General features: G+C 67.9%; 56 protein-coding genes and 2 pseudogenes. 25 read left to right on the top strand and 33 right to left on the bottom strand.

Annotated elements, in window-relative coordinates:
* Window positions 1-56 precede the first annotated feature (56 nt).
* The 7 genes from HUW62_RS03260 to HUW62_RS03230 all read right to left on the bottom strand — a co-directional run bounded on the left by HUW62_RS03260 (window position 57) and on the right by HUW62_RS03230 (window position 9,867).
* Window positions 57-1,697 carry a sodium/solute symporter gene (locus HUW62_RS03260; protein WP_240356340.1) on the bottom strand — a complete coding sequence of 547 codons (1,641 nt, stop codon included), beginning with the start codon at window positions 1,695-1,697 and terminating at the stop codon, window positions 57-59.
* 13 nt (window positions 1,698-1,710) lie between these two features.
* Window positions 1,711-1,989 carry a DUF485 domain-containing protein gene (locus HUW62_RS03255; RefSeq protein WP_163865475.1) on the bottom strand — a complete coding sequence of 93 codons (279 nt, stop codon included), beginning with the start codon at window positions 1,987-1,989 and terminating at the stop codon, window positions 1,711-1,713.
* 38 nt (window positions 1,990-2,027) lie between these two features.
* Window positions 2,028-3,992, bottom strand: coding sequence for an acetate--CoA ligase (acs, locus tag HUW62_RS03250; RefSeq protein WP_176433525.1), 1,965 nt, complete (start codon window positions 3,990-3,992; stop codon window positions 2,028-2,030).
* A 29-nt stretch (window positions 3,993-4,021) separates the two neighbouring features.
* Window positions 4,022-5,131 carry a hypothetical protein gene (locus tag HUW62_RS03245; protein WP_176433524.1) on the bottom strand — a complete coding sequence of 370 codons (1,110 nt, stop codon included), beginning with the start codon at window positions 5,129-5,131 and terminating at the stop codon, window positions 4,022-4,024.
* 200 nt (window positions 5,132-5,331) lie between these two features.
* A complete protein-coding gene (locus HUW62_RS03240) occupies window positions 5,332-6,699 on the bottom strand; it encodes a sigma-54 dependent transcriptional regulator (RefSeq protein ID WP_176433523.1) in 1,368 nt (455 codons plus the stop codon).
* Entirely contained in the window at window positions 6,696-9,677 is a 2,982-nt protein-coding gene (locus tag HUW62_RS03235) for an ATP-binding protein (RefSeq protein WP_176433522.1), read from the bottom strand. The genes HUW62_RS03240 and HUW62_RS03235 overlap by 4 nt, the downstream gene beginning before the upstream one ends.
* A complete protein-coding gene (locus tag HUW62_RS03230; RefSeq protein WP_141640700.1) occupies window positions 9,667-9,867 on the bottom strand; it encodes a hypothetical protein in 201 nt (66 codons plus the stop codon). The genes HUW62_RS03235 and HUW62_RS03230 overlap by 11 nt, the downstream gene beginning before the upstream one ends.
* Window positions 9,868-10,237: 370 nt before the next feature.
* Between HUW62_RS03230 and HUW62_RS48430 the strand changes: the two are divergent.
* Window positions 10,238-10,366: pseudogene (locus HUW62_RS48430) on the top strand (IS256 family transposase); the annotation flags it as partial.
* Between the two features lie 110 nt (window positions 10,367-10,476).
* Here HUW62_RS48430 and HUW62_RS03225 read toward each other — a convergent pair.
* The 5 genes from HUW62_RS03225 to HUW62_RS03205 form a co-directional block, all read right to left on the bottom strand.
* Entirely contained in the window at window positions 10,477-10,911 is a 435-nt protein-coding gene (locus tag HUW62_RS03225) for a hypothetical protein (RefSeq protein WP_176433521.1), read from the bottom strand.
* 64 nt (window positions 10,912-10,975) lie between these two features.
* The gene (locus HUW62_RS48425) at window positions 10,976-11,278 is read right to left on the bottom strand and encodes an RCC1 domain-containing protein (RefSeq protein WP_255203196.1); all 303 of its coding nucleotides are present in this window, start codon (window positions 11,276-11,278) and stop codon (window positions 10,976-10,978) included.
* Window positions 11,279-11,287: 9 nt separating this feature from the next.
* Window positions 11,288-13,420 carry a di-heme oxidoredictase family protein gene (locus HUW62_RS03215; protein ID WP_255203190.1) on the bottom strand — a complete coding sequence of 711 codons (2,133 nt, stop codon included), beginning with the start codon at window positions 13,418-13,420 and terminating at the stop codon, window positions 11,288-11,290.
* Between the two features lie 356 nt (window positions 13,421-13,776).
* Window positions 13,777-14,352: a class I SAM-dependent methyltransferase gene (locus HUW62_RS03210; RefSeq protein WP_176433519.1), complete on the bottom strand. Its 576-nt coding sequence runs from the start codon at window positions 14,350-14,352 to the stop codon at window positions 13,777-13,779.
* 61 nt (window positions 14,353-14,413) lie between these two features.
* Window positions 14,414-15,067, bottom strand: coding sequence for a glutathione S-transferase family protein (locus HUW62_RS03205; protein ID WP_176433518.1), 654 nt, complete (start codon window positions 15,065-15,067; stop codon window positions 14,414-14,416).
* Window positions 15,068-15,362: 295 nt separating this feature from the next.
* Between HUW62_RS03205 and HUW62_RS03200 the strand changes: the two genes are divergently transcribed.
* The 3 genes from HUW62_RS03200 to HUW62_RS03190 all read left to right on the top strand — a co-directional run bounded on the left by HUW62_RS03200 (window position 15,363) and on the right by HUW62_RS03190 (window position 17,562).
* Window positions 15,363-15,782 (top strand): hypothetical protein, encoded by a 420-nt coding sequence (locus HUW62_RS03200; RefSeq protein ID WP_176433517.1) that lies wholly within the window; start codon window positions 15,363-15,365, stop codon window positions 15,780-15,782.
* Between the two features lie 108 nt (window positions 15,783-15,890).
* Complete coding sequence (locus HUW62_RS03195) at window positions 15,891-16,451, top strand: transposase (RefSeq protein ID WP_176433516.1); 561 nt, start codon at window positions 15,891-15,893, stop codon at window positions 16,449-16,451.
* 121 nt (window positions 16,452-16,572) lie between these two features.
* Window positions 16,573-17,562 carry an alpha/beta fold hydrolase gene (locus HUW62_RS03190; RefSeq protein ID WP_217911084.1) on the top strand — a complete coding sequence of 330 codons (990 nt, stop codon included), beginning with the start codon at window positions 16,573-16,575 and terminating at the stop codon, window positions 17,560-17,562.
* 425 nt (window positions 17,563-17,987) lie between these two features.
* Here HUW62_RS03190 and HUW62_RS03185 read toward each other — a convergent pair whose 3' ends face one another.
* The 5 genes from HUW62_RS03185 to HUW62_RS48420 form a co-directional block, all read right to left on the bottom strand.
* Window positions 17,988-18,221, bottom strand: coding sequence for a hypothetical protein (locus tag HUW62_RS03185; RefSeq protein WP_176433515.1), 234 nt, complete (start codon window positions 18,219-18,221; stop codon window positions 17,988-17,990).
* 278 nt (window positions 18,222-18,499) lie between these two features.
* Window positions 18,500-18,988 (bottom strand): DUF1801 domain-containing protein, encoded by a 489-nt coding sequence (locus tag HUW62_RS03180; protein ID WP_176433514.1) that lies wholly within the window; start codon window positions 18,986-18,988, stop codon window positions 18,500-18,502.
* A gap of 25 nt (window positions 18,989-19,013) precedes the next feature.
* Window positions 19,014-19,412 (bottom strand): DoxX family protein, encoded by a 399-nt coding sequence (locus tag HUW62_RS03175; protein ID WP_163865459.1) that lies wholly within the window; start codon window positions 19,410-19,412, stop codon window positions 19,014-19,016.
* Window positions 19,413-19,430: 18 nt separating this feature from the next.
* On the bottom strand, window positions 19,431-19,976 hold the full coding sequence (locus HUW62_RS03170; protein WP_176433513.1) for an SRPBCC family protein: 546 nt from the start codon (window positions 19,974-19,976) through the stop codon (window positions 19,431-19,433).
* The gene (locus HUW62_RS48420; protein ID WP_255203189.1) at window positions 19,963-20,262 is read right to left on the bottom strand and encodes a helix-turn-helix transcriptional regulator; all 300 of its coding nucleotides are present in this window, start codon (window positions 20,260-20,262) and stop codon (window positions 19,963-19,965) included. The genes HUW62_RS03170 and HUW62_RS48420 overlap by 14 nt, the downstream gene beginning before the upstream one ends.
* 168 nt (window positions 20,263-20,430) lie before the next feature.
* On the opposite strand from HUW62_RS48420, the gene HUW62_RS03160 reads away from it, so the two are divergent.
* The 8 genes and pseudogenes from HUW62_RS03160 to HUW62_RS48415 form a co-directional block, all read left to right on the top strand.
* A complete protein-coding gene (locus tag HUW62_RS03160) occupies window positions 20,431-22,806 on the top strand; it encodes an excinuclease ABC subunit UvrA (RefSeq protein ID WP_176433511.1) in 2,376 nt (791 codons plus the stop codon).
* 123 nt (window positions 22,807-22,929) lie between these two features.
* Window positions 22,930-24,054, top strand: coding sequence for a hypothetical protein (locus HUW62_RS03155; RefSeq protein WP_176433510.1), 1,125 nt, complete (start codon window positions 22,930-22,932; stop codon window positions 24,052-24,054).
* A 123-nt stretch (window positions 24,055-24,177) separates the two neighbouring features.
* Window positions 24,178-24,705, top strand: coding sequence for an FHA domain-containing protein (locus HUW62_RS03150; protein ID WP_163865453.1), 528 nt, complete (start codon window positions 24,178-24,180; stop codon window positions 24,703-24,705).
* 24 nt (window positions 24,706-24,729) lie between these two features.
* Window positions 24,730-25,944 (top strand): enhanced intracellular survival protein Eis, encoded by a 1,215-nt coding sequence (gene eis, locus HUW62_RS03145; RefSeq protein WP_368670325.1) that lies wholly within the window; start codon window positions 24,730-24,732, stop codon window positions 25,942-25,944.
* Between the two features lie 126 nt (window positions 25,945-26,070).
* Window positions 26,071-27,066, top strand: a complete 996-nt coding sequence (locus HUW62_RS03140) for an NAD(P)-dependent oxidoreductase (protein WP_163865452.1) — start codon at window positions 26,071-26,073, stop codon at window positions 27,064-27,066.
* A 61-nt stretch (window positions 27,067-27,127) separates the two neighbouring features.
* A complete protein-coding gene (locus HUW62_RS03135) occupies window positions 27,128-27,988 on the top strand; it encodes a WGR domain-containing protein (protein WP_163865451.1) in 861 nt (286 codons plus the stop codon).
* A gap of 34 nt (window positions 27,989-28,022) precedes the next feature.
* Complete coding sequence (locus tag HUW62_RS03130) at window positions 28,023-29,231, top strand: substrate-binding domain-containing protein (RefSeq protein ID WP_176433509.1); 1,209 nt, start codon at window positions 28,023-28,025, stop codon at window positions 29,229-29,231.
* A gap of 221 nt (window positions 29,232-29,452) precedes the next feature.
* Window positions 29,453-30,244: pseudogene (locus HUW62_RS48415) on the top strand (glycoside hydrolase family 88 protein); the annotation flags it as partial.
* Window positions 30,245-31,571: 1,327 nt separating this feature from the next.
* Here HUW62_RS48415 and HUW62_RS03120 read toward each other — a convergent pair.
* From HUW62_RS03120 to HUW62_RS03110, 3 genes are all read right to left on the bottom strand, one after another.
* Window positions 31,572-32,453, bottom strand: coding sequence for an aldo/keto reductase (locus tag HUW62_RS03120; RefSeq protein WP_176433508.1), 882 nt, complete (start codon window positions 32,451-32,453; stop codon window positions 31,572-31,574).
* An 81-nt stretch (window positions 32,454-32,534) separates the two neighbouring features.
* Window positions 32,535-33,335, bottom strand: coding sequence for a M14 family metallocarboxypeptidase (locus HUW62_RS03115; RefSeq protein WP_163865448.1), 801 nt, complete (start codon window positions 33,333-33,335; stop codon window positions 32,535-32,537).
* Between the two features lie 96 nt (window positions 33,336-33,431).
* Window positions 33,432-33,881 carry a Spy/CpxP family protein refolding chaperone gene (locus tag HUW62_RS03110; protein WP_163865447.1) on the bottom strand — a complete coding sequence of 150 codons (450 nt, stop codon included), beginning with the start codon at window positions 33,879-33,881 and terminating at the stop codon, window positions 33,432-33,434.
* Window positions 33,882-34,221: 340 nt separating this feature from the next.
* Between HUW62_RS03110 and dnaE the strand changes: the two genes are divergently transcribed.
* The 3 genes from dnaE to HUW62_RS03095 all read left to right on the top strand — a co-directional run bounded on the left by dnaE (window position 34,222) and on the right by HUW62_RS03095 (window position 39,801).
* The gene (dnaE, locus tag HUW62_RS03105) at window positions 34,222-37,773 is read left to right on the top strand and encodes a DNA polymerase III subunit alpha (protein ID WP_163865446.1); all 3,552 of its coding nucleotides are present in this window, start codon (window positions 34,222-34,224) and stop codon (window positions 37,771-37,773) included.
* A gap of 74 nt (window positions 37,774-37,847) precedes the next feature.
* Window positions 37,848-38,675, top strand: a complete 828-nt coding sequence (locus HUW62_RS03100; protein WP_163865445.1) for a crotonase/enoyl-CoA hydratase family protein — start codon at window positions 37,848-37,850, stop codon at window positions 38,673-38,675.
* A gap of 85 nt (window positions 38,676-38,760) precedes the next feature.
* A complete protein-coding gene (locus HUW62_RS03095) occupies window positions 38,761-39,801 on the top strand; it encodes a prephenate dehydrogenase/arogenate dehydrogenase family protein (protein ID WP_176433507.1) in 1,041 nt (346 codons plus the stop codon).
* Window positions 39,802-39,877: 76 nt separating this feature from the next.
* On the opposite strand, the gene HUW62_RS03090 is transcribed toward HUW62_RS03095, so the two are convergent.
* Window positions 39,878-42,508 carry a U32 family peptidase gene (locus tag HUW62_RS03090; RefSeq protein ID WP_176433506.1) on the bottom strand — a complete coding sequence of 877 codons (2,631 nt, stop codon included), beginning with the start codon at window positions 42,506-42,508 and terminating at the stop codon, window positions 39,878-39,880.
* Between the two features lie 102 nt (window positions 42,509-42,610).
* Here HUW62_RS03090 and HUW62_RS03085 point away from each other — a divergent pair, with 102 nt between their 5' ends.
* The 8 genes from HUW62_RS03085 (at window position 42,611) to HUW62_RS03050 (ending at window position 56,288) form a co-directional block, all read left to right on the top strand.
* Complete coding sequence (locus tag HUW62_RS03085) at window positions 42,611-43,414, top strand: SDR family oxidoreductase (protein WP_163865442.1); 804 nt, start codon at window positions 42,611-42,613, stop codon at window positions 43,412-43,414.
* Window positions 43,415-43,591: 177 nt separating this feature from the next.
* Window positions 43,592-49,120, top strand: coding sequence for a lamin tail domain-containing protein (locus HUW62_RS03080; protein WP_176433505.1), 5,529 nt, complete (start codon window positions 43,592-43,594; stop codon window positions 49,118-49,120).
* Window positions 49,121-49,320: 200 nt separating this feature from the next.
* Window positions 49,321-51,273: a M3 family metallopeptidase gene (locus tag HUW62_RS03075; RefSeq protein ID WP_176433504.1), complete on the top strand. Its 1,953-nt coding sequence runs from the start codon at window positions 49,321-49,323 to the stop codon at window positions 51,271-51,273.
* Between the two features lie 117 nt (window positions 51,274-51,390).
* Window positions 51,391-52,395 (top strand): hypothetical protein, encoded by a 1,005-nt coding sequence (locus tag HUW62_RS03070; RefSeq protein WP_163865439.1) that lies wholly within the window; start codon window positions 51,391-51,393, stop codon window positions 52,393-52,395.
* 179 nt (window positions 52,396-52,574) lie between these two features.
* Window positions 52,575-53,588 (top strand): siderophore ABC transporter substrate-binding protein, encoded by a 1,014-nt coding sequence (locus tag HUW62_RS03065; RefSeq protein WP_176433503.1) that lies wholly within the window; start codon window positions 52,575-52,577, stop codon window positions 53,586-53,588.
* 12 nt (window positions 53,589-53,600) lie between these two features.
* Entirely contained in the window at window positions 53,601-54,569 is a 969-nt protein-coding gene (locus tag HUW62_RS03060; RefSeq protein ID WP_176433502.1) for an iron chelate uptake ABC transporter family permease subunit, read from the top strand.
* Window positions 54,559-55,533 (top strand): iron chelate uptake ABC transporter family permease subunit, encoded by a 975-nt coding sequence (locus tag HUW62_RS03055; RefSeq protein WP_240356336.1) that lies wholly within the window; start codon window positions 54,559-54,561, stop codon window positions 55,531-55,533. Before HUW62_RS03060 ends, HUW62_RS03055 begins: the two co-directional genes overlap by 11 nt.
* Window positions 55,530-56,288, top strand: a complete 759-nt coding sequence (locus HUW62_RS03050) for an ABC transporter ATP-binding protein (protein ID WP_163865436.1) — start codon at window positions 55,530-55,532, stop codon at window positions 56,286-56,288. The genes HUW62_RS03055 and HUW62_RS03050 overlap by 4 nt, the downstream gene beginning before the upstream one ends.
* A gap of 27 nt (window positions 56,289-56,315) precedes the next feature.
* Here HUW62_RS03050 and HUW62_RS03045 read toward each other — a convergent pair whose 3' ends face one another.
* The 3 genes from HUW62_RS03045 to HUW62_RS03035 form a co-directional block, all read right to left on the bottom strand.
* A complete protein-coding gene (locus tag HUW62_RS03045; protein WP_163865435.1) occupies window positions 56,316-57,389 on the bottom strand; it encodes a hypothetical protein in 1,074 nt (357 codons plus the stop codon).
* An 81-nt stretch (window positions 57,390-57,470) separates the two neighbouring features.
* Window positions 57,471-58,577: a triacylglycerol lipase gene (locus tag HUW62_RS03040; RefSeq protein WP_163865434.1), complete on the bottom strand. Its 1,107-nt coding sequence runs from the start codon at window positions 58,575-58,577 to the stop codon at window positions 57,471-57,473.
* A 369-nt stretch (window positions 58,578-58,946) separates the two neighbouring features.
* Window positions 58,947-61,454 carry a glycogen/starch/alpha-glucan phosphorylase gene (locus HUW62_RS03035; RefSeq protein WP_163865433.1) on the bottom strand — a complete coding sequence of 836 codons (2,508 nt, stop codon included), beginning with the start codon at window positions 61,452-61,454 and terminating at the stop codon, window positions 58,947-58,949.
* Between the two features lie 249 nt (window positions 61,455-61,703).
* Here HUW62_RS03035 and HUW62_RS03030 point away from each other — a divergent pair, with 249 nt between their 5' ends.
* Entirely contained in the window at window positions 61,704-62,294 is a 591-nt protein-coding gene (locus HUW62_RS03030) for a DUF2378 family protein (RefSeq protein WP_163865432.1), read from the top strand.
* A gap of 26 nt (window positions 62,295-62,320) precedes the next feature.
* Here HUW62_RS03030 and HUW62_RS03025 read toward each other — a convergent pair whose 3' ends face one another.
* The 6 genes from HUW62_RS03025 to HUW62_RS03000 all read right to left on the bottom strand — a co-directional run bounded on the left by HUW62_RS03025 (window position 62,321) and on the right by HUW62_RS03000 (window position 75,956).
* Entirely contained in the window at window positions 62,321-63,502 is a 1,182-nt protein-coding gene (locus HUW62_RS03025) for a M23 family metallopeptidase (RefSeq protein ID WP_163865431.1), read from the bottom strand.
* 96 nt (window positions 63,503-63,598) lie between these two features.
* Window positions 63,599-67,573: a M36 family metallopeptidase gene (locus HUW62_RS03020; RefSeq protein ID WP_176433501.1), complete on the bottom strand. Its 3,975-nt coding sequence runs from the start codon at window positions 67,571-67,573 to the stop codon at window positions 63,599-63,601.
* Window positions 67,574-67,645: 72 nt separating this feature from the next.
* Window positions 67,646-71,404, bottom strand: a complete 3,759-nt coding sequence (locus HUW62_RS48035) for a choice-of-anchor A family protein (protein WP_217911081.1) — start codon at window positions 71,402-71,404, stop codon at window positions 67,646-67,648.
* A gap of 169 nt (window positions 71,405-71,573) precedes the next feature.
* Window positions 71,574-73,427, bottom strand: a complete 1,854-nt coding sequence (locus HUW62_RS03010; RefSeq protein ID WP_163865429.1) for a Hint domain-containing protein — start codon at window positions 73,425-73,427, stop codon at window positions 71,574-71,576.
* A gap of 29 nt (window positions 73,428-73,456) precedes the next feature.
* A complete protein-coding gene (locus HUW62_RS03005; protein WP_163865428.1) occupies window positions 73,457-74,848 on the bottom strand; it encodes a S8 family serine peptidase in 1,392 nt (463 codons plus the stop codon).
* A gap of 208 nt (window positions 74,849-75,056) precedes the next feature.
* Entirely contained in the window at window positions 75,057-75,956 is a 900-nt protein-coding gene (locus HUW62_RS03000) for a sigma-70 family RNA polymerase sigma factor (protein ID WP_163865427.1), read from the bottom strand.
* 202 nt (window positions 75,957-76,158) lie between these two features.
* Here HUW62_RS03000 and HUW62_RS02995 point away from each other — a divergent pair, with 202 nt between their 5' ends.
* Window positions 76,159-77,214: a serine/threonine-protein kinase gene (locus tag HUW62_RS02995; RefSeq protein WP_240356335.1), complete on the top strand. Its 1,056-nt coding sequence runs from the start codon at window positions 76,159-76,161 to the stop codon at window positions 77,212-77,214.
* A gap of 53 nt (window positions 77,215-77,267) precedes the next feature.
* On the opposite strand, the gene HUW62_RS02990 is transcribed toward HUW62_RS02995, so the two are convergent.
* The 3 genes from HUW62_RS02990 to HUW62_RS02980 are packed head-to-tail and all read right to left on the bottom strand — an operon-like array spanning window position 77,268 to window position 82,001.
* A complete protein-coding gene (locus HUW62_RS02990) occupies window positions 77,268-78,761 on the bottom strand; it encodes a SpoVR family protein (protein ID WP_163865426.1) in 1,494 nt (497 codons plus the stop codon).
* Between the two features lie 40 nt (window positions 78,762-78,801).
* Window positions 78,802-79,911 carry a DUF444 family protein gene (locus tag HUW62_RS02985; RefSeq protein WP_163865425.1) on the bottom strand — a complete coding sequence of 370 codons (1,110 nt, stop codon included), beginning with the start codon at window positions 79,909-79,911 and terminating at the stop codon, window positions 78,802-78,804.
* Window positions 79,912-79,937: 26 nt separating this feature from the next.
* Complete coding sequence (locus HUW62_RS02980) at window positions 79,938-82,001, bottom strand: PrkA family serine protein kinase (RefSeq protein WP_163865424.1); 2,064 nt, start codon at window positions 81,999-82,001, stop codon at window positions 79,938-79,940.
* Between the last annotated feature and the right edge of the window lie 555 nt (window positions 82,002-82,556).

The raw sequence follows: 82,556 nt of genomic DNA, 5'->3' as shown, positions 1-82,556 counted from the left end.
CCCCACCCCCGCCCTCCTCCCCAGGAGCAATGACGGAGGAGGGCTACTCGGTGGCGTTACGCCTTGCTGGGCGTGGGAGTCGGTGTCGCGCTGGATTCCGACGCGGACGACTTCGCCGCGGCGGCTGCGGGTACAGGGGCCTGGACCGCGCCCATGTGCATGCGGTGCTTCACCTCCGCGAAGCGTTCGCTGGACTCGCGCTCCGGGAACAACAGCGACACGAGCACTCCCACGACGAAAGCCAACGGCATGGTGATGATGCCTGGATTCTTCAGCGGGAACATCGCGCTCGCGTTCTTCAGAAGGTCCACTTGTACGGTGGGCGACAGGAAGATGAGCAGCACCGCGCTGAACGAGCCCGTCAGCATGCTGGCCACCGCTCCATAGGTGGTGAACTTCTTCCATGCCATGGACAAGAGCAGCGCGGGGAAGTTGGCGCTCGCGGCGATGGCGAACGCCAGGCCCACCATGAAGGCCACGTTCTGTCCCTTGAAGGCCACGCCCAGCACCACGGCCAGCACGCCGAGGAAGAGGCTGGCGAGCCGCGCCACCTTGAGCTGCTCGTGCTCGGGCGCCTCGCCCTTGCGCACCACGCTGGACCACAAGTCGTGGGACAGCGCCGCCGCGCCGGACAGCGTCAGGCCGGCCACCACCGCGAGGATGGTGGCGAAGGCCACCGCGGAGATGAAGCCCAGGAAGCCCGTGCCGCCCACGACTTCCGCCAGCATGGGCGCCGCCATGTTGCCGCCCTTGTCCACACTCGTAATCGCCTGCCGGCCCACCAGCACCGACGCGCCGAAGCCGAGGATGAACGTCACCAGGTAGAAGTAGCCGATGAGGCCCGTGGCGTAGAACACGCTGCTGCGCGCGGCCTTCGCGTTGGGCACCGTGTAGAAGCGCATCAGGATGTGCGGCAGGCCCGCCGTGCCGAACATCAGCGCCAGCCCGAGCGAAATCGTCTCCACCGGGTTGCTCACCAGCGCGCCCGGCGCCAGCGTCTGCGCGCCATACTGCGTGGCCGCCTCGTTGAAGAGCGCCAGCGGGTTGAAGCCGAACTTGTACAGCACCGCCCCGGCCAGCGCGGACGCGCCCGCGAGCAGCAGCACGGCCTTCACGATTTGCACCCACGTGGTGGCAATCATCCCGCCGAACAGCACGTAGAGAATCATCACCGCGCCGACGATGACGACGGCGGCCTCATAGGACAGGCCGAAGAGCAGGTGGATGAGGTTGCCGGCGCCCACCATCTGCGCAATCAGGTAGAAGCTCACCACGGTGAGCGTGCCCAGCGCGGCGGCCAGTCGCACCGGCGTCTGCTTGAGGCGGTACGCCACCACGTCCGCGAAGGTGTACTTGCCCAGGTTGCGCAGCGGCTCGGCGATGAGGAACGTCACCACCGGCCAGCCCACCAGCCAGCCCACCGAGTAGATGAGCCCGTCGAAGCCGGACATGGCGACGAGGCCGGCGATGCCCAGGAAGCTGGCGGCGCTCATGTAGTCGCCCGCGAGGGCGAAGCCGTTCTGCAGGGCGCTCACCCCGCCGCCGGCCGCGAAGAACTCCGAGGTGGTCTTCGTCTTGCGCGCCGCCCAGTACGTGATTCCCAGGGTGACGCCGACGAAGAGGAGGAAGAAGAGGATGGCCGTGCTGTTGGGCTGGCCCAACTGCGTGCCCGTTCCAGGGGTTGTCGTGGGATTCATTCGAGGCTCGCTCTCAGCGACGCAGTTGGCTCAGGGCGCGGTCGTACTTGCCGTTCGCCCAGATCATGTAGATGCCCGTCAGCGCCCAGGCGGTGACGATGACGATGGCACCCAGGAGGATTCCCACCGACAGGCCGGGAGTGAGCTGCTTGCCCATCAGCGGCTTGTTGAAGGCCACCAGCAGGATGAAGCCGAAGTACGCCACCAGCGTGGCCCCCGTCAGGACTGCGGCCACCCTCCAGCGCGACGCGGCGAGTGCTTCCAGGGCGTCTTCTTGGGATTTCGTAGGCATCGCTTGTCTCCAGTGTGACGTCGGAAGGCCAGGGGGAATCAGGACTTGGCCCGCACGGGCGCGCCCTTGATGAGCAACTCGTCCAGCACGGCGGGGTCGGCGAGGGTGGTGGCGTCTCCCAGGTTCTCCATCTCGCCGGACGCAATCTTTCGCAACATGCGGCGCAGAATCTTGCCGGAGCGCGTCTTGGGCAGGCCGTTGACGACGACGACGCGGTCCGGCGTGGCGATGGGACCGATGACGTGGCGCACCTGCTCCTTGAGCGCGCCCACCATCTGCTCGGTGGACGTCTCCTGCCAGTCGGGTTTCACCGTGACGAAGGCGCACACGCCCGTGCCCTTGATGTCGTGAGGGAAGCCCACCACGGCGGCCTCGGCCACGGCCTCGTGCGCGACGAGCGCGCTCTCCACCTCCGCGGTGCCCAGGCGGTGACCGGAGACGTTGAGCACGTCATCCACGCGGCCGGTAATCCAGTAGTAGCCGTCCTCGTCGCGCCGGCAGCCGTCGCCGGTGAAGTACAGGTTGGGGAAGCGCGAGTAGTACGTCTCCACGAAGCGCTGGTGGTGGCCGTACAGCGTGCGCGCCTGTCCGGGCCAGGAGCGCGCCAGACACAGGTTGCCGCTGACGCCGTTGCCCTCGATGACGCGGCCCTCGTCGTCGAGCAGCACCGGCTCCACGCCGAAGAAGGGCAGGGTGGCGGAGCCCGGCTTGCACGGCGTCGCGCCCGGCAGCGGGGAGATGAGGATGCCGCCCGTCTCCGTCTGCCACCACGTGTCGATGATGGGGTTGCGGCCCTCGCCCACCACGTCGTGGTACCAGCGCCAGACCTCCGGGTTGATGGGCTCGCCCACGCTGCCCAAGAGGCGCAGCGACTTGCGCGAGGACTTCTTCACCCACGCGTCGCCCTCCTTGATGAGCGCGCGCAGCGCGGTGGGGGCCGTGTAGATGACGGTGGCCTTCACGTCGTCCACCACCTGCCAGAGCCGACCCGCGTCGGGGTACGACGGCGTGGACTCGAACAGCACGGTGGTGGTGCCGTTGAGGAGCGGGCCGTACAGCAGGTAGCTGTGGCCCGTCACCCAGCCCAGGTCCGCCGTACAGAAGTGCACGTCGTCGGGCCGCGCGTCGAAGACGTAGTGGTGCGTGGTCGCCGCGTAGACGAGGTATCCACCCGTGGTGTGCAGCACGCCCTTGGGCTTTCCGGTGGAGCCGGAGGTGTAGAGGATGAAGAGCGGGTCCTCCGCGTCCATCCACTCGGCGGGACACACGCCCCGGTGGCGCGCCATCTCCACGTCGAGCCACACGTCACGGCCCTCCGTCATGGGGACTTCGCGCGACGTGCGCCGCACCACCAGCACGGACGTCACCTGGGTGAGGCCCTCCACCGCCTCGTCGGCGATGGCCTTGGTGGGCACGCTCTTGGGGCCGCGCGGGCCCTCGTTCGCGGTGACGAGCACCTTGGCGCCGCAGTCGAGGATTCGCTCGCGCAGCGACTCCGAGGAGAAGCCCGCGAACACCACCGAGTGCACCGCGCCGAGCCGCGCGCACGCGAGCATGGTGTACGCCAGCTCCGGAATCATCGGCAGGTAGATGCAGACGCGGTCGCCCTTGCGGACGCCGTGGGCCTTGAGCACGTTGGCCACGCGGCCAACGTGGTGCCGCAGCTCCCGGAAGGTGATGGTCTGGTACTCGCCCGGCTCGTTCTTGGCCCAGATGATGGCGGCCTTGCCGGGGCGCTCGCGCGCGTGGCGGTCCACGCAGTTGTACGCGGCGTTGAGCTTGCCGCCGCTGAACCAGGAGAAGTCCACCTGCTCCGCGTCCACCTCGCGGATGGCCTCCGGCGGATGGAACCAGGTGAGCCGCTGGGCCTGCTCGCCCCAGAAGGCGTCGGGCTCTCGCAAACTCTTTTGATAGAGGTCGCGGTACTCCGCCAGATTCTTCACGTGGGAGTCCCTGGAGAAGTGCTCTTTCGGCGGGACGAACGAATCCTTCGCGGCAGTCATCGGGGGTGACCTCGGGGAGAGCAGGGATGTCAGTAGAAGAACTGGAGCTGCGCGGTGCCGGCGATGCCGGTGTCCGTCTCGGAGATGTCGCCCAGGCGGGAGATGGCGACCTCCGTCTTCAGGTTGAAGGTGTGCTTCTGGAACCAGAGGTTGAAGCCGGGCCTCACCACGAACGCGTCCTGCGCGACGACGCGCGAGTTGAAGTACTCCACGGACACGAGCGGCTCCAGGTGGCCGATGCGGTAGCCCAGCTCCGACAGGAAGCCCGTGCCGCTCTGTGGGCTGTCCATCCCCTGGCGGTAGGTGTACACGCCCGTCTGGAAGACGAGCTCCTGGTCATGGCCCATGGGCCAGTCCAGGAACACGTCCGTGGAGAATGCCACCGAGTCGTGCACACCGCTGGCCGTCGCGACGGCGGAGGGCTGATAGTCCGCGCCCGCGCCCACGGAGAGGTGGGGCTTCTCGGTGAAGTAGATGCCCTGGAAGAAGAGGTCCTCCTCGCGGGTGAGGAAGTTCCACCGCACCATCGCCACGCCTCGGGGGATGTCATCCGGGTTGATGGCGGGTGCATTCTCGCGGACGGTGCCCTCCGCGCCATTGAGGATGGCGGCGCGGAAGCCGAGCGGACCCACGAAGCCGCGAAGCTGCACGCCCATGTCGCGCCAGACTTTACCGACGCCCGGCGTGAAGCGGATGAGGTTGGAGTGGAAGTCGACGGTGTTGAGAGCGATTGCGCCCTGCAGGTTGTGGCGTGACAAGGGGGCGATGAGGAAGCCCGCGTCCACCCAGATTTTGTCGGCGAACTCGTAGGAGGCGAAGGCGTCCTGGACGAAGAAGTCGACGTTGTAGTTGCCGTCCTTGCCGAAGTTGGGCTGGTCCGTCTCCATGAAGAAGGACAGCCGCTTCGTCACGTTGCCGAAGACGAGCAGACGCACGCGCCGCAGGAAGAAGTCCGTGCCCACGTGCCCGACGGGAGCTCCGTCCTTGATGAACTGGGCCTGAGGCTGCAGCAACAGATTGACGTTGAGGTGGGCCTCGTCGTTGATGGTGATCTTCCCGGCGACCGCGGAGCCCAGGGGGAGCAGGGCCACCGCGAGCGTCAGCAGCAGCGGCAACGGGCGCGTGGGGGTGAGGGGCATGCCCGTCGCCCAGAGCAACACTCTGGCCAAGTGCCGCCACGCGGAGATTCAAGACCTTGGAGGTTGGCTCGCCGCGTCAGGATGTTACGGAAGGTGACGTGGGCGTTACCTCGGTAACGAATCATGCAATGCGTCGTAACGAATCGCGCGCGAGCCGAGTCGTTGGCTGACGACACCGCTCCTGCCCTGAAGGCGGTGCGTCATGCGCGCGTGCGCGGGAGGCCGAGTTTCTGGCGTTTCTCCCACAAGGCCTTGCGGCTGATGCCCAGCCGCTTCGCCAGCTCCGTCTCGCCCATGTGTTCCTGGTGCTCGAGCACGAAGCGACGGAAGTACTCCTCCATGGAGCCGCCCGCCTCCTCGGCTTCTGGCTCGCCGGGCTCGGGCGCGTCGGGGGTGAGCGGACTCGCCTCGCCGCCAGGCAGCTCCAGCGCGAGCAGGTCGGGCGTGACGACGGGGCCATCCGAGAGGATGACGGCGCGCTCCAGGGCGTTCTCCAACTCGCGCACGTTGCCGGGCCAGGGGTGGACGCTCAAGGCCACCATCGCCTCTGGTGACAGCGTGGCCGGGGCGCGGCCGAGCTTCCGGCAGGCCTTCTCCAGCAGGTACTTCGCCAGCACGGGCAGGTCGTCGCCGCGCTCGCGCAGGGGCGGCATGCGAATCTCCACCACGCGCAGACGGAAGTAGAGGTCCTGGCGGAAGACGCCCTCCTGCACGCGGCGAGGCAAGTCCCGGTGCGTGGCGGCGACGATGCGCACGTCCACCTTGCGAGGCCGCGTGGAGCCCACGCGCCGCACCTCGCCGTCCTGGAGCATGCGCAACAGGCGCGCCTGCGCGGGCGCGGGCAGTTCGCCCACTTCGTCCAGGAAGAGGGTGCCTCCGTGCGAGGCCTCCACCAGTCCCGCGTGCGCGGTGAGCGCGCCGGTGAAGGCGCCCTTCTCGTGGCCGAACAGCTCGCTCTCCAGGAGTCCCTCTGGAATCGCCGCGCAGTTCACCGAAATCAGCGGGCCGTCCGCCCGAGGGCTCTGCGCGTGGAGGGCCCGGGCCACCAGCTCCTTTCCGGTGCCGGACTCGCCGAGCACCAGCACCGTGGCGGTGGAGGGGGCCACCTTGCGAATGCGCTCGAATACGTCGCGCATCGCGGGGCTGCTGCCCACCATGCCGCTCACCGGATAGGCCTGCTCCACCTCGCGCTTGAGCGCGGCGTTCTGCCGGGTGAGCTTGCCCTCGCGCAGCACGCGCTCCACCTGGAGCAGCAGCTCGTCGTGGTCGAACGGCTTGGCGATGTAGTCCACCGCGCCCAGCTTCATCGCGTCCACGGCGGACTTCACCGTGGCGTAGCTCGTCATGATGAGCACCGGCACACCCGGGCACAGGGCGATGACGTCCGTGCCCGGTGCGCCCGGCAGGCGCAGGTCCGACAGCACCAGGTCGAACGAGTCCAGCGCGTAGTCGCTCGAGGCCTCTTGCACCGCGCCCGCCTCGGACACGTCGTGCCCCGCGCGCACGAGCAGCCGTCGCAGCTCCGTGCGGATGATGGGCTCGTCCTCGATGACCAGGATGCGACTCATGCGGTGGCTCCCGGACCTGGACGCGTGCTCGACTCCACGCCGCGCGCATCGGGCAGGCTCACCGTCACGCTAGTCCCTCCCCCCGTCCGACTGTCCACCTGAATGGTGCCGCCGTGCTCCCGGACGATGCCCGCCACCAGCGCGAGCCCAAGGCCCGTGCCCTCGCCCGGCTGCTTCGTGGTGAAGAACGGCTCGAAGACCCGCTGTGAGAGTTCGGAGGGAATGCCGTGCCCCCGGTCCAGCACTCGCAGGTGGATGCGGCCCCGCGTGGCCTCCGCCTCCAGCTCCACGCTGGCGCCTTCCGGTGAGGCATCCATGGCGTTGGTCAGGAGATTGACGAGGACCTGCTCCAGTCGCTGCGAGTCGCCCTGGACGACGAGCCCCTCCGGGCTGCGGTGCTCGAAGCGGACGCCTCGGGACTTCGTCGCGGTGCGCGCCAGGCGGGCGAGCTGCACGGCCTCGCTCAGCAGAGGGCCCACCTCCACGTGAGCGAAAGGGCGAGCCTCCCCGCCCACCGTGCCGGCGTGGCTGAAGCCGACCAGTGCGCGCACAATGGCGTCGATGCGGCGGCACTGCTGGAGGATGAGCTGGGTGCGCTCCTTCACCGCGTCGGCGTCATCCAGCTCGTACTTGAGGTTCTGGGTCAGGCTGGCGATGGCCGTCAGGGGATTGCCAATCTCGTGCGCCACCCCCGCCGCCACGCGTCCCAGCGAGGCGAGTCGGTCCTGGTGCGCGAGTCGCGCATCCACGGCCTTGCGCGCCGTCAGGTCATCCACGAGCAGCGCCATGCCCTCCGAGGTTCCGCCGCCTTCTTCATCCGGCGTCAATCGTGAGCGGTGGAGCCGCAACGTGCGCTCGGCTTGGTCCACCGTGACGCGCGTCTCGGTGTCCGCCTCGGCGCCGGCCGCGAAGCCTGAGAGGAGCGGGCCCCAAGGAGCGGGCAGGGCGGCGAGGGGATGTCCGCGAGCGGCGTGCTCCTCCACGCCGGACAGGCGCTCCAGCGCTGCGTTCCAGATGACCACTTCGCCATCCGGGCCCACAGCGCACACGCCGAGCGGCAGGTCCTCCAGGATGCGCCGCAGGTAGCGCCGCACGGCCTCCACCGCGTGCACGGGGCCCTGCATGCCCCGGGCATCGCGCAGGCGCTCCTCCACGAAGCGGAGCTGCTCGGCGAGCGCGGCGCGGGTGCCGGGCCCCAGGCGCAGCGCTTCTTCCACGGTGAGGCGCGCGAGCACCGGGCCCAGGAGTCCGGACAGGTTGCGCTCCACGCCGTCGCGCAGGCGGCGCAGCTCCGCGGGGCGGCGCTCATCGGGGGACATGTCCAGGCCCGCCAGCGCGCGGTCGACCTCCGCCGACGCGGCCTCGGCACCGAGCAGGGGCGCGAGCCGCTCTCGGAACTCCCGGGGCGAGCCTGCCTCCACTCCACCGGAGACGAGTCCCGGAGCTTCCCGTGTGCAGGCCCGCGCGGCCTCGGCTTCGGACTCGGACTGTCGAGTGGCCAGGGACACACCGACGAAGGCCAGCGTGTTGAGCGTGAGCGACGCGAAGGTGGAGAAGCCCCAGGGTTCGTCTCCGGGGAAGCCGAGCAGCATGGCGACGCGGTGGGTCCACGCGACCAGGCCAGGAGAGGCCCACAGCGGCACCACGAGCGTGAGCATCCACGTGGCGGCCCCGGCGCCCAGGCCCGAGAGCAGTCCCGCGCGAGTGGCCCGCTTCCAGAACAACAGGCCCAGCACGCCCGGGGCGAACTGCGCCACCGCGACGAAGGATACGAGCCCCAGGTCCACGAGCCCCAGGCCGCGAGTGTCCAGGAGCCGGTAGAAGCCGTAGCCCGCGAGGATGATGAGGGCGATGAGCAGTCGGCGCGCCCAGAGGAGCCAGCCGTAGAGGTGGGGCTGGCCACGCGCATAGCCCAGGGGCAGCACCAGGTGCGTCAGGCACATGGGGGCCAAGGCCAGCGTGGTGACGATGACCATGGCGCTGGATGCGGACACGCCGCCCAGGAAGGCCACCAGCGCGAGCCCCGTGGCGCCGCGCGAGGCGGGTACCGCGAGCAGGTGGAAGTCCGCGGGCCAGGGCAGGGCGAGCGCCTCGCCGCTCCAGAGCACGATGGGCACGGCCAGGTTCATCACCAGCAACACGAGCGGGAAGGCCCACGTCGCGGTGGAGAGCGCGTCGCGCTCGGGGGCCTCGGTGAAGGCGACGTGGTAGCTGCGCGGGGTGAGGAAGGCGGCGGCGCAGGAGAGCACCAGCAGCGGTGCCCAGGATGCGTCACGCGCGGGACGGCGCAGCTGCTCCACCGCTTCGGGGTTGGCCTCCAGCCACTTCCACAGTCCGTCCACGCCGCCGAAGACGGACGACACGGCCCATGCGCCCACGGCCACGAGGGCCACCACCTTCACCGCGGACTCGAAGGCGATGGCCAGCATCAGCCCTTCGTGGCGCTCGCGAGCGGTGAGGTGGCGCGCGCCGAAGAGGACGGAGAAGACGATGAGCACCGCGCAGAAGCCCATGCCGACGAGCGTGGGTGATGCGGACGGGCTCAGGACCTTGGCGGACTCGACGACAGCGCGCACCTGGAGGGCGAGGTAGGGGAGGCTGCCGGCGAGCATGAAGAGCGTCACCGCGGTACCGGTGCTCTGTCCCGGGTAGCGGAAGGCGAGCAGGTCCGCGAGCGAGGTGAGCTGGAGCTCGCGAGTGAGGCGCAGCAACGGGCGCCAAAGCACGGGCACGAGCAGACAGGCCAGCGTGACGCCCAGGTAGATGCCCAGGTAGCGGAAGCCGTGTCGGGCCGCGTAGCCCACGCTGCCGAAGTAGGACCACGACGTCGCGTAGACGCCGAGCGCGAGCGCGTAGACGAGCGGGTGCTGGGTGATGCGCGAGGAGATGAGGCCGCGCTCGGCCGCGTAGGCGACGAGGAACAGCACCATCAGATACGCGACGGAGGCGGCGACGAGTGAGCCAATCTCAAGCGTCATGGCCACCGCTCCGGTACGCGGCCCAGGCCCCCAGGGCGATGACGCCCAGCCAGACGACGAAGGGCATGTACCCGGGAGCGTCCTCGGCCAACCACAGACGCCGCAGCGGCGAGCCGAAGAGGAGCACCGCGATGGTGAAGACGAGCAGCGACGGCATCGCGGGCGCGTCCTGCTCTGGGGGGCGCTTCATGGGCGCGAGGATAGCAGCGGGGCGGTGGCCGGGTGACAATGGGGTGACGTGTTTTCTGCCCGAGGCCCGCGTGCCTGAGTGGGGGGCGAGCCTCGCGAGTCGGTGAGGCGTCGAGCACGAGCGGGAAGGAGCAGGCCATGGCTGACGCACGGGGGACGCCCGATTGGCGGTTTCGTCTGCGCGCGACCGCTCAGAGGATGCGGTTCAGCGGCGGTGTTCTGCTCATGTGGTGTGCTATCAGGGAATGCTTGAAATCACATTCCGGGCGTAAATACTGACGTCAAGGCCGCACGAAGATTCCAGTCCCAATTGACTACCCCTTCAAAGGAATCTTCCGGGCGACGAGCATTGTCGAACTTCTGTCCGGCGAGCCTACCCGAACCGAGCAAGCGCCCTGTGCCTCACCATGGCTGTTGCCATTGAAGTCACTGGCATCTGGAATGACCGTCGCTCTCTGGGCAGGGCCCTGCTGACTTCAACCCCAGACACTGCTGCTTGATGTCGTCGAGGAGCGACCTCCCTCTCTGGGCCGGCTACATACGACTCGGGACTTGACCAGGCTTCTTCTGCTTCTCCTCTTTCGCGGGCATCCCAGACTCCTTTTGGTCGTCATCTCTGGAGTGCTTCGATCACTGGCCCCACGACTACGGCGGGATCGTCCACCGCTGTGATCGCCTCATAAATCGCCTCATGGAGTTGCCCAGGGGGCTCGGAAAGGGCAAACCGAAGAGCGGAGGCGGCCCGCGCCTTCGAGAAAAGTCTGAGCGCCTCAGGCCTCTTCGCCTCCTCGATGTCCTCATCCATGCGGAGATATTCATCATCGAGCCGGGTGGCGAGGCGCTCGATCTTCGCGAGCAGTTCGCGATCCATATCTCCTCCGCGACGAAGATGCTCAAGCGCGGGAACAACGCCTTCGCCCTCGAGGCCAACGCTCAAGGCCGCAAGCACGGTTGCATTCAGAGCAGCCTTTCGCTGGTGCTCAGGGGGCGCGAGCCTGAACCTCTCGGCCAGGTCAGGAAAAATCGAGTCCAAGCGAACCATCATCACGTGACCTTCAGCGAAGTGACAGGCGCCTTTCCAGTTCTTTCGAGGGCAGCTGCCCAAGAGCCTACCGACTTGCCGCCGCCCCAGGTGATTGCCAGCGGGAGTGCAAGTCGCCGGCACCTATGGCGTTGATGTTCCACAGGCCCCAGGCCCGGACGGGCGCGCGTTGGTTCTGGAGGCTGCCAGTGCCCAACTGCCCATGGGCGTTGTCGCCCCAGACCCCGACCGTCCCGGCCCCTCTCCGAACCTCAACCCGGCCGTGCAGGAGGTGAATCGCATCGGCTGAGCCCCCGCACGCGACATCTACCTTGACGCTCACCGGAGGGGCCCTGCCGGGAGCAGCGCCCGGCCGAACCGGGCGCCCCATCTCATCCACTCAGAGAGACTGCAAGAACGCGAGCAATGCAGTCCGCTGGGAGCCGCTCAGAGCGCGGAAGGCCTCCTTGGAGGACTCGGCCTCCCCACCGTGCCACAGGATGGCCTCGGAGAGGCTGCGCGCGCGACCGTCATGCAGATAGGCCTCCCCGCCGCTGATTCCGACCGTCAAGCCAATGCCCCAGAGAGGTGGCGTGCGCCACTCCGCTCCCGTGGCTCCCTCCTCTGGGAGGTTGTCCGCCAGCCCCGCCCCCATGTCATGCAACAGCATGTCGGTGTAGGGATGAATCACCTGGCTCCGCAGCTCGGCGTAAGGATGATACGGGCTGGTCGTCAGCGTCGAGACGTGGCACCGGGCACAGCCCATGCTGTTGAAGAGGCCCTCTCCCTGAATCGCTTGAGGGGCATCGAGGTTGCGGCGCGCGGGGACCCCAAGCAGGGCGATGTAACGCACCATCCTATCCAGGTCCGCATCCGCCAACTCAGTGCTTGCACCCGCACAGGTCTGCCCCGAGCCGCAATCCGGAACGGGGAAGACGGAGGTGGTGACCCCCAGGTCGACATTGAGTGCGTTCGCGACCTGATGCCTGAGCCTCGCCTTGCCCGCCTTCCAGCCGAAACGCCCCGCGCGCGGCTGGCCTGTTTGTGGATCCACCACCGTCTGCATACGCCCGGAGATGCCGTCGCCATTGGCATCGTTGGCATCGGCGAGGCTGGCAATCGTGCCCTCATCGAGCGCCTCCAGCAGACCCAATCCGACCAGGGGCGGCGTGATACGGGCCGAATAGTACGTGGGAACGGGACCCGTGAAGCCGTAGAGGGGACGACGCAGTTGATAGCCCGCGCCATCTCCGAACGTGCCACTCGTCACCGTCCAACCCGAGATGCTCACGTTGCCCTCGGGGCTCCCGGTGGTGCTCTGCGGTTGAAGGACCCACCCCAGTGCCGGATGCGCCGTCACGGCGGAGCCGACCGCTCCCACCCTGACGGTATAGCGGAGGGGAGGCGAGAGGACGACGTGGCCATAGGGGTTCCCTCCACTGGGGCCATCACCGCCCACCGTGAAGCTCACCGGGGACGTGGTGCTCAGTCCCCCCGCGGAGTTGCCAATGGTGAAGTGGTACTGGACGACCGTCCCCGCCGCGATGTTGTTGAGCAGATGGGTGTTCGCGTTGGAGCTGTCATGCGCCATCCGGAAGCTCTGCTGGGAACCTCCGTTGAGCCGGTAGTGGAGGTCCGCCCAGGGAGCGTCATTCACATAGAACCGCAAGCCATACACGGACGTCGCCGGATCGGGAGGAAGCGCGCGGCCATTGTTGATGTGGCAGGCAACGCAGGTGCGCGCGATATAGGCGGGCCCGAGCTTGTTCTGCTGCGCGGTGAAGCTCGGGTTGCCAGCCTCCGAGTGGGAGCCATCGCCGAAGTCGGTGTGATGCAGGCGCCGCCCCTCGACGAACGGCTGGGCGTTCCCGGGCGCCATGTTTGTCGCCAACTGCTTGAACAGGTGCGCCGGCTCGTTCGAGTAGCTGTAGCCAAGCGTCGTGCGTCCCCCCAGCCAGGCTGGCTGGGGCAGGGGAAACGAGTCCAGGTTCGAGCCCTTTCCTTCCCAGGGCACCATGCCGCCCTGTCCCACGATGTAGAGGAACGCCGTCCCGTAATAGTTGGCGCGTCCCACGACGGGAGGGAGCATGAAGGGGCTGAATTCAATCTCCATGCGGTCGCCCACCTGGATCCGCCGGTTCTCCTTCGCATTGTAATTGAGGGTGGCCGTGTAGTGCAGCGGGTCCACCTGCGTCATGTCCACGTTGAACCAATACTGCGAGAGCACCGCCTGGCCTTGGTAGAACGCGCGGAAGTCCGGCGTGTCCAAGGCATGAAGTGAGGTGACGTTGACGGTGATATCGGTGCCGCCCTTGGCGACCCTGTCGATGATTTCGATGCCATGGGTGCGGTATTCGAAATACAGCGGCAGGTAGTGCTCGTAGCTCTGGAACTGCGCTTCACGCGCGTGGCGATCTCGCGACCGGTCTCCGAGACGGGTGATGAGCGCCGTCGGCGTATCCACCACCACCGCGGGCTCGAGCGGGGTGCTGGAATCGAAGAGCGGGACCACCGGGGCCAGGGACGCCGGCATGGAGGACGGGGCGGGTTGCTCTTCATCGCGATGGACTTGGGGAGCGTCCCCGCAAGCGCCGCTGAACACCCCCATGATGGCCAGACTCCAAGCTGCCACTCGTGCGATGGACAGGTCTCTCATGTCCTTGAGTTTATCCTGTCTAAAGCCGAAATAGCCTGAATTCCGGCTTGGCTTCCCGCGCACAGGGCATGCGTGTGAAAGGAGACAATTGAGCAGCCTGTACCGCACCGGATTGCTGAGATACCCGTTTGGTCATCAGGCAGCCTGCCGTGTCCGCGGATGCCTCCGAGGGAAACCACACGAAGCGCGGGAGTGCCACGGAAGCGGGGGCCTCTCACTGGCGAGAAGCTGCCTCATCCAGTCTTGCGCGACAGGTAGTGGAAGTTCCCACCTGGGTCCGTATGCGTCGCTTCCAGCGTGAACCCGTGCGTGCGCAGCAGCTCGCGGTACCCGTCGACACTGTACGAGTGATAGCGGAACGGAACGCCGTTCATCGGCTCGCCGTCGATGGAGCCGTGGGTATCGCCCGAGGTGAAGAGGAACGCGGCGCCAGGCTTCAGTGCCTTCGCGATTCTGGAGATCGCCTGTTCCTGCTCTTCGTGGCGCAGGTGGAACAAGACTCCCCACGCAATCGCGGCGTGGAACGTTAGCGCCTGAAGTTCACACGACTGGATGGGCGCGCAGAGCACCGGCACGCGGGGGAAGGTCGCTTGAAATCGCGCCAGCAGCTCGCGAGAGCTATCCACGCCCAGCACCTGGCACCCGTGCTCAATCAGCACCCTCGTCAGCGGCAATCCCGTGCCGCAGCCGACGTCCAGAACCGAGGCGCCGCCCGGGAGCGAGGCCGCGAGCGCGGTCACTTCCTGGACGCCCATGTCGCCTGAGCGCTGGGACGCATACCAGTCCGCGATCAAATCGTACTCGTGCACGCGTCAGCCTCCTCCTGGTGTGGCTGTGCCTGGTGCTTTCCCAAACCGCGAGCCCGCGCCGTCACGCCGTCTTCGGGGCGGCGTTGAACACCGCGCGCTGCGCGGCGAACGCACGCTGGTAGGCCGGCCGCGCTTCGGCGCGGGCGATATAGGCGGCGAGGTTCGGATACGCCTCGAGAATGCCCGAGCTCTGTATCCTGCGCAGGACCGTCACCATGAGAATGTCGGCCGCGCTGAAGGCGCCGTCGAGCCAGTCAGCGTCGCCGAGTCGCGCGGAGAGGTCGTCCAACCGCTTCCGGATGGTGTCGTCCAGCGCGCGCAGGCGATGCTCGTACCAGGGCTGGTCGCGCTCGAGAATCGTCACCAGACTGCGGTCGAAGATGGGCGGCTCGACCGTGTTGAGCGCCGCGAACATCCATGCGATTGCGCGCGCGCGGCCATTCGAATCTTCCGGCAGCAGGCCGGCATGGCGCTCCGCGATGTGGAAGACAATCGCTCCGGACTCGAACAGGGCGAGCTCTCCCTCCTCATAGGTCGGAATCTGACCGAACGGATGCAGCGCCCTGTGGGCGGGCTCCTTCATCGCATCGAACGACAGCAGACGGACTTCGTAGGGCTGGCCCACCTCTTCCAGCGCCCAGCGCACCCTCATGTCCCGCGCCAGTCCGTTGCCGCGATCAGGCGAGCGTTCAAAGGCCGTGATTGTGATGGTCATGTACCGCTCCTGGATTGCTCAAGGGACGATGAACATGCCGCCTGTCGCCAGCGGGTGCAAGGCGTCGCACACGGCTGACGCCCCACGGCGCATGGCGTACCGAGGCCGTTCCGGCGCGTCGAGCATCGCCCTCAGTCCATGCTCCGGGTGGACAGGTGCTCGCGGCTCCCCGCAGCGGGGGCCGGCCACCGGGCTGCACGATGGATTGAGCCTGCGATTCGCTCGGCGCATGATGTCGCGGCCCGTCGAGCGCCGCTCTCCGGTGCCGCGAGGGGCATTGACTCTGGGAGACATCATGCGGAACCTGGTTGCGCGTCTGGTGGTGTTGTCGTTGGCGGCGTTCGGAGGGACTGCGCTGGCCGAAGGTAAGGTCGCTGCGCCGGGGCTCGCGGTAAAGCCTCTCACGGAACAGGACTTGTCGGACCACGCGGGTGCTGGCTGCACGTTGGGGAAGGGGAGTGTGGTCTACCTGCTCGATGACCTCCAACAGGCCGTGGTGCGAGTGGATGAGAAGGTCGTCGAACTCAAGCCGAGCAAGCCGGACACCAACCTGTCCGGTCTCGAGAAGAAGGGCGACAGCATCCAGTACGCCGACGCCACCGGGACGTTCACCGCCGAGGTCGTGATGCTCACGAGCAAGACGCTGAAGCTCACCCTGACGAAGGAGGGCAAGAAGGCGTCCGTGGAGAAGCTGAAGCTGTCCTGCGGCGATTGAGCGTGGAGCCCCTGTGCCCGGGGACCTTCCCGGGCACGATGCACCTCAACCCTCCAGGTCTTCCAACTGGGAAGGGAGCTCACCCAGCTTGCGGAGCAACTGGCGCTCATGCAGCAGCGCCTCTTCGGCGCCTCCAGCGAGAAGCGAAAGCCAGCAGTGGAAGCGACACCGCCGGCGAGCGCACGCAAGCAGCGCGGGCACGGGCCGCGTGCCCAGCCGCAGCTGGCCGTGCAGGAGGTGGTGCTGCCCCTGGACGAGGCCGACAAGGTGTGCGGCCTGTGCGGCGGTGCGTTGAAGGAGTGGGCGGGACAGACGGAGGACAGCCAGGAGGTGCGCGTGGTGGAGCGCCACTTCGTCTGGGCCCACGTGCGACGCAAATTCGTGGAGGCCGAGAGAGTGGCCCCCGTGTGCGCCGAGGTGCTGTCGCTCATTGTCCAGATGTATGCCATTGAGGCCGACCTGCCACAACCGCACGTACTGCAGGGGGAGCAACAGGCCGCGGCACTGGCGCAACGGCTCGCGGTGCGACAGGAGAAGTCCGCTCCGCTGGTGGCTGCCATCCGCGAGTGGGCGCTGGCCCAGCGCTCGCTGCCAGGCAGTGCTCTGCGCAAGGCGCTCGAGTACATGCTGGAGCTGTGGAGTGGGCTGACCGTCTTCCTCTCCGACTGACACCACCGCGCCCATCGAAGCCGGGCGGGGGCTCATCCACGCCCCGTCCAGATGGGGCGCGGCGAGCTGTTACCCATGGGCTTCCCTGGTGGGCTCCGCATTCCTGTAGTTGAGTCAGTCCATGCGAAGACTCCTCCTCCTCTGCTTGCCGCTGTTCGCCTGTGTGACGACGAAGTCCGTCCCGGTCCCGGCTTCTGCTGACTCCAGCGCGTTGCATCAGGTGAAGCGGGTGAAGGTGGCCGAGGGGGTCGAGCTCGAGCTGCTCGACTTCGGAGGCCAGGGACCCGCGCTCGTCTTCCTGTCGGGCCTGGGCAACACGGGCCACGTGTTCGACACCTTCGCGCTGGAGTTCACCGCGGCCCATCACGTCTACGCCGTCACCCGCCGGGGGGTTGGCTCGTCGAGCTGGCCCGAGCAGGGCTACGACACCGCCACCCTGGGCGAGGACGTCGTCCGGGTGCTGGAGGGGCTGGGAATCGCGAAGGCGTCATTCGTGGGCCACTCCGCCGCCGGGCCAGAGCTCACCTGGGTGGCAACCCATCACCCGGAGCGCGTGGAGAAGGTGGTCTACCTGGACGTGAGGACCAACGGTGACCTGCTGGCGGAGCTCCTTTCGGTCCTGCCCATGCCTCCTCCGAGCGAGCCCGCTCCCGAGGACGTGGCCTCACGCGCCGCGCTCGCCGCCGCGCTCGCGCGTGACGTCGGAGGAGCGTTCCCCGCGCACGAGATCGACGAGGCGAACGAGTTCGATCCGAAGACCGGGCACTACCTGCGCGCCCGCAGGTGGCCGCACGCGGAGGAGCGGGTGATGAGGGGGTTCTCGAAGGTGGACTTCGCGGCCGTGACGGCGGCCGTGCTCTTCCTCTACGTGGATCAGCCTCGGTTCGGGCGGCCGGAGGACCTCCCAGGCTTCTCCCAAATGGACCTTCCCGTGCAGGAGAAGTTGAGGAACCTGAGGGACAGGGCGCTCCAGCGGGACGCCGAATTGCTGAGCGTGATGAGCATGCCGAACTGGAAGGGCATCAAGCTCGAGCACGCTCAGCACTACGTCTGGCTCACCAACCATGACGAGGTGCTGCGCGAGATGAAGACCTTCCTCGAGACATTTTGAAAGGGCGGCGAAGGCGCGCTGGATGAGCGCATCTCCTGTTTCCACACTTCGAGCAAGCGAACACGTCCAGCGCTTTCCGTCCTGCGTAGCAGCCTGGCGAGAGTCCAATCGGGGTGTGCGCTCCTTCTTCGGCGCCTCCCGCGTCGCGGCAAAGGACGGGCTCTCTTCCTCCGGCTCCGGCCTCGCCCCTGCTTGGGGGAAATGGCTCGCCTGCGCGGTGAAGACCCGGGATGCGACCTGCTGCGCTCCGCCCTTGCCGCCATCGAGAAGCCCGCTACCGTCACGCTCCCGGCCAGCTCCGACTGACGCCACCGCGCCGTGCTTCAATGCCCGGCGGGCTCATCCTCGCCCCGTCCAGACGGGGCGCGGCGAGCTGTTACACATGATACGCGTCGACCCGAGCTCGGGCGTATTGGCAGCAGGGGCTACCCGTGTCCGCCAACGTAGCGACAGGTCCAGGTCACGTCGCAGTAGAAGCCAGGGGGGCAGCGGCCCGCCGCGTCACAGGAGATGGACTGCTGGTGGGTGTCCCCGGGTTGGGCCTCCTGGATGCCCGCGGCTGGCACCTGTTCCCGCGCCACGTCCTCTTCCGTGCCACCACAGGCGCATACCGCCATCGCCACCGCGAAGACCCCTGCGCTCAGCCATCCGTTCTTCATGTCCATCCCCTTGTGTGTTGAGGAGTCGCTCGCGCGACTCCAGAAGGGGAAAGGATGCCCGAGTCCGAGGGGCGAGAGGATGACCTCGCAAGCAGCCTTCAATCCTTCCGATGCCCACGTGCGGTCACCCGGTGGGACGTCTCCCGGAGGGGCAAGGCCATCCGCTTCACCCTCCTGTCGCCAGAGGCATATGCCTGGAATCCGGCGGGAGACGGCTGGGCGTGCATGGATTCTCCGCGGGCGCCCACGGAAGTCCACGAGGTCGAAGTCGGAAGCCCTCAGTCCTTTGCCTTCTTCAAGGCCTTCGCCTTCGTCACCGGCTTTGCCTTCGAGGGCTTCGCCTTCGCCACCGGCTTCGCCTTCACCGCCGGCTTCGCCTTGCCCTCACTGTTGAGGGCGATCGCCTGGCGAATGAGCAGCTTGAAGGCAGCCGCATCCACCTTCTCCCCCTCGCGGATGTCGATCGCCCGGCGCGCGTTTCCTTCGAGGCTCGAGTTGAAGAGCTTGTCCGGGTCCATCAGGGAAGCGCCCTTGATGAAGGTCAGCTTCACGACCTCCTTGTAGGACTCGCCCGTGCAGATGATGCCGTCGTGTGACCAGACCGGCGTGCCCATCCACTTCCACTCCTCGACGACGTCCGGGTCCGCTTCCTGGATGAGCTTGCGCATCCTCGCCAGGGTCTCCCCGCGCCATCCCCCCAGGTCGACGATTCGCTGTGAGATGAGCGCGGATGCCGAAGGCCCTCCGCTCGCGCCTGCCTTCTTCATGGTCTCCTCCTGGAAATTCCAGCGCTCAGGCGGTCGCCGGGCGGAGCTCGACAGCCGGGGCCTGCAGCCGGCGCCAGAAGAAATACGAGAGCCCCCAGAGCACACCGGTGACCACGGCGTAGATCCACCGCTCCATGCCGTGACCCATCGCGAGGTGGGCGATGAGCGCGGAGACGAGCGTGAAGGCGAAGCCCGCATAGGCCCACTCCTTGAGCCGCGCCGGCACCGGCGCGAGCAACACCACCACGCCAATCAACTTGGCCCACGCGAGCCCTTTGCGGAAGTAGTCCGGGAAGCCGAGCTCGGCGATGGCCTGCGCCACCTCCGGCAGGCTCAGCTGCGCGTAGGCGGTGAAGCCCATCTGCAGGCAGAGCAGCACGGTGACGACCCAGAAGCCAATGACGATTCCTTTTGAGCGATGCATGTTCATATCGGGCGAGAATCAGAAGGAGGGGGCTTCGACGCCGAACTGCTTGGCGTACTCGACGTTCAATCGCTGCCAGCCATCGAACCGCATGGCGTCAGGTCCGACGAGGCGTCCGATGGGCTGACCGGCGAGCAGCCGATCCATCACATCGAAGCAGATGTGCCAGCCCGCGGCGCCCATCGAGATGAAGCCACGGTTGATGTTGTGCCAGAGCGTGAGTCGGGTGCCGGTTCCCTGTGGCTCCAGCTCCCAGCGGAGGTCCTGTCCCCCCCAACTGTATTCGAGCAGCTTCGGCTCGTCGGCCCGCTTGATCTGCGTCTCCGCGACGATCTGCTTCGGCGCTCCCACGGTCGACAGCTTCGCGGTGCCAACGCTCCCCAGATTCCGGTCGGAATCGAACGGCGCCCACTCGCGCAGGTGCTCGGGCTCCGTGATGGCCCTCCAGACCTTCTCGGGAGGGTGGGAGAGGTCTCTCACGAGCACCAGCGTCCACTTCTCTCCCTCCTTCTCAATCCTGGCGCCCGACGCGGCACCCGGCCTGTAGTTCTCACGGCTGCTCATGTTTCTTCCTTCCTTTCACAGGGGGGACCTTGTCCATCTTGTCGAGGTGCTGCTCCAGCGCATCCAGGTGCTTCGACCAGAAGCGCCGGAAGGGAATGAGCCATTCGTCGACTTCCATCAGCGGCTCCGGTCTCAGTCGGTAGAGGCGACGCTGCGCTTCGATGCGTGATTCCACGAACCCCGCATCGCGCAGCACCCGCAGGTGCTTGGAGACGGACGGCTGCGACAGTCGGAGCTCGCGCTCCAGGTCGCCCACCGACCGCTCCGACGAGAGCAGCAGGCTCAAGATGGCCCGTCTGTGGGGCTCCGCGATGATGGCGAATGATGATTCCACGCCCAATATATACGTATCGAGGCATATGCTCGTCAAGGTATATTGCTCGCCGTCGGCCGACGGTCGACGTAGAAACCGAAGTCCCACACCCCAAACCCACTGCCGTTGGTGTCCTACGCCATGACTGAGCGCAAGCCCTCCCCCAGCCAGCCTCCCGCGGACCGCCATGACCTGATTCGTGTCCGAGGCGCCCGTGAGAACAACTTGAAGGACGTGAGCGTCGAGCTCCCCAAGCGGCGACTGACGGTGTTCACCGGCGTGTCGGGCTCGGGCAAGTCGTCGCTGGTGTTCGGCACCATCGCCGCGGAGTCGCAGCGGCTCATCAACGAGACCTACAGTGCGTTCGTCCAGGGCTTCATGCCGAGCCTGGGCCGGCCCGAGGTCGACGTCCTGGAGGGGCTGACGCCGGCCATCATCGTCGACCAGGAGCGGATGGGCGCCAACTCCCGCTCGACGGTCGGCACGGCGACGGACGCCAACGCGATGTTGCGCGTGCTGTTCAGCCGCCTCGGCAAGCCGTACATCGGCTCGTCCAACGCCTTCTCCTTCAACGTCCCGTCGGTCCGCGGCGTCGGACAGATTGAGGTGGAGAAGGGCGACGAGAAGAAGGTGGAGAAGCGCGAGTTCACGGCCGCCGGCGGCATGTGCCCGAAATGCGAGGGCATGGGCTCGGTGACGGATATCGACCTGTCACAGTTGTACGACGACACGAAGTCACTCGCCGAGGGTGCGCTCACGATTCCGGGCTACACCGCCGACGGCTGGCAGGTGCGCATCTTCTCGGCCTCGGGCTTCCTCGACCCGAACAAGCCCATCCGCAAGTACACCAAGAAGGAGCTCCACGACTTCCTCTATCACGAGCCGACCAAGGTGAAGTTCGAGAGCATGAACCTCACCTACGAGGGGCTGGTTCCGCGAATCCAGAAGTCGTTCCTGACCAAGGACAAGGAGGCGATGCAGCCGCACATCCGCGCGTTCGTGGAGCGCGCGGTGACCTTCACCCGCTGTCCCGAGTGCGAGGGCACCCGGCTCAACGCCGCCGCCCGGTCCTCCAAAATCAAGAAGGTCAACATCGCCGACGCCTGCGCGATGCAGATCAGCGACCTGGCCGAGTGGGTGCGTGGGTTGAACGAGCCGTCCGTCGCGCCGCTGCTGACGACGCTGCGGCAGACGCTCGACTCGTTCGTGGCGATTGGCCTGGGCTATCTCAGCCTCGACCGGCCGTCGGGGACGCTGTCGGGCGGCGAGGCCCAGCGCACGCAGATGGTTCGACACCTCGGGTCCGCGCTCACCGACGTGACGTACGTCTTCGACGAGCCGACCGTCGGCCTCCACCCGCACGACATCCAGCGGATGAACAACCTGCTGCTTCAACTGCGCGACAAGGGCAACACCGTGCTGGTCGTCGAGCACAAGCCGGAGGTCATTGAAATCGCCGACCACATCGTCGACCTGGGCCCTGGTGCTGGCACCGCCGGTGGTGAGGTGGTGTTCGAGGGCACCGTCGCCGCGCTGCGGGCCAGCAAGACACTGACCGGGCGACACCTGGATGACCGGGCCTCCTTGAAGCCGTCGGTGCGCAAGCCGTCGGGCGCGCTGAAGATTCGCGGCGCCAGCTCCCACAACCTGAAGAAGGTGGATGTCGACATCCCGCTCGGCGTGCTGGTGGTGGTGACGGGCGTGGCCGGGTCTGGAAAGAGCTCGCTGATTCACGGCTCGGTGTCGGGCAAGGACGGAGTGGTGTCGGTCGACCAGACGGCGATTCGGGGCTCGCGGCGGAGCAACCCGGCGACGTACACCGACATGCTGGAGCCGATTCGCAAGGCGTTCGCGAAGGCCAACGGCGTGAAGCCCGCCTTGTTCAGCGCCAACTCCGAGGGTGCCTGCCCCACGTGCAATGGCGCCGGGGTCATCTACACCGACCTGGCGATGATGGCCGGCATCTCCACGCCCTGCGAGGACTGCGAAGGCCGACGGTTCCAGGCGGCGGTGCTGAAATACAAGCTCGGTGGGCTCAACATCGCCGAAGTGCTCGACCTGCCCGTCAAGGACGCGGTCACCTTCTTCGGCTCCGGCGCGGCGAAGACACCGGCCGCGCATGAGATTCTCAAGCGCCTGGCCGACGTCGGGCTGGGTTACCTGCGGCTTGGCCAGCCGCTCACCACGCTGTCGGGTGGCGAGCGACAGCGCCTGAAGCTCGCGACGCACATGGGCACGGACGGCGGCATCTACGTGCTCGACGAGCCGACCACCGGCCTGCACCTCGCCGACGTCGAGCAGATGCTCGGGCTGCTGGACAGGCTGGTCGACTCCGGCAAGTCCGTCATCGTCATCGAGCACCACCAGGCGGTCATGGCGCACGCCGATTGGATCATCGACCTGGGGCCAGGCGCGGGCCACGAGGGCGGGAAGATTGTCTTCGAGGGCACCCCGGCCGACCTCGTCGAGGCGCGGTCGACGCTGACCGCCGAACACCTCGCGGCGTACGTCCGCTGAAGGACCGCGTGACAACCGGGTGACATGCTTTCAGGACGACACGGAGGCGCTTGAGTCCGAGAGCGCACCGCTGTCGGTGCCACGTCGCCTTCGAGCGGCGGCGCATCCAGGAGGACCATCGTCTTGTGGCTCACGAAGGAAGGGGCGGTCTGGCGGGCGCGGCTGCGGCCTTCGTATGCGTCACGGTTCGCGCTCGCGCTCTGCTGGGTCTTCTGGACGGTGGGATGGACCGCTGGCGTCGCGGTGGGTTTCCGCGCGTTCCTCCAACTGCTCCTGGCGCTCCTGCGGCCCATCCCCCTGGTAGCGCAAGCGTCGACGGTGCCCACCTCGGCCGCGGGCGCGGTGCTGGCCGCCATGTTCCTGTTGGCGTGGGTGCTGGTCTGGACGCCCGTGGGCGTCGTCGTGCAGATGGGCTTGCTGTGGGCGCTCGCCGGCCTGGAGCAGGTGACGATTGATGCGCGAGGCGTGACGCGCAAGCGGCGGTGGGGGCCCTGGCATCGCGAACTGCGCGTGCGCTACTCGGACCTGACGGACCTGTACCTGCTGGGGCCGGGCAACGGGGTGATGGCGCTCCTGCCTTCAGGGAAGACCGTCGCGCTGGCCCAGAACGGCACCAGGGAGCAGCACCAGGAGCTGTGGACGCGGATGCGCGAGCTTTCGGGACTGGGCGGCCCGGCGGCGGAGCTGAAGCGCCACATGCCGAAGGGAAAGGAAGCGGTGCCGCTCGCGGGTGGGGGCGAGGTGCTCCGGCCCGCGCGTCATATCCGGGTCCTCTGGGTCTGGTTCCACGGCGTCATGACCGCGTTGCTCGTCGGGGCCGTGGCCTGTCTGGTCTGGCGTCAGCTCTTCGATGGCGCAAGCCTCCTGGCTACGCTCCTGGCGGTGGGGCTGGGAGCCCTGGCCGCGCTGCTGGCGTGGCGAGGCTGGAGGACGCTCCAGGCGCGAAACGGGTGGGAGGTCCATCCTGGCGTCCTGGTTCGCATCCACCACGGGCTCTGGCGGGTGACTCGGGTGCGTCATCAGGTGACGGAGCTCCAGGTGGAGCGTCATCGGCCCGAGGAGGACGACGGCGGCGACCCGAAGTTCGCGCTGTGGCTGCGCTCTCCCCAGGGCTCGCGGGTGCTGATGCGCGGCACGGTGGACGTGCGTTCCCTCGAACACCTGGGGCACTGGCTCGCGCACCGGCTCGACGTCCCCCTGTCGCGCGAGGCGTTGGATGTGGCCGGGCCCTCTCGTGGCGCCGCGTGACGCCTTCCAGCCACTGATGGGGCAGGGGAGCACTCCTCTTCTGGGCTCGTTGACACGAGAAGACTCGACGCGTGACAGCGTCCCCCTCAGAATCGCGCGCGTGAGCGATTCGGGGGAGCACCCATGATGACCGTCCAGGAACTGCGCGCGCTGAGCTCCCGGCTGACAGAATCCTTCTTCTGCAAGCAGGTGGGGCCGTTCGTGCTGGTGCAGCGTCCGCCGAGCCCGGTGATGGCGCAACTGGCGCTGAAGATGGGCGCCGCGCGCACGACGATGGCCCGCGACATCCCCAGCCTGGAGCGACAGCAGGTCGCGCTCTGGCTGCACTTCGATGCGCTCACCGTGGCGACGCTGCCTCCCGTGGAGGGACAGGACGTGCTCACCGTGGGGCGACAGCCGGACTGCGACCTGGTGGTCAACGAGCCCTCGGTCTCCAAGCGTCACGCGAAGCTCTGCTGGTGGGGCCCTTCGGTCGGCTGCACCTTGGTGGACCTGAAGTCGAGCAACGGCACGTTCGTCAACGCCAAGGAGGTGGCGTCGGGCGGAGAGCTGCACGTGCGGGATGGCGACTTGCTGGGATTCGGCGACGCGACGTTCGCCTATCTGCTCGCGCCTTCTTTCTATTCGAAGATGAAGCGCGTCGTCCCGTAAGCGTCCCGCTAGGATGCCCCCAGGGTGCGTGAGCGCACCCCTTGGAGGGATGGGGACGTGGACGCGAAGCCGGACGACTTTGGACCGCCGAGAGATGAGCAGGAGTTGTCCGCCGTGGCGGACATCCTGATGCACGCCTACGCGATGACGCCGGCGGACTGCATCGCGTGGAGGCAGCGGCTGGACCCGCGCGACCTGCGGCTCCTGCGCGAGGGCGGGAAGGTGGCGGGCACGCTGGTCTCCATCCGCAAGGGTCAGTGGTTCGGCGGGCGCAGCGTGCCCGTTGTCGGCGTGGGTGGCGTGGGAGTCTCACCGCTGCACCGGGGGCAGGGCACGGCGACCCGGCTGATGACGCGGCTGGTGCAGGAGGCCCGCGAGTCTGGCGCGGCGCTCTCCATCCTCTATCCCGCCACCCAACCCCTCTATCGCCGCGCGGGCTACGAGCAGGCCGGAGCGCGCTACGAGACGCGCGTGCAGATGTCCGCGCTGGAGATGGGCGAGCGCTCGCTGTCGCTGCGAGCCATCGAGTCCCGCGACGAGGACGCCATCGCCGCCTGCTACACGAGCGTGGCCCGCTTCCGTCAGGGCTGGCTGGACCGGAGCGAGTTCTCCTGGAACCGCGTCCGCAACCCGCGCTCCGAGCCCGTCCACGGCTACCTCGTGGAGGGCAGTGCGGGAGTGGAGGGCTACGTCTACCTGGCGCGTCGGCCGCTCAAGGACTTGAAGCAGGAGCTGGCCCTCACGGACATCGTGGCCACCACGCCCGCGGCGGCGCGCCGGCTGCTGCGCTTCCTGGGGGACCACCACTCCCTGGGCACGGAAGTGGTGTGGTACGGCGGCCCCGACGACCCGTTCCTCCTGATGCTGCGCGAGCAGTCCTATTCGGTGAAGGTCTACATGCACTGGATGGTGCGAGTGCTGGACGTCGTCTCCGCGCTGGAGGCCCGAGGCTGGACGCCGGGACTCTCCGGCTCGCTGCACCTGGAGGTGACGGACGAGCTCTTCCCGGAGAACCAGGGGCGCTTCGTGCTGGAGGTGGAGGACAGCGTGGCCCGGGTGAAGCGCGGCGGAGAGGGCCGGCTGCGGCTGGACATCCGCCAACTGGGCCCGCTGTACACCGGCTTCCAGTCCGCGGCCTCCCTGCGCTCGGTGGGGCTGGTGGAGGCGGACGACGCCTCCGTGCAGGCGGCGATGGCGCTGTTCTCCGGGCCGCAGCCGTCCCTGCGGGACATGTTCTAAGGAGAAGGCGGGGCCCCCGATGGGCGCCAGGTCGCTCGAATGAGGGGCCCAAGGCCGTCGGGTGGCTACCGCGCCGAGGGCGGGTGGTGGTAGGAGCCCGAGACCTCATTGCCAGGGGAGCAGTCCATGCGGGCGTTCGTCACCGGCGGTTCCGGTTTCGTGGGCAGGTACCTTCTCGCGGCGCTCAAGGCGCGCGGCGACGAGGCTCGGGCGTTGGCGCGCTCTCCGGAGTCCCTCGCGACGGTGGCGGCGGCGGGCGGGGAGCCTTTCGAGGGCGACCTGTCCGACGTGGCGAAGCTGCGCGCGGGCATGGAGGGCTGCGACACCGTCTTCCACTCGGCCGCGCTGGTGAAGTCGTGGGCGCCTCGCGCGGAGTACTACGAGGCCAACGTGCGCGGCACGGAGCGGGTGCTGGAGGCCGCTCGCGCCGCCGGGGTGAAGCGGCTGGTGCACGTCAGCACGGAGGCGGTGATGGCGGACGGCACGCCGCTCGTGAAGGTGAACGAGACGTGGCCGCTGCCGGAGCGCCCCATCGGCGACTATCCCTCCACCAAGAACGAGGCGGAGCGCCGGGTGCTGAGCGTCAACTCCGCGGACTTCACTACCGTGGCGGTGCGTCCGCGCCTGGTGTGGGGACGCGGAGACACGTCGGTGCTGCCGCAGATGGTGGACGCGGTGCGCAGCAAGCGCTTCAAGTGGATAGGGGATGGTCGCTACCTGACGTCCACCTGCCACGTGGCCAACTGCGTGGAGGGCATGCTGCTGGCGGCGGAGAAGGGCCGAGGCGGCGAGGCGTACTACCTCACCGACGGCGAGCCGGTGGTGTTCCGGGAGTTCGTCACCGCGATGCTCAAGTCGCAGGGCGTGGACCCGGGCAACAGCTCCATTCCCTATGGCCTTGCCGCGCTGGTGGCCACGGTGGCGGACCTGGCGTGGGGCACGCTCGGGCTGCCGGGCCGACCGCCGCTCAGCCGCACGGAGGTGCTGCTGATTGGACGTGAGGTGACGGTGAGCGACGAGAAGGCCCGCCAGGAGCTGGGGTACGAGGGGCGGGTGCCGCGCTCCATGGGCCTGAAGGAGATGGAGACGGAGTTCCAGGAGCGGTCTTCGCGCGCCGCGTGAGGCGCGACAGGTGCGCATGAGCTAGCCTGGAGGGCCGGCCGATGCGCGAGGAGGATGGGCCATGCGAAGGTTCGAATTCGTCGAGGGAACCAGCTCCAAGTTCTGGCAGCCGGAGGTTCAGGGCAACACCTTCATCGTCACCTACGGCCGCATCGGCACCGCCGGGCAGCGCAAGGAGAAGGCGTTCCCCGACGCCGCGGGCGCCGAGCGTGAGTACGAGAAGAAGGTCGCGGAGAAGGTGCGCGAGGGTTATCGCGAGGTGACGGCCGAGGGTGCCGCGGCGCCCGCTCCCGTCGCCGCCGCGCCGCGCGCGCCCGAGAAGACGCCGCTGCCCCTTCGCGTGCCTGTCGCGAAGCCCACGCCGGAGACGCTCAAGGCCGCCGCGGACGCGCTCGCGGGACTGCGGGCCCGGCTGGGTTGGCGAAGCTGGGAGGTGACGTCTCGCGCCCGGAGCGCGCGCAGGGCACTGCGGGCGCTCGGTGGCGTGGACCCCGCGAAGCACGCGGAGCTGGCCTCCACGTTCGATGCGCTGATGGCGCGCGTCGTCGTCGCGCCGAAGGAGGGCCGGCTGCCGCTGCGGCATGCGCTGGGCCTGTTGAGCGAGCTGGACGTGGCGGCCTTCTCCCGCGCGGTGGATGCGTGGCGTCGCGCGCCGGAGACGGAGGCGCTGGCCATGGTGCGGCGGGCCGAGTCGCTCGGTGAGCCGGAGCTGGCGCTGCGGCTGGGGCTGTTGCTCGCGGAGCGGCCAGGCATGAAGGGCAGCGCGTCCGAGGAGGGCTGGGGCAAGCGCTGGGGCCAACTGCGTCCGCATGTCGAGGCGAAGCTGACGTCGTCGGGTGGCTCGCTGACGGAGTGGGTGAAGGGTGTGAGCGCGGGGAGTGATGCGCAGCTCGCCGGTCGGCTCTCGCGCCTGGAGGCGTGAGGCAAGACTCGGCGCGAGGGGGGCGCATCGACACATGACACCCAAGGTTCTCATCGTCGTCGGGCTCTTTCTCGCGCTGGGCGGGGTCCTCTATCTGACCTCCAACCGGGAGCCGCCTCCGCGCGGTGTCCAGGAGGCCGGCACGCCCGAGCCCACGTCGCCCCGGCCTCCGAGGCCCGGCGAGGTGGTGGACGTCTCGTTCCTCTACAGCACGGAGAAGAAGGAGTGGGTGGAGGCCGCGGCGGAGGACTTCCAGAAGCAGCATCCCCACATCCGGCTGAAGCTGGTGGGGCGTGGGTCGCTGGAGGCGGCGCAGGCCATCCTCGACGGCCGTGAGCAGCCCACGGTGTGGAGCCCGGCGGACAGCGCGGTGTTGCGCATGCTGGCCTCCGACTGGGCCACGGACCCCGAGCGCAAGCCGCTGTTCGCCGAGGAGGGCGAGCAGGCTCCGCGCCCGCTGGTCATCACTCCGCTGGTCTTCGTGGTGTGGGAGGACCGGGCGGAGGTGCTGCGCAAGGCGAGCGGTGGCGGCGCGGTGTCGTGGAAGGTGTTGCAGAAGGCGGTGACGAGTCCCCAGGGCTGGCCGGCGATTGGTGGCAAGCCGGAGTGGGGGTTCGTGAAGCTGGGCCACACGGACCCGACGCGCTCCAACTCCGGACTCCAGGCGTTGCTGCTGGCCACGCTGGAGTACTACGGCAAGCGCGGCGGGCTCACGGTGGCGGACCTGTTGGAGCCGCGCTACCAGGACTGGATGAAGTCGCTGGAGCGAGGTGTCACGCGCTTCGAGCCCTCCACGGGCACCTTCATGGCGGACATGGTCCGCTTCGGCCCGTCCCGCTACGACATCGCGGTGGTGTACGAGAACCTGGCCATCGCCCAGCTCTCCCACGCTCAGGGGCGGTGGGGGGAGCTGCGGGTGTACTACCCGGCGCTCACCTTGTGGAGCGACCACCCCGCAGCCGTGCTCCAGGCGGACTGGGTGACGCCCGCGCAGAAGGCGGCGGCAGTGGAGTGGCTGCGTTATCTGCAGAGCCGTCCGGTGCAGGAGCGCGCGTTGTCGTTCGGCTTCCGTCCGGCGGACCCGGCGGTGCCGCTGAAGACCGATGACCCGGAGAATCCCTTCACGAAGCTGGCCGCCCACGGTGTCCGCGTGGACGTGCCTCCCGTGGCGGAAGTGCCCGACGGGCCGGTGGTCCGCGACCTGCTGACGCTGTGGCAGCGCGTGTTGACCTCCGGTCGTTAGCGCGGCGGGCCACTCGCTGGCCGCCGGGCCCTGGGGACTGACGGCGCGGGTCGGCACTTCACATTCGCGTCGTCGCGTACCTGTCACCTCACCGCTGAATCGGACCCGGAGCCGTGGGGCGCTGCTCTCCGCGGGCGTGCGGCCGCTCGTCGTCATGCCAGGGCCTCCCTGGTTCCGAGGTGGGCACGCGGCCACCTTGGCGGCGGTGATGGGAGGGGTGCATGACGAGAGCTGCTCAGGGGACGAGGAGGGCCATGGGGGCGCTGTGGCTGGTGTTGCTGCTGATGACGAGCACGGCCCAGGCGTTCACCGACGCGGATGCGCTGAAGGTGGTGGGCTTCGCGAGAACGCAGCTGCGAAAGACGGCCACCGCCATGCCGAACACGTCGCGCTCACCCAAGGCCTCGCGCGCCGACGGAACGTGGTCGACGGTGGCCAATACGGACGCGGTGGCGTGGACGCAGGGCTTCTTCCCGGGGAGCATGTGGCACCTGTTCCAGGCGGGGCTGGAGCCTTCGTGGCAGCAGAAGGCCGACCAGTGGACGCGGCCCCTGGAGGGACAGAAGACGAACCGGCAGACGCACGACCTGGGCTTCAAGCTGTTCACGAGCTACGGCGCGGCGTACCGGCTCACGGGAGACCCGTACTATCGCGGCGTGCTGCTGACCGCGGCCGAGTCGCTCGCCACGCGCTACAACTCGCGCATCGGCATCATCGATTGCTGTGATTGGAACTCGGCGTGGGACGTGCCGCTCGTCACGGACACAATGATGAACCTGGAGCTGCTGCTGTGGGCCGCGGCGAACGGGGGCCGCGCGGAGCTGCGGACCATGGCCCTCAACCACGCGCTCACCACGCTGCGGGATGCCGTGCGTCCGGATGGCAGCTCATTCCACTACGTGGACTACAACGCCGCGACGGGGGCCATCCGCTCGAAGGGCACGTTCCAGGGGTACTCCACGAACTCCACCTGGGCGCGGGGCCATGCGTGGCTCATCTATGGGTACACCATGGTGTACCGGTACACGGGGGACGCGCGGATGCTCGCGGCGGCGCGCAAGGTGACGGACTGGTACCTGGACCACGTGCCGGCGGACATGGTGCCGAAGTGGGATTTTGACGCGCCGGGCACGCAGAAGGACTCCTCGGCGGCGGCGGCGGTCGCCTCGGCGTTGTTGGAGTTGAGCACCCTGGAGACGGATGCCGCGCGGAAGGTGCGCTACCGGGACGCGGCGCTGCGCACGTTGGACACGCTGGTGTCGCCCGCGTACTTCGCGCAGGGCACCAACAGTCCGGGCCTGTTGTTGCACGGCGTGGGACACCTGCCCGCCAACCAGGAGATTGATGTCAGCCTCATCTACGGCGACTACTACTTCCTGGAGGCGGTGCTCCGCTTCAACCCGAACCCGCCGTACCCCTGGTACTCGAAGGTCGCCTTCTTCGAGAGCCAGCACCTGCTCGGCGCCACGAACACGGGCGTGCGCACCGTCGAGTTCGATGTGACACCGCTCGCCTTTCCACAGGACGGAACGGTGGGCTACGCGGACAGCTCCACGTCGGTGACCGGCTACTCCTCGCTGAACCTGACGGTGAGGATGAACCTGGATGGGTACTTCGACGTGCGCAACGGTGGCGCCTACGCGTCGCTGGTCCGGGTGCCCTACGTGAGCGGCCAGACGTACCACGTGCGCCTCGTCGCGGACCTGCCCGCGCAGCGCTACAGCGTGTGGGTCCGCCCTCCGGGAGGGAGCGAAGTGCAGATCGCCAACCGGTACGTCTTCCGAACCGGGGCGCCGTCCATCAACGACCTGGGCCGCGTGTCCGTGAGGACGGTCATCGCGGACAGCGACTTCCGGGTGACGGGGCACACCGTGAGGCCCGGTGGGGCGACCGCCGCTGGCGAGGCCGACGAGGTGGCGGCTCTGTCGGTGGCGTCACCGGAGGGCATCGAGGGCGGGGCGACCGCCATCGGCGGCGCTGACGAGGTGGCGGTCCTGTCGATGGCTTCGCCGGTGGGAGTCGAGGGCGAGGGCGTGGGGCCCGTACTCACGGAGCCCACGGACGATGCGGCGTTGCTGGAGCAGTTCGCGGACTTCGAGCGCTGGGGCCCGGTGTCGGAGAACCCCGCGCCCGGTGACGTGGACGAGGTCGCCGTCGCCAACGCGGCCCGGCGCGTGGCCAACGAGGCGATGCCCGAGGGCTTCGGATGCGGCGCCGCGGGCGCACTGCCACTCCCTCTGCTCCTGCTCGCGCTGCTGGCGTCAGCGTCGACGCAAGCAGCACTGAGGGCATGCGCGACAGCGGTCCGCTCCTCATCTCATCGAGGGGCGGGCCGTGCGCTCAAATCACACCGTCCCAGCCCGCGTCGTTCCGACGGAATGCCTCGCGAAGCGCGGAGACCCGCGCCTCGGGGAGCGGGCCCTTCGCCAGCAGCCGGACATTGCGCAGCAGGTTGTCCAGGTTGGCGGTGCCGACGATGCAGGTGCTCACCCCGGGGGCATGGGCGGTGAAGCGCAGCGCCAGTTCACCCCAGTCCATGTCACCCGGGTCCACGGCCATGGCCTTCATCCGCTCCCAGTACTGACCCACGTCATGCGCGGCGGGCCGCGTGTCGAAGCGCCATGCCGCGTTGCCCAACGGCCGCTTCGCGATGACGCCCACGCCCAGCTCCCGCGCGCGAGGCACGGCCGCGTCGAGCGCGCGCTGGTCGAACACGTTGACGGAGGTCTGCACGCTGCCGAAGGCGCCGTTGGACAGCGCCACCTGGAGGGCCGCGTTGTCTCCCGAGTACGCGGCCACGCGCACCTTGCCCTGGGCCACGGCCCGTCGCAGCGCATCCACCACCTCCACCCGCTGGAGAACCTCACTGGGACACGAGTGGAAGTGCAGCACGTCGATGACGTCCGTGCGCAGCCGCCGCAGCGCCTGGTCCACGCCGAGGGTGATGCACTCGGGCGTCCAGTCCTCCACCCCAGGCACGCCGTAGCCGCACTTGGTGGACAGGAGGAACTCCCGCCTGCGCCCGGAGAGGAACCGGCCGATTCGCTCCTCGGACAAGCCATAGCTGGGCGCGGTGTCGATGAGGTTGAGGCCCGCGTCCAGCGCGCCATTCAGCAGCGCGGACGCCGCCCGGTCATCCAGGTCGGCACTGCCCACCTGGCCCGCGCCGAGGCCGAGCACCGACGTCTCCAGTCCAGTTCTTCCCAGCGGACGACGCTCCACGGTGCCAGCCTCCTCGCAAGCCCCGTGCACGGGACCCGCGCACGGGAGCATGTCACGACGAGACGCGCGCGTGAGCCCGGGTCAGCGGACTCCGCGAGCGGCCAGGTCGATGAAGCCTCGAATCCAGAGGAGGTTCACCGCATGGCACGCGTCCATGCTCATGGGCGTGGTGGTCTCCAGCGTCGCCGTGTAGGGCACGCCCTGGCGCATATACCAGTCGGTGACGCTGCCATCGTGATACACGATGAGCCCGTCCTCGTCGGTGACGTTCTGCTCGTCGACCTTCTGGTTGCGCACCACCGTCGCGTACTTGGACGCGGCCTCGACGAAGGGGCGATAGACGGCCTTGTCTCCAAAGACATACGCGTACGTCGCGGCGCCACCCAGGTAGTTGTCCTGGTGGATGTCCAACGCCGCGTCCGGCGGACGGAAGCGCGCCAGGTCCGAGCGCACCAGGCGCGTCTCCTTGGGCCCGCCATCGAAGAGGGCCCAGCGCAGGTGGTCCTGGCCCTCGTTCAGCTCGCCGCGCCACTCACCGGGCGCCACCTCGTAGCGCATGAAGTCGTTGTTGGGCTTCTCGCCGGAGCGGTTGTAGCGGGTGCCGTCCTCGAAGCCGGAGGGGTTGATACAGGGATACACGCGCAGGCCCACGCCGCGTTGCCGGGCATAGGCCACCACCTCGGGGAAGCGCTCGGCCAGCGTGAGCGGGCCCGCGGGCTCCTCTCCGTGGAAGCCCGAGGTGATGACCAGCCAACGCTCTCCCGGCACGGTGATGCGGAAGAGGGGGTAGGGCTGGCCACCCTCCAGGACTTGTCCATACTCGGCCACTTCACCAAGGTTCTCGAACGAACGGATGCGTTGCGCGTAGTCGGTGTATCTCACACCTGCAACCTATGCGTGACGCTCCCCGCCGCCTACCCATTCCTACCCGCGGACATGGGTGGGCGTTGAGTGGGGGACGCGCTCCCCCAGGGCGGGTCACTTCATGCCGGTGCGCTCACGGAACTCCGTGGCCAGCTCCTTGCGCTGCTCCGGCGTCAGCGTGCCGTGGACCTCCAGCGCGGCATCCGTCGCCTGGTGTGCAAACGCGCGCATGGCGTCGATGCGCTCGTCCACCAGCGCGTGGAGCTTCTGCGCGTCGGGCTTGTCCGACTCGAGCTGGGTGACGACGTCCGAGCGCACCGCGTGCTGCTCCACCGCGAGCTTCGCGCCCTGGTCGAAGAGGCGGTCCTTCACGGCGTTGATGGACTGGCGCTGCGCGTCCGTGGCGTCGAGGTCATCCAGCTTGTCGTTCAGCTTCCACGACACCATCTGCTTGATGCGCTCGGGGTCTCTGCCCCAGCCATGGTGACCTCCGCGGAAGGCGAATCCGCTGAGCAGGACGACGGCGACGACGGCGGAACCGGCGATGGCGAGCTTCTTCATCATGGGGCACTCTCCGAATGCGGGACCCGACGTGGGCCCGGGTGGCTTCGCCGTGATTGGCGACGTTGCCCAATGTGCCGGGCCGCTTTATGGGGCGCTTGTACCGGGCGTGAAGAAGTATGAAGCCTCGGGGCCCTGGATTTCTCCCCGGGTGTGCCCGCCTGGACGCCTGGAGGGAGAGCTTGGTCCCACGGGTCCAAGGTGCCCCGATTTCGGGCGGCACTCCGCCTTTCCGCTCCTGACAGAACGGCTTGCGGGGCCGATTTATCGGCCTGTGGGACGTGCCGCGCGGAGGTGTTCGAGAGAGTAGCGGGAGGCCTGGGCCGAACGTAGTGTTCGGGCCATGTCCTTTACCCACCTCCACCTGCACACTCTCTACTCACTGCTCGATGGGGCCATCCGGATGAAGGACCTCATCAAGACGGTGAAAGAGAAGGGGATGACGAGTGTCGCCGTGACGGACCACGGCAACATGTTCGGGGCCATCGACTTCTACAAGAAGGCGAAGGACGCGGGCATCAAGCCCATCCTCGGCATGGAGGCGTACGTCGCGGGCCCCAAGGGTCGCGAGGACCGCTCGGAGAAGGTCTCCCACCACCTCATCCTGGTGGCGAAGAACGCGGAGGGCTACGCGAACCTGCGCTACCTCTCCTCCACCGCGTACATGCAGGGCTTCTACTACCACCCGCGCATCGACAAGAAGGTGCTCGCGGACCACAGCAAGGGCCTCTTCGCGCTGACGGCGTGCCTCGGTGGTGAGGTGACGAGCGCGTGCTTCCGCGGCGACATGGACCACGCCCGCCGCGCGGCCCAGGAGTACAAGGACATCTTCGAGCCCGGGCACTTCTTCCTGGAGGTGCAGTCCAACGGGATGCCCGAGCAGGACAAGGCGAACGAGAACCTGTTCCAGTTGTCGCGGGACATGGACCTCCCGCTGTGCGCCACCGCGGACGCGCACTACATCAAGCGCGAGGACGCGCGCGCGCACGAGCTGCTCATGTGCATCGCCAGCGGGAAGACGCTGGCGGACAGCAAGCGGATGAAGCACGCCACGGACAAGCTCTACGTCACCAGCCCGACGGAGATGCTGGAGTTCTTCAAGGACATCCCCGAGGCCGTCCACAACACCCAGCGCATCGCCGAGCAGTGCAACCTGGAGCTGAAGCTGGGCAAGCCCATGCTGCCCACGTTCAAGGTGCCGGACAGCCACACGCCGGACAGCTTCATGTCGGAGCTGGCCTACGAGGGCCTGCGCGAGCGCTTCATCGAGCTTGCGGCCACCGTCAAATATCCCATCGACCGCGAGCAGTACCAGGCGCGCCTGACGCTGGAGCTGGGCGTCATCCAGAAGATGGGCTTCAGCGGCTACTTCCTCATCGTCCAGGACTTCATCAACTGGGCGAAGAAGATGGGCATCCCCGTGGGCCCCGGCCGTGGCTCCGGCGCCGGCAGCCTCGTCGCGTACGCGCTGCGCATCACCGACGTGGACCCGATTCCGTACAACCTCCTGTTCGAGCGCTTCCTGAATCCGGAGCGCGTGTCGATGCCCGACTTCGATATCGACTTCTGCCAGGACCGGCGGGACGAGGTCATCCAGTACGTCGGCCGCAAGTACGGCGAGATGAACGTGGGGCAGATCATCACCTTCGGCTCACTGAAGGCGAAGAGCGTGCTGCGCGACGTGTGCCGAGTGTTCGCGCTGCCCTTCAGCGAAGGTGACCGCATCGCGAAGCTGGTGCCGGAAGTCCTCAACATCACCTTGAAGGAGGCCATCGAGATGGAGCCTCGCCTCAAGGAGATGATGGAGAAGCCCTCCAACATCGGCGAGGTGGAGGGCAAGCCCGTCACCACGAAGGACGTGCTGGAAATCGCGCTCGCGCTGGAGGGCCTGCACCGCCAGCCGGGCATGCACGCGGCCGGCGTGGTCATCGCCGACAAGCCGCTGTGGGAGTTCGTGCCCGTCTACCAGCCGCCGGGTGAGAAGACGCTCATCACCCAGTTCGCCAAGGACGAGGTGGAGGCGGCGGGCCTGGTGAAGTTCGACTTCCTCGGCCTGAAGACGCTCACCGTGATTCAGCACGGGCTGGATTTGGTGAAGCGCAACCATGCCAAGGACATTCCGCGGCATGAGATTCCGCTGAATGACGACAAGGTCTGGGAGTTGATGGCCAAGGGCGACACGGCCGGCGTCTTCCAGATGGAGTCGAGTGGCTTCACGGAAATGGTGGTGAAGCTCAAGCCGTCCTGCTTCGAAGACGTCATCGCCGCGGGTGCGCTCTATCGCCCGGGTCCGCTGGACTCCGGCATGGTGGATGTCTTCATCAATCGCAAGCACGGCCGGGAGAAGGTGTCGTATCCGCACCCCGCGCTGGAGCCGGTGCTCAAGGACACGTACGGCGTCATCGTGTACCAGGAGCAGGTGATGCAGATTTCGCAGGTCCTGGGTGGGTACACCCTGGGCCGCGCGGACCTGCTTCGCCGCGCCATGGGCAAGAAGAAGGCCGAGGTCATGCAGGCCGAGCGGGCCGGCTTCCTCGAGGGCTGCGCGAAGAACAACGTCGACCTGAAGGTGGCCGGCGAAATCTTCGACCTGATGGAGAAGTTCGCGGAGTACGGCTTCAACAAGAGCCACTCGGCGGCGTACGGCCTCGTCACCATTCACACCGCGTGGCTGAAGGCGCATTACCCCTGCGAGTTCATGGCGGCCCTTCTCTCCAGCGAGAAGGACAACACGGACAAGGTGGTGAAGCACATCGGCGAGGCGCGCGAGTCGGGCCTCCAGGTGTTGCCGCCGGATGTGAATCAGTCGGACCTCCAGTTCGGCGCGGTGGAGGGGAAGATTCGCTTCGGGCTGGGCGCCATCAAGGGCGTGGGTGAGGGCGCCATCGAATCCATCCTGGAGGCGCGCAAGGACGGCTCCTTCAAGAGCCTCTTCGACTTCTGCGAACGCGTGGACAGCCGGCGCGTCAACAAGAAGGTGTTGGAAGCGCTGGTGAAGGCGGGCTCGTTCGACTTCGAGAAGCGTCCGCGCCGCCAGATTTTCGACACGATTGAGCGGGCGATGAACCGCGGCTCGTCCAGCCAGAAGGACAAGGCGGCGGGGCAGAGCTCGTTGTTCGGCATGCTGGCGGGGCCTGCTTCGGGTGGCGCCGCGATGAAGGACGACTACGTCGCGGTGGAGGAGTGGTCGGAGAAGGAGCGGCTGGCGCTGGAGAAGGAGGCCATCGGCTTCTACGTGTCCGGCCATCCGCTGCATCAGTACGACAAGGAGCTCAAGCGCTACGCGAAGCCGATTACGGCGGTGCAGCGCGCGCGCAAGGACGACAAGCTCACGGTGGCGGGCGTCGTCACGGTGTTGCGCGAGCGGCCCACGAAGACGGGCAAGCGGATGGCGTGGGTGACGATTGAAGACCTGTCCGGGTCGATTGAGCTGGTGTGCTTCCCGGGCAAGGACGGCACGCGCAACGTCATGGGGCGGGACGGCAAGTGGGCGAAGCAGGGGCCCAAGCCGGGGTTTGAGAACTGGGAGCACCTGCTCAAGTCGGACGACCCGATTCTGGTGACGGGGACGGTGCAGATCAGCCAGCGCGACGAGGACTCGCCCACGCCGGAGTTGATTGTCGACGACATCCAGAGCCTGAAGGAGGTGCGTGAGAAGCGCACCAAGCGGCTGGAATTGCGCGTGCCGGCGGACCTGCTGACGGAGGACCGCGTGGCCAAGCTGCATGAGCTGGCGAAGAAGTACGCGGGGGCGACGCCGGTGGCGGTGAGTGTGTTGTTCCACGGTGAGGCGGAGGCGCTCATCGGGAACACGTCGCTCAAGGTGCAGGTGCATGACGACCTGCTGCTGGCCGTGGACCGGCTGTTTGGAATGCGGGTGGTGGAGTTCGGGTGACGGTGGGGTGCTTCGGCACCACACTGCTTCCGCGTGGGTGAGGTACGGTTCGCCCACTCACGCGGGAGGCCGTCATGGACACCACCTACAAGTCGCTGCGCATCGAGAAGGCGGATGGAGTCGCCGAAGTGATTCTCCAGGGCCCCGGTCGCGGCAACGCCATGGGCCCGGACTTCTGGCGGGAGATGCCTGAAGCCATCCGCGCGCTCGACGAAGACGAGTCCGTGCGCGTGGTGCTCGTCCGGGGCAACGGTGACAACTTCACCTACGGCCTGGACCTGATGGGGATGATGGAGTCCCTGGGGCCGCTGCTCACGGGGGACACCAATCTGGCCCTGGAGCGCACGAAGCTCTTGAAGCTGATTGGCGACATGCAGCAGGCCACCGAGGGTGTCGCCCGCTGTCGCAAGCCGTTCATCGCCGCCGTGCATGGCTGGTGCATCGGCGCGGGCATGGACCTCATCGCCGCGAGTGACTTCCGCTACTGCTCCCGCGACGCGAAGTTCTCCCTGCGCGAAGTGAAGGTCGGCATCGTCGCGGACATGGGCGCCCTCCAGCGCCTTCCCCGCATCATCGGCGAGGGCCACACTCGCGAGCTGGCCTACACCGGTGGCGACGTGGATGCAGAGCGTGCCCTCCGCATGGGACTCGTCAACGACGTCTTCCCGTCGGCCGAGGAGCTGCTCACCCACGCCCGCGCCACCGCGCGACGCATCGCCGAGAACCCGCCCCTCGTCGTCCAGGGTGCCAAGCAGGTGATGGAGTACTGCGCGGATAAGTCCACGTCGGACGGCCTGCGCTACGTCGCGGTGTGGAACTCCGCGTTCCTCCAGTCGCATGACCTCGCCGAAGCCTTCTCCGCCTTCGCCGAGCGACGCCCCCCGAAGTTCGTGGGGCGGTGAGCCCGCCCCTCTCACGAGGGGCTTTCGCCCGCTGCGCTCACAGTGCGAGGATTCCCATGAAGTCGAGGCTCGGGAGTCCCACGGAATGACGGAGACGGTTGGGTTGCTGGGCTACGGGCGCTTCGGTCGCGCCCTCTCGGGGTTGCTGTCCGACGCGGGCGTGCCGCACAGCGTGTTCGACCCGAGGCAGGACGAAGTTCCTCCGAAGTTGCAGGCCACCTCGCTCGCGGAGCTGACCTCGCGCTCCACGGTCCTCGTCCTGGCGATGCCCGTCACCGCCATGCACGACGCGCTGACCTCGCTGCGCCCCATGCTGTCGCCCACCCAGCTCGTCATCGACGTGGGCAGCGTGAAGGTGCGACCGGTGCAGGTGCTCGCCTCCGTGCTGGGGCGTGAGATTCCCTGGGTGGGCACGCATCCGCTCTTCGGCCCCGCGAGCCTCGCGCGAGGAGATGCCCGGCGCACCGTGGTGTGTCCCAACTCGCTTCACCCCGAAGCCACGCATCGGGCCCGCGCCCTTTTCGAGCGGCTCGGCTGCGCGGTGACGGAGATGTCACCGGAAGCGCATGACGAGCTGATGGCTCGCACCCATGTGCTCACGTTCTTCCTGGCCCATGGGCTCGTGAAGGCGGGAGTAGGGAAGGACCTGCCCTTCGCTCCGCCCAGCTTCCAGCCCGTGGCCCGGCTGGAGGAGTACGCGCGCACGGAGGTTCCCCACCTCTTCAACGTCGTGCAATCGGAGAACCCCTACGCGCGCGAGGCCCGCGCGGGGCTGCTCGACGCGCTCACGGAGCTGCACCAGGGGTTGGAGGCCTCCGCGAAGGCCATTCGCACCCCAGCCGCGCCCCCCGCGCTGCTGGACGTGCGTCAGCGCATCGACCAGGTCGACCGCGAACTGGTGGCCCTGCTGGCGCGTCGGGCTCGGCTCGTCCAGGAGGCGGCCCGTGTGAAGTCAGAGCACGGACTTCCATTCCCCGACACGGAGCGGGAGTCGTCCATGCTCGACATCCGACACGCGTGGGCGGAACACGATGGGCTCCACACAGGTGCGCTGGACGACGTCTTCCACGCCGTGTTGCGGCTGTGCCGCGACACCGCGAGCGCGAGCACTGATTCATTGGCGTGAGGCCTCCCGTGGGCTGCTGAGAGGCGCCCTCGGGCCTTGCGGCACTGCTCGCGGCATCACACCGCGAAAGGCAGTCTCAGCGCTGCACGGTGAACGTGGGATTGAGGACCTTCATGGTCCCCTTCGTCACGCCGAACTGCTCATGCACGGCCGCTCGGCGCACGGTCTCCGCCGGAGAGATACGGCCCGCGAGCAGCTCCTGGTAGGCCCCCAGGACGCGCGTGGCCTCCTCGCGAGACTCCCGGACGAACTCCACCCGGAATCTCCGCACGCCACGCGCCAGCAACGAAGGCACCAGTGACGCCGCGCTCTGTGCCTGCGCGTTGAACACCGTGTTGCGGCAGCCCACGTCCACCACCACCGGATGCTCCAGGCCCTTGTGGTCTCGCAGCGACAACCGGTGCTTCTCACACGGACGTCCACAGCTCTTGAAGTCGCGCCCGTGCGACAGCGTGTGCGAATACACGCAGTGCTCGGTGTGGAACGTCGAGATGTGGTGGTGCACTGTCACCGCGAAGCGCTCGGCGGGCAGGTGCTCCAACATCGCGCCCAACTGCACCGCGTCCAAGTCATGGGCGAAGGTCAGCGTGTCCAGTCCCAACCCAAGCAGATGCAGCGCCGTCACGGAGTTGGTGACGTTGAGCGAGAAGTCCCCATGCAGCGCCGGCCGTGTCTCCCCCGGAGCGAAGGGCCGCTCCAGGAAGTGCATCATCGCGCCCCAGTGTCGCGCCAGCACCGCGTCCGGCTTCAGCTTCGCGATGCGCGCGTCGTAGCCCTCCTCGCCGGGCTTCTGCACCCGCACTGTCGCAATCGTCACGCGCAGCCCCGCCGCGCGCGCGCGCTCCACCGCCCGCTGGAGCCCCACCAACTCCATCCAGTCCAGCTCCACCTCCGGCAGCCCCGCGGCAATCACCGCCTCAAGCTGCTCGTCCGTCCGGCACAGCGGCAACAGCCGCGCGCCATCGGCCGCGGGTGACGCGACGACGCGCTCCCGCTGCGAGGCCCGCACCTCCTCCAGCACCGCCGTCTCCCGCACCGTGCGCGCCGGCCCGCGAGATACCGCCTCCGTCAGCTCCGCCACCAGCGAGCGACGCAGCGCCTTCAGCTCCGACACCGGCAGATGCAGTCCCGACTCGAGCGCCGTCGTGTCCAGCTCCGTCAGGTGGAACGACGTGCCACCCAGCGCCGCCAGCTTGTCCTTCAGCAGCGCCGCATCCATCCCGCCACCGCGCGCCTGCGCCAGCGGCACCGCGCTCGACGCCGTGGCCACATGGCCTCCTCGCGCCGTGCCCATCACCACCAGCGGACCACCGGCCGTCCCCGACACCGTCAGCGCCAGCGGGACACGGCCCTCGGGCTCACCCTGCGCCAGCAGCTCCTCGGTGTGCTTCACCAGGGAGGGATCACTCGTCACCCAGACGCGCTGCCCCCGCGTCACCCGAGCCATGTCCGGCCCGGGATTGCCGAAGCCCAGCACCCAGCCGTCACCCCTGCGCTCGACGCGGAACAGCGGCCCGCCCGCCTCGTGCTTGTCCTCCGGGTGACCATCGTCGAAGACCACGCCCATGCCCGGGCGAGGGGACAGCTCCGCGGCCACCGGCGCATCACCCTCCAGCGGAGACGACACCTTGCCCTGCGGCGCCGCCGGCTTCGTCCGCGCGTCGTCCTGCCCCAGCCCGCCCGTCCACGGACGTCCCTCCGGGTCCTCCGCCACGAGCACGTCGCGACCCTGCACCGCCTCCACCACGCCCAGGTACGCGCCCCGGTGCTTGGGGAAGCGCCCCTCCACCAGCGTCTGATGGTCCGAGCCCGCGAAGAAGCCGTGCGAGAAGCCCCGGCTGTACGACAGCGTCATGTCGGCCAAATCGCGGCGCAGCGCCCCCGTGTCCGCCTTGCCCGCCGCCACACCGTCCACCCAACGCCGATAGCCCTGCACCGCCGTGGCCACGTACTGCGGCCCCTTCTGTCGGCCTTCAATCTTCAGCGAGTGCACGCCAATCTCGATGAGCTTCGGCACCGCCATGACGCCAGCCAGGTCCTTGGGGCTGAGCAGGTAGCGCACGTCGCCCAGGTCCTTTGTCTCCCCATCCACCACCAGGTCATACGGCAGCCGACACGACTGCGCGCACTGGCCCCGGTTCGCCGAGCGTCCACCCCATGCCTCGCTGGTGAGGCACTGGCCGCTCCACGACATGCAGAGCGCGCCGTGGATGAACACCTCCAGCTCGATGTCCGTCTCCGACGCCAGCCGCCCAATCTCCGCCACTGACAGCTCGCGCGGCACCACGATTCGCGTGGCACCCAGACCGCGAGCGAAGCGCGCACCCTCCGCGCTCGAAATCGTCATCTGCGTGGAGGCATGGACCTCCATCTGGGGACACACCGCGCGCGCCACCAGCGCGATGGCCGGGTCCTGGACGATGAGCGCGTCCACTCCCGCGGCCGCCACGCGGCGCAGGATGTCCTCCACCACCGGCAGCTCCGGCTCGAACACCAGCGTGTTCATCGTCAGGAACGCACGGGCCCCCGCGCGGTGCACCAGCGCCAGCGTGTCGGCCAGGGTGGCGAGCGAGAAGTTCTCCGCCCGGGCCCGGGCATTGAAGCCCTCGTCCAGTCCGAAATAGATGGCGTCCGCGCCACTGGCCAGCGCGGCCTTCATCGAGTCGAGGTCACCAGCGGGGGCCAGGATTTCAGGACGACGGCGCATGGTTTTGCCCTCTACCACAGCGAGCCCTGGCACGCGCCCGTGGACGCAGTGCGGCAGGTTCTGTTCAAGTCGCCGCCAGGTTGCTTCCACAGGAGACGAGTCATGGCTGAAGGCGTGTTCAAGGACGGGCTGCTGGCGGGCAAGGTGGCGTTCATCTCGGGCGGCAGCAGCGGCATCAACCTCGGCATCGCCGAGGCGTTCGTGAAGGCGGGCGCCAAGGTGGCCATCAACGGCCGCAACGTGGAGAAGCTGGAGGGCGCGGTGAAGGGCCTCCAGGCCCACGGCACCGCCATGGGCGTGGCCGCGGACGTGCGCGACTATGCCTCCGTGGAGAAGGCGCTCCAGACGGTGCGCGACGCGTACGGTGAAATGGACATCCTCATCTGTGGCGCCGCGGGCAACTTCCCCGCGCCCGCGCTGGGCATGTCCTCCAACGGCTTCAAGGCCGTGATGGACATCGACGTGCTGGGCACCTTCAACCTCTGTCGCGCCGGCTTCGAGCACCTGCGCAAGCCCGGCGCCTGCGTCATCAACATCTCCGCGCCCCAGGCCTATCTGCCCATGGCCATGCAGGCCCACGTGTGCGCCGCCAAGGCCGGCGTGGACATGCTCACCCGCGTGCTGGCGCTCGAGTGGGGCGGCGCCGGCGTGCGCGTCAACGCGATTACCCCCGGCCCCATCGAGGACACCGAGGGCATGCGCCGCCTGGCCCCCAGCCCGGAAGGACACGAGAAGCTCGCCCAGGCCCTGCCGCTCCAGCGCTTCGGCACCAAGACGGATATCTCCCGGCTCGCCCTCTTCCTGTCCTCGGAAGGCGCGTCCTACATCACCGGCTCCATCATGGTCTGCGATGGCGGCCAGTCCCTGCTGGGCGGCGCCGCGCTGATGGCGGCCATGGGGATGTAGCCAGTCCCCAAGGCTCGAGAGGAGGCTGGGGCACCCACGACCTCCTCCTGGGTGGGATTTGTTGTAACTGCAAACTTGTGGCGTGGGTCTACGTGGAGGCGCGATGTCTGGTACAAGGCATCGCACCTCGCGAGCGGAGTCTTCCCTGGGGGGACTGCTCGCATCCCGGAGACACGCATGTCCGTACGCCTTGCCCCGTCAGCCCGACTCCTCGGGTTGGCTGTGTTGAGCCTTGGCCTGTTGCTTGGCTGTGGCGATGACCCGAAGCCCCTGCCGTTGCCGGTGCCCTCGACGCTTCCGGACGCCACCGCGTCCACCGTGTCCCTGACGCCGACGAGGGAGCTGCTGGCGGACGGCGCGGACTGGGGCGAGGTCACCGTCATCGTGAAGGGCAAGGACGGCGCGCTGCTCGCGGGACGTTCGGTGATGGTGGCGGTGGCGGGCGAAGGCAACACGGTGACGCAGGCGGGGCTGACGGACAGCCAGGGTGTCGCCGTCGCCTTCGTGGTGTCCACGCGCGCGGGCGTAAAGCGGGTGACGGTCTCCGTCGCCGCCGAGGGAGGCGCGGTGGTGCTCGCCTCGCAGCCCTCGTTCACCTTCGTCGCGCCGGTGGCCACGCGGCTGGCGTTCTCCACGTCGGCCGTGGAGGCCACGGCGGGCGCGGTCATCAACAGCCTGGAGGTGCGCTTCCTCGACTCCCAGTCGCGACTCGTCCCAGGTGCGACGGCGCCGGTGACGCTGTCGCTGGCGGCGAACCCGGGGGCCGCGACGCTGGAGGGGACGCTCACCGTGGTGCCGGTGGACGGTGTGGCGCGCTTCACGGACGTGGTGCTGAAGAAGGCCGGCGCGGGCTTTCAGCTCCTGGCGGCGGCGACGGGCGTGGAGAACGCGACGACGGAGACCTTCACGGTGGTGCCGGCCGAGGCGGCCTCGCTGGAGCTCGCCGGCCTGACGCTCACCGCGGTCGCGGGTGCGACGCGCGAGGTGCAAGTGACGGTGTGGGACGCGTTCGGCAACGTGGCCACGAACTACACGGGCACGCTGGTCGTGCGGTCCACGGACGCCACGGCCTCGCTGCCCGCGTCCCATGTCTTCACCGCGACGGATGCGGGACACTTCACCTTCGCGGGCATCGTCCTCAAGCGGGCGGGCAGCCACCAGGTCACCGTGCAGGACGTGGGCGTCGCCACGCTGAGCGGTCTTCAGAATGTGGGCGTGGTGGCGGGGGAGCCCTCGACGCTGGCGTTCACCCAGGTGCCCACGTCGGGCTCGGCGAGCACTGCGCTGTCCTCGGTGGAGGTGTCGCTGCGGGATGGCTTCGGCAACACGTCGGCCGTGGGGGCGCCCCGCGTGACGGTGTCGCTGGTGGAGGCCGGTGACCTCGCCGGCGTCGTGGAGGTGGCGCCGGTGGAGGGCGTGGCCCGCTTCACCGGGCTTCGCGTGAGCACGGAGGGCAGCTTCCACCTCCGGGCCAGCGCGCCCGGCCTGACGGCCGTGGACAGCACCGCCATCGCCATCGTGGATGACGTGCCGCCCGCGCGGCCCACGCTCTCGGTGGGAACGCTCGGCGCGGATTTCGCGACGGTGACGTGGGTGGCCGTGGGGGATGACGGCAACGCGGGACGGGCGCTGTCACAGAGCCTGCGCTACTCCCTGGCCCCCATCACCACCGATGCGGAGTTCATCGCGGCGACGCCGGTGGGAGGCGTGAATGCTCCCGCCCAGTCGGGCACCACCGAGTCCGCCCAGCTCACCGGCCTGGTCGCGAACCAGACGTACCATGTCGCGCTGCGCGTGGAGGACAACCGGGGCAACACCGCGCTCTCCAACAGCCTGTCCTTCCAGACGCTGAACTCCGACGTGACGCAGGTGGCGTTCACCACGCAGCCGGCAAACGGCACCGCGGGCCAGTCGCTCGCGGACGTGGGCGTCTCCCTGCTGAACGCGCAGGGTGAGGTCGTCACCACGAGCAGCCTGCCGGTGACGCTGACGCTGGTGGGCGGCACGGGCTTCGAGCCGAAGCAGGTCTCCGCCGTGTCCGGCGTGGCCCTCTTCTCGGGCCTGCGCGTCGACACCACGGGCACCTATCGCTTCCAGGCCAGCGCGAACGGCCTCACGGTGCAGAGCGCGGAGTTCGTCATCGCGGCGGGCGCGCCGTCGCGGCTGGCGCTCACGGGGCTGGTGGCGCCCGTCGTCGCGGGGCAGTCCCAGAGCGTGGAGGTGGCGCTGTTCGACGACTTCAACAACGTCGCCCAGGGCTACACGGGCACGGTGCGCTTCACGTCCACGGACCCGGCGGCGGAGCTGCCCGGCGACTACACCTTCACGGCGCAGGACCGGGGTCGCCACGTCTTCACGGACCTGGTGCTGTTGACCACGGGGCCTCGCCGCGTGACGGCGACGGACACGGCCAACGCGCAGCTCACGGCCTTCCTCGAGGTGGAGGTGACGAACGACGCGGGCCACCACCTGGTGCTGGAGGGGCTTCCGGCGCAGGTGGCGGCGGGCAGCAGCCACGAGCTGACGCTCAGCGTGAGGGATGGCTCCGGCAACCTCGTCACGGGCTACACCGGCGAAGTGGACTTCGCTTCGGACGACCCCCGCGCCACGCTCCCTCCCGAGCATGTCTTCACCGCCGAGGACGCGGGTCGCTACACCTTCAGCGTGACGCTGGAGACCTCCGGCGGGCACTCCATCACCGCGTCTGAAGTGGGCAGCTCCCGGTCCGCTTCCCAGAACACGCAGGTGTCTTCGGGGGCCGCGGAGTCGCTGACGCTGGGGCTGTCCACGACGACGCCGGCCGCCGGACAGGCGGTGGTGGCGACGGTGACGCTGATGGACGCCTATGGCAACCAGGCCTCCAGTTATCGGGGCACGGTGGTGCTGAGCGTGGCGCAGGACCCCGGGGCCTCCGTCCCGGGCGCGTACACCTTCACCGAGGCGGACGAAGGCCGGCACGCCTTCAACGTGACGTTCGCCCAGGCGCAGGCGACGACGCTGTCCGCCGTGGACACGCAGCAGGCGACGCTGACGGCCTCCGAGGCCGTGACGGTGGGCGCGGGTGTGGCCACGGCCCTTCACGTGGTGCCCGTGACGGGGCCGCTGACGGCCGGTGTCGTGCAGGCCTTCTCCGTCAGCGCGAGGGACCGCTTCGGAAACCTGTCCCGCGACTACCTGGGCACGGTGCAGCCCTCGTCGACGGACGCGCAGGCGGGGCTGCTCACCGCCCACACGTACACCTCCGCGGAGCAGGGTGAGCACACCTTCTCCGTCACGCTGCGCACGGCGGGGACGCAGACCGTCACCTTCGCGGACTCGGGGCTCGCGGCGTCGGAGGCGCTCCAGGTGACGGTGGAGGCCGCGGCTCCGGAGCGGCTGGGCTTCGTCTCGGTGCCGGCCTCGGCCTCGGTGCGTCAGGTGTTCCCCGAGGTGCGCGTGTCCGCGCAGGACGCGTTCGGCAACACGACGTCCTCCCAGACGCCTGTCGTGACGCTCGCGCTCTCGGGCGGCGGAGGGCTCGAAGGCGACGTCACGGCCACCGCCGTCGCGGGGGTGGCGCGCTTCACCACGCTCTCGGTGGTCCACGAGGGCGACTACACGCTGACGGCCTCCGTGTCAGGCGCGAGCCTGACGGTCGCCTCCATCGCGCTGTCCATCATCGACGACCAGGTGCCGGCGAAGGTGGCCACGCTGGAGGCGAGCGTGGTGGGAACCGACTCCGTGCGGCTGCGCTGGGTCGCCACGGGGGATGATGGCCAGCTCGGCCAGGCCGCGTCCTACCAACTGCGCTACGGCCTGGCGCCGCTGAACGAGACGAACTTCGAGACGGCCGTGCTGGTGCCCACCGGCGCGCCCGGCCTGCCCGGCACGCAGGAGGAGGTGACCGTCGCGAGCCTCCCCACGGGCCGCACGTATCACTTCGCCGTGCGCGTGCTGGACGGCGCGGGCAACACCGGCCTGCTGACGGGCACCTCGTTGGATTTGCCCGGCGAGTGCGGCAGTCACGTCTGCGCGCCCCGCGCTTCCGAGTGCTCCGCGTCCGGCGTGGAGGTCGTGACGTACGAAGCCACCTGCGAGGTGCTCGCGGGCGAGCCGACGTGCCGCTATGTGCCCACCTCGACGACGTGCCCCGGCGCGGATGCCGTCTGCCACCAGGCCGCGTGCACCACGGCGGCGGCGCCTGGGGAGCGCTCGCTCATCATCACCGAAATCATGGCCTCCCCGAGCGCCGGGACGACGGAGTACATCGAGGTGACGAGCACGTCCGACGCGCTGCTCAACATCAACGGCCTGTCGCTCATCTCCTCGGGCACGAGCACCGTCTCGGTGGACCGGGGCGCGGGCGCGGCCGTGGTGCTGCCGGCGCGCGGCATCCTGGTGCTGGCGAGCAACGCGGACTTCGCCACCAACGGCGGCGTGGCGGCCGACTACAGCTACGGAAACGGCCTGGACCTGGAGGCCACGGGCCAGTTGTCCCTGCGGGTGAACGGCGTGGTGATGGACGACGTCACCTATGACGAGGAGTTCCCCCAGCAGACGGGCCGCTCGCTGAGCCTGTCCTCGGAGCTGGTGGGCAGCACCGCGAGCCGCTACTCGTGGTTCTGGTGCGCCTCCAGCGACGAGCTGTCGGGCGGAGACAGGGGAACGCCGGGCCTGCCCAACGAGACGTGTGGCGTGGTCATCCAGCCGCCCGTGGAGTTCTGCGCCATCGAGTCCCCCAAGTCGTTCCCGTCGGCGATTGCGCCGGGCTCCTCCCACGAGGTCACCAGCCGCGTCTACGAGCCGCAGGTGACGACGCGCAGCACGTCGGGCAATGACCACTTCCCGTACCTCGTGTCGGAGCTGGGCTACGGCACGGACGCCAACGCGCCCGAGTCCTGGACCTGGGTGCCCGCGACGCCGAACCCCAGCTATGGCGCGCTCGGTGGCAACGACGACGAGATGTTGGCCACCCTCCAGATTCCCGCGAACGGGAGCTACCTCTACGGCTTCCGCTACCGCTTCACGCGCGGCCCGGTGGGCGCCGACACGTGGGTCTACTGCGACCAGAACGGCGTCGTCGCTCCGGGCGTCCCGGCGAACTACGGCACCGTGACGGTGGACGAAGTCGTCCCCGTGTCGAACCACGTGGTCATCAGCGAGGTCAGCGGCCGTGGCGTGACGTCACAGACGGACGAGTTCGTCGAGCTGTACAACCCGACGAACCAGGCCGTGGACCTGAGCGGCTGGATGCTCCAGTACAAGTCGGCGACGGGGACCACGTACTCGGGCACCTTCGTGATTCCCGCGGGCAAGGTCATCCCGGCGCACGGCTACTTCCTGCTCGCGCACACGGGCTACACCGGAACCGGAGCGCTGGCCGCGGATGCGACGTGGTCCGGCTTCGACATGTCGGCCTCGACGACGGCGGGCGGGCATGTCCGCATCGGCCGGGACTTGACGACGCCCTCGCCCATTGAAGTGGACAAGCTGGGGTGGGGCACGGCGAACACGCCGGAGGGCGGCGCGAGCGGTCCGTCCCATCCGGCGGCGGGTGGCAGCATCGAGCGCAAGGCGCTGCCCACGTCCACGCAGGCCACGATGGCGGAGGGCGGCTCCGACGCGAGCCGGGGCAATGGTTCCGATACGGACAACAACGGGGCGGACTTCGTGATTCGCGCTGCCCGCCAGCCGCAGAACTCCGCCAGCGTCACCGAGCTTCCGTAGTCCTCGGGACAACTCAAGCGGGAGGGGAGGCCGTCCTGGCTGTACGCCGGGGCGGCCTCCTTGTTTTCGCAAGGGTGGGGCCTGGCTGTCCCACTGTCGGCCAGCGTGCCGTCCGGTCATCAAAGGCTGCTGCTCGCGGGCGGCAGGCGGATTACCTTTGCGGCGCACACTTCCCGTCAGCACGCCCAGGAGAGCAGCCCGTGCCTGAAACGCCTGTCCCCGACGCCGTCCTCCTCATCACCTGTCCGCCCGCCGAGTTCCGACGCTCCGGCGAAGCCGCCATGGAGGCCACCCGCGCCGGAATCGCCCGCCTCAAGGCCCTCCGCGCCCCCTTCGACGTGGTCCAGGTGCTGGAGCTGTATGACGAGGCCATGGCCTCGCTCGATGATGCGGGGGCTCGCGCGAGCGTCGCGCGGCACTCCCACCCGGAGGCCGCCATGCGCGAGGCCGCCGAGTCCGCCGAGCAGGAGCTGGAGACGCTCGCTACCGACATCCGCATGGACCGGGGTGTCTACGACGTGCTCGCGTCGCTGGACCTCTCCGGCCAGGACGCGCAGACGCGCAAGTGGATGGAGAAGGTGCTGCGCGACTTCCGCCGCTCCGGCGTGGACCGGGACGACGCCACCCGCGCCCGCGTGAAGGCCCTCAACGAGGAGCTGGTCCGCATTGGCCAGGAGTTCAGCCGCAACATGCTCCAGGACACGCGCACCGTGTCCCTGCCGCCCTCCGCGCTGGACGGGCTGCCGGATGACTATGTCCGCGCCCACCCGCCCGGCGCGGACGGCCAGGTGACCATCACCACCGACTATCCGGACATCATCCCCTTCATGACGTACTCGCGCGACGCGAAGTCGCGCGAGCAGATGTGGCGGGCCTTCCGCATGCGCGGGCACCCCAGCAACACGGACGTGCTGGAGCGCATGGTGGCGCGCCGTCACGAACTGGCCACGCTCCTGGGCTACCGCAACTGGGCGGCCTTCGCGACGGAGGACAAGATGATTCGCGACGAGCAGGCCGCCGCGGACTTCATCGCGAGGATTTCCGACGCGTCCGGCGCGCGGATGCAGCGCGACTACGGGCTGCTCCTGGAGCGCAAGCGTCGGGACGTGCCTGGCGCCGCGCGCGTGGACCCGTGGGACCAGGCGTACCTGGAGGACCGCATCAAGGCGGAGCAGTACGCCTTCGACTCGCAGGCGGTGCGGCCGTACTTCGAATACACGCGCGTGAAGCAGGGCATGCTGGATTTGACGGCACAGATGTTCGGCGTGACGTACCGGCGCATCCAGGACGCCACGGTGTGGCACCCGGACGTGGAGGCCTACGACGTGCTGGAGGGCGGCACGGTGAAGGGTCGCTTCTACCTGGACATGCATCCGCGCGCGGACAAGTACAAGCACGCGGCGCAGTTCACGCTCACCAGCGGCAAGGCCGGGCGTCGACTCCCGGAGGGCGTGCTGATGTGCAACTTCCCCAAGCCCGGCACGGAGCCCGCGCTGCTCCAGCATGACGACGTGGAGACGTTCCTCCACGAGTTCGGCCACCTGCTGCACCACATCTTCGGCGGCCACACGCGCTGGGCCGGCGTGTCGGGCGTGCGCACGGAGTGGGACTTCGTGGAGGCGCCGTCGCAGATGCTGGAGGAGTGGGCGCGCGACACGGCGAGCCTGCAGACCTTCGCGAAGCACTACCAGACGAACGAGCCGCTCCCCGCGGAGATGGTGACGCGGATGCGCCGCGCGGAGGAGTTCGGCAAGGGCCTGTGGGTGCGCCAGCAGATGTTCTACGCGGCGCTCAGCCTCGAAATCTACCGGAGGGACCCGGCGGGCCTGGACGCCACCGCGCTGGTGCGCGAACTCCAGGGCACGTACACGCCGTTCCCCTACGTGGAGGGCACGTACTTCCACCTGTCCTTCGGACACCTGGAGGGGTACTCGTCCAACTACTACACCTATATGTGGTCGCTGGTCATCGCGAAGGACCTCTTCACCGTGTTCCAGAAGGAGGGGATGTTGTCCCCCGAGCCCGCGAAGGCGTACCGGCGCGCGGTGCTGGAGCCGGGTGGCTCCGACGACGCGGCGAAGCTGGTGCACGCCTTCCTGGGGCGTGACTACGACTACACCGCGTACGAGGCGTGGCTGAACAAGGCGGCGTGAGCGTCGTCGGTTGAAGGGTGGGGCGCCTTCACCGGGCCCCACCCGCGCATCGTCCCAAGGTCGATTGGCGTCTGGCTCCACGCTGGAGAAGGATGGGCGTGGAGGGAGTCGCCCACCATGGACACCAGGCTCGTGGCAGTGGGAGTGCTGTTGAGCGCGGCGATGGGCTTCGCGCAGCCCACCCCTCGGCAATTGGAGGCGGCGAGGCAGACGGCGCGCTCCACGCAGAACGTCTGCGGGGATGTGCGGCCGTTCTACTGGGAGATGGGGGACGCGAGCGGAAAGCGTGTCGGCGGGTCGGTGGGCCTGCTCGCGCCTTCGGAGCGAAGCGTGATGTACCTCGCCTCGGCCTCCAAGTGGCTCTACGGCGCGTACGTGGTGGAGGTGCGCGATGGTGCTCCACTGCCCGGCGACCTGCCCTTCCTCAACTTCACCAGCACCACGCCCCGCCTCGATGCCGCGGGCGTCTCGGCCTGCAAGGCGCGGCATGCCACCGTCCACGGCTGCGACCTGAGCAGCGGCATCACCGGGCCGCTGTCCGACTACGGCCCCGCGACACCCGCGCGCTTCGTCTACCAGCCCGGGCACCTGGAGGCCCATGCCGACTACGCCATGGGGCTCGGCGGCTCGGGCACGCTCGCGCTGGCGGCCGCGCTGAAGAGCCGCCTGCCGCTCGACGTCTCCTACGGCAGCGTCAACCTCGCGGGCGGAGGCCGGTCCAGCGCCACCGAGTACGCGAAGTTCCTGCGCGCGCTCATGACGGGCTCGCTGAAGCTGGGCGCCTTGCTGGGCACGTCCAGCGTCTGCGCCTCACCGGCTTGCGGCAACACCGGCTACAGCCCGTGGTTCGCGAGCGAGCCCGTGCACTACTCGCTGGCCCATTGGGTGGAGCCGGACGACGGCGCGGCCCACAGCGGGGGCTTCAGCAGCCCGGGGATGTTCGGCTTCTACCCGTGGGTGTCCAAGGACAAGTCCACGTACCTGATTGTCGCCCGCGAAGCCCTGCTGGGCGTGGTGGGCCAGACGTCCACCACCCCCGCGGAGCAGACGCCCTCCGGCAAGTCCGTGCTCTGCGGCCGGCTCATCAAGAAGGCGTACTTCACGGGGCAGGTCCAGCAGTGAGCGGGCCCTGAGCTCCCGGCCACGCGGTAGCGGCTTCGAAGCCGTCATCCCTTTCGCGCCTACATGTCGATATTGATTTGCAGAGTCAAGTAGTGCGTGCCCCGGCGGGGGCTGGTATGTGAGGCCGCGCCGTCCCGCGCCCTTCGCTTCCGTTCCGCGCGCACTGGCTGGATGAAACCGTGAGCACACCTGACAGGCGTCCCTTCCCCCTCTTCGCGATACTCGGTGTCGTTGCCCTGCTGGCCGTCGTCGGAGTCGTCGTGGCGTTCCAGCGTGGCGCTCCGTCCTCCGCGCCGGTGACGGCCCAGGCTCCCGAAGCCCCCGAGGCCGTGGCGCCCGCCGCCGCGCAGGGCCGCACCGTGAAGCATGGCCAGGGAAGCTCGGTCGTCCCGCTGAATCCCCAGCGCGTCGTGGTCTTCGACCTGGTGGCCCTGGATATCCTCCAGGCGCTGGCAGTGGACGTGCTCGGCGTCGCGGGGGACCAGTTCCCCCACCACCTGGCGCCGTTCGCGGACGCGAAGTACCCGCGCATGGGCACGCTGTTCGAGCCCAACTACGAAGCCCTCCACGCCGCGAAGCCGGACCTCATCATCACCGGTGGCCGCTCCACCGCGAAGTACGCGAGCCTGTCGAAAATCGCGCCCACCGTCGACCTGCCGATGGGCGGGGTGAACTACATCGACACGGTGGTGGCCAACACGGAGCTCCTCGCGGGCATCTTCGGCAAGGAGGAGAAGGGCCGCGCGCTCGTCGCCGAGCTGCGTGCGTCCATCGCGAAGCTGAAGGAGACGACGGCGAGCCGGGGCAAGGGGCTGGTGGTGCTCGTCACGGGAGGCCGCATCAGCGCCTACGGACCTGGCTCGCGCTTCGGCGTCATCCACGGCGACTTCGGCGTGCCCGTCGCCGCCGAGGGGCTCAGTGCATCCCTGCATGGCGAGGTCATCGGCTCGGAGTTCATCCGCGAGAAGAACCCCGACTGGCTCTTCGTGATTGACCGCGACGCGAGCATGGGCCAGCAGGGAGGGGCGCGGCAGGTGCTCGACAACGAGCTGGTCCAGCAGACGACCGCCTGGAAGAACGGGCAGGTCGTCTACCTGGACCCGATGAACGCCTACCTCATCGGCGGGGGCATCCAGGCGGTGGAAGCCCTGTGCCATCAGGTCGCGGAAGCCTACGCGGCGCGAACCCGGTAGGCGGCCCGGGTCGTGAAAAGTCTCCTCGCCGCCGCCGCGGTCATCGTCATCGTCCTGCTGGCCCTGGTCAGCCTGTTCATCGGCGTCGGCGACGTGTCGTGGGCCGCGCTCTTCTCGCCGAGCCCCGACGAGCGCGCCCTCCAACTGCTGGTCATCAGCCGCATCCCCCGGCTCCTGGCCGTCATGCTGGTCGGCACGTCGCTGGGAGTGGCGGGGCTGCTCATGCAGATGCTCGCGCGCAATCGCTTCGTGGAGCCCGCGACGGCGGGGTCGGCGGAGTCCGCGAGCCTGGGCGTGCTGGCCGCCACGGCCCTGGCCCCGCAGCTCCCCGTGCTCGGGAAGATGCTCGTCGCGGCATGCTTCGCCCTGGCGGGGACGGCGCTGTTCCTGCTCATCCTGCGCCGCATCCCCCTGCGCTCGGTGCTCATCGTTCCGCTGGTGGGCCTGGTGCTGGGCAGCGTCTTCGATTCGGTGACGACCTTCTTCGCCTACCGCTTCGACCTGCTCCAGTCGGTCAACGCCTGGAAGACGGGTGACTTCTCCACCGTCCTGCGCGGTCGCTACGAGCTGCTCTGGGTGACGCTGGGACTCACGCTGGGCGCCTATGTGGCGGCGGACCGCTTCACCGTGGCTGGGATGGGGGAGGCCTTCACCACCAGCCTGGGACTGCGCTACTCGCGCATCGTCGCGCTGGGACTCGTCATCGTCTCCCTGGTCACCGCGATGGTGGTCGTCACCGTGGGGATGGTTCCCTTCCTGGGGCTGCTGGTGCCGAACGTCGTCAGCCTGTTCATGGGCGACAACGCCCGGAGGTCCATTCCCTGGGTGGCGGTGGGGGGCGCGGGCTTCGTCCTGCTCTGTGACGTCCTCGGCCGCGTGGTGCGCTTCCCGTACGAAATCCCGGGGGCGACCATCGCCGGAGTCATTGGCAGCGTGCTCTTCCTCTTCCTCCTGTTGAGGAGGGACGCCCGTGTCGGCTGACGGCCTCGTGGTGGTGAGGAGGCCCGAGCGCACCCTGTTCATCCTCGGGTGCGTGGCGATGGCCTGCGCGGCCCTGTTCATGCTCATCGACGTGGGCGGCCAGTGGGACTTCGTCCTGCCGTTCCGAGGGCGGAAGCTGGCGACGGCGCTCCTGGTGGGCTACGCCATCGCGGTCTCCACGGTGCTCTTCCAGACGGTGACGGGCAACCGGGTGCTGACGCCCGCGATTCTCGGGTTCGACAACCTCTACGTGCTCATCCAGACGTGCCTGCTCTTCTTCCTGGGCTCCGGCGCGGTGGCGAACCTGGACCCCCGGCTCCTGTTCGGCGTGGAGGTCCTCATCATGGTGGCCTTCTCGGGGCTCCTGTACTGGGGGCTGTTCGGCGGAGCGCGGAGAAGCCTGCACCTGGTGCTGCTCACGGGCGTGGTGCTGGGGGTGTTGTTCCGGAGCCTGTCGTCCTTCCTCCAGCGACTCATCGACCCCAACGAGTTCATCTTCCTCCAGGACCGGTTCTTCGCGAGCTTCAACAACCCGGACCAGGAGCTGCTCGTCGCGTCGTTCCTCGTGACGCTGGGCGTATCCGTGGTGGGCTTCCGGATGCTGCGCACATTCGACGTGTTGGTGCTGGGCCGGGAGACGGCCATCAATCTGGGCGTGGACTACCAGCGCACGGTGGCGCTCATCCTGGTGCTGGTGGCCATCCTCGTCTCCGTGTCGAGCGCGCTGGTGGGGCCGGTGACGTTCTTCGGCCTCTTGGTCTCCAACCTGTCCCACGCGCTGGTGCGCACGTACCGGCACGCGCTCGTGCTGCCCGCCGCCGCGCTGGTCGCCGCGGTGGCCCTGGTGGCGGGGCAGGTCGTCCTGGAGCACGTCTTCGCTTTCGACACCAACCCGCGCGTCATCATCGAGTTCGTCGGCGGGCTGGTGTTCATCACGATGCTCATGAGGAAGGCCCCGGGATGATCGAGGCGAAGAACGTCACCAAGCGCTACGGCACGGCCCTCGTCGTGGACGACGTCTCCCTGCGGCTGCCCGTGGGCGGCATCACCTCCATCATCGGCCCGAATGGCGCGGGCAAGTCGACGCTGCTGTCGATGATTTCGCGCGTGTTGCCCATGTCCTCTGGCAACGTCCTGGTGGATGGGCTGGACGTCGTCACCACGCCCGGGGACGTGCTCGCCAAGCGGCTGGCCATCCTGCGCCAGGACAACCACCTCACCTCGCGACTGACGGTGCGCGAGCTGGTGACGTTTGGCCGCTATCCGCACTCGAAGGGGCGGCCCACGGTGAAGGACCAGGAGCACGTGGAGCGGGCGATTCAGCACATGGGTTTGGAGGCGCTCTCGGCGCGCTTCCTGGACGAGCTGTCGGGAGGCCAGCGCCAGCGCGCCTTCGTGGCCATGGTGCTCTGCCAGGACACGGACTACGTCCTCCTGGACGAGCCGCTCAACGGACTGGACCTGAAGCACGCGGTGTCGATGATGAAGCAGTTGAGGACGGCCGCAGACACCCTCGGCAAGAGCTTCGTCCTGGTGCTGCACGACCTCAACTTCGCGTCCTGCTACTCCGACCACCTCATCGCGATGCGGGACGGCAAGGTCGCGTTCCAGGGGCGCTCGGAAGACATCATGCGGCCGGACGTGCTGCGGGCTGTCTATGATTTGGAGATCGCCATCCAGCACATCAATGGCGACTGGATTGCCACGCACTACCGTTGACGGGGAGGCACGAGCCCCACGACGCCGTCAGTTGCGTCCCCACTGCCGGGGCCGGGAGAAGCGCAGGAAGCCACCGGCCTCTTCCTGGCCAATCGTCTCCGCCTCACCGCCGAAGTAGCGCGCGCGAAGCTCCACCAGCTTCGCCTCCAGCGCCTCTCCGGACAGCTCCTTCGCCAGCACCTCCCGCTCCGCCATGTACTTCGCGCCCGCGTCCCAGCGCGCGTCCCGGCTCTGGTCCAGCGCGTCCCAGCGCTGGAGGGCCTCGGCGTCCAGGCCCATCTCCTTGCGGACCGAGCGCAGGCTCTGGGAGCGCTCCGCGGGCGTCATTCCTCCCAGGTCCGTCTGCACGGAGGGCAGGTCCAGGAAGCGGTTCATCAGCTCCTGCTGGTGGCGCTCCACATAGGCCGCCGCCTGCTCGCCGTGAACCTCCTGGAGGCGCTCCTTGTACGTGGACAGCTTCTTCTCCAGGCTCACGCCTTCCTGCGCGCCGAGCGTCCGCAGCGTGTCCGCGATGGCCTGGTTCTTCCGCTCCGACACCCAGATGCGCTCGGCGTTCTCCTTGCCGAAGAGGCGGTGGCGCGCATCCCACGTCGCGGACCGGCGCTGCTCGGCGGTCAACCCTCTCAGGTATGACTCGCTGTCCTTGACCCACTTCTCGTAGTCCACGCGGTTGCGCAGCATCGCCGCGAGCGCGTCGTAGTGCTCCGGGAAGTTCGCCTTGAGGAAGGCCAGCAACTCCTGCTCCCAGCGGTCCGGGAAGCGCTCCTGGAAGAAGCGCATCAGCTCCTCCACCATCCGTATCTGGAGATACGGCTCGTGGAGCTTCGCCCCGTACTTCTCGCGCAGCGACGTCGCGAGCGCCTCCAGCTCCGCGTCCACGTTGCCGGGCACCGAGGCAGGGGAGGGCATCACTGGGGGCGGCGCGACAGCCGAGGGACTGGCCGCGACAGGCGTCGTCGGTGGAGGCTGTCCGGGTGTCGACGCCGCCGCGGGTGTCGAGGCCGGGACAGCCGCCCCGGTGGGCCTGACGAGTCCCCAGCCCAGCACTCCACACGCCACGGCCACCGCGCCCACCAGCAAGACCTTCGTGCGCTGTCGCATGAATCCACTCCCTGGGGCACCGTGAAGAACGCCGGGAGGCCAGGTGACGGCCCTCCCGGCGATGGACGACTCAGCGCGGGGTCAGTCGACCTTCGCGATGTAGTCGATGATGGCCGCGTAGAACTCCATCTCGCTGAACGTGTCGGGCCCCAGGCCGATGACGTCCAGGTGGTCCTGGTTGATGACGCTGGACATGGAGGTCGACTGCAACGAGCTGGGCGCGTTGATGTTGGACACGTAACCCAGCGCGGTGTCCTGGGCGATGAGGTCCGAGCCCAGGCGCTCCGTGTAGCGCAGCCGGTAGCCCATCTGCTGCGAGTTGATGCCCACCAGGCCGTCGTCGTCCTGCTCGGCCTTCACGCCGTCACCCTTGCCGCCGGCGCCGTCGTTGTCGCAGTCGTCGGCGCAGAAGCCGTCCCCGTCGATATCGAACAGGAAATTGCGCACCAACCACAGCGCGGGGTTCACGCTCAGGCCCTGCTGCGCGGTGATGAGCGACGCGTAGTGGGACGCGTAGGACGCGCTGATGGGGTTGGCGATGTTGAACGCCTTGGCTCCCGTCGTCTTCCCGTCGTTCGCGTCCGCGTCGTTGTAGATGAGCGCCTTCACCGCCGCGTAGCCGTCATTGCCCGGGGCGTAGACGATGTCGCCGTAGAGGCGGAACAGCGCGTCCAGCACGCTGGTGATGCCGGGGCCCAGGTCCAGGATGTACTTGGCGACCGGCGAGCCACGGTGAGGAGAGGACACGCTCACCAGCGCCTTCACCACCGTGTAGCCCTTGCGCTCGCGCAGCACGCGCGCGGCCTTGCGCACGTCGAACCCACCCTGAGAGTGGCCCACGAGATTCACGTAGGACGACCCCGCGGAGGCCATGAAGCCCTCCACGTCATTGGCCAGGTCCAGGCCGCGCACGTCGGAGCTCTGCACCGGCGCCACCGCCGCCGCGAAGGCGCGCTGCCCGCTGTTCAGGCCGCTGTTGCACGACACCTCGAACAGCTCGTTGCACGGGTCACCCACGAAGGTGCCATAGTCGTCTCCCCAGTAGTCGTACCCGAGGATGTCGTCGAAGCCGCCCAGCCCGTGCGCGAATACGACGGGGTAGGTGGTCTTCTCCGCGGCGGTGGCCGGGCCCGCGACACCCAGGACACCGAGCGTCAGGACTGCAAGGAACAGCGGCTGTTGCTTCATGGGGGACTCCTGTCTTTGGGAGGAACGCCTGCTGCAACCGATGCACGTCGGAACAGAACCCCGGGAGCCGGCCTCACTCGGAGGCACCCCTGCGACTCAGCCCATCCCCACGACCGAGCGAATCCCGAAGAACGCGAGATCAGTGCCTCAGGATTGATTCCAGAGTCAATACATCGCGCCGCGTTGGCGTCACGCGGCAATCCCCTTCTGTCGGGTGTCGCACTGCGTTGTCTGTGATTGCGCGGTGCGTCGTCTTGTTGCGTCAATCGTTACGCACTGCGTCGCCCTGTGAGGACACGCCTCGCGCGCGTCCCTCGAATGGGGCGCCCCCCGTCGCCGGAGCGGTCAACGGGGGGCGCGGGCGGGGCCTTACGGCTCCACGGGCGTCTGCTGGATGCGCCAGATTTCTTCCGCGTACTGCTTGATGGTGCGGTCCGAGGAGAAGATGCCGGCGCGCGCCACGTTGATGATGCACTTGCGCGTCCAGTTCTCGGTGTCCTGGTAGGCGCGCACGACTTCGTCCTGCTTCGCCGCGTAGGCCGCGAAGTCCGCCAGCACCAGGTAGCGGTCCTCGTCCAGCAGGCTGTCCACCAGCGGCTTGTAGAGGGCGCGGTCCTCCGGGGAGAAGAAGCCGGTGGAGATGAGGTCCAGCGCCTCGCGCAGCTCCAGGTTCTTCTCGTACTCGTCGCGCGGCCGGTAGCCGGCGCGCTTGCGGGCAATCACCTCGTCGGCGGTGAGGCCGAAGAGGAAGAAGTTCTCGTCGCCCACCGCCTCGCGAATCTCCACGTTGGCGCCGTCCAGCGTGCCCAGCGTCAGCGCGCCGTTGAGCATCAGCTTCATGTTGCCCGTGCCGGAGGCCTCCATGCCCGCCGTCGAAATCTGCTCGGACACGTCCGCGGCCGGGATGATGCGCTCGGCCAGGCTCACCCGGTAGTTGGGGGCGAACACCACCTGCAGCCCCGTCGTCCCCGCGTCGCTGTTGACCACCTCGGCGATGCCGTTGATGAGCCGGATGGTCAGCTTGGCCAGGTGGTAGCCCGGCGCCGCCTTGGCGCCGAAGAGGAACGCGCGCGGGTGGATGATGGTGCTCGGGTCCCTGCGCGCCCGCATCCACAGCGCGACGATGTGCACCGCGTCCAGGAGCTGGCGCTTGTACTCGTGCAGGCGCTTTATCTGCACGTCGAAGATGGCGTCCGGGTTGAGCCGCACCGAGCGGATGTCCCGGATGTGGTTGGACAAATCCTCCTTGTTGGCGCGCTTCACGTCGCGGAACGCCTTGCGGAAGGCCGGGTCCTCCGCGTGCGGCTCCAGCTCGCGCAGCTTGTCCAGGTTGGTGGCCCAGCCCTCGCCGATGCGGGACGTAATCAGCTTGGACAGCCGCGGGTTGCACCACGCCAGCCACCGGCGCGGCGTCACGCCGTTCGTCTTGTTGTTGAAGCGCTCCGGATACATGGCCGCGAAGTCCGGCAGCACGTCCCGGCGCAAGAGGTCCGTGTGCAGCGCCGCCACGCCGTTGATGCTGTGGCTGCCCACCACCGCCAGGTGGGCCATGCGAATCTTCTTCTCCGGCCCCTCCTCCACCAGGCTCATCCGCTTCAGCTTCTCCTGGTCATAGGGGTAGCGAATCTGCACCTGGCGCAGGAAGCGCTGGTTGATTTCGTAGATGAGCTCCAGGTGCCGGGGCAGCAGCCGCTCGAACAGCGTCGCCGGCCACTTCTCCATCGCCTCCGCCAGGAGCGTGTGGTTGGTGTAGCCGAACACCGCCTGCGTAATCGACCAGGCCTCCTCCCAGCCCAGCCGCTTCTCGTCCACCAGCACGCGCATCAGCTCCGCCACGCCGATGGCCGGGTGCGTGTCGTTGAGCTGGATGGCCGCCTTCTTGGGGAAGTCCCTGAAGTCCGTGTGGTTCTTCAGGTAGCGCCGGACGATGTCGGCGATGGAGCACGCGACGAAGAAGTACTGCTGCTTGAGGCGCAGCTCCTTTCCCGCCTGGAACGCGTCGTTCGGATAGAGGACCTTGGAGATGACCTCCGAGTCGTTCTTCTCCACGACGGAGCGCTCGTAGTCGCCCGCGTTGAACAGCAGCAGGTCGAACTCCTCGGACGCGCGCGCCTGCCACAGCCGCAGGGTGTTGACGGTGTCATTGTGGTAGCCGGCGATGGGTGTGTCGTAGGGGACGCCGACCACCGTCTTGCCGCCCACCCAGCGCGCCACGGGCCTGCCGTCCGGACCCTGGTGGTGCTCCACGCGTCCGAAGAAGCGCACCGGCACCGCCTTCTCCGGCCGGACGATCTCCCACGGGTTGCCGAACTTGAGCCACTCGTCGGCGCGCTCCACCTGGTAGCCGTCGACGATGTCCTGCGTGAAGATGCCGAACTCGTAGCGGATGCCGTACCCCATGCCGGGGTAGCCGAGCGTCGCCAGCGAGTCCAGGAAGCATGCCGCCAGGCGCCCCAGGCCGCCGTTGCCCAGGCCCGCGTCGGGCTCCATCTCCAGGAGGTTGGTGAGGTCCACGCCCACTTCGCGCATGGCCTCGGACGCGGCGTCGTGCATGCCCAGGCTCAGCAGGTTGTTGCCCAGCGCGCGCCCCAGCAGGTACTCGGCGGACAGGTAGTAGGCGCGCTTGACGTCCTTCTCGTAGTAGGTGCGCGCGGTGCGGACCCAGCGGTCCGCCAGCCTGTCGCGCACCGCGAGCGACAGCGCCATGAAGCGGTCGTGCGCGGTGGAGGTCTCGTAGTTCTTCCCACGCGAGTAGCGCACGTGGTCCAGGAAGGAGCGACGCATGGACGTCGCATCGCGCCCGGTGCGGCCGCCATCGTCAGTGGCGTTCGTCGCTGCGGGACGGGGCTGCGGGGAAGCAGAGGCGGGAGAGGCCATGTCGCGAGAGGTCTCCATCCGGGTGTGACTTCGGGTGGGAAGAAGGGTGATGCGGGGTGTCAGGGTATCGCAGCCCTGGCGGACATCGCATGGGAAAGCGCGGAGCCAGGAAGAGGGAGGATGCTCCCTGGGAAGGACCTGGGACGTCCAGGAGGGATGCGCGACGCGTGTCCATCCGCCCGCTTTCCCACAACGCGCGCGTGGAACGGGCGCCCGTGGCCGGCCGGTTTGATGTAGAAATCAACGCTCATGGCCTTCGCGAAGAATGACTTGGACCAGCGGCTCGCGCTGGTGCGGCCCGAAGACACGGTCCGCGGCCTCATCTTCAACGCGGTGCTGACGCTCGCGGAGAAGCAGCTGGGGCCGGACACCGCCGCCCGGCTGCGGGAGCCGCTCTTCAAGCGCTCGCCGGTGGACTTCTTCTCGTACTCCGCCGTGGACGCCATCCGGTTGCTGTACGCCACGTCGGAGGCGCTCGAGAAGGCGGGGCGCTTCGGCACCCAGGAGGACGCGGTGCGCGCGTGTGGCGCCGCCGCGGTGACGGGCTTCTTCTCCTCCACGGTGGGCCAGACGCTGACGCGGTTGATTGGCAAGGGAGACCCCAAGCGCCTCCTGTCCAACGCGCCCACCGCCTACTCCACGTTGGTGAGCTACGGGCGCCGGGAGTACACCGTGGTGTCGGAGCGCCACGTGCGCCTGTCCTTCCATGGCGACATGCAGCCGGTGCAGTTCCACGAGGGCGTGCTCCAGGAGGCCCTGAAGGCCATCCAGTGCAAGGGCACCGTGGTGGGCACGCCGCACGGCTACTTCGCGGCGGACTACGACATCGTCTGGGAGTAGTCCGCGCCGGGCCTCGTGAAGCGGGCTCAGGGCGCCGCGGGGGCCTGTCCGGCGACGGCGGCCAAGGAGACGACCTCCATCTGTCCGGCCAGCTCCTGCGCCTTGGCGAGGAAGTCCGGCAGGAGCGTCTTGGGCAGCGGGTCCGCGCGGGGGAACTGCTGGTTGAGCGGGTTGGTGTACCCGCCGCCGCGCTTCATGCCGAAGTGCAGGTGCGGCCCGGTGGAGCGGCCGGTGTTGCCCGAGTAGGCGATGACCTGCTTCTGGCTGACGCGAGCGCCCGCGCGCACGCCCTCGCCCAGCTTCGACAGGTGCATGTACTGCGTCTCGAAGCCGTTGGCGTGGCGCAGCACCACCATGTTGCCAGCCGCGCCGGCCCAGCCCGCCTGCGTCACGGTGCCGTCCGCCACGGCCCACACGGGCGTGCCGATGGGCGTGCCGTAGTCCACGCCGTTGTGGTTCTTCAGGTACTGGAGCACCGGGTGGAAGCGCGAGCCGAACTTGCTGGTGACGTGCGCGTACTTCAGCGGGCTCTTGAGGAAGGTCTTCTTCGCGCTGGCGCCGTCCGCCTGGAAGTAGTTGGGCTGCCCGTCCGGCAGCACGTAGCGGTAGACCTTCTTGGGGCCGACGAGGCCTCCCTGGTACTGGGCGGCGAGCACCTCGCCGTAGCGCAGCACGCGGCCCTTGGAGACGAACTTCTCCACCAGCGCGCGCGCGGTGTCGCCCTTGCGCACGTCCCGGTAGAAGTCGATATCCCACGCGAACACGTCCGCCAGCACCATGCCGATGGCCGGGTCCTCGCCCGCGTCCACCGCCGCCTCGTAGAGCGACGTCTGGATTTCGAGCGAGACGACGGACACCTGCTTCTCCACCTCAATGGAGCGCTTGCTGCCCACGTACTTCTCGCCGTCGCGGCGCACCTGCCACTCGTCGACCAGGCTCTGGCGGTAGTCGAAGAAGTCCAGCTCGCCGTCGCGCAGGACGATGCGGAACTGGTCGCCCACGCGGGACTTGCGGAAGTCGAACACGCCTTCCAGCGCGGAGATGACCGCGGTCACCTGGGCGTCGGGTAACTGGGCCTCATGCAGCGCGCCCGCCAACGTCTGGCGCGGTTCGATGCGGCGGTTCTTGATGTCGTACCGGACGGCGGCCTCGGAAGCGGAGGACACGGTCAGCACGGCGGCCAGGGCGAAGAGGGGGGCAAGTCGCATGGGGCGGGGAGCGAGTGTAGTGGACACCCGTGCCCCTGCCCAACTGGCGGCTCTGGTTTTTCCCGAGCCTGCCTGCCCGGCTGCTCCACCCCGTCGTCAATTCCGGCGTCGGCGCCGGGCCGTGAGCAGCAGCGCGCCGAGCAGTCCCAGGGGCCACGCGAGGCCCGCGCCTCCGCCTCCGAAGCTGGTGCAGCCGGAGTGCATCCCCGGACGTCCGAAAGACTTGTCGGTCCCCGCGTCCGGTTCACCCGCGTCGGGGAGGGGGCCCGCGTCGGGAGTGCCTGCGTCGGGTTCCTCCGTGGCCTTGGGGCGCGCCGTGATTCTCACCAGGTCGGTGGCGGTGACATCCGCGACGCTGACGGTCAGCTCGAACTCCAACTCCATCACTTGTGCCACGGTGGGGGCCGTGAAGCCCGGCCTCTTGGTGTTCGCGCCTTGAAGGGCCACTGGGGGGCCGGACAGTTGTCGCCAGGAGAAGGCGAGGGGCGCGAGGCCCACGTCGGAGCTCAGAGAGCCGTCGAGCTCCACCGGGGCGCCGCCGAGGACGCTCTGGTCTTCTCCAGCGAAGGCGCGCGGTAGGCATGGGCCCGTGGTCTCCTCGACTCGCGCGAAGAAGGGCGGACTCTCGGTGCCCTGCACGGTGATGTTGTCGATCTCCCACCCATGCGCCTCGAAGACCACGGCGGACCCCAGGCGGAAGCGGAACTTCACGTTTCCGCTCAGCTTCGTGCCGAAGTCCAGGGTGACCTTTTCGCTCCCGGGCCAGTCCTTGTTCTGCCCGGCGTAGGCGGGGCTGCCTCCCAGCGGGTTGCCCGTCCCGGATTCAAGCGGTCCCCTGTAGCCGACGTCGATGAGGCTCGAGACATCCGTCCACGTCTTGCCGGGGGCCTGGAGGAACTCGATGACTCCACCGTTCCAGTATTCGAAGGCGCCGGTCCTCGCGTCCCTCCTGAAGTCGAACCAATGGCGGTGCTCGAAGCTCAGGGAGAACGGTGTCCCCGATGGGATGACCAGCGTGGGTGACTCCAGCACCGTGTCCGCGAAGTCGTAGTGGTCCGCCGCGAACCAGACCTTCTCGCCGTTGTGGATGGGCGAGTCCACGACGCGCCACGCCTGCGTGGGCCGACCTCCCAGCACTTCGGTGCGCCACGGCGTGCGAAGGCCCTCGACCTTGTCCAGGTGGGAAGGCGCCAGGTCGTAGTGGGTCAGCACGGAGCGCGGCTGCTCGACGCGCGGCTCGCAAGCCTCGGCGCTCTCCAGGACGAGCGTGTAGTTCCCGACGCGGGAGCCCACCCGCGTCGAAGCGAGCGCGATGGGGATGGCCACCGAGGTGGACTTGAATGGCTCCACCCGACCGATGGGGAACGTGGTCCCCTCGGGGAACGACAGCGTGGCGTCAGCGCTGGAGATGCGCAGGGTCCCATCCGTCGACGCGACCGGACCGTGGTTCCAGAGGACGACCTCGACGATGCCCTGCTCCGAGGCGTCGAGCAGCCCATCCTGGTCGCACGAGCGCGCGCCGTCCTTCACCTCCACGGACTCCAGCCGCAGGTTCGAGTGGGCCCGGCCGTCCTCGACGACCTCGGTGAACTCCTCGGAGTCGTAGGGAGGTGACACGGCGCAGGTGCCCGCCCCGCGACGCGCGAAAGCGTGGGCCAGCACCTGCATGTCCCGGGGGGCATCATTCGAAATGGCGGCCATGAGCAGCGCGTCTCGCTGCTGCGTGAAGGTGACGTCCATGGGCGCCGTCTTCATGCTGGTGACGACGTAGTCGGCCATGCGCCGCCGGGCCTCGTCGAAGGAGGCGATGCGAGGCGCGCTTCCTCGCGTCTCCTCGAGCAGGGCTTGATACGCGTCGAAGAGCAGGGAGGCCCAGACCTCCCCCGCGTTGTGCATCTGCGAGTTCTCCAGGCCGTTGTCACGCAGGTAGGGTTGGTCGGGCAGCGCCACTCCATTGGCGAGGTGGCGGAACCGGAACCCGTTCTTCGTGAGGTCTCGCGAGTAGGGGGACCGGCGGACGCCGTAGTAGGTGCTGTCACCGAGGAACTGCGCGGCATAGCCGCCAATGGCATAGGTGCCATCGGCATCGTCCCCTTCCCGAACCATCAGGTGCAGGGCCAGGAAGTCGCTCCAGCCCTCGCCCATGGCCCGGCATTGGGGCGTGGTGCAGTCGATGAGGCGGCGGGACATCACATGCCCCCACTCGTGCGCCACGATGGTGTTGTCGAGCGAGGCATCCCGCTCGGGAAGCGTGGCGCGAGACATGGTGCCCGAGAGCGTGCCCCGGGTGAGCAGCTCCTTGAGCGCCAGGCCGGTTTCGTAGGTGACGGAGAGGACGGGGATGGTGGCGGTGAGCGTCGCGTCCACGTCGAACATCTCCGGCGGGGGCTCGCCGGGCGTGTGATTGATGATGATGAGCCCCGCGGCCTGGGCATTCTGGGCGTTCACCGCCTTCAGTTCGTAGAGGCAGGTGCCCCGGTCGGCCAGGACGATGGCGCCGACGACGTCGTTCTGGAGCGGCTCGCAGGCGTCGGCCGTCGGATTTCCACTGTCCACGGCGAGCACCAGCGGGAGCTCGAGCAGGTTGAAGTCCTGTGCGCCGAACTCCGCCTTGCCTGTCTCGTAGGGCCCCCCCGAGGTGTTGAACGAGCGGGTCTCCGAGGTTGCCCAGACCGAGAACTCCAGCCGGGGAGAGAGCCCGTCCCGAGGGACATAGGCGACCGCCCGGTTGCGCGGACGTGCCACCTCCCGCTCCTGGTTCTGGGTCTCCGCCAGGAGCGCATCTCCGGCCTCCCCCAACGGCCCTTGATTGACGTCCTGGGCATTGCCCGCGGCCTCGTCGAAGCCCGAGTCGTGGAAATAATCGTGGAGCCAGTTGGTGGTGTAGAAAAGCTGCGCCACCGAGGCGGCGGCCTGCGTCGAGCTGCTCAGCGGACCTGCGTTGGTGTCATACACATGCGGGAAGTCCCGGGTGCCCGGTGTCACCAGGGCGCGTGTGTCCCGGCCGTCGGTGTAGCCGTCCGGGTCGAAGTGGTCGGCATAGGCGCGCACGTTGTTGCCGGAGGTGAAGGTCGCTCCTGGCGGTAGCCACGGGGCGACTTCGCCGGAGCCAGGGGAGGGGCGTCCCTCCACGGTGACCTGGCGAGGCGACGTGAAGCCGGGCTCGACACCGTCGGGGATGCCCGTGGGATGCGGCGTGAAGTCGACCTGGGGGCCATCCAGCGGAGTCCCCTCCGCGTCGGCCCAGACCCGATAGGTATAGGCGTCACTCGCGGTCCGGTCCTCGCGCAGGAGCACCTCTCCGGTGTCCGCGTGAATCACGTAGGCGTCGCCATGGAGGCGCGCGTCCCCGGCGCGCCTGGAGAGGATATCCACCGCGTAGGCGGGAACCAGCTGGCCGGCCACGGGGTGGTAGAGCGGCGTGACGCGGGCGGGCGTCACCAGGGCGATGCCGGTGTGCTGGAGGGCGCCGCCGGACGCCACCTCGAAGAGGGGCTGCCCGGGACGCGTCAGCCCCACTTGTCTGACCTCTCCCGCGAGCGACAGCCCATGGGAGTCTCCCAGGGCCTTCAACACCGCCTCGGAGGGGGGATGCCTGAAACGCGCGTCCTTCAGCACCTGGTCCACGCCGTGATGCAGGTTCCCGGTGAGCGCCACCAGCTCCAGGTCTCTCGTCATGAGCACCTTCAGCTCCGTGCGAGCCACCTCCAGTCCCGCGACGCGCTGCCGGAAGAAGACGATGATTCCACCCCGGCCCACATCATGGACCTGATGGACATACGCGGCTTCCAGGTCCGCGGGGGAAAGTCCATACACTTGCGCCTGTTGCTCAAGGTAGGCGCGGGCCGCGGCTTCGGGCGTGTCATGACGGTGTCCCAGGCCCGCCGTGTCACTCCGCTCCGCCCAGAGCATGGTGGGAACTCCGCGCTCCGCATCCCGCGACACGACTGTCACGGCATGCGGAGCGTGTGAGGACTTTCCGACCTGTGCATCCAGGTCGGGAGTGCTGCCCGTGGGTGGCTCCACCGCGCACCCGCCGAGGAAGGCCAGGGCCAACACGACGGCGGACACACGGCTTCTAGGACTCTTGGGCACTTGACCCCCCCACGGGTTTGCACCAGTCCCACGAGGGGACTCCAACTGTCACTGGCAGATATCCGTGTCCCGCAGCCGGTTGATATGGCCTACGGCATTGCCTGCCAGTGAGCGAGCGTACATGCCGCCGACCCAGCTTCCGGCATTGAAGCTGACGTGTGCATTTGGTGCAAGGACTGTTCCGTAGAAACCATAGTCAAATGCGGTGAGTGAGGTGGCCTGCGGAAAGTTGAAGAGGATTCCGCTCTCGTCGATGCCGCCGCTGAAGACATGGCCAAAGTTGCTGAAGCGGGCGGAGGTCCCCCGGACGTTGATGATGGCGAGCGAGTTCACGGGCGCTTCGACGGAAAGCAGCGTCGCGTTCGTGAAGCTCTCTGCCTCGACCCAGAAGACATTCACCTTGGGGTGGGTGCCACGCAGCAGGATTCCGCCCCAGCTCTCCACGGTGGTGGTGCCCTGAACGGGAAGGGCGGCCAGGCGGGTGGAGAGCGTGCGCAGGGCGGCTCCTCTGGCGGCGAAGTCGACGGGCGTGCCACGACTCGCGGAGCCGCGCTGGATGCTGAGGGTTCCTTGAGGGATGAGCTGGCCTCCGTACCTGGCATCACCCCAGACGGTGCCATTGTTCAGGTTCAGGTTGATGCCCGCCACCAGGATGTTGTCGGTGTCGGTGTCCGGCAGCTTCCAGCCCACCCGGAAGTCCTTCAGGAAGATGCTGCCGCCGGCCGCGATTCGTCCTCCGACATCGATGCCCTGTTTGTAGTCCTCGAGTACGAAGAGGTTGTAGTCATTGAGGCGAACCTGGAGACAGTTCGCGACAGGCGCCTCCAGGACCGTCACGGAGATGCTCGTGGTCACATCCGCGTTGCGGACCACGATGGTGGCGATGCCTGGGGCCCTGCCGGTGACGACGCCCGCGGTGGTCACCGTGGCGATGCCGTCATTCGAAGACGAGTACAAGGTTCCCAGCGCCTGGGCGGTGATGTTCCGTTGGACGCCGTCACTGTAGAGGCCGGTGACTCCCAGGTGGCGGGTCGACCCGGGCCCATGAATGACGCCGTCTCCATTGGTGACGGACATGGAGGTCAGTTGCGCCGATGAGACGATGGGAAGGACGACGGCTTCCGCGCTCACCATCTGTCTTTGCGCGCTGATGGCGGTGACAGCCAACGACAGCGAGCCGATGGCATGGGCCGGAATCTGGAATGAGGTGGTGAAGGGGGCCTGTTCGATGATGACCGCCTTTCCCGCACCCATGACATAGGCCACCATGGGGACGAAGCCGCCCGTGCCCTCCAGAACCACGTTCACCGTGCCGCCTGGGCTCACTGGGGTTCCTGGGGCAGGCGAAACAATGCGGATGCCACCCGCGAGCACGCTCGGACCACGCGGTGCTGGCGGCTCATCGGGCCTTGTCTGGGCCTGGGAGGGCTCGAACCACTCGGGGTCGGGGCCCTCGTCGGAAAGCAATGCGACGCTGCCGCCTCCTCCGCCCGTGCACAGGGGGGGGGCGCTGGGGGCGGGGAGTGAAGGGTCGAAGGAACCGCCATTGATGGGACTGTTGAGCAACTGGATGATTCGCGTGGTGACCGCGGCGTTGCTGGGCGCCTTGAAATGCTCCAGGTCCAGGGCGGTGGCGCTCATCTGGAAGGTCGTCGTCCCCGCATCGGAGGCTCCCCCCCGTTGGTCCATCTCGGAGGCGAACAGGTCGAAGTCCTGGTTGCAGAACAGCCTGCTGGGCTGGACATTGCTGGCGGGGAGTCTCTCGATGTTGGCGCGCATGATGAGATTCCAGTACGCCGGAGGCAGGAGGTCGTCCGTCAGCGGATGGTACTTCTCCATCTTGTCGTACAACACCTTGAGCTTGTCGAAGACGAGCCCCCGTGCCTGGGGCCTCTCGATGTTCATGGCATTGCGAGTCACCAGGACGTGAGAGGGAATCACGGTCGGTCCCGCGTCAGCGACAAGGATGGGGTTGTTGAGCTGCAGGTCATCGATGGCGAGCGGTCCCGCATCGGCGCCCGCGTCGGCGGCGCCGATGGAGATCTGGAAGTTCTTTTCCAGATCATTGACGACCGTCTGCCACTCGTTGGGGAAGACGAGCTTCATGTTGTTGCGGAGGTCAACCATGGCATTCGCCATGCGCGAGCCCCCATGGGGGGTGTTCAGATAGATGATGCGGTTGAGATCTCCCTTTCCGAAGTTCAGTGCGTTCTTGTAGTTGGTCCACCTGGCGTACCGGCGAACCATCACTCCGCCCATGCCATGGGCGAGTGTGTCCACACGGGTCACCGCGGTGCCCTTCAGGCGCATCTCCAGCAGGGCCTCTCTCACCGTATTCGCGAAGACATTCCTGTTCGCGGGTGAGTCGATGCTTTCCGAGTTGGTCGCCGAATAGTCCGCACAGGTCACGTCGAGGTAGTCCTCACGGGAGATTCCCGCGTTCCACTCCCAGAACTCACAGTTCGACCAGATGTCATGAATGGCGACCACGGGTGGCCGGACCACGATGAGCTCGTGCGTGTCCGCGAAGCTGGCGCCGCTGACCGGGGTGTACGTCGTGGCGAGGCCCACCGTCCGCTGGGAGCTCTTGGTGTCACCGGGAGCAGGCAGCCCGGGGCGGTTGAAGTCCTCCGGCGCCGTGTACAAGGCAAAGGCGTAGTATTGTCCCGTGGAGATTTGCTGGACAGGCACGGTGACGATGTTGGTGGGAGCGGCGGTGCTGCCCACCGCGCCGAGCCCCCCGTTCGCGGGAATCTGGGTGTCGCCCAGCTTGAAGACCATGGAGCCGGGGCCGGGGAGTCTGGCGCGCAGCAGGACGATGGTCGCGCCGTCGGCGGCGACCGAGCTCGCCGCGGTGCCGAGTGCGGCGAGCCGGGGCAGGTTGGTCTCCACCGTCTCATGGTGTGTATCAATGAGGATGGGGTTGGGATCAATCACCTCCAGGCTCGAGAAGGCGATGTTGTCGATGACCACCGTGGAGTCGAGGATTCCATCCTCGAGGTCGCGAATCTCGAACACGAGCGTGACCTGACCTCCACCCGAGATGGCGACGTTGACGGTCTTGAAGTCGGTGATGCCCGCGTCGGGGTAGACCTGGGTGCCGTGCGGATAGGTGACCGGGAAGTAGTCGACGCCGGACGGGTCGTCCGCGAGCAGCGAGTCGAACTGGGTGTTGCCCGCGCGCGTCTTGGAGGCATCGAAGAAGTGGGCGCTGTTCACCGACGTCTGTTCAATCAGCCGTGGGAGTCCTTGCCCTTCCGTCACCTGCGCGGTGAACTGGTCGTTGTACAGGCTGCCGATGAAGTCAGGGGATTCGGCGCTTAGGAAGCGGTAGTCGAAGGACAGGCGGGTCATGCCCGGCCGGACGTTGAACGTGAGGCGGAGGGTGACGACGTCGCCAGCGGTTCCTGGCGGCGCGAAGTCAGTGCCTGGCTCGGGCACCCGGACGCGGTCGTTGACGTAGCCGGTGCTCAGGACGACCAGGGAGTTGCCCTTCCGGGGCAGGATATCCCCGAAGTTGGGCAGGACCACCGCGGCCTCGGCGGCGGGGGTGGTCAGCTGCCCGCTGACCAGGGAGCCCGCGGGAAGGTCGAGCGCCGTGGCCATTTCGGTGAAGGTGGCGAGCGTGGCTCCTGTTGAGGGCCGCACCAGATACCGGCTCGCGATGCGCTGGCGCTCCAGGTCGGGCTCCGCGCGCAAGGCCTTGGCGTGCCGCGGTGGCGGTTGGGGCTCGGGGAGGCTGGCGTCACCACACGCCACGGACATCGCGACGACGAGCGGGAGCAGGAGAACGGTGCGCGTCTGCATCAGGTTCACTCCGGTGCGTTGAGCGGGTAGGGCCGGTCGACTGCGTCATTCAGTGGGCGACAACGGGCACGGCCACCCGGTGGTCTCACACCAGGTGGCCGGCCATCTGGGGATGTGTCTTCAGCCTGGAGCGAGGCGCTCAGCCGTGGAGCGCCCCGTGGGGGGGCCTCTACTTGCGCCTGGCGGCCAGTTGGTAGTCGCGGTGCCACTTGCCCGGCAACGTGGCCAGGACGTTGGGGTTCTTGCGGGTCATCGCGATGGACTCGTACTTCCGCTGAATCTGGCCGTCGCCCACGACGAAGCCATTGGCATACACGACGGTCTGGTCCGCGCCGAGCGCCAGCTTCTCCGTGTCCGAGCCGACCTTCACGTTGTACACCTTGCCGGCGTACGGCTCGCGGCTGACCTCCACGAGCTTGCTGGGGCCCGCCTTGGTCAGGACCACGTCGCCCTTCTTCAGGGCCCTGGCCTGGACCATGCCGCGCGCCATGACCTGGATGGGGTGCATCTCCGTCATCAGCAGGCTGCGGCCGGCCTCGCTGCGGATGCGCACCATGGGAACGGTCTCCGTGCCGATGGCCGTGTCCATGACGGTGAGCGACGGCTGATGCGGGTTGAGCACCCGGTCTCCAGCCTTCAGGGCCTCCACCGGCGCCGTCTTGCCGGCGGCCAGTTCGATTTCGGTTCCCGCGGCCAGGCAACTGTTCGTGACGGTGATGGGCTTGAAGCTCTTCGCCAGCCTGGGGAGGTCCTCATTGGTCAACGTGACGGAGGTCTGGTACGTCAAGTTGTTCGCATCCGTGATGGGGATGACGATCTTCAGCGTCAGCTTCACGTCGTCCTGCACCTGACGGCAGCCGTCATCGAAGAAGGCGGCGTAGGCGCCCGTCAGGTCCCAGGAGAAGGTCTTCTTGTCCGCGCTCAGGGCGGTCCGGTTCCAGAACTGCCCCATCTTCGCCTCGATGAGGTTCCCATCCGTCACATCGCAGCCGCCCCCGGCGTTGGTGAGGATGAGCCTGAGGTGCCCCACGTCGTAGGTCGCCATGCCGGCGGCCAGGTCGGTCTTGAACTGGTTGATCTTCGCCTGGTCGAAGACGTGCTCGGGCGTCGTGAGGACGATTTCCCCCTTCAAGGGCATCTTGATGGCCTGGGGCGTGCCCGTCAGGTCGTAGTCGCAGTCCTGGGTCCAGGTGCGGTTGAGGCACACGGAGATGAGGTTGTCATTGAGGACCGTGTCCACGGGGGCGTAGATGGTGGCGGGCGACACCCCGGGCCGGATGGAGGTGGTCCCAGGGGGCGTGCCGAACTCGGAGAAGAGATACGAGTCCTTGAACCCGTCCTCGGAGTCCTCCACCTTGTAGGTGGAGACGCGGTAGCGCCCCAGCCGTGTGAGCGCCAGGTTGGCCTCCGCGGAGGCCGTCAGGTGCTCACCCCCGTCGAACTCCTCGACCCAGGCGAGCGCGCTCAGCGGATACCCTGTCACGTCCGTGAAGTTGGCGTCCGTATAGGTGTAGTAGGAGCCCCCGGGGATGGTGGAGGTGGCGGTGACGGAGCCGTCGTTGGCTTCCTTGGTGCCCTCACCCGCGTTGGCCTGGTCGAAGGCATGAACCTCCTTGATTTCGGCGGACGGTGCCAGGTCGCGCCCCTCGGGCGGGAGCAGCCCCGGTGCGTGGCCTTGCGCGACATGCTCCCGGTGTCGCTGCTCCAGGGCCTCGAACAGGTACGGCGAGTTCTGGGGCGTCTTGCCCGCGAGCTTGAGGCGCGCCAGCGCGAAGCGGTACTGCGCGGGGTCCGCCAGGTTCAGGCGGATGCGGACGTCGGGCCTGGCGATGCCGTGCAGGTATCGCTGGTCATCCTGATAGGTGGCCCACTCCTTCTGGGTCAGCCGCGTCGCGTCGCCGAGTCCCCGAGCGGTGCGACCGAAGTTCGCGATCTGCTCTTCTCGGGGGGTGGACGTGCATCCCGACAACAGCGCCAGGCACGCGGTGCTACCCATCACCAGAAAACGACGCATTCGAAACATGGTGTTTCCTCCTCCGCTTGGGACGGCTTTCACTGACACACTTCCTCGAAGTCGGGGCAGCAGTCGTTGAACTCCAGACAGCTGGGGTCGCAGAAGCAGCCATCCGCGGCCTGTCCACACAATCCCTTGCAGCTCGCGGTCTCCTCGATGCAGTGATAGTTGCCCTGGCTCAGGTCACTGAAGAGCAGCACGTTCGGAGAGCCTTTGAGGTCGCTCACGCAGCCCAGCGTCGCGGCGGCCTTGAGGTTGGTATCAATCTGCGCGGGCGTGGCGGTGGGGCGGGTGCTCAAATACTGGGCCACGGTGCCGGCCACGTGAGGGCTGGCCATGGAGGTGCCATCATCGACCTGGGTCTCCACGGCGCCGCCAATCCATGCGCCCAGGATGCTCACTCCCGGGGCGAAGAGGTCCACGCAAGACCCCCAGTTGGAGAACCCGGCGCGGACGTCGTTGTCGTCGATGGCCGCGACGGTGATGGCCGCGGGCTCGCTGGCGGGGGACTGGGTGCAGGCGTTCAGGTCATCATTGCCCGCGGCGACCACGACGGGGATGCCTCCGTTCACCAGGTTGGCCACCGCGGCGTTGACGGGTGGGTAGAGCGAACCGGTGAGGCTCATGTTGGCGACACAGCGCGCGGACTGCGCACGACAGTCGGTCTGGACGAAATCCAAGCCGGCGATGATTCCCGCCCAGCTGCCCAGTCCATTGCAGCGCAGCACCCGCACGGGGTGGAGGGTGGCCTCCCGGGCCATTCCATAGGTGGTGCCCGCGAGCGTGCTGGCCACATGCGTGCCATGGCCATGGCAATCAGCGATGCCCCGACCATCCAGGATGAAGGTCTCGTAGGTGCCGATGCGGCCCGTGAACTCGGAGTGCTCCAGGTTGAGGCCTGTGTCGAGCACGTACGCATGGACGCCCGCGCCCGTGTTGCCGTAGTCATTGAAGTGGCCGTCGTGGCCCTTGCGCTGGTCCGAGCGGTCGACGCCATCCGCGGGGCTCGGATAGACGGCGCTGAGCGAGACCTGCTGATTCTCCTCGATATACGCCACGCCGGGCTCCCGGCGCAGCCTGTCGAGCTGCGCTTCATCCAGTCGCGCGGCGAACCCGGGGATGACGGTGTATGCGTGCAGCAGCGCGTTGTCGCCACCCGCGCGAGCGATTCGGCTCGTCACCGCTTCGATGGCCAGTCCGGTGACGCCCTCGGAGAAGACGACGACATACTCGTCGGGGATGCGGAGGTGGGCGGGCGCCTTGCCCAGGCGCGCGAGCTGGCGTGAAGTCGCGACGCCTTCGACGTGCGCCGGGGCGGACCGCTGCTCCTCGCAGCCGCTGCTCCAGCCGAGGGTGAGCAGCGCCAGCAGGGACAGCGCCTGGGGCTTGAGTCGATGAAGTCGGTGGGGGTTCGTCTGCTGAGGCCGCATGAGGGCTCCGCGGGTGGCGGGTATGGGAGTCCCGCGGAGCCGTGAGCACCGTCAGGACGCGCTTTGAGTGAGCCGGCGATGCCGAGGCTCCGCCGGGACCGTCAGGCTGGAGGGGTTGCGCGGTGGGGACCTGGGGACGCCCTGCCAAGGCAGCGCTCGCCAATGAATGACGCCCGCTGGAATCAACCTATGCAGAAATTCTCAATATTCACTTAGAGTGAATAGTTTCATTGAGGATGCGACTGAGGCTGAGGTTGATCCGGCTCTCCACGGTCCGCAGGACGCTGGTGAACTCCTGGGAGGAGAGGTCCAGGCGTTCCTTGAGCAGGCGTCGCGTCTCTTCATTCACGGTCTGCTGCGCGCTCTGGAGCCAGCGTGAGACGGTGGATTGGTTGACGCCGAAGAGCGCGCCAATCTTTGTCGTGGAGAGGTGGTCCACGAAGTGGAGCCGGAGCAGGTAGCGGTGCTCGCCAGGCAGGGTGGCGAAGGCGTCTTCCAGGGCCTGGCGGAACTCGTCGTGATAGCGCCGCCGGATGGCCTCGATTTCAGGGTCCGAGTCCTGGGCGGGGAGCAGTTCCATCAGGGCATCGCTCAGCGGGCCCTCGTCGTGAGGCTTTCGCAGCAGGCTCAGCGCCGTGCGCAGGCAGATGACCCGCACCCAGTTGGAGAGGGTGCCCCGGCCGGAGTAGTCGGCGATCTTCGGTGCCCCGTCGGTGCGTACCAGCAGCCGCTCCCGGACTCGCTGGCGGATTTCGTCGACCACCGCCGCGGACAGCCGCATGTGCGCGAGCGCCGAGGACAGGCCCGCCATGTGGTGCCGCTCGAAGGCGGCGAGCGCGGTGGGAAGGCTCTCGGCGCAGGCGCAGGCGAGGAAGAGGTCCGCTGGGACGAACTGGGAGAGCAGTTGCTCCAGCTTCTCTCCAGGCGCCTGTCGTGGAAAGTGCGTGGCCAGGTGACGGACGAAGCTGTCGGCACTCAGCGGGACATCTGGCCATTGTTCACACCCCGCCCTCCAACAGCGGAGCAACAGGTGCTCGAGGTGGTCGGGGGAGAGGGCTCCCTTGCCCTGACAACCCACACGCGCGAGGAATAACGCTGCGAATGCCAAGTCCCCCTCCTTCCCGCGCACCACTATACGGCGCGGACTGACTTTGCTGGCTATGCAGGTTAAGCTGGGTGAAGGTCGTCTTTGGGCATGAAATGGGGGAGCCCCAAGGTTTTCCGAAGGGCAGCCATTTCGTGCGAGTCTTCACTCGGGGTATGTCAGGGGGTGCCAAATCCTTTCAGCCAACTGCCTGTGCGAAGACGACGTGGTGGGCCTGATGGAAGGGCGGCTGGAGACAGGGGCACGGGCCCAGGTGCATCACCATGCCGCCGGATGCCCTGCCTGCCGTGAGTTGCTGGTGGCCGTCGTTCGCAGCGAGGCCTTTGCCGTGGACCCGGCTTCGGCGGAGCCGGTGCCTGCTCCGGAGCGAGGCCCTCCCCTGGGGGCGACGTGGAAGCCGCCGACGGAGCTGGACGAGTTCCGCCTGATGCGGCTGTTGGGGCGAGGTGGCATGGGGGCTGTCTACCTCGCGCACGACACCTCGTTGGACAGGCTGGTGGCGTTGAAGCTGAGCATCGCGCTCCAGCCGGACAGGAGCACCCTGGAGAGCTTCGCCATCGAGGCGCGCGCCATTGCCCGCATCAAGCACCCCAATGTCGTCACGGTGTTCCGAGCGGGGGAGGTCGCCGGGCGGCCGTACCTCGTCTACGAGTACGTGGATGGCAAGAGCCTGGCGGAGCTGAAGCCGCCGCTGCCGTGGCGGTACGTGCTCGACATCGCGGTGGGGCTCGCGCGGGGGTTGAGGGCCGCGCACCAGCGCGGTGTGCTCCACCGCGACCTCAAGCCGAGCAACGCCATCCTGGAGACGGACGGCACCATCAAGCTGCTCGACTTCGGCCTCGCGGCCTTCGTGGGGACGGACCACTGCACCCCCTGGGCGGTGCCCGGTGTCGTCGGCACGCCGCGCTACATGGCCCCGGAGACGCGCCTGGGCGCGCCCGCCACGCCGCAGAGCGACCTCTACGCGCTGGGGCTGCTGCTGTACGAGCTGTGCACGGGGACGGTGCCTCGAGCCTCGCGGCAGGCTCCCGCGGCCATGGGCCTTGCGCTGTCGGAGCGGGTGCCTGGAATCGCCCCCGACTTCGCGGAGGCCATCGAGCGCTGCCTCATGGAAGACCCCGTCGGGCGCTTCGGCCGGGCCGATGCGTTGTGTGTCGTGCTGGAGCGGCTGACCTCGGCGGGCTCCGACGCGGCGTTCCCTCCCGCGAGGTCCGCGTCAGCGCCGGAGCCGCGCCCCTGGGCGGCGCTCAATCCCGTCTGAGGTCCTCGCGGTTCCCCCGGGCGCGAGCGATGCGCCCGAGGGGAGGCGGAAAGCTACAGCTCGACCTTCTTCTCCGTCTGCGTCGTCCCGTCGAAGCGGAGCATCACGCCCTTGTTGTCATAGCGGGTGATGATGTTGACGGGCCTGCGCCAGAGGGACTGGAGGTTCTTGAGCGTCTCGCGCGCGTAGTCGCCCTTGAGGTCCTGGCCGTCGTGCTTGTGCGCGAGCAGCAGCTCCCCGCGGTTCTCGTGGTTGGCGTCCACGACCTCGATGATGGGCTGGCCGAAGTTGGTGAGCCCCTGGAGCAGCTTGCTCTTCACCTTGCGGAACTCGCGGTCCAGAATCTCCCACGAGTTGCGTTTGTCATTGAATCCATACACGAAGAGCTTCTGCTCCATCGCGAACTCGGGCGTCAGGAACGTGTCGATGAAGGTGATGTCGTTGTAGTGCTTGCGGACCTCGAAAATCTTCTCGCGGCCGGCGCCCGACTTCTTGTCCCAGGAGCGGCGGGCGCGCAAGTCGTCACACTCGTCCCACTCCTTGCCGAAGCGGCCCTTGTTCCACCGCTCCTCGATATCCCGCCACAGCTCGATGCCCAGCTTGTAGGGATTGATGGCGCCGGGACGCGTGCCCATGGTGCCGGAGTGGTGGTCCGCGTAGTCGATGATTTCGTCATCGCGCAGGGCGCGGCGGGTCATGATGGTGGAGTGCCAGTAGCTGGCCCAGCCCTCGTTCATGATTTTCGTCTGGCCCTGGGGCGCGAAGTAGTGCGCCTCCTCGCGCAGAATCGCGAGGATGTCCGACTCCCACGGCTCCAGCGGCGCCTCTTCCAGGAGGAAGAGCAGCACGTCGCGCTGGGGGCGCTCGGGGAACTTCTTGGCCCGCTGCTTCTCGTCCTCCACCTTCTTGCGCTGGGAGTCGAGGAACTCGGACGGGTTGATGTAGCCGCGCATGTACTCGCGGCCGACCTTGAAGCCCTCCACGCCCTCATTGGCCTTGAGCTCGTCCGCCGCGCGCTTGGGGTCCGGGTTGCGCCGGATGTGGGGCGAGTGCTGGTCGATGAGGTTCTCCAGACTGAGCGTGCGGTCGATGAAGTCCTCGACCTTCTCCACGCCAATCTTGTCCACCCAGCGGCGCACCCGCGTGGCGTGGTTGGCCATCTCGTCAATCATCCGCCGGTTGGTGTGGCGGAAGGAGAAGTTGTTCTTGAAGAAGTCGCAGTGTCCGTAGACGTGGGCCATGACCAGCTTCTGGTCCACCTCCGGATTGCTCTCCATCAGGTACGCGTAGCAAGGGTCATTGTTGATGACGAGCTCGTAGATTTTGCTGAGCCCGTACTCGTAGCCCTTGGCGAGCTGCTCGTATTCCATGCCCCAGCGCCAGTGGGGGTAGCGCGTGGGGAAGCCGCCGTAGGCGGCCACCATGTTCATCTCGTCGTAGGACACCATCTCGAAGACGGTGTCGAAGAAGTCGAGGCCGAACTCCTTCGCGTAGCCGTGGATTTCATCCCTCAGCGCGGCGAGGCGGGGTGTGAGGCTCTTGGGCATCGGGAAGTCGCTCCGAGGGGCACGTGGGGGAGGCCAGACGTCAGCGGCCCTTGCCGAGGAAGTCCTTGATGGACGCGTAGATGGCGTCCTTGTCCGCGATTTCGCTGAGCGCGACGTTGGGCGTGTCTCCCACCGCTTCGCGCAAATCCTTGATGAACTGACCGCTGCCGTAGGGGGACTCCACCTGTCCGTAGGCGAACTGGTTGACGTTGGGCAGCACGTCGTTGCGCAGCATCTCGATGCACTGGCGCGTGTCGTCCGCGCTCCAGTTGTCACCGTCGCTGAAGTGGAACGGGTAGATGTTCCACGCGCTCTTCGGGTAGTCCGACAGGATGATGTCCCGGCAGAGCTTGTAGGCGCTGGAGATCATCGTCCCGCCGGACTCGCGGGTATGGAAGAAGGTGTCGCGGTCCACTTCGCGCGCCACCGCGTCGTGGATGATGTAGCGCGCCTCCAGGCCCTTGTATTGGTGCCGCAGCCACGTATCGAGCCAGAAGCTCTCGATGCGGACGATCTCCTTCTGCTCGTCACCCATGGAGCCGGACACGTCCATCATGTAGATGATGACCGCGTTGGTCTCCGGCAGGTTCTGGAGCTTGTAGCTGCGGTAGCGGCGGTCTTCTCGCGTGGGGATGATGACCGGGCGCGCGGCGTCGTAGGTGCCCGCGGCGATCTGCCGCCGCAGGGCCTGCTTGAAGGTGCGCTTGAAGTGCCGGAGCGACTCCGGACCGGTGGTGTTGATGCCGGTGTAGCGAATCTTCTGGGTGACGAGCCGCTCGTTCTGGCGCCGCTCGATGTTGGGGAGCTGGAGCTCCTCGCCCAGGATTTGCGCCAGCTCCTCCAACGTGACGTCCACCTCCAGGGCGTGGTCTCCCTCGCCCTGGCCGGCCTGGTGTCCCTCCCCGGGCTCCACGGCCCCGGGGCCGAGCTGCTGACCCACCTCACCCTCGCCCTGTCCGACGCCGCCCTGCTCCTTGTGGCCGTACTTGAAGCGAGGGATGTCGATGAAGGGAATGGGGATGCTGATGGCATCCTTGCCCTTCTTCCCAATCATCTCGCCTTTCTGCACGTACTTGCGCAGGTTGGCTTTGATCTTCCCGCGGACGATCTGCTTGAAGCGGGAGTGGTCCTGGTGGATCTTCAAGGTCACGACGGCTCGCCCTTCTCCTGAGGTGGTTACTCCTTCGCGTCGCCGCGGGCGAAGATGCTCGCCACGAAGTTCAACACGTCGGTGGAGCAGATCTCGCAGTAGCCGTAGTTCTTCATCATCCGGTCCTTCACCAGGTCGATCTTCTCCTGGGTCTCCTTGTCCACGACGGAGGAGACGAGGTTCTTGAGCTTGATGCTGTCCTTCTGGTCCTCGAACAGCTTCAGCTCCAGCGCCTTGTGCAGCCGCTCGTTCGTCCGGTAGTTGAAGGTCTTCCCCTCCACCGCCAGCGCGCCGATGTAGTTCATGATTTCGCGGCGGAAGTCATCCTTGCGGCTGTCGGGGATGTCTATCTTCTCCTCAATCGCACGCATCAGGCGCTCGTCGGGCTCCTCGTAGAGACCGGTGTACTTGTTCTTGACCTTCTCCTTCTGGGTGTAGGCCTTGATGTTGTCGATGTAGTTGCCGCACAGCTTGCCGATGGCGTCCTCGTCGGCGGAGATGGCGCGTTGGACTTCGTTCTTGACGATGTCCTCGTACTCCTGCTTCACGGAGGTGAGCAGCTCCTTCATCCGCTTGCGCGCGTCCTCGTTGCTGATGAGCGAGTGCGTCTTGAGGCCCGCCTCCAGCTCGTTGAGGACCATGAAGGGGTTGATGCAGCCGTCTCCCTTGTCGCTCACCAGGGCGTTGGAGATTTTATCCTGGATGTAGCGCGGAGAGATGCCCTCCAGGCCCTCCCGGTTGCTCTCCTTGCGCAGCTCCTTGATGTTGTCTTCGGTGAAGTTGGGGAGCGTCTTGCCGTTGTAGAGCTTGAGCTTCTGGAGGAGGGAGAGGTTGTGCTTCTTGGGCTCCTCCAGGCGGGTGAGGACGGCCCACATGGCGGCCATCTCCAGCGTGTGCGGGGCGATGTGCTTGCCCTTGATGGCGCGGGAGTTGAAGTCCTTCTCGTAGATCTTCACCTCTTCCGCGAGCTTGGTGATGTACGGGACGTCAATCTTCACCGTACGGTCGCGCAAGGCCTCCATGAACTCGTTGTTCTCGAGCTTCTTGTACTCGGGCTCGTTGGTGTGGCCGAGGATGACCTCGTCGATGTCCGTCTGCGGGAACTTCTTCGGCTTGATTTTGTGCTCCTGCGACGCGCCGAGCAGGTCGTAGAGGAACGCGACGTCCAGCTTGAGCACTTCGACGAACTCGATGATGCCGCGGTTGGCGATGTTGAACTCGCCGTCGAAGTTGAAGGCGCGCGGGTCGGAGTCGGAGCCGTACTCGGCGATTTTGCGGTAGTTGATGTCGCCGGTGAGCTCGGTCGAGTCCTGGTTCTTCTCGTCCTTGGGCTGGAAGGTGCCGATGCCGACGCGGTCCTTCTCGCTGAAGACGAGCCGGTGGACGTGGATGTGGTCCATCACCCGGGCGAAGTCACCGTGGTACTGCGTCATCAGGTCCTTGAAGACGAAGCGGCACGCGGGGCACAGCTCGGAGCCGTCCGGAATCGTGTGGCCGGACTCCGGCGGGGAGATTTCCGCGTAGACCTTGGCGCGCCACTCCCGGGGAACGAGGTTGAGCGGCTCCTCGTTCATGGGGCACTTCATCTTCTCCTTCACGGTGGTGCCATCCGGCAGCTTCTTGTCGGTGGTCCAGGAGAAGGTGTACGCGGCGCCCTCGGGTGTCTTGGAGTAGTCCTCCGTGCCCTTCTTGAGCAGGCGGGCGATGGTGGACTTGGAGGAGCCGACGGGGCCGTGCAGCAGGATGACGCGCTTCTCGGTGCCGTAGCCCTGGGCCGCGGACTTGAAGACGTTCACCAGCTTCATCAGCGGCACGTCCAGGCCGAAGATGGCGTCGCGGCCGCCGAACTTCTCGTCGCTGAAGAAGTGGTAGCGGATGAGCTTCTTCTTGTTGTCGATGTACTCCGTCTTCCCGTGGCTGAGGATCATGTCGTAGATCCTCTGGAAGGCGGTGCGTGTCACCTTGGGGTTCTTGCGGACCACTTCGAGGTAGTCCTCGAAAGAGCCTTCCCAGGTGAGCTCTGCGTAGGTCTTCGCGTCCTGGAGCGCGGCGATTTTGGAGACCCACGAACCCTTTTCAGCGTCCTTCATGTCTCTCCCTCGGGGGCCGGCCAGGGGTGCGAAATGTTCACACCCGAGGGGGCCAGAATGGTGAACCTGGAGGGCTGGATTGCCATTCCACAACCATCCCGCCGAGGTCCCAGGCACGACAGCCCTGCAGCCAATTCGGGACCCCGCCGCGGAATGGGACCGCGCGTTACGCTCGTGTCAGGGGCTGGACGCCGACCAGGCGCGCCCCCTTCACGGGGTGAAGAGGCAGAGGTGATTATAGGGCCGCTCCCGCGAGGGGGTAGATGCCCCCCCCGAACGCGAAGGGTATTGAACGCCTGAGGGGGTTTCCGGGCGCCTGCCGAGCGCCAATTGTCCGCTGGTTGTGGGGCGGCGTCTCCGTTCGCTCCACATGTCGGCGCCAGGGTTTGCACCCGTGCGAGGAAATAGCGGCGACCAGGCGGGCGACCCGGGCCTGGAGGGTGATACATTCGCCCGTTTCCGCACGCTGGGCGGCCCCGGTGGAGGCACACGCACGGTGAGGCCTCGCGCGTTCCGGGGCGGGCCGCGCCGAGGGGGAGGGGCCTGGAGTGGGAG

It is taken from the genome of Myxococcus sp. AM011, assembly GCF_013372595.1.
In the GTDB taxonomy this organism is placed as follows: Bacteria; Myxococcota; Myxococcia; order Myxococcales; family Myxococcaceae; genus Myxococcus; species Myxococcus eversor.
Note: the sequence above shows the minus strand (reverse complement) of the source record. Positions and strands in the feature narration are given on the sequence as shown.

Bases quoted from the DNA above. Each gene is read 5' to 3' on its own strand.
- HUW62_RS03260 (WP_240356340.1), bottom strand. From the start codon at position 1,697: ATGAATCCCACGACAACCCCTGGAACGGGCACGCAGTTGGGCCAGCCC.
- HUW62_RS03255 (WP_163865475.1), bottom strand. From the start codon at position 1,989: ATGCCTACGAAATCCCAAGAAGACGCCCTGGAAGCACTCGCCGCGTCG.
- acs (WP_176433525.1), bottom strand. From the start codon at position 3,992: ATGACTGCCGCGAAGGATTCGTTCGTCCCGCCGAAAGAGCACTTCTCC.
- HUW62_RS03245 (WP_176433524.1), bottom strand. From the start codon at position 5,131: ATGCCCCTCACCCCCACGCGCCCGTTGCCGCTGCTGCTGACGCTCGCG.
- HUW62_RS03240 (WP_176433523.1), bottom strand. From the start codon at position 6,699: ATGAGTCGCATCCTGGTCATCGAGGACGAGCCCATCATCCGCACGGAG.
- HUW62_RS03235 (WP_176433522.1), bottom strand. From the start codon at position 9,677: ATGACGCTTGAGATTGGCTCACTCGTCGCCGCCTCCGTCGCGTATCTG.
- HUW62_RS03230 (WP_141640700.1), bottom strand. From the start codon at position 9,867: ATGAAGCGCCCCCCAGAGCAGGACGCGCCCGCGATGCCGTCGCTGCTC.
- HUW62_RS03225 (WP_176433521.1), bottom strand. From the start codon at position 10,911: ATGATGGTTCGCTTGGACTCGATTTTTCCTGACCTGGCCGAGAGGTTC.
- HUW62_RS48425 (WP_255203196.1), bottom strand. From the start codon at position 11,278: ATGGGGCGCCCGGTTCGGCCGGGCGCTGCTCCCGGCAGGGCCCCTCCG.
- HUW62_RS03215 (WP_255203190.1), bottom strand. From the start codon at position 13,420: ATGCCGGCGTCCCTGGCCCCGGTGGTCCCGCTCTTCGATTCCAGCACC.
- HUW62_RS03205 (WP_176433518.1), bottom strand. From the start codon at position 15,067: ATGACCATCACAATCACGGCCTTTGAACGCTCGCCTGATCGCGGCAAC.
- HUW62_RS03200 (WP_176433517.1), top strand. From the start codon at position 15,363: ATGCGGAACCTGGTTGCGCGTCTGGTGGTGTTGTCGTTGGCGGCGTTC.
- HUW62_RS03195 (WP_176433516.1), top strand. From the start codon at position 15,891: ATGCAGCAGCGCCTCTTCGGCGCCTCCAGCGAGAAGCGAAAGCCAGCA.
- HUW62_RS03190 (WP_217911084.1), top strand. From the start codon at position 16,573: ATGCGAAGACTCCTCCTCCTCTGCTTGCCGCTGTTCGCCTGTGTGACG.
- HUW62_RS03185 (WP_176433515.1), bottom strand. From the start codon at position 18,221: ATGAAGAACGGATGGCTGAGCGCAGGGGTCTTCGCGGTGGCGATGGCG.
- HUW62_RS03180 (WP_176433514.1), bottom strand. From the start codon at position 18,988: ATGAAGAAGGCAGGCGCGAGCGGAGGGCCTTCGGCATCCGCGCTCATC.
- HUW62_RS03175 (WP_163865459.1), bottom strand. From the start codon at position 19,412: ATGCATCGCTCAAAAGGAATCGTCATTGGCTTCTGGGTCGTCACCGTG.
- HUW62_RS03170 (WP_176433513.1), bottom strand. From the start codon at position 19,976: ATGAGCAGCCGTGAGAACTACAGGCCGGGTGCCGCGTCGGGCGCCAGG.
- HUW62_RS03160 (WP_176433511.1), top strand. From the start codon at position 20,431: ATGACTGAGCGCAAGCCCTCCCCCAGCCAGCCTCCCGCGGACCGCCAT.
- HUW62_RS03150 (WP_163865453.1), top strand. From the start codon at position 24,178: ATGATGACCGTCCAGGAACTGCGCGCGCTGAGCTCCCGGCTGACAGAA.
- HUW62_RS03140 (WP_163865452.1), top strand. From the start codon at position 26,071: ATGCGGGCGTTCGTCACCGGCGGTTCCGGTTTCGTGGGCAGGTACCTT.
- HUW62_RS03135 (WP_163865451.1), top strand. From the start codon at position 27,128: ATGCGAAGGTTCGAATTCGTCGAGGGAACCAGCTCCAAGTTCTGGCAG.
- HUW62_RS03130 (WP_176433509.1), top strand. From the start codon at position 28,023: ATGACACCCAAGGTTCTCATCGTCGTCGGGCTCTTTCTCGCGCTGGGC.
- HUW62_RS03110 (WP_163865447.1), bottom strand. From the start codon at position 33,881: ATGATGAAGAAGCTCGCCATCGCCGGTTCCGCCGTCGTCGCCGTCGTC.
- dnaE (WP_163865446.1), top strand. From the start codon at position 34,222: ATGTCCTTTACCCACCTCCACCTGCACACTCTCTACTCACTGCTCGAT.
- HUW62_RS03100 (WP_163865445.1), top strand. From the start codon at position 37,848: ATGGACACCACCTACAAGTCGCTGCGCATCGAGAAGGCGGATGGAGTC.
- HUW62_RS03095 (WP_176433507.1), top strand. From the start codon at position 38,761: ATGACGGAGACGGTTGGGTTGCTGGGCTACGGGCGCTTCGGTCGCGCC.
- HUW62_RS03090 (WP_176433506.1), bottom strand. From the start codon at position 42,508: ATGCGCCGTCGTCCTGAAATCCTGGCCCCCGCTGGTGACCTCGACTCG.
- HUW62_RS03085 (WP_163865442.1), top strand. From the start codon at position 42,611: ATGGCTGAAGGCGTGTTCAAGGACGGGCTGCTGGCGGGCAAGGTGGCG.
- HUW62_RS03080 (WP_176433505.1), top strand. From the start codon at position 43,592: ATGTCCGTACGCCTTGCCCCGTCAGCCCGACTCCTCGGGTTGGCTGTG.
- HUW62_RS03070 (WP_163865439.1), top strand. From the start codon at position 51,391: ATGGACACCAGGCTCGTGGCAGTGGGAGTGCTGTTGAGCGCGGCGATG.
- HUW62_RS03050 (WP_163865436.1), top strand. From the start codon at position 55,530: ATGATCGAGGCGAAGAACGTCACCAAGCGCTACGGCACGGCCCTCGTC.
- HUW62_RS03045 (WP_163865435.1), bottom strand. From the start codon at position 57,389: ATGCGACAGCGCACGAAGGTCTTGCTGGTGGGCGCGGTGGCCGTGGCG.
- HUW62_RS03040 (WP_163865434.1), bottom strand. From the start codon at position 58,577: ATGAAGCAACAGCCGCTGTTCCTTGCAGTCCTGACGCTCGGTGTCCTG.
- HUW62_RS03035 (WP_163865433.1), bottom strand. From the start codon at position 61,454: ATGGCCTCTCCCGCCTCTGCTTCCCCGCAGCCCCGTCCCGCAGCGACG.
- HUW62_RS03030 (WP_163865432.1), top strand. From the start codon at position 61,704: ATGGCCTTCGCGAAGAATGACTTGGACCAGCGGCTCGCGCTGGTGCGG.
- HUW62_RS03025 (WP_163865431.1), bottom strand. From the start codon at position 63,502: ATGCGACTTGCCCCCCTCTTCGCCCTGGCCGCCGTGCTGACCGTGTCC.
- HUW62_RS48035 (WP_217911081.1), bottom strand. From the start codon at position 71,404: ATGCAGACGCGCACCGTTCTCCTGCTCCCGCTCGTCGTCGCGATGTCC.
- HUW62_RS03010 (WP_163865429.1), bottom strand. From the start codon at position 73,427: ATGTTTCGAATGCGTCGTTTTCTGGTGATGGGTAGCACCGCGTGCCTG.
- HUW62_RS03005 (WP_163865428.1), bottom strand. From the start codon at position 74,848: ATGCGGCCTCAGCAGACGAACCCCCACCGACTTCATCGACTCAAGCCC.
- HUW62_RS02990 (WP_163865426.1), bottom strand. From the start codon at position 78,761: ATGCCCAAGAGCCTCACACCCCGCCTCGCCGCGCTGAGGGATGAAATC.
- HUW62_RS02980 (WP_163865424.1), bottom strand. From the start codon at position 82,001: ATGAAGGACGCTGAAAAGGGTTCGTGGGTCTCCAAAATCGCCGCGCTC.